The following is a 112,808-nucleotide window of genomic DNA, read 5'->3' as shown; positions in this document are numbered from 1 at the left end:
CCAAGGTGACTGCGTCGCCTTCGGTTACATCCTCTCGGACTGGACCGACGCCGCCTGTCGTGAGCTGGTGCGTTCGGCCTTCGAGGCGTGCGTACCGGGCGGCCGGATCCTGGTGATGGAGCGCCTGTTCGCCGACGACCGCAGCGGCCCCATCGGTGCTGCGGTAATGAACCTTTCGATGCATGTGGAGACGCAGGGACGCCACCGATCGGCTCGGGAGTACATCGAGCTGCTCGAATCGGCGGGATTCGCCGAATGCGAAGTGCGTCGCACCGATGGGGACAAACACCTCGTCATGGCACGTCGGCCCGCCTAGGAGCGGCCAATTCCCGAGCTTCTCAAACCGCCTGCTTCCTGCGGAGGTGACCCATTGTCGCTGCGCCTACCCGAAAGATGCGAGCATATTATCAGAATTCAGTGCGAAAGAGGCCGCGCGGCGCTCACACCCCAACGGCTCGATGAACTGTCCCGCTTCTACGACGAGGCCGCGGCGGCGGTCTGCGATGGAGCGGAAAGCGATACCGAAGCAGAGCTGCTCGAACTGCTGACCCGCCCGTTCAGCCGAGGATCGCCGATTCCAAGGTACTACCGGTATACCAATTTGCACGTCTACAACTGGTTCTTGGCCCGATACCCGGACGACCCGATCACCGGCGCCGCAGAGGCCTTGGCCGTCACGCTCTGCGATCTGCTCGAGGTGGAAAGGCGACCGCCGGACGGCGCGATCGACCCGGCTGTCTCGATGGAACGGCGGCGAAGACTACGGGCTCTTCTGGACCGGGTGTACGAGCTGACCCTCGATCCGGCGGGCGATCTCGCGCTACTGGCGGTCTTACGACGACGGCGGTTCGACCCACGGAGGCGCTGGAACCGATTCGTGCTGGCCCGGTGTACAGACTTCCCGGAGTCCGACAAACACGATGAACATCTCTTCCTCAGGTCCGTGCACGCCTGCGAGATGATCTTCTTTCTGGTCCGTTCGTTCGTGCTGAGGTCCGCCGAAGTCCGCGCAAGCGACGTACAGGAGGCACGGGTCAGGCTTCGGCAGGCCACGCTCGCGGCCACGCTGCTGAACGAGGTATTCGGCGTGCTGTGGACCATGTCGCCCGAGCGTTTCATGGGTTTCCGTGACGAGACAGGTGACGCCAGCGCCGTGCAGTCCATGAACTATCACGCCATGGAGATCGTGCTGTACGGCCTCGACCCGGAGAAGCAACTGATCTTCGAGCAGTTCGACCACCTTTCTGGGCTGCGCGGAATCCTCGCCGAGGAGTGGGAGAGGCTGGGCGGACGGGTCCGGTCCGGGGATGACCAAGAAATCGAGCATAATTTTAACGAGCTGCTGCAGGTGCTGCGTCAATGGCGCGGACGTCATTATGGTTTTGCAATCAGATATCTGACGGCCGAACGCACCGGATCAGGAGGCACAGAGGGTGCGAACTACCTCAAGAAGTTCATAGAAAAGGCGAGCCCGTCGGAGCGCAGTGAGTTGCAGGGCGTCAGAGCATTCCTCAACTGCTGAGCATTGTGAAAGCGAAGTATGTGAAAAGGGCGAATCGATGCCATTTGTGGACGCTCCGAGCCTGCGTTCGCTCAGGACTGGACGCGGGGCCCGCACACGCGTTGTCTGCTTTCCCCACGCCGGTGGCGCGGCGCGCTTCTTCGCGCCCTGGCAGCGAAGGGTGCCCCACGGCGTGGAACTGCTGGCGGTGCAGTACCCCGGCAGGGAGGACCGCCTTGCCGATCCGCTGGTCGGCGATGCGGTGCTGCTCGCCGACGGGCTTGTCGATGAGATCGGGTCTCTGCCGATCGTCCCTACCGTGTTCTTTGGCCACAGTATGGGAGCGGTGGTTGCCTACGAGACCGCCCGACGACTCCGTCCCGGCAATGGTCGACCGGCTTTGCTCGCGGTCTCGGCGCTACCCGCCCCGCACATTCAGCGCGCAGGCGGAATCCACCTGTGCGACGACGAGGGGCTCGTGGCGGAACTGGCCAAGGTCGGAGGGAGCGCCGCAGCCTTGGCGGATCAGGATTTGCGCGACCACATCCTGCCGATCGTGCGCAACGACTATCGCCTCCTCGAGACCTATCGACACGCGCACGACCATCCTTGTGATCTCCCCATCGTCGTGTACAGCGCCGATCAGGACACCGAAGCAACCACCGAGGAGCTCGCGGGGTGGCGGGAGGTGACCTCGGCGGAGTGCGTTTTCCGGCGCTTTTCCGGCGATCACTTCTATCTGCTGCCACATGCATCCGAAATACTCGCCGATCTTCTGGAGCGGGCTGAGGCCCTGCGCTGAGACAGAGAATGAGGAGACCATGTCGTCCAAGCCCTATCCATTGGTGTGTCTGCCCTTCGCGGGGAGTGGGGCCGGTTTCTATCGCTCTTGGGCAGAAATACCGACGAACGGAATCACCGTGCTCCCGATGCAGTTGCCGGGACGTGAGGAACTGTTCCTGGACGATCCCTTCACAGACGTGATCGAAGCCGCTGCGTATCTGGCCACCCGCATCGCCGACCTCACCGCAGAAATGCCGAGCTTCGGGCTCTTCGGCCACAGCCTCGGTGCCGTGCTCTGCTACGAGATCGCTCGTGAACTCGAGCGGGCCGGCCACCGGGGTTTGGCGCACCTCTATGTCAGCGGTTCACCCGGCCCGTGTAACGGGCGTGACATCAGAGCGACCGGGCTCGACGACGCCGGTTTCCTAGAGCGCGTGCAGGAGTTCGCGGGTTACAGGCATGAGGCCTTCGATGATCCGGGCCTGAGGGAGCTGCTCCTGCCCGTGCTCCGGGCGGACGTGGCAATGCACGAGAACTACAAGCCGGCCCCCGAAGCGCACCTCCGTGTGCCCGTAACCTCGCTGCGCGGTGAAGAGGACGCCCTGGTCACCAGGGAGCACGCACTGCAGTGGCGCGACGTCACCGAGGCGGACTTCACATATCTGGAATTGTCGGGCGGCCACATGTATCTGGTCGACTCACCCGAAGTGCTGTTGCGGACCATCGCGGGAAGCTGATCGGAACAGGGACGGTGAGCCATGGGCATGTCCCTGGAGGGCAAGACCGTTGTGATCACGGGAGCGGCACGTGGGCTGGGCCGGGAATGCGCCGTCCGGTTCGCGCGCGAGGGCGCCGACCTGGTGCTCACCGATATCGCCGCCGATCTGGCCGGAGTGCGCTATCCACTCGGCAGTCGCAGCCAATTGGACCACTCGGCACGGTTGTGCGAGCAACTCGGCAGCGCCGTGATCGCAGCCACCGTGGACGTGCGGGATGCGGGATGCGTGGCCGCCGCGGTCGAAGAGGCGCTTGGACGCTTTCACACCATCGACGTGCTTATCAACAATGCTGGAATCGCCGCGCCGTCCGGCGTCGCCATCCATGAGATGAGCGAGTCTGAATGGTCGCTGATACTGGACGTGAATCTCTCCGGCGCCTGGCGAATGGTCAAGGCCGTCGCCCCTGTCATGGTCGAGCAGGCGTGCGGCAGCATCATCAACGTTTCGTCGACCGCCGGAGTGGTCGGCTACCGGTATTTCGGTGGCTACGTTGCTGCCAAACATGGCCTTATCGGTCTGACCAAGGCGGCGGCGCTCGACTACGCGCCGTACCGGGTACGGGTGAACGCGCTGTGTCCCGGCTCCGTGCGCGACGACCCGCTCGTCGAAGGCCGGATGCTTTCGGAGATCGCCCGTTCGCTCGAGCTGTCGGCAGATCAACACGAGGAGGTCTTCATACGCGATCAGCCGATGAACACGCTCATCGAGGCCTCCGACATCGCGGGCGCCGCGGTCTGGCTTGCCGGAGACGACTCCCGTCAGGTGACCGGGACGGTGCTCACCGTCGACGGAGGATTCACCAGCAGATGAAGTCACGGGACAGCTCCGGCACCGGCAGGAAAGCGACCATGACCCCAGGTACCGAAGAACCACCGTGCACGGTCGGCCGAGTCCGGCTCTCCGCAGCGCGGGAGAGACCCCTGTTGCCTTTCCGCCGCAGATTGGAAGCGCAGGGACGCGCCTGCCACAGCTTGCTCACACGGCTGTCCGGCCCGGTCAATGCCCCCGTTATCAGCCGGCGGCTGGACGAGGTGGCTCAGCGGTGGCCGGCGTTGAGACGACCGCGGCTCTGGGAGACCGCCGTGCCGACTCCGCGTGAAGCCCAGGTGGCACATGAGCGGACGCTACGAGAGGTGCTGCGACCAGTCCGAAACGATCAGCCGCTGCGTACTGTCTTGCTGCGGTACGCCGACGGCAACGCCGACCTTGTACTCGTCGCCGTTCGACGACGTGTCCCGCGCGCCTCGCTGGACGGGGTGGCGACAATGCTGCTTTCCGATTCGGAGGCGGCGGAGGAGACACCTCTGTTGCCCGAGACCTCAGTCGAATCGGCTGCCCGGTGGGCCTCCATCGACTGGGGCCTTGGTGACTCGAACTGCGGTGGCGTCGTCAGCGCCCTTGATCTGTCCTGCCGTGGGGCGAACACAAAAATGCTTTTGGGCGCCGTCGCCCTCACTATGGCCAGATACTCCGGGAAGGGAACGATCGAGGTCGGGCAACTCGATCTGCTTCGCGAACAGCAGGAGACCACCCTGACCGTCCGGGAGATCGACGAGGACCAGAGTGTCGAGGATTACCTCGCACTGCTCGACACCGTTACCGGTTCTGAGGCGGAATACGAACTGCCCGGAGTCGGCGTACTTATCTCAGAGGCAAGCGATGACCGCACATACGTGCCCTGCCTGACTCCTCCGTTCCCGCTCACGGTCCACGGCGCGGAGCGATCGGACGGCGGATTCGGTGGGTCGTGCTGGTTCGACGAAGGCATGGTCTCAGCGCGGGTCGCGGAGACGTTCTGTGACTCGGTCGAGCGGCTGGTGTCACGATTCGTGGAGGGCTCAGGCGAGGCGGCCTTGTCGACGATTCCAGTCATGGGGCCGAAAGAGACGCGGGAGGTCCTGCATCTGGGAGGCCGCGGCCACGACCTAGGTGCCCAAGAGCGGATCGACGTACGTTTCGAGGACATCGCGCATCGCTTCTCAGACGCCGTAGCGCTCCTGGACGGACGCGGCGAGATCACCTATCGGCAGCTCAACGAGCGCGCCGATCGGGTCGCCACGGGTCTGCGCGCCCTTGGCGTCGCCCCCGGAAGCAGGATCGGGATTTGCCTGGACCGCGACGCCTCCCTGATCGTCGCTTTTCTGGGCGTCCTCAAGGCAGGATGCGCCTACGTGCCGATGGACAACCGGTATCCGGAGGACCGTCTGAGGTACATCACGGGAGACGCGCGCATCCCCCTCGTCATCGGTGACGACGAACACTTCCCGGCTGTCGCGAACGTTCGGATCGTGGGCGTCGACGAACTGAGCGCGCGCGGTGCACCCGGCAACGACCCGGTACACCCGCGATCCGGAACCGGTGACGATCCCGCCTATGTGATCTACACGTCCGGCTCGACAGGCCGTCCCAAAGGAGTGGTCATCCCCCACCGGAATCTGATCGCCCTAATGGAAGCCACCACCGTGGACTTCGCGCTGGGACCCCACGACGTATGGTCCTTCTTCCATTCGAGCGCATTCGACTTCTCGGTGTGGGAGATCTGGGGATGTCTCCTCACCGGCGGCAGACTGGTCGTCGTCCCTTACTGGACGGCGCGGGACACCGACGAGTTCCACAAGCTTCTCGTCGAGCAACGAGTCACCGTGCTCAACCAGACCCCGTCGGCCTTCTCTCAGCTCATCCGCGCAGACCGGTCGGAGCGGGCCGAACTGTCGGTGCGACTCTTGGTACTGGGAGGCGAACCCCTCGATGTGCGGACACTCAGCCCCTGGTTCGCCCGGCACTCTCACACCTCGTGTCGCGTGGTGAACATGTTCGGCATCACTGAGACGACCATCCATGTGACCGCACAGACGATCACTCCGTCGGACCTCGTGGCAGGCTCTCGCTCGGTCGGTCGTGCTCTGCCCGGCTGGTCGCTGTCAGTACGGGATGAGAGGGGGCGCGTGCTTCCGCCAGGAGCGGCAGGAGAAATCTACGTAGGCGGCGCGGGCGTCGCCCACGGCTACTTGAATCACCCCGAACTGACCACGCAGAGATTCGTCACCGACCCCGAGACCGGTGCACGTCTCTACCGCAGCGGGGACAAGGGCAGACTCCGACCTGACGGACGCCTCGATCACCTCGGGCGCCTCGACGACCAGGTCAAGATCCGCGGACATCGCATCGAACTGGACGAAATCCGATCGGTGCTGGCTTCCGACCCCACCGTAAGCACCGCGGTCGTCGTCGCCTCCGAGCCCTCTCCCGGTGACCCTGCGAGCGGTCGGCTCGACGCGTACGTCGTGCTCACGCAGCAGACCGATACCTGGCGAATACTCGACAATGCCCGCCGCATCCTCCCCGATTACATGATCCCTTCCACGCTCACAGAGATCTCTGCGGTACCACTCACAGCCAACGGGAAGCCGGACCTCTCCCAACTCCCCGCCCCGGCTACCGCGGGAACGGTAGGAAGTCTGGAACAGTGCGCGTCCGGCCCCGCCTCGGCGGACGCTGCGCATCCTGAGGATCTCGCCGAGAAGGTCTTGGGCATCTGGAGCCACCACCTGAAGACCGAAGTGTCCATGGAGGACAACTTCTTCGAAATGGGTGGCAATTCTCTGCTCGTAGTCCGGGCCCTCACCTCGATGCAGGAGGCCGGGCTGCCCAAGATCACGCCTCGCGACTTCTACTCCAACTCGACAGCCGACCAGTTCATCAAGCTTGTCGACGAGCTACGGGATCGGCGGAGGTAAGGTTGCGTTTCTCAATTTCTGTGCGTGGTTCTGAGATCAACTCGCCAATTCCGGAGCCGAGGGCTTTCCTTCTTGTATTAGTTCGATCGCAGAACCGTGCCTCTCTACCTGGAGTGCCCGGGCGGCATGGGGAAGCAATTCTTGATACGTGATCACTTCGATGTGCATGAGGTGGCTATCGTAACTGCGAAATGCTGAAGAGACCACCTCGGGTGAATAGTCTTCGCCTATGAATTTCGGAGGACCGGCGACGATGGTGGCGAAGGTCCGGCGACAATCGATCTCCGCAATCGGCAAGAACGGTGGCTCTTTTCTCGTCCTATAGCCTCAAACCCTTCGTGGCCCGGGTGGACTTCTGCCCCCGCTGAAGGGTGAACTCGGTGCCGTTCGAGGAGAAGACGCGAGCACCGGCATGCGGTAAGTCCACCAACGGCCTTCCTTGCCGATGACTCTGGCCGCCACGAGTGGGTCCATCCATGAAATCTATAGCTGCATCGATGTTCTGCTGAATCGCGTCTATGTTAGTCATTCCATGTGTCTCTATTAGTAATTGCCCAAGGGGGGAATCCTGCCCGAGAGCCCATGCTTTCTATCTGAGACCATCGAATCCCGGCGCCTGAGAAAGCAGCCAGACGTCTCTGGCCACGGTCGGCCACGTCGCCCCGTGTCACGGATGGGGCATAGGAGACCCTGTGTACAGGGTTATGTGCGCATTCCTTGCCGAAAATGATCTGATCTACACCGCGGCGCCATACAGTCTCCTGTGTCCCGTTGTGCGGAAGTGAGAACGTTAGTTTTGACATCAGGTGGGCAGTGTTGTCCGGCCCGCACCATGCCTCGTGTCCAGGCGAGGAAGAGGGCGAAGCGTTCGCTCGTCTTGCATGGGCGGAGGAGCGGGGCGCGCGGGAGGCGGCGTTTGGTGCCCCTCGACGAGGTGGAGCGGGAGAGGCAGCCTCCGTCGGTGGCTGCTGGGGCGGAGAAGTGGAGGGCGAGGTAAGGCGTGTTCGCTGCTCACCTCGCCCTGCATCCTGGATGACCACGACGTCAGCGCGTCCGGCCCTCCGCGTCTCAACCGGTCGGACCCGCCGCAGAGCCGTCGTGACTCCGACGAGCCGGAGGGGACCGTGGTGGCTGGCCAAGACGTCGGTTTCCTGTGTGGGCGCTGGAGGAGTCCACCAATTGACGAGCTGGTACCGGTGTTCAGGCTCGGTTGACGTCGGAGAGGAGGGCGTCGGCTCGGACGTCGAGGCTGGCGGCCCGGCGTACGCCGCAGTTGCGGGAGTTCGCCCCCTCTTGGCGCGTCTCGGTCACGGCTTTGCGGGTATGAATCGAGTGCACCTTGGCCATGAGAACCAGAGCGCGTCTCATGGCTTGCGCGTCGGATGGATGTCTCTTGCTTCAGGTCCATCCGGGCCCTCTAGGGGATGCTAGGGCGTCCATCTGGGGGTTCGTTGCCGTCCGGGCGTGAAGTCGCCGTGTGCCCAGAATGCCTGGCTGCGTTCGCTGGGTCGTTCAGCGGGATCCTCTGGGGGCTGGCGCCGTCATCGAGCTCGTGTGAGTGCTCCTTCTGTGCTGGCGCGGGACCGTCGGTGTGGAGCATGGCTAATCGTTGACGGGGTGGGTGACCAGCGGATCGGGGGTGTGGTGCAGGAAGGCCGAGCCGTCGGTGCCTAGGCGGGCGGCGGCCTTGTTCAGGCTTCGTGGCGTGGCCAGCGTGCCCCATCGTCCGGTGATCGTGCGGGCATGGATCGCCTCGACGGCGGCCAGCGTCTCGGCGACGGTGAACCGGCAGTGACCGGCGCGGTCGACGTACGCCTGGCGCAGGAGCCGCGCGCGGCCCGCCCGGGTGACACGGTCGGCGTAGACGGTCTCGTGCCCGGTCGCGGCCAGGTTGTCGGAGATCGTGTGCAGGGTCAGGCTGGGCACGTTCAGGCGTCCGGCCGGCACCGAGGTGCGCAGCATGTTGACCAGCGCCGCGGGTTCGGCGCGGATCGACGCGGTCCGGGTCAGGCGCGTGAGGTCGTCCTTGAGGTTCAGGCCCGCCTGCCGGTACAGGGCCCGTATCGCCGGACGGTCCGCGGAGCGGTGCAGCAGATCGGCGTAGTCGACTCCGGCGTTCCACGCGCTGTTGCCGCCGACGGCCGACTCGATCCAGTACCGGCCTCCCATCACGAAGCGCAGAGTGTCCCCCGCGGTCAGCCACTTGTACTGCTGCACTTCGCGCCCCGCGTCGTCCGCGGGTTTGGCCTCGCCGGGGAACCAGGACGGGAGGTTCAACAAGGCGGACGCCAGTGCTATCCGCGCCCGGCCGCCCGCCGTGCGCTGGGCATCGGTGACCAGATCGGTGAGCCGTGCTCCGGACGCGTTCGCCTCGTCGGGGGTGGTGAACCCGGTGAGCTTGATCTGCTTTTCGGGTGCCAGCAGCTGCGCGAGCGCATGCTCGCCGTTGAGCTGGTAGTTGTTCAGGTCGGCGGCGCCGCCGACCATGGAGCAGGTGGTCAGCGCGCCGTCGACGGCCCGTGTCTCGGCGATCCGGGCGCTGACCAGGCCGCCCATGGACTGTCCGAACGCGATGGTGTACTTCGGACGGGCGACGCGCCGTCCGAAGTCCGCGGCGGCGCCCAGGGTCGAGGCGACGGCGGTGTTCATCGCCCACATCGATCCCGGGGCGTAGGACGATCCGACCAGCGCGAAACCGCGTGTGAGCAGCGCCTTGGCGCTCACGGGGTCGGGGGCGTCGACGGGGACGAGAGGCCCGAAGCCGTGGCTGTAGAGCAGCAGCGTCCCGTTCCAGTGCTCGGGTACGTCGGCGACCCAGCTGGACCCGTCGGGCAGGGTCCCGGTGAAGTGGCCCGACGGGACGGCGGCCCCGGCCACCGGCGCCGGGGCCGTCAGGCCGCTCGCCGTGGCCAGCACCGTGAGGATCGCGAGGGGTGGTGCCCACTGCCGGGGACGTCTCATGAGTGCTCCTCGTGGGGAGGCGGGGAGGGAGGCATCCGCAATATTCGGCAGATTCTTAGCGAAAGTCAAGAATCTGCCTAACTTCACTCTGTGCGGGATCGGCCTCCGCCCGGATTGGGTCGGTGACCGGGAAGAGGCTTCAAGGCTGCGGGCTGCGGCCGGGCACGTTCGGTTCGCGAGCAGTGCACGACCCGTCGTGGATCAGGACGCAGAAGGCCCTTGACCAGCGGCGGGGCGGCCGCGGACGACGGTCGTCCGTGCCCCCCCCGATCACACTGCGGCGCGATGCGCGGTTCAGCGGAGCTCGATCAGCTCGATCGTGCGTTCGGCGATCTCGCGCGCCCCGTCCTGATAGCGGTCACGCAGCGTGTACAGCAGTTCCTGGGCGCGGATCGCGGGCCAGTCGGGCGGCAGGTGACGCAGCGGGATGCGCGGATCCACGCGGATCAGGTTGAGCCACTCGGTGGTCAGCAGCAGGTAGCGGACGAGATCGTCCGGGGCGTCGGGGGCGGGCTCGGGCCGGTCCCAGCGGTCCAGCCAGGTCTGGTAACCGGTGGAGATCGCGCGCAGGTCGAACGCGTCCCGGATCATGCGCGCCTCGTCGGTGGGCGGCAGGGACGGCCCGGCGAACACCTTGACGTGCGCGTCGAGGCCGAGGTCGGCGGTCACCTCCGTGACGTCCACCCGGGCGGGCGAGATCCACAGCCCGTTGCCGGCCGGGCCGAATCCGGCCCAGCTCAGCCGGGACCTCAGCTCGTGCCGGTGGCTCTGCCACGATTCCGGGAGCGAGAACGCCAGGACGGTCCAGTGGCCGTCCCAGTCGTCGTTGATCACGCTGCGCCGCCAGACGCGCTCCTCGCCGTCGGCCAGGATCCGGCGGCACCGCTCGGTCAGCCCGGAGTACACGCGGCGGCCGTGGCGGTGCCGGGTGAGGAGATCGCGCGCCACCATCCGGGTCAGCATCGAGCGGACCGCGTGCTCGCCGATCCCGAACCGGCCCAGCACCTCGATGAAGCTTCCGGAGAACACCGCGACATCACGTCCGAGCACGTAGTTGCCCAGGAACGTGAACATCAGCGACTGCGGGCGGACCTTGGGGACGCCTGCGTCGGCGGTCTCGGCCACCGTTTCGGACACGGATTGCGGCACGACCAGATCCTCTCACGAAGAATAGTTCGTCAGATTCTTGACGGCAGTGAGCAATAAGCCTAAGTTCACGGTACTTTCCGTCATCCCGACCGGGAGTCGTCCGATGCGCAAGATCCTTCCTGTCCTGACCGCCGCGGTGCTGGCCCCGGCGATGGCAATGACGGCCTGTGGTGGCTCCACCGGCGGCGCCACCATCAAGATCGGTTTCATCGAGTCGCTGAGCGGCAACTACGCCCCGCTGGGCGGCGAGGCCAAGAAGACCGTCGACCTGGCGGTCGAGCAGATCAACGCCGGGGGCAGGATCGGCGGCAAGCGGATCGAGCTGATCACGCTCGACGACAAGACCCTGCCCGACCAGGGCGTCCTGCACTACAACAAGCTGCGGTCGCGCAAGGTCACCGCGATCCTCGGATCCACGTTCTCCAACGTCGGCCTCGCCGTCGAGCCGCTCGCCGAGCGCGACAAGATCCCCTACGTCTCGCTCGCCCCCGCCGACAAGCAGGTCCACCCCGTCCGCAAGTACACCTTCGTCGTCCCCGCGCTGTCCTCCCAGTACGCGGAGGCGATGCTGCAGTACTTCCAGGCCCACAAGATCACCAAGGTGGCGGTGGCCTACGACACCAAGAGCGCCTACGCGCTGGCCGGACGCGACGGAATGACCGGGCACGCCGCCGCCTACGGCGTGACCCTCGTCAAGCAGGAGCCGTTCGAGACGACGGCCAACGACTTCAGCCCGGTCTTCGCGCACGTGCGCGGCACCGACGCCCAGGCGCTCGCGGTGTGGGCCAGCGGCGCGCCCGGAGTCACCATGGCCAAGCAGTACCCCACATCGGGCCTGAAGCTGCCGCTGTTCATGACCGGCTCCCAGTCCAGCCGTCTTTGGCTTCAGCCGGTCGGCGCGGCCGCCGAGGGCGTCTACGTGCAGAGCGCGATCGGCGTCGTCGGCGACACCCTGCCGAGCAGCAAGCTCAAGAGCGCCGTGACCGAGATGTCCCAGCCGTTCCGGCAGAGATACGGGTACGAGCCGCCACAGTTCGCGATGGACGGCTACTCCGGCGTCAAACTGCTCGCCGCCGCCATCCAGAAGGCCGGCGGCACCGACCGGGGCAAGATCCGCGACGCGCTGGAATCCCTGACGCTGGTCACCCCGGCCGGCCGGTACGCCTACAGCGCCACCGACCACTCCGGCCTCAAGCCCACCGACATCTCAATGAACCAGGTCAAGGGCGGCAGACTCGTGCCGACGCCGTGGTCGGCGACCCGGCTCGCCGCGACCGCCGAGGCCGCCGGATGACGCCGCTCCTGGAGGTCGAGGGCCTCGGGCGGGCCTTCGGCGGCGTGTACGCGGTCCGCGACGTCAGCCTGACCGTCGTCCAAGGCCAGACCCGCGCGGTGATCGGTCCCAACGGGGCGGGCAAGTCAACCCTCTTCAGCTTGATCAACGGTCACCTTCGTCCCGACCACGGGGTCGTGCGCTACGGCCGGCGGCGCATCGACAGGCTGAGCCCTCACGGACGCGCCCGGCTCGGCATGGCGACCGTCTTCCAGGGCGCACGGCTCTTCGCCGGGATGACGGCGCTGGAGAACATCATGGTCGGGGCCCACGCCCGGACCCGGCACGGGTTCGCCTCCGGGGCGCTGCGCCTGCCCGCGCACCGCCGCGAAGAGGCGCGGATCAGGGCGGACGCGTTCGAGGCCCTGGACCGTGTCGGCCTGCAGGACTGGGCGCACCGTCCCGCCGAGGCGCTCCCGCTGGGACAGCAACGCTCGCTGCAGGTGGCACGGGCGCTCTGCGCCAAGCCCCGATTGCTGCTGCTGGACGAACCCGCCTCGGGTCTCCGCGCGGCCGAACGCGAGGCGCTGGCACGGCTGGTGGAGGGCCTGCGCGCCGACGGCCTGACGATCATGCTGGTCGAGCACGACGTCGCGTTCGTCTCCCGGCTGGCCGACCGGGTCAGCGTGCTCGATCTGGGCGCGCAGGTCGCGGAGGGCACACCGGCCCAGATCCGGCGGGACGAAAGGGTCATCGCCGCCTACCTGGGATCGGGGCACACGTGAACCCGGTGATCGAGGCGCGCGATCTGACCGTGCGATACGGAACCGCCACCGCTGTGGACGAGGTCTCGTTCACCGTGGGGCGAGGCGAGATGGTCGCGCTGATCGGACCGAACGGCGCGGGCAAGACCTCGCTGGTCAACGCGGTCATGGGCCTGCTGTGGCCGGTCGGCGGCCACGTCGCCGTCCACGGCCGGGCCGCCCTCGTCCCCGAGGGCAGGCAGGTGTACCCCGACCTGCCGGTCGAGGACAACCTGATCCTGGGGGCCTGGCGCAGCCGCCGCGACAGGCGTTCTCGCGACACCGACTGGGTCTACCGGCTCCTGCCCGACCTGGTCAAGGTCCGCGACCAGAGGGCAGGCAGCCTGTCGGGAGGCCAGCAGCAGATGGTCGCCGTCGGCCGGGCCCTCATGGCACGTCCCGACGTGCTGGTCGTCGACGAGCTGTCGCTCGGGCTGGCCCCGAAGGTCACCGCCGACCTCGTCGCACACCTGACCGGCCTGAACGCCGAACAGGGCCTGGCCGTCCTGCTCATCGAGCAGAACGCCCGCCTGGCCCTGGACGTGTGCGCCCGAGGCTACGTCCTGGAAGCGGGCCGTATCCGCGTCGACGGCACCGCCGCCGAGCTCCGCGACAACTCCGAGGTCGCCGACGCCTACCTGGGGGACGGGACGTGAGCGCGTTCTTCCAGTACCTGATCTCCGGACTCGCGGTCGGATGCGGGTTCGCGCTGCTGGCGAGCGGCCTCGTGACGATCAACCGCGTCACCCACGTCGTCAACTTCGCCCAGGGCATGTTCGCGGTCGTCGCCGGCATGACCGCCGGCTCGCTGCTGTCGGCCGGACTCCCGCACGGGCTCGCCGAGGCGGCCGCCGTTCTGGTGGCCGGCCTGGTGGGACTGCTCGTCGGAGTGGTCACCCTCACCAAACCCGGTGCCGGCACCCAGTCGGCGCTGATCGTGACCCTGGGCGCCGGATTCGTGGCGTACGCGGCCGAGATCCTCCTCTGGGGCGATGACCCGCGGTCGTTCCCCGGACTGAACGGCGCGGTCAGGGTCGGCGACGCCTTCATACAGAAGCAGTCGCTCCTGGTGATCGGCGTGACCGCGGCGATCTTCGGCCTGCTCATCCCCTTCTTCACCCGGACCTACCTGGGCAAGGCACTGACCGCCTGCGCGTCCAACGCCTATGCGGCGCGGGCCGTGGGGATCGACGTGACCCGGATGGGCCTGGTGGCCTTCACGCTCGGCGGCCTGCTCGGCGGAACGGCCGGGGTTCTGCTGACCCCGCTGACGCCCATCTCCTACGACACCGACGTCCTGCTGATCACCAACGGGTTCGCGGCCGCCGTCTTCGGCGTGCTGACCCGCCCGGGTCCGGCCCTGGCCGGCGCACTGACCCTGGGCGTCGTCGAAGCCATGGTCGCCGGGTACGGGCAGGCCTCCTACCAGACCGTCGTCGCGCTGGCGCTCATGCTGGCGATCATGGTCTGGCGAGCCGCCCGCCGCACCCCGCTTCAGCACGAGGGGGCACGATGACCCTGTCCACACTGGTCCTGGCGCTGCTGGCCGCATCGGTGGCCGTCGGGCTCTCCCTGCTCATGGGCTACGCGGGACAGGTGTCACTCGGCCAGGCGTCCTTCTACATGATCGGCGGCTACACCGCCGCGCTGATGGCCACGAACTCCCTGCCGACCTGGCTCGGCCTGCTGGCCGCCCCCGCCGCGGCGGCCGTCGCCGCGGCGCTGCTGGGCGTCCCGCTCCTGCGGCTGCGCGGCCACCAGCTGGCGTTCGCGACACTGGCCGTCCAGCTGATCCTGCTGAACCTGGCCGGGCAGCAGTCCTGGACGGGCGGCGACATCGGCCTGCAGGCCATTCCCCAGCTCACGGTCGCGGGGTACGAGTTCTCCGGCGACGTCCCGTACGCGTGCCTGGCCCTCGTCACACTGATCGTCGTCGCGCTCGTCAGCCGCAACATCATCGCGTCCCGTCCCGGCCGCGGCCTGCGCGCCCTGGCCACCAGCGAGGTCGCCGCGTCCTCCTCCGGCGTCCCGGTGGCCGCCTACAAGCTGGCCGTTTTCAGCCTCTCGGCCGCCTTCGCCGGACTCGCGGGCGGAATCTACGCCTTCTACATCGGCTACGTCTCACCCACCTCGTTCCCGGTGCTGCTGTCCATCGAGTACGTCGTCATGGTCGTCGTCGGCGGCACCGGCAGCATCTGGGGCGCGACGGCGGGCGCCGTCGCCATCACCGTGCTGCTCCAGGTCCTCAACGATCTTGGCGCCCGCGAAGGCATGCCCGCCACGGCACCCACCGTGTTGTCCTACGGCCTCTTCGGAACACTCCTCATGGCAATGATGCTCTTCGCCCCCCGAGGACTGGTGCCGACCACCGTTGCCCTATGGCGGCGCCGCACGAACCAAGCCGCACCACCGACCCCGAAACCCGCACAGATCCCGACAGAAACGTAGCAACCGAGACAGAGAATGAGCCTCGTGAAGCAACGGCGACCTTGCACTTGCCCAAGAGTACGTCCGAGAGGTGAGGAACGTAGAGTTGCAAACCGTGGCACCCGGACCCGGATAGCCACAGGAAACCATCACCGCTGTCGGCGTGCGGATACTCTCCACCCCTTGGATTGGGCAAACTTGGCGTCTACTGCGCGCCCCTGGTGCAGTTGTCGTCCACCATGGCCACCATGGTGATCGATCGCTGCTGTCCCGGGACTGTCTGGTTTCCGAGTACCCAGGTAATACAGGACACGGCGGGGCGTTGAGCATCAGGCGATCGGGACATCGGGAGACGCATCGTTGAGCCAAGCCCGCAAAGCGGGCGGGGATCAACAAGGCGACACCCGAAAGGAATCCAAAATGACCGAGGCGGTTTCTTACGAATTCACGGCCGAGGAACTGGAGGAGCTCGTCAACCTGACTCGCGAGGCCGGGTTGGACACCGACGCGATCGAGACGGCCGTGGCCGTTCTCACCGGGAACCGGGCGGCGTCGGAGGCGGAGCTCAAGGGAGCCCGGATCAAGATCCTGATCGCCGCGCTCCGGTACGGCGGCCGGATACTGGCCGATATCGTCGGCCACCTCAGCGCCGAAGCGGGCGCCTTTCTGCGGTCGGTGGCGACGCGCCTGGCCGACGCCATCTCCACGGGGTACGTCCTGTCGGTGGCGGCGCTGGTCAACTGGCTGGTCAGGATGGGAGCCAACCAGAATGTGGCGCAGATGATCGGGACCGTCCTCAGCTGGTTCTTCTAGTAAGGCGCGGGAACGGCGCACCACTCTCGGGTGCGCCGTTCCTGTCACACCTTTGGCGGACCGCCGGTCCCGCACTACTGGACCGCAACTGACCATTTCTGGGCTTACGGCAGCGGGCGACGCTCGCCGGGCTGAACGCGAAGGCGAAGCAGGTATCGGTAACGCGTGCCGAGGCGGCGAATCCGAGCAGCAAAGATCGGAGGTCGACGCCTTCTCCTGAAGTGCTGGAGACCGCCTATCGCCGCTGGGCTCCGGCTGCCTGAACGGCGCGGTCATCCGGGTCGCCGAGGCCGGCGTCCCGGGCCCGGGCGACCGCCGCTGAACGATTGTTGACCTGCAGTTTCTCGAAGATGCGGGACACGTGATTGCGTACGGTCTTGTCGGCGATGAACAGGGTACGGGCGATGTCCCGGTTGTCCTTGCCGCGGGCGAGTAGTGCGAGAATCTCGCGTTCGCGCGTCGTCAGCATGGGAAAAGCACTCTCGGCCCCGTGCCGGTGGCCTCCGGTGAGCAGCGCGGTGATGCGCGTGGCGATGCCGGAACCGAAGACCGCGCCGCCGCCCGCGACAGTGCGCACCGCGTGCAGCACCTCCTGCCGGCAGGCGCCTTTGACGAGATAGCCGTTGGCCCCGGCACGTAGCGTCGCCAGCAGATCGCCGTCATCACTGGACGTGGTGAGCACCAGAATCGCGACCGGCGGCAGTTCCGCGACCAAACGCTGGATGGCGTGGATTCCGGACGACTGAGGACAGCCCAGGTCCAGGTCCATCAGCACCACATCCGGCGATGTGGCCGCCGTCACGGAGACCGCTTCCTGCGCGGAGGCCGCCTCGGCGACGACGGCCACATCGTCGGCGCTCTCCAGCGCTGCGCGCAGACCCTCGCGAAAGATCGGGTGGTCGTCCACGATGACCACCCGAAGCCGCTGATCGTCTCTCCAGTTCGGATGCATTCAATGCCTCTTGGTCAGAGATGGCTGTATCGACCGGGATACGCCGCGACTACGGTCTGCGCACCGCCGTCATCGCTGCAGGCTGCCGGTGGCCCCCCTCGGTCAGGGGGAAGCCACCGGCAGCGGCGCTAGACGCTCAGCGGTTGGTCCACAGGTTCCACCGCCACGGCCAGGTGCCATCGGCGCACTGGAAACTGTCCCAGTGTCCGCGCTCGATGCCCTGCCGGCCGGCCGTCTGGCAGGCGCCCAGGGTCAGGTACTTGCCGCGGTGGACATCCAGGCCGTCAGTCGTCTGCACGGCGGCGATATGGGGCCGGGCCGCCGAAGCCTCCGCATGGGCGGGCCCGGCCGTGACGGGGGCGGTGGTCGCCAGGCCGACGGAGAGCGCCATTATCCCGATCACGTGATGCCACTTTTTCATGAGATTCCTCTTTTCGGCTTGTTGTCCGTCCCTGGTGTGGGACGTGATGCACCGTTTGTAGCCGCTAACCTGTTGTTCAGGGCCGGTCGGCCGATGGTGAACAAACGGATGCCGAACAACCCGTGTGACTCCGGGGAAGGGCGGACGCATGCCGCGGGGGGAAAGTCCTCTGGACCCGGACGGCGGTCCTCTGATCGAATTCGCAGCGCGTTTGCGGAAGCTGCGAGAACAGGCGGGCAGCCCCACCTACCGGGATCTTGCACGGGATGCGCATTACGGGATCGCGACGCTGTCCTCGGCTGCGGCAGGACGGCAGCTGCCCAGCCTGGCCGTCACCCTGGCGTATGTCCGTGCCTGTGGCGGTGACGAGCGAGAGTGGAAGCTGATCTGGCAGCGGACGGCTGACGCGTGCGCCGGCAAGGGCATATCGGACGGAACCGGCGCAGATGGTCGGCGAGGGAACCGCGCCAGGCCGCCCTACGCCGGTCTGGCCTCGTTCACGGAGGACGACGCCGGGTTGTTCTTCGGCCGCGAGAAGCTCACGGCCACACTCGTCGAACATTTGAGGGAAAAACGTCTTCTCGTCCTGTTCGGCGGATCGGGATCCGGTAAGTCATCGGTGCTGAGGGCAGGCGTGCTTCCCGCCTTTCCTGATGTTTCCTCACTGGTGTTCACGCCCGGCCCGCATCCGCTGGAGGAATGCGCCGTCCGGCTCGCTGCCCGCGCCGGCACCGCGCCCGGCCCGGTGCACGACGCACTCGCGGCCGAGCCGCACACCTTCCACCGGATGGTGCGGCAGATCATCGCCGGGCGGCAGAAGGCAGACTCCCCGGCGGACCACCTGCTCGTCGTCGTGGACCAGTTCGAGGAGGTGTTCACCGTCTGCCGCGACACCAAGGAGCGGGAAGGGTTCGTCGCCGCACTCGTGCACGCGGCCCAGGCCCCCGACAGCCGCACGCGGGTCGCCATAGCCGTGCGGTCCGACTTCTATACGCACTGCACACGGCTGCCCGCCCTGGTCGACGCCCTGCCCCACGCCCACCATCCCGTCGGCCCGATGACCGCCGAGGAACTGAGAGCCGCGATCGTCCAGCCCGCCGCCCGCTGTCGGCTGACCGTCGAGAGCGCCCTGCTGACGACCCTCACGGCCGACGCCCACGGCCGGCCAGGCGCACTGCCCCTGCTCTCGCACGCTCTGTTGGAGACCTGGAAGCGCCGGCGGGGCAACGCTCTGACATTGGCGGGCTACCGCGCGGCGGGCGGCTTTGAGGGCGCGCTCACCCAGACCGCCGAGGAGTTCCACCACGCCCTGAGCGAGAACCGGCAGAAGGCCGCACGGCGGCTGTTCCTGCGGCTCGTCGCGCTGGGCGAAGGAACCGAGGACACCAAACGCCGTGTGCCGCGCCACGAACTGGATGACGGTCCGGACACCCAGATCGTCCTCGAACGGGCGACCCGGGCCAGGTTGCTGACCGTCGACGGCGACCACGTGGAGATCGCCCACGAGGCGTTGATCCGCTGCTGGCCTCGGCTCGGGGACTGGCTGGAGAAGGACCGCAGCCAGGAACGTGTGCATCGCGCGCTCACCGAGGCCACCACGCTCTGGCAATCCCTGGACCATGACCCCGACGCCCTGTACCGCGGGGTTCGCCTCGCCGCCGCCCAGGACCTCCCGCCACAGGCGCTGACCGCCCGGGAACGCGCCTTCCTCGACGCCAGCGCCTCGGCGGCACAGCGGGCACAACAGCGCGAGAGCCGCCGTCTGCGCCGCCTGCGCCGGTTGGTCGCAGCCCTGGTCGCCCTGCTCGTGTGCGTCGTGGCCGTCACCGGTTTCGCCGTACGAGCACAGAACACCGTCATCCAGCAGCGCAACGAGGACGTGGCCGTGCAGGCCGCCGACAAGGCCGTGCTCCTCGGCCCGTACGACCCCTCGCTGGCCATCCAGATCGCGCTGGCCGCCTACCGCCAGACCCCACAGGAACACACAAAGGACGCCCTGCTCAGCACCCTGTCCGTCGCGTCGATCGACCTCACGACGACCGGCCCCAAGCCGGCCGGGCTGGCCCCGGCCGTGACCGGTGACGGACGCACCCTGGCCATGGCCAACAGTTCGGAGATCGTCCTGTGGGACATCAGGAATCCACAGCAGCCGCGCCGACTCGGCACCACCGACATCGGCGGAGCGAGCCTGGGCCCGATCGAGTTCACCGCGGACGGCAACACGCTGCTCGGAGCGGACAACCACCGCACACTCTGGTCGTGGGACGTGACCAACCCGCGTAACCCCACGCTGTTGTCGAAGAAGCCCGCAGTGCACACCGACGCCGTCTACTCCATCGCCGTACGCTACGACGGGCGCGTCGCCGCCACCAGCAGCTACGACGACACCATCCGCCTCTGGGACATCACCGACCCCAAAACCCCCCGCATGCTCGACCAGCTCACCGGGCACGCCGCCAACGTCAAGCCGGTGGTCTTCAGCCCCGACGGAAAAGCCCTGGCCTCGGGCTCCGACGACCACGACATCCGCCTCTGGGACGTGAGCGACCCGCACCACGGCGCTCCCGTCGCCGTCCTCAAAGGGCACACGAATTTCGTGGACGCCCTCGCCTACAGTCCGGACGGCCACACATTACTGAGCGGGAGCGACGACCATACGGCCGAGCTGTGGGACATCAGCGACCTCCCCCGGTACCGCAGGCTGGGTGAGGTGGCGAGACATGCCGATATCGTCACCGGCGTGGCCTTTGCCTCCCATGGACGCACGGCGGTGACCGTCGGTGTGGACGGCGTGGTAAACGTTTCGGACATGACCGATCGTGCGCGGCCGACTCCCGTGGCCCACCTCACCAATCCCCGCGGGACGATAAAGGAAGTGCGCTACCTCAAAGCAGACGGCACATTCCTCACCGTGACCGCCCACTACAGCGTCCAAATCTGGTACACCGACCTAGACCGGGCGCTCGCCGACGCCTGCGGCCGCATTCACGGCACCATCAGCCGCGCCCAGTGGAACCACCACTTCCCCCATCTCGACTACGCCCCACCCTGCAATCACTAACGAGTCGAGGAACCTCCAAGACCCCCATTCCATTCGACAAGCGGACGGCAACCACGCCTTGCGCGGAGACGGTCGATTGGTGGTTGGCGCCCGAGAAGCTGTGGGAGCTGCTTCAGCGGCTGGTGCTGCTTGCCCGACGCGCCCGCAAGCGGGCGCGCGGCGTCGGCACGGCGATCGCGAGGTGCTGGCGGCGATCATCCTTGTGGCCACCAGCGGTTGCACCCGGCAGCAGTTGCCGCCGGTGTTCGGGCCGTCGAGCCCCATCGCACACCGTCGCTTCACCGAGTGGACCACCGCTCGGGTCTGGCCAAGGTGCACCGCGTGGTCCCGGACAACCCGCGAGGGGGAACTGGTGCGGGGCATTATGCCAATCCACTCGCGTCGCGGCTCGCGCCGACACCGTCCCGGCAAGCTGCACGGTCACAAGAGCTATGACCAAACCGGCTGCGTCGCCGACTGCGCAGCCGCGGCTTTGTCGCGCGCATCGCGCGTCGTGGCATCGACTCCTCTGATCGCCTGGGCTGACGCCGATGGATGGTCGAACGCAAGGTGTCATGGCTCAGAGGCTGCCAACGCCTGCACTGCGCTACGAACGCAAGGCCCGAGCGCCTTCTTGCCTTCGTCGGCATCGCCGCCGTTTTGATCTGCCACCGCCGACTCACCAAATGAGGTGGTATCTGAGAGCCCCTTCTCGTCGTAAGGTCGGTTGCCGTCTGCTGACGGCTTGGTCAACTTCTATGACCATCGGGATTCGTGAGGTCATGGATGGTGCGTGGTGTTGGTTCAAATGGGAATCGAGTGACAATAAATGATGGTCGCCCTCGTGAACGCCAGATCAGCGAGTCAAGATCATCCCTGGGTTCGGGTTGAAGGGCGTAGTCGTAGATGCCGATTCGAATCTCCCAGCCGCTGGCCGGTTGCTTCCGTTCGTTCGTTGAGTAGCCCGGCCCGTCGCCTTCTTCGGCCGCCCACACATACAAGGATGTGGAAGGGCCGTGCGACCAAAGACGTTCGAGATCGTCATCTGCCCATAGCTCTCGCCATACTTCGGTCCATGCACCGATCGAACTTTCAAAAATGACGACGCCACCAGGTGGTATGCGTACTCCCCGATGATCTTTCATGGGTTCAGGGAGAGATTCAGGCCAAAGTGGAGTAGATCCGCCTTTGCAGGCCCAGCTGTCGCCTAGTACGACGGTGCGGTTGTCCTCGTTGACGACGATCCCGCGGACGGAGGTTTCTAGCATATTTCTCTCGAAATCAATTTTACTGCGGAACCTGGCAGGGCTCAGATCGGAAACTTCCTTTCCGCAGTAGTTGAGTACCCAACGCCGCGGTGCTTCCAGGCTGACATAAACACGTACCCGTCCTGTATCGCTTTCGTTCTTGGCTTGCTGGATCGCCGCAATCTCATCGGCCTGTGCACTGCGAGCCGCTGCACGGGCGGAGTCCGCAGATGACGTGGCGGAGCGTCTCGCGTACACCAATGAGGCCAGCGCGATAACGGCAGCTATTGCGGCGATTAGATCGGAGAAGTTCACAGTCTGATCCTAATAGCGTCGTCGGCGGGGCAGTTGTCGACATGAACCTTGAGCTGGCTAGCTCGTATGCGGCCGAGTGTCAGGCTCGGGAGCGTGCGGGTCAGCAGAGTTGCTGTGCGTGGCTACCGGTGTCCACGCCACGCCGGGTCGACAAGGCGCTTCGGGGAGCGGAGCGGGAGACGAAGTCCGGAGGTGAAGGTGCCGGTGGGCGATTGAGCGTGCGCTGCGACCGCCCAGGCGGCGGCGGCACGAGGGTGTCGTCCATAGCCCATGTTCAGACGGGCAAGGGTGGTCGGGGGAGTAGATGAGGGAGCGCGAGGTCTGGACGTGGTCCCGGGTGTCTTGGCGTGGGTGGTCGGCGCGGTTGGCGGGCTGCCGGTTGCGTCGGGCTGCACGTATGGAAAAACCCGCGTGGCCTGCTCTTCCAGGTCGTTGCGGGTTTCGGGTGATTGTTTCGGGGTGCCCCCTGCAGGATTCGAACCTGCGCACACGGCTCCGGAGGCCGTTGCTCTATCCCCTGAGCTAAGGGGGCTTGCGCGCTGGTGGGCGGCGCAGGAGAAGGCTACCAGGGTTGGCGGGGTGACGCGCACGTGGGCGTTCGCCGTGCGTTGGGGGGACGAGTCGACTAACTTCGTGGCCGTGACCGAGCCACTGGGACGCGTGCTGGTCGTCGATGATGACGAGGTGATCCGCCAGCTCATCGCCGTGAACCTCCAGCTGGAGGGGTTCGAGGTGTTCACCGCGGTGGACGGGCAGGACTGCCTGGACAAGGTGGTGGAGGTCGCGCCGGACGTGATCACGCTGGACGTGATGATGCCGCGGCTGGACGGGTGGGTCACGGCGATCCGGTTGCGGGAGGATCCGGGGACCGCGCACATCAGGGTCGTGATGATCACGGCGCGGGCCCAGGAGCACGATGTGCGGCGGGGGAACGAGATCGGTGTCGACGCTTATGTGACGAAGCCGTTCGACCCGAACCAGCTGATCCAGACGGTGCGGAAGCTCGCGGCTGTGTCCGGATAGTGGTCGGATAGTCTCGCCAGGGTGACTCCAGCCGGTGTGAGTGATGCCCTTGTGGACGCGGTGCGGGACGCCGTGGCGCAGGGGGAGCTTGCGGTGCCCGTGCCGGGGGAGGTTCCTGTTTTCTCTGGTGGGGCCGGGGTGTTTGAGAGTCCTGTGGCGTTGCGGCTGGGGGTCGATCCCGGGGTGATCGCCCGGCGGGTGGGGGGCGCTGTCACCGGGCGTGGGTTCGTGCGGGTCGAGGTCGGGGTCGGGGCCCTTGTGGACGGGGTGCTGCGGGATCCCGGGTATGGGCTCGCCCAAGTACCGGCCGGGGGGTGGGACGAGTGGCCGCGGACGTTCGAGAACCCTGGGTTCTCCGTGCGGTACGCCTATGCGCGGGCTTGCTGGGTGGGGCGCTGGGCCAAGGAGATGGGTATTCCGCGTGGGGTCTTCGGGGGGCCTAAGCCTGAGGAGCTTTCTTTGGTGGAGGCTCTGGGGGACGTTCCCGGGCGGGCTGCGCAGGCCGAGCGGGAACGGGATGCGGGGCCGTTGGTGTTCTGTTTGGAGAGGGTGGCAGGGGCGTACCACGACGTGTATGAGCGGTGTCCCGCCGTGCCCCAGGGTGATGGGAAACCCGGGGCGGTGCATGCGGGCCGGGCCAGTTTGGCGGGGGCCGTGCGCATCGCCCTTGGCAACGGACTGCAGATGATCGGTGAGACCCCTAGAGAGCGGATATGAGTCGAGTTCACCCGGCCGGGCCCCGGCACGCGGACGTCCTGCCCGAAGACCACCCCGCTGGGCCGGCGGACGATCTGAATGCTCTGGATCCGCATATCTGGCCGCGCAATGCCCGTCGGGAGGAGGGCTCGGTCACCGTTGGGGGGATCGACGTCCGGGATCTGGCGGAGCAGTACGGGACGCCTCTGTACGTCTATGACGAGGAGGACGTGCGGAGCCGGGCCCGGGAGTATGCGGCGGCGTTCCATGACGGGGACGTGCACTACGCGAGCAAGGCGTTCCTCTGTACGGCCATCGCGAAGTGGCTGAACGAGGAAGGGCTCGGGCTGGACGTGTGCAGTGGGGGTGAATTGACCATCGCCCTTGCCGCAGGGTTCCCCACTGAGCGGATTACCTTGCACGGGAGTAATAAGTCGTCCTGGGAGCTGGAGAAGGCCCTTGAGGTCGGGGTCGGACGGATCGTGCTGGATTCGTTCGAGGAGATCGCCCGGTTGGGGTATCTGGCCCGGGAACATGGGGCGAGACCCAAGGTGATGGTGCGCGTCACCACCGGAGTCGAGGCGCATACCCATGAGTTCATCGCGACGGCTCATGACGACCAGAAATTCGGGTTCTCCAGGAGTTCCGGGGCTGCTCTGGAGGCGGTCCGCCGGGTTCTGGACCTCCAGCAGCTTGAGCTTGTGGGGTTGCACAGCCATATCGGGTCGCAGATCTTCGATGTGGACGGTTTCGAGGTGGCGGCGCACAGGCTGGCCGAGCTGCTCGTCGCGATCAGGGACGAGCACGGGATCGAGCTTCCGGAGCTGGACCTGGGCGGCGGGTACGGGATCGCCTACGTGCCGGGTGAGGAACCCCACGACCCCAAGGCGATCGCGGACGGGCTGAGGGCGATCGTGGCGCGCGAGTGCCGGGCGTACGGGCTGTCGCTGCCGCGGCTGACGGTCGAGCCGGGACGGGCGATCGTGGGGCCCGGGGGCGTGACCGTGTACGAGGTCGGGACGGTCAAGGACGTCGAGGGGCTGCGGACGTACGTGTCGGTGGACGGGGGAATGAGCGACAATCTGCGCACCGCCCTGTACGGCGCCGAGTACACCGCCGTCCTGGCGAGCCGCGCGTCGGACGCGGGGCCCATGCTCAGCAGGCTTGTCGGCAAGCACTGCGAAAGCGGGGACATCGTCGTGCGGGATCTGTGGTTGCCCGAAGATCTTGCGGCGGGGGACCTGGTGGCGGTGGCGGCGACCGGTGCGTACTGTCGGTCGATGGCAAGCAACTACAACCACGTCCCGAAGCCCGCCGTGGTGGCGGTGCGGGACGGCAGGTCGCGCGTGATCGTCCGCCGGGAGAGCGTGGAGGACCTGCTGCGGCTCGATGCGGAGGTCGAAGCGTGAAACCCGAACGTGGTCCGCTGCGGGTGGCGCTGCTCGGATGCGGTGTCGTCGGCACGGAGGTCGTCCGGCTGCTGCGCGAGCAGGCGGACGATCTGGCCGCGCGCGTGGGGGCGCCGCTGGAGCTGGCGGGGATCGCAGTGCGGCGGCCGGACAAGGTCCGCGCGGGCGTCGACCGGGACCTGCTGACGACGGACGCCCAGGCGCTGGTGACCAGGGACGACGTCGACATCGTGGTCGAGGTGATCGGCGGTATCGAGCCGGCGCGCGGGCTGATGCTGGAGGCGATGAAGACCGGCAAGTCCGTCATCACCGCCAACAAGGCGCTTCTGGCCGAGGACGGCGCGACGCTGTTCGCGGCGGCCAGGGAGTACGGAGCGGACCTTTACTACGAGGCGTCTGTGGCGGGGGCCATCCCCCTTCTGCGGCCGCTGAGGGAGTCCTTGGTCGGCGACCACGTCCACAGGGTGCTCGGCATCGTGAACGGGACGACCAACTACATCCTCGACCAGATGGATACGCACGGGGCCGGTTTCAACGACGCGCTGGAGGAGGCCCAGGCGCTCGGCTACGCGGAGGCCGATCCGACCGCTGATGTGGAGGGTTTCGACGCGGCTGCCAAGGCGGCGATCCTGGCGCAGCTGGCGTTCCACACTCCCGTGACGGCGGCGGACGTGCATCGCGAGGGCATCACCGAGGTGAGCGCGGCGGACGTGGCCGGCGCCAAGGGGATGGACTGCGTCGTCAAGTTGCTGGCCATCTGCGAGCGGGTCCCCTCGGAGGACGGACGGAACGGGCGTGGCGTGTCCGTCCGCGTCTATCCGGCGATGATTCCCCGGTCGCATCCCCTGGCGAGCGTGCGTGAGGCGTACAACGCGGTGTTCGTGGAGGCGGAGTCCGCCGGATCGCTGATGTTCTATGGCGCGGGTGCGGGCGGCGCCCCGACGGCGTCCGCGATCCTGGGGGATCTCGTCGCGGTCGCCCGGAACGTGGTCGGCGGCACGGCGGGGCCGGTGGAGGTGACGTACGCCAAGCTTCCCGTCCTGCCCATGGGCGAGACGGTGACCCGCTACTACATCCAGCTGGACGTGGCGGACGAAGCGGGGGTGCTCGCCACGGTGGCGGAGGAGTTCGCCCAGCACGACGTGTCGATACAGGCCGTACGGCAGGTCGGGCTCGGCGAGGAGGCGCAGCTCGTCGTCGTGACCCACCGGGCGCCGGACGCGGCACTGTCGGCGACGGTGGAGGGCCTGCGTGGTCTGGGGATCGTCCGCGAGGTGGCGAGCGTCATGCGGGTCGAAGGCGAGGAGTGATCCCGCCCGGACGCGACGCCGGACGCGACGCCGGACGCGACGCCGGACGCAACGAAGGTACGGCCGCCGTCCCGAGGGGGTCGGAAAGCGACCGCCCGCCGGGCCGGGTCGGAGCCGGTCGGCGCGCGGTCGCCCCGGTAGAATCCGCACGACATCGCAGGTCATCAAGGAGAACGACGTGAACGCGAACGCTCGGGCGTGGCGTGGGCTGATCGAGGAGTACCGTGACCGGCTGCCGGTGACGGCCGCGACGCCCGTCGTCACGCTGCTGGAGGGCGGCACCCCCCTGGTCCCGGCGAACCGGGTGTCGCAGCTGACCGGCTGCGAGGTGCACCTCAAGGTCGAGGGCGCGAACCCGACCGGCTCGTTCAAGGACCGCGGGATGACGACGGCGATCAGCAAGGCCGCCGAGGACGGCGCCAAGGCGGTCATCTGCGCGTCGACCGGCAACACCTCGGCGTCGGCCGCCGCGTACGCGGTGCGGGCCGGGATGACCTGCGCGGTGCTCGTCCCCAACGGCAAGATCGCGATGGGCAAGCTGGCGCAGGCGCTGGTGCACGGGGCGCGGCTGCTCCAGGTCGACGGCAACTTCGACGACTGCCTGGAACTCGCCCAGAAGCTGTCGGTCGACTATCCCGTCGCCCTGGTCAACTCGGTCAACAAGTACCGGCTCCAGGGCCAGAAGACCGCCGCGTTCGAGATCGTGGACGCGCTGGGCGACGCGCCCGACGTCCACTGCCTGCCGGTGGGGAACGCGGGCAACATCTCCGCCTACTGGATGGGCTACAAGGAGTACGCCGCCGACAGGCTGGCGTCCAGGACGCCGCGCATGCTGGGCTTCCAGGCCAGCGGGGCCGCGCCGTTCGTGAAGGGCGAGCCCGTCCTGAAGCCGCAGACCATCGCCACCGCCATCCGGATCGGCAACCCCGCGTCGTGGGACCTGGCGATCGCCGCGCGGGACGAGTCGGGCGGGGCGATCGACTCGGTCACCGACCGGCAGATCCTGTCCGCGTACCGGCTGCTCGCCCGGGAGGAGGGCGTGTTCGTGGAGCCCGCCTCGGCGGCGAGCGTGGCGGGGCTCCTCCAGGCGGCCGAGCAGGGCGTCGTGGAGCCCGGTACCAAGGTCGTCTGCACGGTGACCGGCAACGGGCTCAAGGACCCCGACTGGGCGATCTCCGGGGCGCCCGCCCCCACGGTCGTGAAGGTGGACGCGCACACCGCGGCGTCCGCCCTCGGCCTCACCTGAGGTCCGCCGGAGGGTAAGCGGGCACGTCCACGCGGACGCGCCGATGGCGCATATCCCGCGAGGTATCCACGGGCGTTCGAATTCCCCACTGTACGGAGTCGCAATGGGCGGCCCGCCGGTGCGCGCATCGGCATCACACGACCGGACGCGGTCACTTCCGAGGGAGGCGGCGATGAGCTGGCCGGACGAGCCGGTACTGGTGCGGGCACCCGCGACGAGCGCCAACCTGGGCCCGGGTTTCGACTCGCTGGGCCTCGCGCTATCGCTCCACGACGAGGTCGAGGTCGCGGTGACGGACGGCGGGCTGTCCATCGAGGTGGACGGCGAGGGCGCCGAGACCGCCGACCGCGGCGACCGGCACCTCATCGTGCGCGTGCTGCGCCGGACGTTCGACGTGCTCGACGGGCTCGCGGCGGCCGGACCCGGCCACGCGCCCGCCCGGCCGGAGGGGATCCGGCTGCGGTGCCGGAACCGGATCCCGCACGGCCGCGGCCTCGGGTCGTCCTCGGCCGCGATCGTCGCGGGCATCCTCGCCGCACGCGCCTTGCACCCGTCCGGTGACCTTCTCGACGACGAGGCCGCGCTGGGCCTCGCCACCGAGATCGAAGGGCATCCCGACAACGTCGCGCCCTGCCTGGCGGGCGGCCTGACCATCGCCTGGACGACCCCGGCCGGGCCCAGGCTCGTCCGGCTGGAGCCGCAGGTCACAAGGGTCGTGGCATACGTCCCGGAGCAGCGCCTGGCCACCGAGCGCGCGCGGGGGCTGCTCCCTGAGACCGTCCCGCACGGCGACGCCGCCGCCAACGCCGGGCGCGCCGCGCTTTTGATAGCCGCGCTCACCGGGGACCTCGGCGAGGCGGTGCTCATGGACGCGACAGAGGACCGGCTCCATCAGGGATACCGGGCGGCCGCGATGCCCCGCTCCGCGGAACTCGTCGCCGGGTTGCGTGCGGCGGGTGTGCCGGCAGTGATTTCCGGGGCAGGTCCTACTGTCCTGGCCTTCACAACCGCATCACAAGTTGATTCGATGGTCCCGGAAGTGGGTAATGGGTGGCACGAACACCCGTTGGACGTCGCGTCCCGTGGCGCCCGCGTCGTGGCCGGTGGAGCACAGGTCCGGCGGTGACGCCGGAGCCGAGGGCGGGGGCGGGGCGACGCTCCGGTCAGTGCGGGTTCCAGCAAGATCCAGCTAGGTAAAATGCGAAGACATCGACCTCTGGGGAATAGCAGTGTGCCCTGGTGATGTTAGGCTGAATGCCGCACCAGATGCCCCGTTCGGGGCAGCGTGCTCGTCAGCCGCGCGTCGCCTGTCCGGCCCTTCGGTCGTGTCGGTCCCGCGTACCAGGCTCCCCGACACCGTGACATTCCGTTGTCAGGCTTTCCAGCGAAACTTCGGACGTGGCGGTGACGGGGGTCGCGCACGAGCGAACCGTCCCGACCACCATCTGGCTGTACCCAGAACCCGCCGATCGCGGTGCCATCGTGATCGGCGGAGCCCGACTCGGCGCCCCCGCCGGGCCGCACCACCGGGTTGACTGGCCGAACGCCGGCCAACGCCCGCTCCCTGGGAAGGACCCTTAGTGAGCGAATCCAGCGAACTCCTTACGGACGCATCCAGCACGGCACCCGCAGCCGACGCCGCTCCGGCCGGCTCGGAGCCCGCCACCCCCCGGCGCCGCCGGCAGGGCACCGGTCTCTCGGCCATGGTGCTGCCCGAGCTGAAGGCGCTCGCGTCCAGCCTCGGCATCACCGGCACCACCGGGATGCGCAAGAGCCAGCTCATCGCCGCCATCCAGGAGAAGCAGGGCGGCCAGGCGCAGGGCTCGGCTGGGGAGCAGGGAGCCGCTGCCACGGCGAAGACCGAGCGCCCCCGCAGGGGACGCGCCGCGACCGCCAAGCACGAGGTCTCCGACGATCAGGTCACCATCGCCGAGGCCGCGCCCGCCGCCGAGCAGGCCCCGGCCGCGGACAAGGCGTCCGACCGGGCCACCGAGAAGGCGTCCGACAGGAACGACCGTTCCGACCGCGCCGAGCGCGGCGAGCGGCAGGGCCGCCAGGGTGCCAGGGCGGGCGGCGAGAAGCAGGACCGGGGGGCGTCCGAGGGCCGTTCCGAGCGCGGCGAGCGGCAGACCCGCGAGCCCGCGGCGGCGCAGGGCGGCTCCGACGACGGCGAGTCCCCGGCCGGTGGCCGCGACGGCGGACGTGACGGCGGCCGCGAGGGCCGCGAGGGCGGCGGACGCCAGCGTGGACGCGGCGGCCGTGAGCGCGGCGAGGGCCGTGAGCGCGGCGAGGGCCGCGAAGGACGTGACCGCGGCGACCGCGGGGACCGCGGCGACCGCGGGGACCGCGGCGACCGAGGGGACCGCGGCGACCAGGGCGGGGGCGGCCGGCAGCGCGGCCAGAGCCAGGGCGGCGGGGGCCAGAACGACGACGACGAGAGCGGTGGCAGGGGACGCCGCGGCCGCCGGTTCCGGGAGCGCAACCGGGGCCGTGGCGGGCGCGAGCGCTACGAGGAGCCGGTGATCAGCGAGGACGACGTCCTCATCCCGGTCGCGGGCATCCTCGACATCCTGGACAACTACGCGTTCGTCCGCACGACCGGCTACCTGCCCGGCCCGAACGACGTGTACGTCTCGCTCGCGCAGGTCCGCAAGAACGGCCTGCGCAAGGGCGACGTCATCACCGGCGCGGTCCGGCAGGCCCGCGAGGGCGAGCGGCGCGAGAAGTTCAACGCGCTCGTCCGCCTCGACACCGTCAACGGCATGGAGCCCGACCAGGCCAAGGGCCGCGTCGACTTCACCAAGCTGACGCCGCTGTACCCGCAGGAGCGGCTGCGGCTGGAGTCCGACCCGGGCATCCTGACCACGCGGATCATCGACCTCGTGTCGCCGATCGGCAAGGGGCAGCGCGGCCTGATCGTGTCGCCGCCCAAGGCCGGCAAGACCATGGTGCTCCAAGCCATCGCCAACGCGATCACCAAGAACAACCCGGAGTGCCACCTGATGGTCGTCCTGGTGGACGAGCGTCCGGAAGAGGTCACCGACATGCAGCGGACGGTGAAGGGCGAGGTCATCCACTCGACCTTCGACCGTCCCGCCGAGGACCACACCACGGTCGCCGAGCTGGCGATCGAACGTGCCAAGCGGCTGGTGGAGCTGGGCCACGACGTCGTCGTGCTGCTCGACTCGATCACCCGGCTGGGCCGCGCCTACAACCTGGCGGCCCCCGCGTCCGGCCGGATCCTCTCCGGCGGTGTCGACTCGACGGCGCTGTACCCGCCGAAGCGCTTCTTCGGCGCGGCCCGCAACATCGAGAACGGCGGCTCGCTGACGATCCTCGCCACCGCGCTGGTGGAGACCGGCTCCCGCATGGACGAGGTGATCTTCGAGGAGTTCAAGGGCACCGGCAACATGGAGCTCAAGCTCAACCGGTCGCTCGCCGACAAGCGCATCTTCCCTGCGGTGGACGTCGACCAGTCCAGCACCCGCAAGGAGGAGATCCTCATGGCGCCGGAAGAGCTGCGCGTGGTCTGGCAGCTCCGCCGCGTCCTGCACGCGCTCGACACCCAGCAGGCGCTGGAACTCCTCATCGAGAAGATGAAGGAGACCAAGTCCAACGCCGAGTTCCTGCTCCAGGTCCAGAAGACCACGGTCTCCGACGACCGCTGAGCGGTTCAGCCACAACGAACGCCCCCGTCCACCCCACCGGACGGGGGCGTTCCGCATCAAAGCCCACCCGCCGTGCCTGTGATCCCCGAGATGTCTCGCGCGCTACCAGTCGGCTGGGCAAAGCCGGAGGCGACCCGACGCGGGCCGGGGGCGTTCTGCATGAAGCCAGCTCCTTGTCGCCCTCCGGGGCCAGGGCCCAGGAACGGATGTAGGGGGACCTCAGCTGGCACGCGAGCGCGCTACCAGCCCGCGGGAGGCAATGCCGAAGGCGAGCCTCACGCGGGATGATCGCGGAGCGATGTCGCGCTCGCCCAAGCACGGTCGAGCGGGCGAGCCGCCAGGCGAGCCCGCTCGGGCCGGGATTGCAGTGAACACCGCCGCCAGGCGAGCCCGCTCGGGCCGGGATTGCAGTGAACACCGCCGCCAGGCGAGCCCGCTCGGGCCGGGATTGCAGTGAACACCGCCGCCAGGCGAGCCCGCTCGGGCCGGGATTGCAGTGAACACCGCCGCCAGGCGAGCCCGCTCGGGCCGGGATTGCAGTGAACACCGCCGCCAGGCGAGCCCGCTCGGGCCGGGATTGCAGTGAACACCGCCGCCAGGCGAGCCCGCTCGGGCCGGGATTGCAATAAGTAGGGCTAGCCCCACCATCGAAGGGGCGGAGGACATCATGGTGGGGGGAGGCCGTGCCCGGCAAGCTGGGGTCATACGGTTGAGCGGGCACGGAGGGACGACGTGGGCGAGCTGAGCAGGGACTCCGGTTTCCCGGGGACCGCGGCGGGCGGGGCGCGCAGGGCCGCGCCGGGGGGCGGCGGGGCCGCGGCGACCGTCTTCGACGGCGCGTGGCGTCCGCTCGCGATGGCCAGGTCGTCACTGACCTGGCGTTCGGCCCTCTATCTGGCGACGAGTTTCGCGTTCGGGCTCGGCTGGTTCGTGACGCTGGCGGTGGGGCTCACGCTCTCGGTCTCGCTGCTGATCATCTGGGTGGGGCTGCCGCTGCTGGCGATGCTGATGGTCGCGTGGCGGTTCGGCGCGATGCTGGAGCGGTTCCTCGTCCAGGCCGCGTTCGGCGTGGCGATCCCGGCGCCGTACCGGCGGATGCCGCCGGGGCGCAACCCGCTGGTCAAGCTGAGGGCGATGGCGGCCGACCAGGCGACCTGGAAGGACCTGGCGTATCTGCTGCTGCTGTTCCCTGTCGCGCTGGTGGAGTTCGTCGTGTCCCTGACGGTCTGGGGGGCGACGTTCACCCTGCTGTTCATGCCGGCGATCGTCGGCTTCGGCTCGGGGGGCGTGGAGGTGAACCTCGGCGTCTTCTCGTACTGGGCCGGGAATCCGGTGGAGGCGCTGCCCGTCTCGGTGGGCGGGCTGGTGTTCCTCGTCCTGGCCATGTACGTGACCCGTTCGCTGGCCGTCGCCCACGCCGTGATCGCCAAGCTGCTGCTCGGCCAGAGCGTGTCCCAGGCCGAGAACAGGCGGCTCCGTGAGCGCACCGCGCATCTGCAGGCCAGCCGCGCCCGCGGTGTGGACGCGGCGGAGTTCGAGCGCCGCCGCATCGAGCGCGATCTGCACGACGGCGCGCAGCAGCGGCTGCTGGCCGTGGCGATGGACATCGGACGCGCCCGCGCCAAGCTCGACGACGATCCCGAGGGCGCGCGGACGCTGATCGAGCAGGCGCACTCGGGCACCAAGGAGGCGATCTCCGAGCTGCGGGACCTGGCCCGCGGGATCTACCCGGCGATCCTCACCGACCGCGGCCTGGACCCGGCGCTGTCCGGCCTGGCGGGCCGCGCGCCCGTGCCCGTCGAGGTGGAGGTGGACCTGCCGGAGCGCCCGCCCGCGGCGGTCGAGAGCATCGCCTACTTCATCGTCGCCGAGTCGCTGGCCAACATCGCCAAGTACGCCCGTGCGACCCGCGCGTCCGTCCGGGTGGCCCGTGAGGACTCCTGGGTGGTCGTCGAGGTGATCGACAACGGTGTCGGCGGCGCCGTCGCCCGGCCCGACGGGGGCCTGTCCGGGCTGGCCGACCGGGCCGCCACCATCGACGGGATGCTCATCGTGGACAGCCCTCCCGGCGGTCCCACGATCATCCGCGCCGACCTGCCCTGCACCTGGTAGCGCCGCGGGGAGCCCGCAGCGGTGCCCGGAGCCCCGATAATGGGCGCATGCGGGTAGTGATCGCCGAGGATTCGGTGCTGTTGCGGGAAGGGCTCGTCCGGCTGCTCGCCGACGCGGGGATCGAGACCGCGGCGACGGTCGGGGACGGGCCGGGGCTGCTCGGCATCGTCGACGAGCACGCCCCCGACCTGGCCATCGTGGACGTGCGGATGCCGCCGTCGTTCACCGACGAGGGGCTGCGCGCGGCGCTGGCGGTCCGCGAGCGCAGGCCGGGGACCCCGATCCTCGTCCTGTCGCAGTACGTGGAGGAGCGGTACGCGACCGACCTCATCGGCGGCGGCGCCGAGGGCGTCGGCTACCTGCTGAAGGAGCGGGTGTCCGACGTCGCGGACTTCATCGACGCGGTCCGCCGCATCGCCGCCGGGGGGACGGTCATCGACCCCGAGGTCATCGGGCAGCTGCTCGGCCGACGCCGCACCGGCGACCCGCTGGAGGCGCTGACGCCGCGGGAGCACGAGGTCCTCGGGCTGATGGCGCAGGGACGGTCGAACGGGGCCATCGCGAACGACCTGGTGGTCACCGAGGGCGCCGTGGAGAAGCACATCTCCAACATCTTCATGAAGCTCGACCTGCAGCCCGCGCAGGGCGGCCACCGGCGCGTCATGGCCGTCCTCGCCTACCTGGGCCGCGCGGACGCCTGAACGGGGGCAAGATCGGGAATGCCCGGTGACCTCGGCACGTTCGGGTATCTGGCACACTTGGAGTGCAACCGCTGCGGTACCGGTTCACGCCTCCCCCATCTCCCATGGCACCGCCATGTGGGCCGGAGGTGCCCGGCGACCGCCTGAGGCGAGGAGAGACCCCATGAAGCCCGACATCCACCCGAACTACGTCGTCACGACCGTGACGTGTACGTGCGGCAACACCTTCGAGACCCGCAGCACCGCCGAGAACGGCGTGATCCACGCCGACGTGTGCTCGAACTGCCACCCGTTCTACACGGGCAAGCAGAAGATCCTCGACACCGGCGGCCGGGTCGCGCGCTTCGAGCAGCGCTTCGGCAAGAAGAAGGCCGGCAAGTAGGGCGAGCGCCGCACGACGACCACAGGGACGGCCCGGGGACCTCTCCAGGTCCCCGGGCCGTTCGGAGTCGGCACCCGGTCTCGGGCGCCGGGACGGGCCAGGACACAGCGTGAATCTCGACGATCTCATCAGCGAATACGCGGGCATCGAGGTACGGCTCGCCGATCCGTCCGTCCATGCCGACCAGAACCTGGCACGCAGGCTCGGCAAGCGCTACGCCGAGCTGCGGCCGATCGTCGAGACCCACCGTGACCTGGCGGTGACCGAGGACGACCTCGCCGCCGCGCGCGAGCTGGCCCGGGAGGACGAGGCGTTCGCCGCCGAGGCCACCGAGCTGGAGAAGCGCCGGGAGGACCTGGAGGAGCGGCTGCGGCGGCTGCTCGTCCCGCGCGACCCGAGCGACGGCAAGGACGTCATCCTGGAGGTCAAGGCGGGGGAGGGCGGCGAGGAGTCGGCGCTGTTCGCCGGGGACCTGCTCCGGATGTACCTGCGGTACGCCGAGCGCTCGGGCTGGAAGACGGAGGTCCTCGACTCCCACCCGTCCGACCTGGGCGGTTACAAGGACGTCACCGTCGCGGTGAAGGCGAAGGGCGGCCAGGAGGAGGGGGTCTGGACGCGGCTGAAGTTCGAGGGCGGCGTCCACCGGGTGCAGCGGGTGCCCGCCACCGAGTCGCAGGGCCGCATCCACACCAGCGCCGTCGGCGTCCTGGTGACGCCCGAGGCCGAGGACGTCGATGTCCAGATCGACCCGAACGACCTGCGCATCGACGTGTACCGCTCGTCCGGTCCGGGCGGGCAGAGCGTGAACACCACCGACTCGGCCGTGCGGATCACCCACGTGCCTACGGGGACCGTGGTCTCCTGCCAGAACGAGAAGAGCCAGCTGCAGAACAAAGAGCAGGCGCTGCGGATCCTGCGGTCGCGGCTGCTGGCGATGGCGCAGGAGGAGGCGGACGCGGCGGCCGCGGCCGAGCGCAAGAGCCAGGTCCGCACCGTCGACCGGTCCGAGCGCGTCCGCACCTACAACTACCCGGAGAACCGGATCTCCGACCACCGCGTCGGCTACAAGGCGTACAACCTCGACCAGGTCCTGGACGGCGACCTGCACAACGTGACGCAGGCGCTGGTCGACGCCGACATGGAACGCCGGCTGGCCGAAGCCCAAGGATCATGAAGCTGCTGCTCGACGAGATCGCCAGGGCCACCGCGCGGCTCGCCGACGCCGGGGCGGCCTCGCCCCGCGCGGACGCCGAGGAGCTCGCCGCGGCCGTCCACGGGGTGAAGCGGTCGGAGCTGCACGGCGTCCCCGACAGCTCGTTCGACGCCCGGTTCTGGGAGTTCGTCGCGCGGCGCGAGGCCGGTGAGCCGCTCCAGCACATCACGGGCCGCGCGTTCTTCCGCTACCTGGAGCTGAAGGTCGGGCCCGGGGTGTTCGTCCCCCGCCCGGAGACCGAGGTGATGGTCGGCTGGGCGCTGGAGACGCTCCGGGACATGGACGTCCGCGACCCCTTGGTCGTCGACCTCGGGACGGGCTCCGGGGCCATCGCCCTGTCGATCGCACTGGAGGCGCCCCGCGCGCGCGTGCACGCCGTGGAGAAGGACCCCACCGCCTTCGTGCACGCCACCCGCAACGTCGAGGAATTGGACGAGCGCGGACGCGTCCGCCTGCATCTGGACGACTTCGGTTCCGCGCTGGCCGAGCTGAACGGCACCGTCGACCTCGTCGTCAGCAACCCCCCGTACATTCCGATGAGCGAGTGGGAGTACGTTCCCCGCGACGTCCGCGACCACGACCCGGCCGACGCGCTGTGGGGAGGCGGCGACGACGGCCTGGACGCGATCCGCGTCGTCGAGCGCACGGCCCGCCGCCTCCTGCGGCCCGGCGGGTACGCGGCGGTCGAGCACAGCGATCTCCAGGGCAACGGCGTCTACTGGGTCTTCGCTGAGGAGAACGGCTGGCGGGACGTCCGTAACCGCCGGGATCTGACCAACCGCGACCGGTTCGTCACCTCCCGGCTGGCCTCGGACTGACCGGTCCCCGCACGGGCGGTGCCGTTGATCGACAACGGGGGGCGCGGCGGGCCCCGCGGCGCGGATATCCTGGGCGTGCTGATCCGACCAGCGCCACGCAGATGGGAAGACGGGCGACCGTGAGCCGACGATATGACTGCTCCGATCCGATGGAGCGCACCCGGGGAATCGCCGAGGCGTTCGCGGCCTCCCGGCGTGGCGAACTGGTCGTCCTGCCGACCGACACCGTGTACGGGGTGGGCGTCGACGCGTTCATGCCGATCGCCGTGGAGGCGCTGCTGGAGGCCAAGGGGCGGGGACGCGAGATGCCGCCGCCCGTCCTGGTCGGCTCCGTCCGCGCGGCGACCGCGCTGGTGGACGATCTCGGCTCCTACGGCCAGGACCTCATCGACGAGTTCTGGCCGGGCGCGCTCACCCTGGTCTGCCGCGCGAATCCGACGCTGATGTGGGACCTCGGCGAGACCAAGGGCACCGTCGCCCTCCGCATGCCGATGCACGAGCTCGCCGTGGAACTCCTCAAGGAGACGGGCCCGCTCGCGGTCAGCAGCGCCAACCTGACCGGGCAGCCCGCCGCCCGCACCGCCGCCGAGGCGGAGAAGATGCTCGGCGACGCCGTCTCGGTCTACCTGGACGGCGGCCCGTCCGGCCACGCCGAGCCGTCCACCATCGTGGACCTGACCGGCTCGGTCCCGCGCCTCCTGCGCGCCGGGGCCATCCCCGAGGACAGGATCCGCTCCGTCGTCGGCGTCCTGCTGACCGACGAGGACGAACCCGATGAGGACGACCGCGACGCAGACGGCCATAGCGAGCCGTCCGGCGAGAAGCCCTCCCTGATCAAGGACGCGCCGCAGGACGACAAGCCGTCCCTCACCAAGGACGAGCCCGCCGCCTCGGCGGCGAAGCCGTCGCTGACCAAGGACGAGCCGGGCACGCCCGCGGAGAAGACCGACTGAGAGGCGGGGGCCCGCCCCGCGGGTCTACGGGTCCGTGCGCCGCACGGCGAACAGCGCGAGGGCCAGCGCCACGGCCGCGACGACGAGCGCGTACGCGACGCCCCCGGCCGCTCCGTACGGCACACGCGTTCCCGTCCCCGGGTCGGCGATGCCGCCGACGACGGTGAACGGCGACCAGCCCTCCAGGGCGCCGCCGACGCACGGCAGGAACCCGATCGTGCTCTCGCCAAGCATCGTCCAGACGAGCAGGACGGTGATCGCGCCCGCCCCGCTGCGGACGAGGGCGCCCACCGCGACGCCGACCACGGCGGCGAAGACCCAGATGACGGCCGTCCCGAGGACCGCGCGCCATTCCTGGGCGGTGTCCAGGCTCGGGCGGGGCCGCGACGCCGACAGCGCGGTGACGGCGAAGCTCGCGAAGGACAGGCACAGCGCCACGATCCCGCCGGCCGCCGCCATCGTGAGGGGCCTTCGCCGCCACCAGCGGCCAGCGCGCCGGAATCGCCTGGTAGGCGAGCCGGACGGTGTCGTGCTTGTACTCGCCGGTGACCGACAGCGCCGCGAGCACCAGCAGGATCATCTCCCCGAAGATCAGCCCCGCGACGGAGTCGACGACGGTGACCGGCTCTCCCTCGGACTCCGGGACGCGCGCGGCCAGCACGGCGGAGCCGAGCGCGAGGGCTGTCGCCGCACCCAGGCACCACCATGTGGACCGGCTCGCCACCAGCCGGATCCTCTCGGCGGCGACCGCCGCCCGGAACGCGCCACCCCGTTTCCGCGCCGCCGCCCGGTCCCGTCTCGTCTCCCGGTGCTGTTCCGACATCTGGTCCGCTACCTGCGTCCTTCCCGTTCGCGGATCCGTCGCCGTCACATCGCACCTCCTGGCCGATCTGCGAGTGGACTCGACTGGTACTCGACCGCCTCGCGTGTCGTCTCCATGAACGCGTCCTCCAGGGAACCGTGATCGGTGCGCAGTTCGCTGAGGACGAAGCCGTTCTCCAAGGCGATCTCACCGATCCGCGTGGAGGCCGCGCCCCTCACGGCCAGGGTCCCGTCGGGCTCCCCGCGCACGTCGAGCCCGAGCCTCGCGAGCAGCGCCTGCAACCGCAGGACGTCCGGGGCGCGGACGATCACCCGGGGACGGGTCGTCCGCTCGATGAACTCCCGCGTGGGCGCCTGCGCGATGAGCCGTCCTCCGCCGATCACCACGACCTCGTCGGCGACCAGGGCCATCTCCGACAGCAGGTGGCTGGAGACGAGCACCGTGCGCCCCTCGGCCGCCGTCTCCCGCAGGAACCGCCGTATCCAGTGGATCCCCTCGGGGTCGAGCCCGTTCATGGGCTCGTCCAGCAGGAGGATCCGGGGCCGTCCGAGCAGCGCGGCCGCGATCCCGAGGCGCTGCCGCATGCCGAGCGAGAGGTCCCCGACCCGCTTGCGGGCCGCCCGGGCGAGGCCGACCGCTTCGAGGAGCTCGTCGGCGCGCTCGGGCGGTGTCCGGGTGACGCTCGCCAACCAGCGCAGGTGCGTCCGCGCCGTGAAGGCGGGCCGCGCCCATCCCGCGTCGAGCAGCGTGCCGACGGTGGACGGGGGGTGGGGCAGCTCGTGGTAGCGCCGTCCCGCGACGAGCACCCGTCCCGAGTCCGGCCGGTCCAGCCCGACGATCAGCCGCATGGTGGTGGATTTTCCCGCGCCGTTCGGCCCCAGGAATCCGGTCACCCTCCCCGGGCGCACGGTGAACGAGAGGCGGTCGACGACCGTCCGCCTCCGGTACCGCTTGGTCAGATCCTCAACGACGATCACGTTCCGCCTCTCCGGCCATGACGGCGCTTCCGAATGACGACCAGCCGGGCGGCACGTGAGTGTGCTGACCAGCCCCACGCTCATCGACACGAGGGCCGCCCGCGCCGCGTCGGTCTGACGGGCTCCGTCGCCGCAGGCCGCTGTGGCCCGCGGGTCCAGGTCACCGGGCGGGCGTCTCCGTGCCGCCTCCCGGTCGCTTCGCGGCCGTCGTCCCGGCGGCTCGGCCGCGTCGTTCCCGCGCATTCCGCGGGCCCTGCCCGCAGGTCAGCGGCAGGCGGGAAGGTCGTGAGGATTTCCGGTGGGAAGGTTCTGCCAAGGGCTCGGGAGGCGGAGGGCCGGCTAGAGGAGGTCGTGTCCGACGTAGGCCGTGGCGCCCACGAACAGGGCGCCCGCCGCGATGGTGATCAGGGTCTCGTACGCCCGCCGCCGCACGGCCGTCACGATCACCGCGACGGTGGCGATGGCCGCGAGGACCCCGAACCCCACGGCCACCCAGCCCCAGACGCCCTCGTCGTTGAACGCCCGGACGCCCTTCGCCGCCAGGAACAGGACGGCTGGCAGGATCCACTCCGCGTCGGGGAGCCTCTCGTCCGGCTCCGCGTCGTCCGGGTCCGGCGTTCCCGCGGCTGCGCCGCCCGTCGGTCTCACCTCTTGTTGGGCCATGGGTCAAGGGAACCGTGCCGGGACGGGCCCGCGCTTCCTGCGGCGGAAGGGAGCGCCCTCGACCGTCCGGTAGACCGGGGGTCAACCCTGGGGCGGAGGCGCGGTCGCGGCAGCGGCGGTCAGGGCGGGTGCCCGCCGGGCCGGACGAGGCCGGCGTCGTAGGCGAAGATCGTGGCCTGGACCCGGTCGCGCAGGCCGAGCTTGCCGAGGATCGCGTTGACGTGGGTCTTGACGGTGGCGGTGCCGATGCCGAGCGCCGCGCCGACCTCGGTGTTGCTGAGGCCGCTGGCCACCTGGACGAGGACGTCGCGCTCGCGGTGGGTGAGCAGGTCCAGGCGCTCGTCGGCGGGCGGCGGGACGACGGCGCCGGTGACGAACGCGTCGATGAGGCGGCGGGTCACCGCGGGGGCGAGCAGCGCCTCGCCCTCGGCCACCGTGCGGATGGCGTCCACGAGCTCCTGTGGGTCGCAGTCCTTGAGCAGGAACCCGGCCGCTCCGGCGCGCAGGGCGCCGAAGACGTATTCGTCGCGGTGGAACGTGGTGAGCACCAGCACCCGCGCGGGCGATCCGGCGGCGGCCAGTTCCGCCGTGGCCGCCAGGCCGTCCATGCCGCTCATCCGGATGTCCATCAGCACCACGTCGGGCCGCCGCTCGGCCGCCGCGCGCAGCGCCTCGGCGCCGTCGCCGGCCTGCCCGACGACCTCCATGTCGGGCTCACCGTCGATGATCGCCGTGAAGCCCGCCCGGACGACGGCCTGGTCGTCGACCACCAGGACCCGGATGCTCACGTCTTCCCCTCCAACGACTCCAGGAGCACGCGCATGTCGGCCAGGGCCGCCCGCGCCTGCTCGGCGATCACTTCGAGGGCCGCCCGGGCCTGGCCGTCGGTCCCGGCCAGGCCCGTCTCGGCGGCCCGCGCCAGCCGCGCGACGCGGTCGAGGACGGTCCCGCTCAGCCCGGCGGCGACGCGGGCCCGCTCGGCGTGGACGACCGCACCCGTCCGGGCGGTCATCGCGTCGAGGACGGTGATCTCCCACCGCCGGCTCCTGATCGCGACCGCCCGGCCCCAGGTCCACACCGCGGCCAGGACGGGCGCGGTGACCAGCACCGTGACAGCGAACCCGAACAGGAACGCGAGGTGCGCCGCGCCGTCCGCCGCCACCTCCGGGTCGGCGGCCAGCGCCGTGCCCAGGCCGACGCCCCACGGGAGCGGGGCGATGAGCACTCCGGGCCACGTGCGCCGGGCGCCGTGCCCGTAGCAGGCCAGCGAGTAGACGGCGACGAGCTGTGCCGGGCACGCGAAGACGAACAGCGCGAGGGGCTCCAGCGGCCACAGCACGCCCGCGACGGCCAGGGACACGTCCACGGTGGTGAGCACGGCCAGGGCGGCGTAGGGGGCGCGCCGCCGCCACCACAGCGGCACCGCCCGGGCGACCAGGACCGTCATCACCAGCGCCACCCCCGCGGGCGGCCATCCCGAGCCGAGGGGCTCCGGGGGGAGGAAGCCCAGCAGGGGCAGGGCCGCGCAGAACGCGATCGTCACGGCGTCCAGGGTCTCCGGCCAGCCCGCGCCGTACTCGGACGCGGTCTTCGTCGGCAGGCGCGCGGTCACCGACCAGCCGCCCCCCGGGGCCGGTCCCGCGTCGAGGTCACCGTGGAGCTGCGCCGCCCGGTCGCGCATGCCCTGGACGCCCCGGCCGCCGCCGAGTGCCGGGACGGTCCCTCCCCCTGCGGGGGCCTCGTTCTCGACGGCCAGCTCCACCGTCCCGGAGAGATAGCGGACGGTCACCCGCACCGGCGCGCCGGACGCGTAGCGCATGACGTTGGTGAGCGACTCCTGGACGATCCGATACGCGGTCGTGGTCACCTCGGCGGGCAGTTTCCGCGCACGTCCCTCGACGACCAGGGACACCGAGATGCCCAGCCGGTTCAGCCCGTGGCACAGCGGGGGGAGTAACTCCTTCAGGCCGCCGCCGGCGGCCGCGTGCGGGCTCACCACGTCCACCAGGCGGCTGAGCGACCGCAGCACCTCGCGGCCGGTCTCGGCGGCGACGGCGAGGGCCTCGCGCGTCAGCCCGGGATCGCCGCGGCGGGCGGCGGCGCCGCTGTGGACGACCACGGCGCTGAGGTGATGGCCCGCCACGTCGTGCAGGTCCCGGGCCAGGCGCTCGCGTTCGGCCCCGGCCGCCGCGCGGTGCTCCTGCTCGATCCGCGCCAGCCTGCCGCGCAGGTCGCGCCGGGCGGCCTCGCGCCGGCGGCGGAGCTGTCCCAGCGCGACGATGCCGAGGTAGTAGACGCCGTCCAGGACCTCGTTGGACAGCAGGTCGCCCGGCCCCTCCACATGCCACAGGTACGCCGGCGACGACGCGGCGTACGCCGCGAGGCAGCCGATGACCGCCTGCCGCCGCCCCCGCCGGGCCGCCAGTGAGTACAGCGCGACCCCGTCGGCGATCCCGCCGACGGGCGCGTCCGTGCCGCCGGCCACGACGACGGCGAACGCGCTGGACAGCGCCGTGATCACCAGGACCGGCACCGGCGCGGCGCGGCGCCACACCAGCGCCACCGCCGCCACCGCGGCCGCGGCGGCGAGCCCCGTCCAGCGGGCCTGGCCGAGGGGCGCGCCGGCCCCGTCGGTCAGGAGCCAGGCGGCGAGCAGCTGCGCGCCGAGGAGCAGCGGTGGCACGCCCCAGTCGGCGGCGCGCGGCCATCGCCCGACGTCTCCGTCCACCCGCACACGACGACCCTATGGGCATCCGGCGGCCGGGGCGGCCGGTCGGACGCTCTTTGGAATTCGCCTTTTCCGGCGAGCAGCAGAACGGCCGTCCGGCGCATCTACTGTGCATGGATGATGAAGAGACCGACGAACCGGGGGCGTCCGGCGGCGCCCGGGTGGAGGTGCTGCCGTCCTTCCGCTGCCACTTAGGCGGCAGGGAGGTGCGGCTGTCCCGGGCGCTGTCCTCGCTGGTCGTGACGGTGGCGCTCGAACCGCGGGGGCTGACGAGGGAGGGCCTGCCCGCCAGGCTGTGGCCGGACGTGGACCCGCCCGACGCGTCCAAGCGGCTGCGGCAGGCGCTGTGGCGGATCCGCCGGGAGACCGGCGACCGGCTGCTGGAGGTGACGCCCGACCTCGTCGCGCTCCGGGGGGAGGTGACCGTCGACCTGCGCCGGGGGGAGCGGCTGGCGCGGCGGGTGATCAAGGGGGACGTCCCGGCGGGGTGGTCGGGCACGGGGATGCTGGGCAGGCAGATGCTGCCGGGCTGGCAGGAGGAGGAGGTCTGCGCGGCGCGGGACCGCTGGGACCGGCTCCGGCTGCTCGCGCTGGAGGGGCTGGCCGAGCACACGCTCGCGTCCGGTGACGTGCCGGCGGCGATCGAGCTGGCCGAGGCCGCCACGCGCGTGGACGAGCTCAGCGAGGCCCCTCACCGGCTCGCGGCGGCCGCCCACCTGACGCGCGGCGACCACGTGAGCGCGTGGCGCGTGTTCCTGCGCTACCGGAGACTTCTCGCCGAGGCGATCGGCCTGGAGCCCAGCTCCGGCTTCCGGGACCTCGTCGAACGCGTCCGCCCGGACTCCCTGAGGTTCGGATGAGCCGCGGCGGCGGGGGCGCGGGCGCCCCCCGGGGCGGGGGACGCCCGCGCCTTCCGCTGGGATCAGCTCCAGGTGCGGGCGCAGGTCGTGGCGCGCTTGTCTTTCACGCACGCCTTGATCCAGTAGCCGGAACCCTTGTCGGTGTCGCTCCAGGACTTCTTCCGGCCCTTGCCGTCGACCCAGCCGATGTAGCGCTGGGGGACCATCTGCCTTGGCCGCTGGACGCGGATCCTGACACCGGCCGCCTTCCGGTCGTCCTTGGTGTCGTAGGTCACCCCCGTCGCCCTCACCCTGGTCCGGCTCCAGCAGATCTTCGCGGTGACCCGGGCGCCGGTGACGGTGCTCGTCACCGTGTGGCAGCGCCATCCACGGGCCGCGTCCGCGGCGGCGGGCGCCTCCGCGGCGATCCGGGCCGCGGACCCGCCCGGGACCGCGGCGGGCTCGGCGTGGGCGGGTCCGGCCAGGAGGCCGCAGGAAAGCGCCGCGGCCATGCCCCCGGTCGTTGTGAGAATGGTCGTCTTCCGCATTGCATCACCCCTGTGTTCGGTGGGTCCATCCCTTCGATCCAGAGGAAAGCGGCCGTCCGTCTCCGGAGTGTTCGCGGTGTGTCTCCGCCTCGTCTTGGCGCCGTCGTCCCCCGTCCTGCCGGTGCGCGTCTAACGCCCTCCGGAATGCGCGAGGAGTTGATCAACTGTGTTCTTGACTCCCTTTCCGGATCTTGGGGAATCGGGCTGAGACCGTGTGGCGCGCACACCTAGAATCGGCCCGTGGTGATCCCCCAGAGCCGCGACATCGTCGCGCTGTACGAGGAACACCAGTCCGGGCTGATCCGGATGGCGGTGCTGCTGGTCGGCGACCGGGCCACCGCCGAGGACGTCGTGCAGGACGTCTTCCTGCGCATGCAGGACAGGGCCCCGGATCTGGACGACCCGGGCAAGCTCCTGGCCTATGTCCGCGCCGCGGTCCTGAACGGCTGCCGGATGGCGCTGCGGCGGCGCAGGATGCTGTGGCGGCACACCCAGCCGCACGAGCCGCCCGTCTGGTCGGCCGAGTCGGCGGCCATGCTCGGCGAGCAGCGCCGGGAGGTGATGGCGGCCCTCCGGCGGCTGCCCCGCCGGCAGCGTGAGGCGCTGGTGCTGCGCTACTACCTCGACCTCAGTGACGACGAGGTGGCCGGCGCCATGGGCGTGCGCCCGGGGACGGTCCGGTCCACGATGGTCAGGGCGCTCGCCGCCCTGACCCGCGAACTGGGGGAGGAGGAGGCCCGATGAGCGGCATCGAGGACCGGCTGCGCGACGCGCTGCGCGCCACCGCGGACATGGTGGACGAGCGGCCCCGGCCCCTCCCGGCGCGGCGGCGCCCCCGCAGGGAGCGCATCGCCCGTGTCGCCCCGCTGCGCGGCTGGGTGCTGCCGCTCTGCGCCGTGCTCGCCGTCCTCGCGCTGATCGCCGGGCTGGTGGGTTTCCGTGAGCTGGTCCGCGAGCCCGAACGCCGCCTCCAGAAGGTCCCGACGATGCCGCGGTTCCTCTTCGCCAGCTACCTGGGCGAGGGGGGTGGACCGTCCCGGGTGGAGGTCCGCGATCCGCGTACCGGGCGGCTGCTGGGGTCGAGCGCCGCGCCGCAGGGGCGCACCTACCTGGACCTGGCCGCCTCCGGTGACGGCAGGACGCTGTTCGCGCTCATGCGGGAGCAGACGGCGGAACGCTGCGGCAGCACCATCGTCAGATTCACGGTGAGCGAGACGGGCAGACTCGGCGGCCACCGGCCCGTGCCCGGTTCCGCGGTGACGGGAATTCCCTACGACAATGGCTCGCTCGCGGTCTCGGCCAATGGTGACAGGCTGGCTTACACCGTCGCGTCCTGCACCGCCGACGTGCCGCTTGGAAAGGCGGCCATGGGCAACCGTCTCGTGGTTCTCGACACGGATTCGGGTACGCGCAGGGAGTGGCTGGAGACCCAGAACGCCGCCGATGGGGAATTGTCGCTCTCGGGCTCGGGGGAGTGGTTGTTCTTCGTCCGGTCGAGACCCGTCGGCGGTTCTCAGACCCGGCCCAGGACGGCTCTGGAACTGCGGAGGCTCCCGGTGGCCACGGCGGCGCCCGGCCAGGTGACCGCCGCCAGCCGTACCGTCCGCACGATCGCGGAGGGACGGCGGGTGACCGGTGTGGCGGCCGGCCCGGACGGGCACAGCGTGATGATCACGGAAGGGGCGGAGGCGGGGTCCACCGGCGGCGAGGCCGTGTCCCCTCGCGTCCTCTCCCACGGGGTCGAGGCACTGGAGGTCTCCGCCGGCGACGGGCGGGTGCTGCGGTCGATCCGCCGCGACGGCATCGGGCCCGCGGACGACGAGATACTCCGGAGCGACGCCTCCGGGCGCTTCGTGATCACGGGTTCCGGGCTGTTCGACGTGGACGACGGCCGGGTGGCGATCAGGCTTCCCGGCGCGGTGGCGGACTCCTACGACCTGGAGTGGTGACCCCGGGCGGCCCGGATCAGTAGATCTTCTGCCAGTCGGCGCACTTGGTGGTGCGCTTCTTGTCGGGGGTGACGCCGCATTCGCGGGCGTAGAGGTGGGTCGTGTAGTCGGAGGTGAAGAACTTCCCGTAGTCCTGGCGGTACTTCAGGTCGGCGGGAGTGCCGTCGGCGAGGAAGAAGTACACCTCGCTGGTGTGCCGGCCGTCGCCCTCGGTCGTCCGGAACTGCACGGCGGCGGCCCAGCCGTTGGCCTTGTCGTCCTGGAGCCAGCCGCTGATGGTGACCTTGCCGGATCCGCGCTCGTAGGTGCCACCCGCCGCGACGGCCTTGTAGGCGCCGGTGGTCGCCCAGGTCGTGGCCGAGGCGCGGGCGGGCGGGGCGCCGAGGCCGGTCAGCGCGAGTCCTGTGGAGATCGTCACGGTGGCGATGCGCCGCATGGTGGCCTCCTGCCGCTGGTGGGAGCGCTCCGAAAATAGCAGTCGGGCGGGCACGGGGAGGGCCCCGCCGCGGAAACGGCGGGGCCCTTGTGACTCAATGCGGGGGAGTCGTGGACGGCTCGGGGCGACTCAGAAGAGGCGCTTGCCCTTGCCGTAGACGTACTTGCCGGTCTTCTTGCTACGGCCGCACTCCTGCACGTACAGGTGGCCGCTGTAGGTGGAACTGGTGGAGATGGAGACGGTGGCCTTGCCGTCGAAGTTGGACTGGACGCCGTTCTTCACGGCGATGATCTTGTGGCGCGACCAGTAGCGCTTGCCGCCCTCGGTGAACAGGAAGCGCACGCAGGCCGTCCAGCCGTTCGCGCCACCGTCGCTCAGCGTCCCCTTGACGTACACGCTGCCACCCGAGCGGGTGTACGTGCCCTTGGCGCTGATCTTCGGGTAGGAGTCGTACGGCGCCCAGCTCTTGGCGGCGGCCTTGGTGGTGATGGTCGCCTGGGCGGGGGTGCCGACGACGGCCATGCCGGTCATCAGGGTGCCGGCGGCCAGTGCCACGGCAGCAAATCTCCGCATTGGTCCCTCCGTATGGTGATCTTCCGGGGTTTAGCGCGGAAACCTAGCAGTCAAGGCAAGATCATTTTTACGGTGAGCTTAGATCGAGATCATGGTGGCCGAAACCGGCGGACCGGCGAACCGCAACGCCGCCCCCATCGTCCAAAGGTCTCGGAGGCCCTCCGCCCTGCCGGGACGGGCGGGCCGCCATGACCAAGATCACACCGGAATCATGCCTCTTCAAGCGCGTCCAGGAGGGCTCTCATGTCGAGCAGCGCGGTCCGCGCCAGCTCCGTGACGGACGCCAGCGCCGCCCTCGCGTCCTCCTCGGTTCCGGCCATGCCCGCCTCCGCGGCGCGCACGAGGCGCGCGGTGTGGTCGAGGACGGTGGCGCGCAGCCCGAGCGCCACCCGGTGCCGCTCGGCCTGGACGGCCTCGCCCGTCCGCGCCGCCATGGTCTCCCGCGCCGTCGCCTCCCAGCGCTGGCCCCGCCCGGTGACCGTCCGTCCCCAGGCCCAGAAGGGCAGCAGGACGAGCACGCCGAACAGCCCGCCCGCCCCCAGCGCGAACGGGATGACGCTTGAGGTCTGCTCGGTCTCGGGGTCGGTCACGAGCAGCACCGCGAACGCCGCCGCCCACGGCACCGCGCCGATGAGCGGGGCGGGCCAGGTCCGGCTGCCGCGCCGGGCGTGACCGCCCACCGCGTAGACCGCGATCATCTCCGCCGGGGCGCCGACCAGCAGCAGCGCCAGGAACGGCGGCGTGTGCGCCCCGGCGGTGAGCGCCCAGGCGACGTCCATGGCGGCCAGCGTCCCGAGGGCCGTGTAGGGGGCGCGCCGCCGCCACCACAGGGGGACGCCGCGCAGGACCAGCATGACGAGCATGACCGCCGCCATCCCGGCCGAGGTCCGTCCGAGGATCGGCTCGGGCGGGATGAAGCCCACCAGCGCCGGCAGGAACGCGCAGGACGCGGCCACGGTCGTGTCCAGCACCTCCGGCCATCCCAGGCGCCGCCGGCCGCCGGAGGTCGGGAGCACCGCCCGGACCGTCCAGCCCCGCGGCCCGGAGGGCGCGGTGTCCCGCACATCGGTGAGCATCGTCTCCCGCGAACGTGACACTTCACTGGAGTCGCCGTCCTCCGAGGCGCCTTGGGAGCGCCCGAGCGGGACGTCGAGGAGGTCCGCCGGAGCGGCGGTCAGCGTGCCGCCCAGGGACTCCGCGCGCTCGCGCATCCCGGCGATGCCGCGCCCCGTGCCGAGCGCGGGAACGGCGGCGTCCTCGGCGGGCGCCTCGTTGGCGACCAGAAGCTCGATCGCGCCCGGCACATGGCGGACCTCGACCGTCACGGGGGCGCCGGGGGCGTAGCGCATCGCGTTGGTGAGGGATTCCTGGACGATCCGATAGGCAGCCATCCCCACCTCGGGACGCAGTCGCCGCGTCCGCCCCTCGATCGCCAGCGAGACCGGCACGCCGAGCCGAGACAGGCCCTGGCAGAGCTGGGGCAGCCCGGTGTCCAGGCCGCCGCCCAGATCGTCGGGGCCCATCACGTCGACCAGCCGGGTGAGCGCCCGCAGGACGTCGCGGCCGGTGTCGGCGGCGGCCGACAGCGCCTCCCGGATCAGCTCCGGATCGCCCGTCCTGGACACCGCGCCGCTGTGCACGACGACGGCGCTGAGGTGGTGGCCCGCGACGTCGTGCAGGTCCCGGGCGAGCCGCTCGCGCTCGGAGGCCGCCGCCGCGCCCCGCGCCCGCTCGGCCTCGGCGAGCTGCGCCGCCAGCACCCGCCGCCGCTGCTGGTACTGCCGCCTGAGCTGCCCGAGCGCGGTGATCACCACGTAGGCCAGGACGCTCAGCGTGCAGTTGAGCACCAGCTCGGACGGGCTGCGCACCGAGGGCAGGACGGTGGCGATGGCCACCGTGCCCGCGGCCACCGCGCCGATCATCGCCTGCCGCCGGTCCCGGTGCACCGCGAGCGAGTAGAGGGCGACCGAGTCCGACAGCCCGCCGAACAGCGTGTCCGGGGTGTCCATCACGAGCACACCGGCACCTGAGCAGGCGACGGCCGCCACGAGCACCGGCACCGGCGCCTTCCGCCGCCAAATCAGCGCGACGCCCGCGACGATCACGCAGGCGATCGCGGTCATCCACCGGCCCTGGCCGCGGTGGATGTCCGACAACGCCGCGAGCCCCCAGGAACCCGCGATCTGCACGGTCGCCAGAAGCGCGGGCACGGCGAAATCCGGCACGCTCGGCCACGGCGCAGACCCCCTGGGCGCCCCCGGCGGCCGGGTGACCTCGGCTCCCTCGCGTCCCCCAGTCCCCACGGGATGACCCTATGGCCGGTTCGACGGGCGAACCCCAGCGAGTGGAGTGGAGGTGATCCGTGCTGCGCGGCCGGGCGCCTGGGGGTAGACAACCCGGCAGGTTGAGCTTCAGCCGACGGTTGAAGCCCGGCCACCGGTTGCAGGGAGGCACGTGGAGCGAGCGCCAGCGAGCGCCCCGGGCATGCCCGGTGCGCCGCGTCCCCGCAATGGAGCGAGCGCAGCGAGTGGAATGGAGGAGACCCGTGCCGCGCAGCCGGGGGGTTTGGGGGGTCGCCCCCCGGATGGGGTGCTCGGCTTGCGACTCGGAGCGTTCCTGGGGCGTCTCCCCGTTGAAGAAGGGAACGGGTGCCCGGGTAATCGCTTCGTTACGCGGGCGTCCTGACGGTAACGGTGGAACTATGCCTGACGTGCGTGCTCGCCTCCGGGGGACCGCGGCCGCGGCGGCGATGCCGCTGGTGGCCGTGCTGTTCGCCCTGCCCGGCACCAACGCCGCCGCCTCGTCCGCCCCCTACCCCCCGGCCCGGCCGGGCGTGCAGCCGCCGGGGCCCGTCCGGCACGAGAGCATCCCGACCTACGACGTCGTGCTGACCCTCCGCACCGACGGGATCCTGCAGGTCAGGGAGACGATCACCTACGACTTCGCGCGTGGGGGGGAGCACGGGATCGTCCGGCGCGTCCCGTTCCGCCATGCCGACCGGCTGTACGACGTCCGCAACGTCAGCACCAGCTCCTCGACCGGCGCGCCCGCCCGTGCCAGGACGCTCAAGCTCCTGCACGACGTGCAGATCACCGTCGGCGACCGGCACCGTGAGGTGCGCGGGCGTCAGGCGTACGTGATCGAGTACGAGATGGCGTGGGTGTTCACCCCCTTCGCCGACCACGACGAGCTCGTCTGGGACGCGCTGGGGACGGCCTGGGACGTGCCCATCGGCAACGCGGCGGTGCGGGTGGAGGCACCGGTGCCGCTGCGGAACGCGAGCTGCCGGGCGGGCTCGGCGGACGAGACCACCCGGTGCGTGCGCGACCGCGACGGCCCCTACGCGGTGGACTTCACGCAGAGCGCGCTGCGCCCGCACGAGGGGATGACCGTCCGGGTCCGGCTGCCCAAGGGGGCCATCTCCGTGCCGCCGCCCCGGTACGCGCCGCCGCACTGGACGGGGACGTGGCCCGGGACCGCGGTGCTCGCGCTGGCCGTCGGCGCGGTCGTGGTGGCGGCGCGGCGTCCGGTGCCGCACCGGCGGGCGGGGCGGGCCGTCGCGGCGGCCGGCGCGCTGCTCGTCGCGGCGGACGTGGGCGACGACGTCGCGATCCGGGGGCCGTGGGCGTTCTCGCTGGGCGACCGGAGCCTCGCCGGGCTCGCCCTCATGATCGTCGGGATGGCGGCCGTCCGGGCGCATCGGCCCGGTCTCCTGCGGGGGGAGGGCCCCGCGCGCCCCACCGCCCGGTCCGGGACGGCCGAACATGCCGCGAGCACCCTCCGGGAGGACTACAGTTGATCGGTCGCCGGGGCGAACTGAACGTCCCGGGCGGACGTCTACCAAGGTGACGGACGTGGGACCCGGCCGAGGCGGCCGGGCCGGGACGGCGGAGGGAGGCGCGCGCGAGTGCGGGAGTACCTGCTCACGATCCTGGCCGCCGCGCTCGTCGCCTACGTCCTGACCCCCGCCGTGCGGCGGTTCGCGGTCTGGTTCGGCGCGCAGGCCGTGCCCCGCGACCGGGACGTCCACGTGATCCCGACGCCGCGCCTTGGCGGGCTCGCGATGTTCGGCGGGATGGTGGCCGCGCTGGTCCTCGCGTCCGGGCTGCCGGAGATGCGCAAGTACCTCGGGGACGGCGAGGTCGACGTCGGCAAGGCGCTGCTGATGTCGGGCGGGCTGATCGTGCTGATCGGCATGGCGGACGACCGGTGGGAGGTGGACGCGCTCACCAAGTTCGCCGGCCAGGTCGCCGCCGCCGGGATCTTCATCATGCAGGGCATCCAGGTCTACGTGATCCCGCTGCCCAACGGCGAGTCGCTGTCACTGCCGCCCGCCTACGGGGTGCCGCTCACGGTGCTCGTCGTCGTCGCGACGATCAACGCGGTGAACTTCATCGACGGCCTGGACGGGCTGGCCGCGGGCGTGGTGGGGATCGCCGCGCTGGCCCTGTTCTCCTATGCCTACCTGCTCTCCAAGAGCAACGGGATGACGACCCTGAGCGGTGCGACGCTCACCGCGGCGATCCTGTTCGGGATGTGCGCGGGCTTCCTGCCGCACAACTTCAGCCCCGCCAAGATCTTCATGGGCGACACCGGCTCGATGCTGATCGGGCTGCTGCTCAGCGCGTCCACGATCATGCTGACCGGGCGGTTCGACCCGGCCGTCCTCGCCAACGGGCTCTTCCCGTTCTACGTGCCGCTGCTGCTGGTCCCGGCGGTGGCCGCGGTCCCGTTCATGGACATGCTGCTGGCCGTGTGGCGGCGTACCAACCAGGGCAGGTCGCCCTTCTCGCCCGACAAGCAGCATCTGCACCACCGGCTGCTGGAGCTCGGCCACTCCACCCGCCGCGCCGTTCTGATCATGTACTTCTGGGTGGGGCTGCTGGCCTCCGGCCTGGTCGGGCTGGCGCTGTTCGACGCCGCCTGGATCACGCTCGGCGTCACCGTGACGATCGCGCTCGCCGGGATGCTGCTGATGCTGCTCACCCCCTGGCGCCGCCGCCGCGGCACCGTCGCCGACCGCGCGGGGAGCGGTGACCGGGAGCGTCCGGCGGAACGTCCCACGATGCCGGTCTAGTCGGAACTGATCTAGTTACCGTAGGTCTAGTCATTTCGTCCCGGTCCGCCACGTTCGGCACCCGATATGTCACGACATGACTGAAGAGTGACACTTTGTCAAACTCCTCCGAAATGGCCATCCCGGACGGGTGTAGGACGGGTGTCCCGGGGTAGACACTGTGAACCTTGAGCAAGCGTCACGCGGCGTGTTCGCCCCCGGTCGCCGCGTCGGCGGCGCGTCCCGCACGTTCCGCGGAAACCGTGGTCCGGCCTGGGTTAAGGTCCGTGGTGCGACGCAGTGTGAGCGCGGTGCGAGCGCGTCCCGGATGTGCGCCCGGCATCCGCCGTCACGTTACCTCTAGGGTAATTGTGGACATTCCGGACGCTTGTGATACCTTTCACGAACAAGAGACGAACACTGACCGTGACCAGCCGGAGCCCTCATGCAACCTTCCGACGCCCGGATCGTCCGCGGCGCCGCGCTCCCGACAGCGGGCGTCGGGGTGGGTGCCGTACTGATCGGCCTGCTGACGGCCGGCGCCAAGGGCGCCCTCGCCGCCGCGCTGGCCGCCGTCGTGGTGATCGCCTTCTTCTCGATCAGCGCACTGGCGGTCTCCTGGGCCGCCAAGGTCTCCTCGCAGACGATGATGCTCGCCGCGCTGGCGAGCTACCTCGTGAAGATCCTCGCCGTGATGGTGCTGGTCACGACCATGGACGGCGTCTCGATCTGGAACACCACGGTCTTCGGCTGGACGGTCGTCGGGCTCGCCCTGACCTGGATCGCCGCCGAGTTCCGCGTCGCCCTGCAGAAGGGGAGGCCCTACATTGACGAGCCCGGGAACGTGCTCGACCGGAGCCCGTGATGCCTCGCGCGCGGATGGTGCTGGCATCTTCGGACTACTCCAATATGACCACCGCCGGGATGGCCTGCTATCGTCCGGAGCGCGATGAGCGAGCAGAAACGTCGGCCGGAAGACGGCCAACGGGAATTCGCCGACGCCGCTTGGTCCGCGCCCAGCTACCTCCTGTCCGGGATGTTCATTTGGGGTGGGCTCGGCTGGTTGCTGTCCAAGTGGACGGGCCTGATCTGGTTCACCCCGATCGGCCTGGTCATCGGTGTCGTGCTCGCCATCTACCTGATCTACGTGAAGTACGGTCGCCATCCCCTCTGAGCGGCCCCGCCGCCGAGGAAGCCTTCGTGATCCATCACCACATTGATGAAGGGAACGCCGCGTGAACGCGCTGACGGTCCTCGCCTCCGGAGGGGAGGAGTTCCAGGCCCCGGGGCCCGAGCTCTTCGACTTCCCGCCGCTGTTCGCCGGCGGCCCGGAGTGGCTCACCAAGCCCCTTGTCTTCTCGGTGGTCGGCGCGCTCGTGGTCTGCGTCTTCCTCTGGAGCGCCTTCTCCAACCCGAAGCTGGTGCCGCGGGGCGTCCAGAACATCGGCGAGGTCGGCTACATGTTCGTCCGCGACCAGATCGGGCGGCCGTTCCTCGGCAAGGACACCGAGCGGTGGATGCCGCTGCTGATGTCGCTGTTCTTCCTGATCTGGACCTGGAACATCTTCTCGGTCGTCCCGATCATCCAGTTCCCGATCGCCTCGCACATCGCGTTCCCCGCCGTCCTCGCGCTGAGCGTCTACTTCCTCAAGATCTACCTGGGCATCAAGCACCAGGGCCCCGCGAAGTACTTCACCAACCTGATCCCCAAGGGCCTGCCCAAGCCGATCTACGTGCTGCTGGTGCCGATCGAGTACCTGTCCACGTTCCTCCTGGCCCCCTTCACCCACGCGGTGCGGCTCTTCGCCAACATGTTCGCCGGTCACATGATCCTGGCGTTCTTCAGCCTCGTCGGCTTCTGGTTCATCTTCGAGAAGCCCACGCCCCTCGGGTTCGGCGTCGGCGTCATCGGCGTGATCATGACCATCGTGATGACCGCGTTCGAGATGTTCATCCAGTTCCTGCAGGCGTTCCTGTTCACGATGCTCGCCGCCATGTACATCCAGAGCGGCCTGCACGCGGACCACTAGGCCCATGGGACGCAGTGCCCCCCAGGCGCGCGGCCCAAACCCGACCACCTCGACAAGCCAGACCGGCGGACACTCCGCCGGCCGACAGAAAAGGAAGAACCCATGACGGGAGTCCTCGCCGCCGTCGAAGGCAACGTCACCGCTATCGGGTACGGCCTCGCGGCCATCGGCCCGGGCATCGGCGTCGGCATCATCTTCGGCCAGGGCGTGAACGCCATCGCCCGCCAGCCCGAGCTCACCGGCGTGATCCGCACCAACATGATGCTGGGCTTCGTCCTCACCGAGGCGCTCGCCCTGATCGGTCTGGTCGCGCCGTTCCTCTTCAAGAGCGTCTGATCACGGGTCACATACCTGAGGAAGGGCTGCGCACATGATCACAGCAGCTTCCGTTATCGCGGCGGAGGAGAACAACCCCCTCATCCCGCACACGTACGAGCTCGTCGTCGGGATCTTCTCGTTCCTCGTCGTCGTGATCGTCGTCGGCAAGATCCTCACCCCGCGCATCCAGAAGACCCTTCAGGAGCGCACCGACGCGATCGAGGGCGGACTCATCCGGGCCGAGAAGGCCCAGGAAGAGGCGCGGCAGACGCTGGAGCAGTACAAGGCCCAGCAGAAGGACGGCCAGCTCGAGGCGTCCCGCCTGCGCAAGAAGGCCGAGGAGCAGGGCGCTCAGATCATCGCGGAGATGAAGGAGCAGGCCCAGGCCGAGGCGCGCCGGATCATCGAGGCCGCCAAGGTCCAGATCGAGGCGGAGCGCCAGCAGGCGCTCCAGTCGCTGCGGGCCGAGATCGGCGCGGTGTCGGTGGAGCTCGCGAGCCGGGTGGTGGGCGAGTCGCTGCAGGACGGCGCCCGCCAGAGCAGGGTGGTCGACCGCTTCCTCGAAGAGCTTGAGGAGCGCGCTCGCACGCAGGAGCAGATCACATCATGACCATCACGGGAGCGGTGAGCAGGGCGTCGCTGGCCGAGGCGCGGGAGAGGTTCGAGGCGGTTGTGGCCTCGGGTTCCGATCTGGCCGGGCTCGGCGGCGACCTGTTCGCGGTGCTGCACCTGATCGACCGCGAGCACGGGCTGCGGCGGGCGGTCTCCGACCCGGCGCGGGACGGGGCCGACAAGGCGCAGCTCGTCCAGATCCTGCTGGAGGGCAAGGTGTCGCCGGCCGCTCTCGGGCTGGTCGCCGACATCGTGCGGCTGCGCTGGTCGAAGCCGTCGGAGCTGTCGGACGCGGTGGAGACCCTCGCGGTCACCGCCGAGGCCGCCCGCGCCGAGGCCGACGGGCGCATCGACGACCTGGAGGACGAGCTGTTCCGGTTCTCCCGGGTCATCGAGGGCGAGGTGGCGCTGCGCGGTGCGCTCGCCGCGCCCGGGCTGCCCGACGAGCGCAAGCTCGGCCTGGTCGGGGCGCTGCTGGAGGGCAAGGTCACCCCGTCGGCGCTGACGCTGATCACCGAGCTGGTGCTGCGGCCGCGAGGACGTAGCCTGGAGGGCGGGCTGGCCGAGTACGGCCGGATCGTCGCCCAGCGCAGGCAGCGGCTCGTCGCGCTCGTCCGCAGCCCGGTGGAGCTGTCGGAGGAGCAGCGCGGCAGGCTGGCCGCGGTGCTCGCCGCCGCCTACGGCCACGAGGTACACCTGAACATCGAGCTCGACCCCACGGCGATCGGCGGCCTGTCGATCGAGATCGGGGACGAGATCATCGACGGCACGATCGCCGGACGGCTGGACGATGTCCGCCGGCGGCTCGGCACCGGCTGACGCCGCCGAGCTGACCCCAAGGGAGCAAGAGAGGAATCATGGCGGAGCTGACGATCCGTCCGGACGAGATCCGGAACGCGCTGGAGCGCTTCGTCCAGTCGTACGAGCCTGAGGCCGCCGCGCGCGAAGAGGTCGGCACCGTCGTCGATTCCGGCGACGGTATCGCCCACGTCGAGGGGCTGCCCTCCGCGATGGCGAACGAGATCCTCGAGTTCGAGGACGGTACTCGCGGCCTGGCTCTGAACCTGGACGTGCGTGAGATCGGCGCCGTTGTCCTGGGTGACTTCAGCAAGATCGAGGAGGGTCAGAAGGTCCGCCGGACCGGCGAGGTCCTCTCGGTCCCGGTCGGCGACGGCTTCCTCGGCCGTGTCGTGGACTCGCTGGGCAACCCGCTGGACGGCAAGGGCCCGATCGAGAGCTCCGAGCGCCGCGCGCTCGAGCTCCAGGCACCCACCGTCGTGCAGCGGCAGTCGGTCAAGGAGCCGTTGCAGACCGGCATCAAGGCCATCGACGCGATGACGCCGATCGGCCGCGGCCAGCGCCAGCTGATCATCGGTGACCGGCAGACGGGCAAGACCACCGTCGCCGTGGACACGATCATCAACCAGCGCGAGGCGTGGGAGACCGGCGACGAGAGCAAGCAGGTCCGCTGCATCTACGTCGCGGTCGGCCAGAAGGGCTCCACGATCGCGAACGTCCGCCGCTCCCTGGAGGAGGCCGGCGCGCTGGAGTACACCACGATCGTGGCGGCCCCCGCGTCCGAGCCGGCGGGCTACAAGTACATCGCCCCCTACACCGGGTCGGCGATCGGCCAGCACTGGATGTACCAGGGCAAGCACGTCCTGATCGTCTTCGACGACCTGTCGAAGCAGGCCGAGGCGTACCGTGCGGTGTCGCTGCTGCTGCGCCGCCCGCCGGGCCGCGAGGCCTACCCCGGTGACGTGTTCTACCTGCACTCGCGGCTGCTGGAGCGCTGCGCGAAGCTGTCGGACGACCTCGGCGCCGGCTCGATGACGGGTCTGCCGATCATCGAGACCAAGGGCAACGACGTGTCGGCCTACATCCCGACGAACGTCATCTCGATCACCGACGGGCAGTGCTTCCTGGAGACGGACCTGTTCAACCAGGGCGTCCGCCCGGCGATCAACGTCGGCATCTCGGTGTCCCGGGTCGGCGGCTCGGCGCAGATCAAGGCGATGCGCAAGGTCGCCGGCACGCTGCGCCTGGCGCTGTCGCAGTTCCGCGACCTGGAGGCGTTCGCGGCGTTCGCGTCCGACCTGGACGCCGCGTCCCGCGCCCAGCTCGACCGCGGCGGCCGCCTGGTGGAGCTGCTGAAGCAGCCGCAGGGCAGCCCGTTCCCGGTCGAGCAGGAGGTCGTGTCCGTGTGGGCGGGCACCTCCGGCGAGCTCGACGAGGTGCCGGTCGCGGACGTGCGCCGCTTCGAGCGCGAGTTCCTCGACTACGTCGAGCGCGAGGAGGGCGGCCTGCTCACCTCGATCCGCGAGACGGGCCAGCTCTCCGACGACGGCCTCACCAGCCTCAAGAACGCCATCACGGAGTTCAAGAAGGGCTTCCAGACCAGCGAGGGCGACCTGCTGGGCGCGGACGAGCCGGTCGAGGCGATCGAGGACGAGGCCGTCGAGCAGGAGACGATCACCCGCGTCAAGAAGGGCTGATCGGCCATGGCCGCACAGCTTCGTCAACTCCGGCAGCAGATCAAGACGGTCAAGTCGACCGCCAAGATCACGCGTGCCCAGGAGATGATCGCCACGTCGCGGATCGTCAAGGCCCAGCAGGCGGTGGCGGCGTCCAAGCCGTACGCCGACCAGATCACGCAGGCCCTGACCGCGCTGGTGAGCCATCACGTCGGTATCGACCATCCGCTGCTGCACGAGCAGCCGGCCGACAACCGCAGCGCCGTGCTGATCGTCACGAGCGACCGGGGATTCTGCGGCGCCTACAACGCCAACGTCATCCGCGAGGCCGAGTCGCTGATCAGGTCGCTGCGCGAGGCCGGGCGCGAGCCCGTCCCTTACGTCGTCGGCAACAAGGGCATCACCTGGTACCGGTTCCGGGACCGGGAGGTCGCCGAGACCTGGCACGGGTTCAGCGACCGGCCGGCCTTCGCGGACGCGGAGGGGATCGGGCGGCGGCTCGCGGCGGACTTCCTCAAGACCGACGCCGAGGGCGGGGTCGGTGAGATCCACGTCGTCTACACCGAGTTCGTCTCGATGCTGACGCAGAACGTCCAGGTCAAGCGGCTGATGCCGCTGGAGATCACCGACAGCGAGAGCGGCTCCGGCGTCCCGCCGGCCTACGAGTTCGAGCCGTCCGCCCAGGACGCGCTCGACCTGCTGCTGCCCAACTACGTCGAGAGCCGCATCTTCCACATGCTGCTCCAGTCGGCGGCGTCGTTCCAGGCGTCCGTCCGGCGGGCCATGAAGTCGGCGACCGACAATGCCAACGAACTGCTCGGGGTCTACACGCGCCAGATGAACCAGGCGCGGCAGGCCGCGATCACCCAGGAAATCAGCGAGATCGTCGGTGGCGCTGACGCGCTCGCCGAATCTGGCGGGGAGTGATAATGACTGCTCAGGTAGAGACGGCGACCGCCACCGGCCGCGTCGCGCGCGTCATCGGGCCGGTCGTCGACGTGGAGTTCCCCGCCGACGCCATCCCGGACATCTACAACGCACTGCACGTCCAGGTCACGCTGGGCGGCGAGGAGAAGACCCTGACCTTCGAGGTCGCCCAGCACCTGGGCGACAACATGGTCCGGGCGATCTCGATGCAGCCGACGGACGGGCTCGTCCGCGGCGCCCCGGTGAGCGACACCGGCGAGTCCATCGCGGTGCCGGTCGGTGACATCACCAAGGGCCACGTGTGGAACGCCCTCGGCGAGTCGCTGGACGTCCCGACGGCGTCGCTGGAGGTCAGCGAGCGGTGGGGGATCCACCGCGGCGCCCCGGCGTTCGACCAGCTGGAGTCCAAGACCGAGATGCTGGAGACCGGCATCAAGGTCATCGACCTGCTGGCCCCGTACGTCAAGGGCGGCAAGATCGGGCTGTTCGGCGGCGCGGGCGTGGGCAAGACCGTCCTCATCCAGGAGATGATCCGGCGTGTCGCCCGCAACTTCGGCGGCACCTCGGTGTTCGCCGGCGTCGGCGAGCGCACCCGTGAGGGCAACGACCTCTGGGTGGAGATGGACGAGGCGGACGTCCTCAAGGACACCGCCCTGGTCTTCGGCCAGATGGACGAGCCGCCGGGCACCCGGCTGCGCGTCGCGCTGGCCGGGCTGACGATGGCGGAGTACTTCCGCGACGTCCAGGGCCAGGACGTGCTGCTGTTCATCGACAACATCTTCCGGTTCACCCAGGCGGGCTCGGAGGTGTCCACGCTGCTCGGCCGCATGCCGTCCGCGGTGGGATACCAGCCGACCCTGGCGGACGAGATGGGCGTGCTCCAGGAGCGGATCACCTCGACGCGCGGTCACTCGATCACCTCGATGCAGGCGATCTACGTGCCCGCCGACGACATCACCGACCCGGCGCCGCACACCACGTTCGCGCACCTGGACGCCACCACGACGCTCGCGCGGAGCATCTCCGAGAAGGGCATCTTCCCGGCGGTGGACCCGCTCGACTCCACGTCGCGGATCATGGACCCGCAGATCCTGGGGACCGAGCACTACGAGGTCGCCCAGGAGGTCAAGCGGATCCTGCAGAAGTACAAGGAGCTGCAGGACATCATCGCGATCCTCGGTATCGACGAGCTGTCCGAGGAGGACAAGGTCACCGTCCAGCGGGCGCGGCGCATCGAGCGTTTCCTGTCGCACCCGATGTACGTGGCCGAGCAGTTCACCGGTCAGCCCGGTGTGACGGTCTCCAAGGACGAGACGGTCGCCTCGTTCAAGGCGCTCGCCGAGGGCAAGTACGACCACCTGCCCGAGCAGGCGTTCTTCATGTGCGGTGGCATCGAGGACGTCGAGAAGAAGGCCAGGGAACTGGAGAAGTGACCAGCTTCGGTGGGGCCGGGTTCGGCGCGGACCCGGCCCCACCGGATCCACTCCAGTATGCGGAGGAGAGACAGTGGCAACCCTGAAGGTCGGGCTGGTGTCGCCGGAGCGTGAGCTCTGGTCCGGCGAGGCCACGACGGTGGTCGCGCAGACCATCGAGGGCTCGCTCGGCATCCTGCCGGGCCACGCCCCGGTGCTGGGCGTCCTCCTCGACGGCAGCGTGGTGAAGATCGAGCCCGCGAACGGCGGTGAGACGATCATCGCGATGGTCGGCAGCGGCTTCTTCTCCGTCGCCGGGGACGAGGTCGCGGTGCTGGCCGAGCAGGCCGAGCTGAGCGGCGAGGTCGACGTCCCCGACGCCCAGCGGGCCCTGGAGGAGGCGCTCGGCGGCGAGGACGCGACGGCGGAGCGCCGGGCCCGTGCGCGCCTGCGCGCGGCGGGCGTCGAGGCGTAGTTCTTCAACGAACGGCGGGGGGATTTGGGCGGGCACCTGGCACTCGATGCGGGCGGGGTGCTCGCCGCCGTCATCCTGGCGGCGGCGCTGGTCTTCGTGGCGATGACCGTCCGCCGGTGGCTGTTCGTCCGCGGCGGCGGCGCCGTCGAGTGCAGCCTGCGGGTGCTGCCCGCGGAGGGCGCGCCCGGGGCGTGGCGGCTCGGCATCGGCCGCTACAAGGGCGATGTCCTGCACTGGCATCGTGTGTTCGGCTTCCGCCGCAGGCCCCGGCAGGTGATCCACCGCCGGGGCCTCGTGGTGTCCAACCGCCGGAGCCCGGACCCGGGCGAGGCGGAGGGGCTGCTGCCCGAGGTGAGCGTCATCGAGGTTCGCGACGGGGACCTGACCGTCGAGCTGGCGATGGGCGCGGCGGCCCTCACCGGCTTCCTGGCCTGGCTGGAGGCGGCCCCGCCGGGCTTCCCGGTGGACATCCACCCCCCGGACGGGCCGTGACCGGGTGCGGCGGGGCTCCGCCAGGAGGGTCCGTGCCACGGCGGGCCCCGGACCGTCACAAGCGAGCGTAAGGGCCGGGTATCGGGTCGGTGCGGGACGGGCGCGTCCGTTGAGACGGGCGGGACGCGGGACCAAGATCGCAGCTGGTCAGCTCCCTTCCTCTCGCAGGAGTGCACGTGCGCAAGCGACTCATCGGCGCCACCGGGGCCCTCCTGGCCGCGGCGGCGCTGCCGGCCGCCCTGATGTCCGTCCCGTCCGCGGGCGCGGACCCGGCCAGGCCCGGCCTCGCGACGCTGGTCACGCTCAAGGACCTGCGGCGGCATCTGGCCGCGTTCCAGGAGATCGCCGACTACAACGGCGGCAACCGCGCCGCGGGACGGCCCGGCTCCGACATCTCGGTCAGGTACGTCGAGGGGCGGCTGCGGAAGGCCGGGCTGAAGCCGGTCGTGCAGAGGTTCACGTTCCCGTACTGGCGGGAGAAGTCCGTGGCGGTGCTGTCGCGGACGGCGCCGCACAAGGCGTCCTACAAGGCGGGGCGCGACTTCCTGACGATGGCGTTCTCCGGTTCGGGTGACGTGACGGGGCCCGTCGCCGCCGTGGACGTCCCGTCGTCGGGGGAGGGCACCAGCGGGTGCGAGGCCGCCGACTTCACCGGCCTGCCCGCCGGGGCCGTCGCGCTCGTCCAGCGCGGCGCGTGCTCGTTCGAGACGAAGGCGTCCCGGGCCAGGGCCGCGGGTGCGGGCGCCGTGCTGATCTTCAACCGGGCGGGGGAGAAGGGCCCGATCGCGGGCACGGTCGGCACGCCGCAGGCGCTCCCGGTGCTGGGCGTCTCGCACCGCCTGGGGGCGGAGCTGGCCAAGGCGTCCAAGACCGGCGCGGGATCCCAGGCGGTGAAGACGTCCGAGCAGGCCGGGGCATCCAAGCGGGCCAAGGTGGCAGGGCGGGCGTGGGCGGCCGGGCCCACGGTGCGGGTGAAGACGCACACGGTGCACGGGAACAGGTCGGCGTCCAACGTCGTCGCCGACACCGAGCACGGGCGCGCCGGGAACGTGGTGCTGGCCGGAGCGCATCTCGACAGCGTCCGCGCGGGGCCGGGGATCAACGACAACGCCACCGGCGCGGCGGCGCTGCTCGCCGTCGCCGAGAAGATCGGCGCGCTCGGCGCGAAGGGCCTGCGGAACCGGGTGCGCTTCGCCTGGTGGGGGGCCGAGGAGGAGGGGCTGCGCGGCTCGTCCCACTACGTCCGGACGCTGACCGACGCCGAGCGGCGCAGGATCGCGCTGAACCTCAACTTCGACATGCTCGGGTCGGTGAACGGCGTCCGCGGCGTGTACGACGGCGACCACTCGACGCGCGCCGGGTCGAAGGCGCCGTCCGGGTCGGGGGCGATCGAGAAGATGTTCCGGGACTACTTCGCGCGGCGGGGGCTCGCGACCGTCCAGGCCGAGTTCAATGGCCGCTCCGACTACGGGCCGTTCGTCGAGCGCGGCATCCCGGCGGGCGGGCTGGAGTCCGGCGCGGACGGCGTCAAGACCGCCGCGGAGGCGAAGGCGTTCGGCGGCAGCGCGGGCAAGGTGTACGACCCCTGCTACCACGCCAGGTGCGACCGGCTGAAGAACGTCGACCTCAAGCTGTTCGACACCAACGCCGACGCCGTCGCATGGGTCGTCGAGCATCTCGCCGCCACCACCGTCGCGGTCAACGGCCAGTCCCGCCTGGACGCCGCGCGCGGCCCGCGGTACGCCCCGGCCTGGCAGGGGCCCCTGCTGGTCCGCTGAGCGCGTGGGCGCCCGGCCGGAGCCGTCCTCGGGTGGCCGACGGTCAGGCCGGGGACACGAGGATGTCGCCGTCGCCGGTCGACAGCTTGACGTGGCGGGGCGACGCGGAGTCGCTGTGGACGGCCGGGTCGACCCTCTTGCCGCCGGTGTCGGTGCTGAGGTCGAGCCTGTAGGGCTGGCCGTCGGGGAGCCTGACCCGGATCGCGCCGGTACCGGTGGTGGCGCGGACGTTGCTAGGCGGAACGGCGAGCGCGAGGCTGATCCGGCCGTCCCCGGTCCGGGCGACGAGCCGTTCGGCGGTCAGGCCGTCGGCGTCGATGGAGCCGGTGTCGGTGCGCAGCTCGGCGGTGGTGGCGCGCCCGCTGAGGCGGATGGCGCCGTCGCCCGAGCGGGCGCTGACCCGGTCGGCGGTGAGGCCGGTCGCGTCGATCACGCCGGTGCCGGTGCGCAGGTCGGCGGTGCCGGCGCGGCCCGAGACCCGCAGGGCGCCGTCGCCGGCGCTCATCGACACCGACGTCGCCCGCAGGTCCTTCGCGGTGATGGTGCCGGTCCCGGTCCTGAGGCGCACGGCCCCGGCGAGCCCGGCGACGTCGATGGCGCCGTCGCCGTTGACGATCTCGACGGAGGTCGCCCGCGGGACCTGGACGCGGTAGGACACGCCGCAGGAGGTCCCGAAGCCGATCACGGTCCTGCCGCACTCGGCCGTCAGGGAGTACGTCCCGTCCTCGGTGGCCTTCTGCGTCTTGGGCTTGTTCCGGTCGTTGGACCAGCGCCGCTTCTCCTGCACCCTGATCCCGGGGGAGTCGGACGCGACGATCTCGACCCGCCCGCCGCCGCCCTTCACCCTCAGCCTGGTGACGTTCGCGGGCCCGTCATAGGAGGTGGTCTCCTCGTGCCGGCCGACGCTCAGGCCGCATCCCGTCAGCGTCGCCGCCAGGACGGCAAGCACCGTCAAGCCGATCAGGGTCCTCACGTCGCCACTCCCGTCGCCTCGTATCCGGTCGGTGACCAGCTTCCACCTGCGGGAAGGGCCGTCACCAGGAGGCGGGCCGGTATCTCCGGGGTGGGGCTAACCCCACCCCCGGCCACGGTCAGCGTTCCCCGCCGGGCTTCCACAGGACGTCCCCGTGCCCGGCGTTCGCGACCCGGCAGAGGATGAACAGCAGGTCCGACAGCCGGTTGAGGTAGCGGGCCGTCAAAGGGTTCACGCCACCCTCGGCGGTCTCCGGGGCGGCCTCCGGCCCGTCCTCCGGGGCGTCTCCGGCGCCGTCCGGGGGCGTGGCCCCGTGCGCCTCGATGGCCGCCCACGCCGACCGCTCGGCCCGGCGGGTCACGGTCCGCGCGACGTGCAGCAGCGCGGCGCCGGGCGTCCCGCCGGGGAGGATGAAGCTGCGCAGCGGCGCGAGCCCCTCGTTGTGCTCGTCGCAGGCCGCCTCCAGCCGCTCGATGTAGGACGGGTCGACGCGCAGCGGCGGGTACGGGGGGTCGGGCACCACGGGCGCGCACAGGTCCGCGCCCACGTCGAAGAGGTCGTTCTGCACGCGGATCAGCAGCGCGGCCAGTGCCTCGGGGAGCGAGCCGAGCGCCAGCGCGGCCCCGATCGCGGCGTTGGCCTCCTCGACGTCGGCGTAGGCCGACAGGCGTGGGTCGGTCTTGCCGGTGCGGGACCCGTCGCCCAGCGCGGTGGTGCCGCCGTCGCCGGTCCGGGTGTAGATGCGCGAGAGGACGACGGGGTTCTCCCTGTTCTTCGCCATGCCGATCACCCTAACGCGCAGTCTCTAGAAGACCGTTCGGTAGTGTTCACCGGAGGAGACCCCCGGAGGCCGCCGTGTACGACTACATCATCGTGGGAGCCGGCAGCGCGGGCTGCGTGCTGGCCGCCAGGCTCACCGAGGACCCTTCGGTGAAGGTCCTGCTGCTGGAGGCGGGCCCGCCCGACGACGCGCCGGAGATCCGCATCCCGGCCGCGGTCGGCTCGCTGCTCAAGGGCCCGTACGACTGGGACTACGCGACGGTCCCGCAGGAGCACGCGGCGGGCCGCAGCGTCTACTGGCCCCGGGGGCGGACGCTCGGCGGCAGCTCGTCCACCAACGCGATGGTCTACATCCGCGGGCACCGCCACGACTACGACACCTGGCGCGACTCCCACGGCTGCGAGGGCTGGGGATATGAGGACCTGCTGCCCTACTTCGCCCGTGCCGAGGACCAGCAGCGCGGCGACCTGCCGTACCACGGCGTGGGCGGCCCGCTGCGCGTGGAGGACCTGCGCTACAGGCACCCGCTCACGCGGGCGTGGGTGGCGTCGGCGAAGGCGTTCGGCCTGGCCGCCAACCCCGACTTCAACGGCCCCGACCAGGACGGCGTGGGCTTCTACCAGGTCACCCACAAGCGCGGCCGGCGCTGGTCGGCCGCCGACGGGTACCTGCACCCGGCCGCGGACCGCCCGAACCTCACCGTGGTCACCGACGCGCCGGCCACCCGCGTCCTGATCGAGGGCGGGCGCGCCACCGGCGTCCGCTACGAGGTCCGGGGCGAGACCACCGAGGCCCGCGCGGAGGCCGAGGTCGTCCTGTCGGGCGGCGCCGTGAACAGCCCGCAGCTGCTCATGCTGTCGGGGATCGGGCCCGCAGACCACCTCCGCTCGCACGGCATCGACGTCGTGGTGGACTCCCCGGTCGGCGAAGGGCTCCAGGACCATCCGTACGTGAACGTCATGTTCGCCACGCCTCGCACCAAGGGCCTCTGGGAGGTCGCCAACGCCCGCGCGCTCGGGCTGTACCAGGCGCTCGGACGCGGCCCGTACGCGTCGAACGTCGCGGAGGCGGGCGGGTTCGCCCGGACGGTCGAGGGACTTCCGGCACCGGACCTCCAGTACCACGTCCTCCCCACCCCGTTCATCGGCCAGGGCTTGGTCGAGCCGTCCCAGCGGCTCCTGTCGGTCCTGGTCACCGCCGTCGCCGTCGCCAGCCGCGGCTCCCTTGCGCTCCGCTCCGCGAGCCCGCACGCCAAGCCGCTGATCGACCCCGCCTACCTCGCCGACAAGGGCGACCTGGACATCTTGGTCGCCGGTGTCCGGCAGGCCCGCGAGATCGCCGCCTGCGGCCCGCTGGCGTCGCTGGTCGGCGGCGAATGGGCGCCGGGCGAGCAGGTCGAGGACGACGCGGCGCTCGCCGAGTTCGCCCGCCGGAACTGCGCGACGCTCTTCCACCCGACGAGCACGTGCGCCATGGGCGGTTCGGACGGCACGGTCTGCGACACCGACCTGCGCGTCCGGGGCGTGGAGGGGCTGCGCGTCGTGGACGCCTCGGTCATGCCGTCCGTCCCGCGCGGCAACACCAACGCCCCGACGATCGCCCTCGCCGAGCGCGCCGCCGACCTCATCCGCGGCCGGGCCCCGCTGAAGCCCGCCGGTGCCGCGCGGTCCCGGAGATGAGAAACGCCCCCGCCGGGCGGCGGGGGCGTGTGAGGAGGTCCTTCGGCACGGACCGGACAGTGCGGCGGCGTCACCGCTTGAGCGCCTTGGCCAGCCGCGCGCGGCGGGCGTTCCTGGCCTCGGCCCGCAGCTGCTGGACGCGGTCCTTGACGAGGTCCCTGGAAATCTCCGGACGGATCATCTTCGTCTCCTTGTCCCTGCCGGACCCTCCTGGCCCGACATGTACAAGGTTCGCGCTAAGGCGCCCCGCCCCACATCGGGACTTAGCCCTATCCCTCCGCCTCAGGACCGCCCCGGGAACGCCTTAGGGTGCGCGTCCGGCCGCCCGGCCTAAGCATCGGCGGCCGGGACGGCGTCACCGCTTGTAGCGCCGTCCGTGGATCAGGTTGACGAGGCCGAGGACACGCGCCATCTCCTGCTCCGTCCGGGAGAAGGAGGCCAGGTTCATCGCCGTGAACCGCTGCCGGGTGATCGCCTTCGGCCGGGCGAACTCGCGCAGCCCGTCCGCGCCGTGGACGCGGCCGAAGCCCGACTCGCCCACCCCGCCGAAAGGCAGCGCCGCGACCTGCGCGAACCCGGCGAACGCGTTGATGGACGTCATGCCGGAGCGCATCCGCCGGGCGGCGTCCATCGCGCGGGACCGGCTGCCGGAGAAGATCGTTCCGGCGAGGCCGTAGCCGGTCCGGTTGGCCTTCTCGACCGCCTCGTCCAGGTCCTTGACGCGGTGCACGGTGACCGTCGGGCCGAACGTCTCCTCGCGCACGGCGGCCGCGTCGTCCGGCACGCCGGTGAGCACCACCGGCTCCACGTACGGCCCGCGGACGGACCCGGCGCCGCCCACGACCGCCCTGGCGCCCCGGTCCAGCGCGTCCTGGATGTGCCCTTCGATGACGTCGAGCCGGCCCGGCATCGTGATCGGCCCGTAGGCGGCCTCACGGTCGAAGCCGGGGCGCAGGTCGCGGGCCCGGTCGGCGAGCGCGCCGAGGAACCGGTCGTACACCTCGTCCACGACGTAGATCCGCTCGACGCCGATGCAGGTCTGCCCGGCGTTGGCCATCGCGCCCCACAGCGCGGCGTCCGCGGCGGCGTCGAGGTCGGCGTCGGCGTCGACGATGCAGGCGTCCTTGCCGCCGCACTCGGCGACGATCGGGGTGAGGTTCCGCGCGCACGCGGCCATGACGAGCCTGGCGGTGCGCGCGGAGCCGGTGAACGCGATCTTGTCGACGTCCGGTGACGCCGCGAGCGCCGCGCCGGCGGGGCCGAGGCCGGTGACCGTCTGGAGGACGGGATGCTCCGGCACCACCGCCGCGACCAGGTCGGCGAGCAGAACGCCGACGCCCGGGGTGAACTCCGACGGCTTGAACACCACGGCGTTCCCCGCGGCCAGCGCGTAGGCGATCGAGCCCATCGGGGTGAAGACCGGGTAGTTCCATGGGCCGATCACCCCGACGACCCCGAGCGGCTGGTACTCCACGACGCACCGCTGGTTGATGGCCATCAGGCCCGGGTAGACGCTGCGGGGGCCCAGCACCTTCCCCGCGTGGCGCGCCGCCCAGTCCAGGTGGGAGATCGCCATGACCGTCTCCAGCTGGGCGTCCTGGAGCGGCTTGCCGGTCTCCTGGTGGATCAGCTCGGCCATCCGGTTGAGGTTGCGCGTCAGGGAGCCCTTGACGTTCAGCAGCCGGAGCCGCCGCTCCTTCCAGCCGAGCGCGCTCCACCAGCCGGCCGCCTCCCGGGCCCGCGCGACCGCCCCGGCCACGGCCGCGTCGTCGTGGACGGCGTGCTCGCCGACGACCTCGCCGGTGGCGGGGTTCAGGGACGCGAACGTCCCGGCGCTCTCCGTGGCCACGGACATGGGAACCTCCCGGGAGGAGCCTGGTAAGTGAGTGCTTGCGGGACTACTCGCTGGTACGCACTCTAGGGCCCGTCAGCGGAAGTCGTCGGCGTGGTCGGCGGCCCACTCCGCGAACGTCCGCGGGGGACGGCCGGTGATGCGCTCGACCTCGGGGGAGACCTCGACCGGCGCGTCCACGGCCCTGGCGCGCAGCCGGAGCAGTGTGTCCACCAGGCCATCGCGCATGTAGGGCTGGGCCAGCATCTCCTTGCGCGCCTCCTCGGGCGTGATCTCCTCGAAGCGCGCCGGGCGCCGGACGGCCTCGCCGATGATCCGGACCATCTCCGGGTGGGTCAGCACCTCCGGCCCGGTGAGCACCGGCCTGGCGCCGACGAGGTCGTCCGCCGTCAGCGCCCGCGCCGCCACGGCCGCGATGTCGCGCTCATGGATCGGCGTCGTGCGTGCCGCCGGGAACGGCCCCCGGACCGGCTCGCCAGCGCGGATCGCCTCGGCCCAGGCCCGCGCGTTCGAGGAGAACTCGCCGGGACGCACGAACGTCCACTCCAGCCCGGAGTCCTCGATGGCGTGCTCGACGCCGAGGTGATGGGCGGCGATCTGGTTGGACGGGTCGGTGTCCAGCGCCGCGCTGGACGACAGCATCACCACGCGCCGCACTCCGGCGGACTTCGCGCGGTCGAGCACGTCCCCCAGGCCATGCCAGAACACGGCGGGATTCAGGAACAGGGACGTGACGCCGTCCAGCGGCATCTCGTCCGTGGGGGCCACCTCGACGTCGGCGGGCAGCCTCGCCGACGCGGGATCACGGCTCAGCGCGCGGATCCGCACATCCGAGCCGAGCAGTTCCCCCACGACGTGGCGGCCGACGTTCCCGGTGGCTCCGGTGACAAGGATCATCGATTCACGACTTTCTGGTCGTCTAGGACGGACACGCCCAGCTTCAACCAGATGGATGAACATGTCAAACAGCCGGATGGATGAAAAGGGCGGACGGACGGCTACGATGAGGGCGTGTCCGAAACCACGAAACGGCCTCGGCGCACGCCCGGCCCGCACGAACGCAAGATCGACGCCGAGCGTTCGCGGCGGCTGCTGCTGGACGCGGCCCTGGACGAGTTCTCCGCCAAGGGCTTCGCCGGGGCCCGCGTCCAGGACATCGCCGACCGCGCCGGCGTCAACAAGCAGCTGATCAACTACTACTTCGGCGGCAAGGAGGGCCTGTACTGCGAGATCGGCCGCCGCTGGCTGGCGCGCGAGGCCGAGTTCAACGACCCGTCCGTCCCGCTGGAGGAGCTGATGGCCCGCTACCTCGCCCACGCCCTCGCCGACCCGCGCGGGACCCGCCTGAACGCCTGGCGCGGCCTCACCGAGGACCTCGACGACATCCCCGGGGACCGCGAGGACCTGTCCGACATGGAGCGGCGCAAGGCCGCGGGCGAACTCGCCGACGACCTCGACCCCGCCGCCGTCATGCTGGTGATGATGGCCGCCGTCGCGGCCCCCGTCGTGATGCCCCTGGCGGTCCGCCGCGTGTTCGGCGTCGGCCCCGACTCACCCGAGTTCCAGGACCGCTACGCCGACCAGCTCCGCCGCATCGTCCGCCGGCTGGCCGGCGACCCCCCGGCCCAAGGGGGCTGATCGGCTCAGTCCCACCAGGTGAAGAGTGAGTGGCCGAACTGGATCGCCAGCTCGCCGATGCCCAGGGCGCCGGTGATGTTGTAGACGCCGTCGAAGAAGGCGCGGTTGAACGGGCCGATCCACAGCAGGGCGATCAGCGCGAGGAAGACGTAGCCGCCGTAGGCGGACGCCTGGTCCACCCACCGCCGGGGCAGGTAGGGCTCGATGATCCCGAAGCCGTCCAGGCCGGGGATCGGCAGCAGGTTCAGCAGGGCGGCCGTGACCTGGAGGAAGGCCAGAAAGGCAAGGCCCAGCCAGAAGACGCCGTGGTCCTGGTGCGCGAAGTTCTTGTACAGGACCGCCAGCATCACCGCGAAGATCGCGTTGGACAGCGGGCCCGCCGCGGAGATCAGGCTGTGCCGCAGCTTCCCGCGGATCGCGTGCCGGTCGATCCAGACGGCGCCTCCCGGCAGGCCGATCCCGCCGATGAGGATGAACACCACCGGGATCAGGAAGCTGAGGACCATGTCCGAGTACTTCAGCGGGTTCAGCGTGAGGTAGCCCTTGGCGACCACGCTCCGGTCGCCCGACCGGTAGGCCATGTACGCGTGCCCGAACTCGTGCAGGGACAGCGACAGGATCCACGCGGCGATCACGAAGCCGAACAGCGCCAGCCGCGCGGGACGTCCCGGATCCTCCCCGTACCGCCAGGCGGCCAGGCCGAACAGGGCGGTCGCCCCCACGATCGCGAGGAACACCGGGCTGGGCCGGACCGCCGACCGCCCCCGCCGCTCGGGAACCGCCCCCATCATCATCCTCCAGGCCCCTCTCACCCCGTCCGCCGCCCGTGAATCCGGGCCCCTCGAAGCTACCGCCTCGCGCGTGTGGCCGGTGTCAGCCGCCCGCGGTCACCGGGAACAGCGGGGCCCTCCCGGCGCCTACTCCAGCGTGTACTCCAGCGACCAGGAATGACCGCCGTCCTCGGCGACGGTGATCTGCCCGACGCCCCGGATCCCGGCCAGCTCGCCGGTCCCGGTCGTGGGGACGATCAGCCAGCGCAGCCACTGCGTGTCGGCCGTCCCGTCCTCGCTGCCCGCGCTGTGCTGGAGCACGAACGTCCCCTCGCGCCCGTGCAGGATCCCCTGGACGTGCTCGACCGCGACATAGGCGACCGGTCCCGCCTGCGACTCCACGGTGATCAGTTCGGTGGTGCTGGTCCCCACGAGGTCACCGTGAAAGGTCTTCCGGACGTGCGCCAGGGTCAGCTTGTTGCCGCCCTGCTCGTCGTAGGGCTTCTCGGCTTCCCAGTCGTCGATGTCGAACGTACCGCCGGCGTGTAGGGTCATGCCGCCATAATGCCGGACGCCCCCCACCTCACGTGCCGCTTCCGCGCGCGCCTAAGCCACCACGCGAGCGCGCTACCAGCCCGCGTGAGGCAAAGCCGAAGGCGAGCCTCACGCGGGATGATCGCGAAGCGATGTCGCGCTCGCACAAGCACGGTCAAGGGGCGAGCCGCCAGGCGAGCCCCTTGGGCCGGGATTGCTAAAAAAGCGTGCCCTCGTGCTCGATGCCGCGGAGGGCGTCGTAGTCGAGGGTGACGCAGTGGATGCCGCGGTCGACGGCGAGGACCCGCGCCTGCGGCCTGATCTCCTGTGCCGCGAAGATCCCGCGGACGGGCGCGAGGTGCGGGTCGCGGTTCAGCAGTTCCAGGTACCGGGTGAGCTGCTCGACGCCGTCGATCTCGCCGCGTCGTTTGATCTCGACCGCGACCGTGCCGCTGTCGGCGTCGCGGCACAGGATGTCGACGGGGCCGATGGCGGTCGGGTATTCGCGGCGGACCAGTGACCAGCCGTCCCCGAGGGTGGTGATGTGCTCGGCGAGCAGCTCCTGGAGGTGGGCCTCCACGCCGTCCTTCCGGAGGCCGGGGTCCAGGCCCAGCTCGTGGCTGGTGTCGTGAAGGATCTCCTCGATGGTGAGGATGAGGCGTTCGCCCGACTTGCCGTGGGTGACCGTCCAGCGGGCGACGGCGCCGTTCTCCTCGAAGGGCTCCTCGCGCAGGGAGCACGGTGGGTTCATCCAGTTGAGGGGCTTGTAGGCGCGGTCGTCGGCGTGGACGCTCACGCTTCCGTCGGCCTTGATCAGGATCAGCCTGGGGGCCATCGGCAGGTGGGCGGTCAGCTTGCCGGCGTAGTCGACGCTGCAGCGGGCGATAACGAGACGCACGCTGCCCCACCTTAGTGACGCCGCCGGCCCGCCGTGTCCCAAGCGCGGACACCCGCCCGTTCGTCCCTCCTGAGCTGGGCGGGGACGGCTAAGGCGGTCAATCTAGGGCGTCGTCCCCATGTGGGAGGGGGTGCCTTAGGGCGAGGCTCTCCTGTACGGGCCGGGTCCGGCGGCCCTCAGACGGAGGAGAGCAGTGTTCCACAGCGACATCATGCGGGGGATCATGCGGGAGCGGGCCCGTGATCTGCGCGCGGAGGCCCAGGCGGCGCGGAACGCAAGTTTCGCGCGGCGGGCCCGGGAGTTCTGGGAGGAGCAGGCCCAGCTCGCGGCGTCGCGGGTGCGGCGGCGGCCCCGCGGCCCCGTCCGTCCCCGCAGCGCCGCGCACACCCGGTGCACCTCGCGCTCGGGGACGGTGCAGGCCCGTTAGCCCGCGCGGCCATGTCTCAGACGGGGTCCTCCTGGGGGGTGGACGTGGTCAGGGCCGCCCTGACCTTGGGGAGGACCTCGGCGCCCAGGCGGGTGATGTTCTCCAGGGTCGCGTCATGGGATCCGGCGGCCTCGACCAGGAGGATGAGGTGGCGGATCCCGGTGCGTTCGACGGTGGTGACCAGGGATTCGACGCAGTCGTCCGGTGAGCCGACCGGATGCAGGTCGCACATCTGGCGGGTGTAGGCGAGGGCGTCGCGGGGTGGGCGCGGACGGTCGTCCACGGGTACGTAGCCCTCCAGGCCCGGTCCGAGCCAGCGGGGCATCTCGTCCAGCAGGGTCGTGACCGCCTCCTCTCGCGTGTCGGCCACCTGGGCGAGGTGGGTGGAGATGTGCGGCGTCCCGGGACGGCCGTGGCGGGCGACCGCGGCCGCCTTCTCCTCGGCGCCGATGTGCATGCCGAGCAGCATCGGCAGGCCGCGCTCGGCCGCGAGCGCCTCGGTGGCGGGTGACGTGCAGGCGACGGCGACCGGCGGGGGGACGGGCGCCCGCGGGACGACCGGGACCTCGCGGAACTGGAACTGCTCGCCCTCCCACGCCACGCGGTCCGAGCGCAGCCACTCCAGGAGGAGGTCGAGGGACTCGGCGAAGCCGCCGTCGTAGCGGGACAGGCCGGTGCCGAAGACTTCCAGGTCGCGCCAGGGACCGCCGCGGCCGACGCCGAGGCGGAAGCGTCCGCCGGACAGCAGCGACAGCAGCGCCGCCTGCTCGGCGAGCGCCACCGGGTGCTGATTGGACAGGACGCTGACGGCCGTCCCGACGTGGACGCGGCGGGTCAGCGCCAGGACGTGCCCGGCGAGGACGGTCGCGGACGGGACGACGCCGTAGGTCATGAAGTGGTGCTCGGCCAGCCAGACGTCGTCGAACCCGGACCGCTCCGCCGCGACGGCGGCCTCGACCGTGCGGGCGAGCGCGGCGGCGTCGTCCTGGTGGGGGAAGCGGGCGGTGAGAAGGAAGATTCCAAAGCGCACTTTCCGGTCGTACCCGACATCCGGGATGGCCGAGCATTCTGCGAGACTGCCGTTCATGACTGGTGCTTCGTTCGGCAGGGTCGGGGTCGTCGGGCTGGGGACGATGGGCGCGGGCATCGCGGAGGTGCTGGCACGCGGCGGCCTCCCGGTCGTCGGGGTCGAGGTGGACGGGGACGCGCTGGAACGGGGGCGCGGGCACCTGGAGCGCTCGACCGGGCGCGCGGTCAAGCGCGGGCGGCTGACCGAGGAGGGACGGCGGGAGATCCTCGACCGGGTCGCGCTGTCGGTGGGTTTCGCGGAACTCGGCGACTGCGACCTGGTCATCGAGGCCGTCCCGGAGCGGCTCGACCTGAAGCGGCGCGTGTTCGCAGAGCTGGACAAGGTGTGCCGGCCCGACGCCGTCCTCGCGACCAACACCTCCTCCCTGTCGGTCACGGACATCGCGGTCACCACCGGGCGCCCCACCAAGATCGTCGGGGTCCACTTCTTCAACCCCGCGCCGGTGATGAGGCTCGTCGAGGTCATCCGGACGGTGCTGACCGAGCCCGAGGCCGTCGAGCGCGTCGCGGCGCTCGCCGAAGCGCTCGGCAAGACGCCCGTGACGATCGGCGACCGCGCCGGGTTCGTGGCGAACCGCCTGCTCTTCGGCTACCTGAACCAGGCCGCGGCCATGCTGGACTCCGGGCACGCCACCCGCGACGACATCGACACCGCCATGACGGCCGGGGCGGGACTGCCCATGGGCCCCTTCGCCCTCATGGACCTGATCGGGCTCGACACCTGCCTGGGGATCCTGGAGGCCGTCCACGCCGAGACGCGCGATCCGCGCCACGCCCCCTCGCCCGCGCTGCGTGAGCGGGTCACCGCCGGGCTGCTGGGGCGCAAGAGCGGTCACGGCTTCCACGTCCATGACGGACGGGCCGTCCAGGACGAGGCGGCCGGGCCGGGCACCGGGGCGTCCGCGCCGACCGTGGGCGTGCTCGGCACCGGGCCGCTCGCCGACGCGGTGGCCGCCCTCTGCGACCGCGCGGGCGGCCGGGTCAGGACCGCCGCCGCCGACCTCGGCGACTGCGACCTCGTGATCGAGTGCGCGCAGGACGCGGAGGCCGGGCGGGCGCTGCTGGCCGCGGCGGCGGAGTCGGTGAAGGACGGCGCGGTGCTGGCCGCCACGTCCACCGGCGTCCCCGTGGTCGAGCAGGCCGTGGCCACCGGGCGGCCCGGCGACGTCGTCGGCCTGCACCTGCCCGAGGCGGACGGGACGCTCGCCGAGATCGCCGCGACCGTCGTGACCGCGCCCGGCGTGGCGGACAGGGCCGCGGACCTCGCCGGGCGGCTCGGGCTGACCGTCGTGCGCTGCCGCGACCGCGCCGGGTTCATCGTGGACGCCCTGCGCTTCCCGTACCTGAACGACGCCGCCGCCATGCTCGGCGCCGGGTACGCCGGCGCCGACGCGATCGACGCGGCGATGACGCTCGGCTGCGGCTACCCGTCCGGCCCGATCGCCGACCTCGACCGGCTCGGCCCCGGCCGGGCGGTCGCCGTCCTGCGGGCCCTCTACGCCGAGACCAGGGACGCGTCCTTCGCGCCCGCCCCGCTCCTGGTCGAGCACGCGACGGCGGGCCGCCCGCTCCGCTGACCGCCGCACGCCGCACGCCGCCCGCTCGACCGCCCGCCGTCCAGGAGGCGGCCTTTCGGGACGGCCCAATATCCTGGACGCATGAGCCCCCGCAAGAACCGCCGCGCACTGCCGGACCCCCGTCCGCGAGGCGGCGGTGGCGGCCTGGCCGAGGAGACCGAGGAGGGGCCGGACGGCGAGTGGGTCGTCCGGATGGTGGCCGGGGCGAACGCGGTCAAGGCGTACCGGTGCCCCGGCTGCGATCAGGAGATACCGCCCGGTGTCGCCCATGTCGTGGCGTGGCCGGCCGGCGCGCGCGATGCCGGCGACCGGCGGCACTGGCACCGGCCGTGCTGGCGGGCCCGCGGCCGCCGCGCCCCGCGCGTGCGCCGCTCCCGGGACGCCCCGCGGTACTGATCCGCCCTCGCGGCACGAGGGCCCGGCACCGGACGATCACGAGAGGGAGAGCGATGGGGGACATCAGGGCGGCGACCGTGCTGCCGGCGCGGCGCGAGGAGATCACGCTGCACACCTCCGACGGGCTGGAGCTGGTGGGCGAGCTGGCGCTGCCCCCGGAGCGGCCGCCGGTGGCGACACTGGTCTGCCTGCACCCGCTGCCCACGGCCGAGGGCATGATGGACAGCCACGTCCTGCGCAAGGCGTCCTACCGGCTGCCCGCGCTCGCCGGCGTGGCCGTCCTCCGCTTCAACACCCGGGGGACCACCTCCGCCCGCGGCACCAGCGAGGGCGAGTTCGGCGAGGGCGAGACCGAGCGGTACGACGTGGCCGCCGCGCTGGAGTACACCGAGTACCACGACCTGCCGCGCCCGTGGCTGCTCGGCTGGTCGTTCGGGACCGAGCTGGCCCTCAAGTGGGGACGCGACCCGCTGGTCGAGGGCGCGATCCTGCTGTCCCCGCCGCTGCACCGCGCCACCGACGCCGACCTCGACGCGTGGGGCGCCGACGGGCGGCCGGTGGTGGCGCTCGTGCCCGGGCTCGACGACTACCTGCGTCCCGCGGAGGCCCGCGAGCGGTTCAAGCGCGTCCCGCAGGCGGAGGTCATCGCCGTGGACAACGCCAAGCACCTGTGGGTCGGCGAGCCCTACGTCCGCATCGTGCTCAACGAGATCGTCCGGCGGGTGGCGCCGGACGCCTTCCCGCTGCCCACCTCATGGGACGGCCGGGACGGCTGAGCGGACGCGAGGCTGAGCGGACGCGACCGATCACGGCCACACGCGTTCACCGGGCCCCGTTCGGGGCGACGATTGCGTCATCGCCGGATGGGCGGCGGCCAGCGGTGACGTCGACGTGAGGACGCAATGACCGTGCAGCTCTACGCAAGGGACGTCGGCTCCGGCACACCGCTCGTGCTGCTGCACGCCTTCCCGCTGTCGTCGGCGATGTGGCTCGCGCAGCGGGAGGGGCTCGCGGGACGGTTCCGGGTGATCACCCCCGACCTGCGCGGCTTCGGCGGCTCGGTGCTCGGCGCCGGGGAGCCCTCGATCGACGCGATGGCCGACGACGTGGCCCTGCTGTTCAAGCACCGGGGCGTCCCGCGGGCCGTCGTCGGCGGCCTGTCCCTGGGCGGCCACGTCGCCATGGCGCTGTGCCGGCGCCACCCCGACCTCGTCTTAGGCACCGTGCTCGCCGGCACCCGCGCCGGCGCCGACGGCGCCGCCGAGCGGGAGCGGCGGCTGCGGCAGGCCGAGCGCCTGGAACGCGACGGGACCGTCCAGGTCCTGATGGAGGAGATCCTGCCGGACCTCGTCGGGCCGACCACGCTCCGGCAGCGGGCCCTCATCTACGGGCGGGTCCGGGGGCTCGTGCAGGCCACCCCGCCGCAGGCCGCCGCGTGGGCGCTGCGCGCCATGGCGGGCCGCGCGGAGGTGGCCGGGACGCTGCGCGACCTCCGGGTGCCCGCGCTGGTGGTGGTCGGCGGCGAGGACTCCTCCACCACCGAGGACGAGGCCCGCGCCCTGGCCGGTGCCCTGCCCGACGCCGAGGTGCTGGTCGTCCCGCGCGCCGGGCACCTGTGCGCCGTCGAGCAGCCCGACCTGTTCAACCAGGCCGTGGCCGAGTTCGCCGCCGCGCTCGCCCGCACGTCCCCCTGACGCCGGGCTAGAGCGTCTCCTGACGCGGCATGACGACCTCGCGGATCAGCAGCGAGATCGCCGCCGCGGTCGGGATCGCCAGCAGCGCGCCGACCACGCCGAGCAGCGCCGCGCCGATGAGGGCGGCCACGATCGTCACGGCGGGCTGGACGTCGACGGTGCGCTTCATGACGCGCGGGTAGACGACGTAGTTCTCGACCTGCTGGTAGATCACGTAGAAGGCCACGCAGATGATGCCGTCGGTGACCGTCCCGGTCAGGAAGGCGACCAGGCAGACCACCACCGCGCCGATCGTCGCGCCGACCAGCGGTATCAGGTCGGTCACCGCGACGATCAGCGCCAGCGCGAGCGCGTACTTCACCCCCATGATCGTCAGGAAGACGTAGGAGGTGATGCCCGCGATGAACGCGATCGTGAACTGCCCCGCGACGTACCCGCCGATCCGGTCCAGGATCTCGTCGCCGAGCAGCGCCACCCGCGCCCTCCGGGAACGCGGGGCGAGCTGGTAGAAGAACGCCTTGATCTGGGGTAGCGACCCCAGGAAGTACAGCGTGAGGATCAGGATCGTCACCGTCTGGAAGACGCCGTTGATGGCGACCTTCCCGATGCCGGTGGCGGTGTCGGTGAGGCTGTCCTGGAAGCCCTTGCTGTTGACCGCCTTCTGGGCCCGGTCCAGCAGCCCGTAGCGTTTGTCCCATTCGGCGAGGCGCTCGTTGTTCTGCAACTGCGTGACGTAGTCGGGGATGTTCTTCCGCAGTTCCGTGACCTGCTCGGACACCGGCTGCACCAGCGAGGCCACGAAGCCCGCGAAGAACAGCAGCACGCCCATGAACACCGAGCCGACGGCCAGCCCGCGCGGGAGCCCGAACCTGCGCAGCCGCTCCACCGCCGGGTTCAGGCCGACCGCGAGGAACATCGCCACCACGATCATCACGAGCACGGACTTGGCGTTCGTGGCGGCCTTCACCAGCATCCAGGCGGTGATCACGCCGAGCGCGCCGGTGAAACCGAAGATGAACGGGTGCGCGCGGCCGATCGGCTCGCCGGGCCGCCCGAACGGGAACCGGTGGTCGACGCCCGCCTCGCGCTTGCGCTGCTCGATGTCGTGCGCCGGGTCCGGCGCGCCCGGCTCCGGCGCCACCGGCTCGGTGACGGTCGCGGGCACCGGGCGCTCGACCGGTCCGCCGGTCGCCGGGTCGCGCTCCCCGAACGGCTGGTCCGCCTTCTCCGGGTCGAGCGCCCCGCTGGACCTGGTCTCCTCCTCGTCGCCCCGCGCGGCCTGCTCGTCGTCCCGCGCGGCGTCGTCGTCCTCGGCGTGGCCCTTGTCGTCCCGCGTCGCGTCGTCGTCTCGCGCCGTGCCGCCCTTGCGTGCGGCGTCGGCCTGCGGGTCGTCGGCGGGCGGGGAAGGGGAGGGGACCGCGCCGCCGGCGGCGGCCGGGCCGTCGCCGGACGGAGCCGCGAGGCGGTCCTCAGGTGGGGTGTCGTCGGGCACGCGGCTTCTCCTCTTCCGTGCTGCCATCCTCCGGACGCCGGCCTGGACCGAGGCCGCGTCATGGGGATGAGATGACGGAAAGCCTAGAGGCAGTCGGTGCCTCTAGGCTTTCCGGTGATGCGTCGGGCGGGGTCAGGCGCCGGTGGGCGCCCGACGGGCCGTCACTCCTGCCACCAGTCCTCGTCGTCCTCGTCGGACTTCTTGCCCTGGGCCCCCTTGCCGGGCGCCCCGGCCTTGGCCGCGGCGGGCTGCTTCTGCTGGGCCTGCTGGGGCGGTGCCGGCTTCGGCTCGGCGGCCGGGATGGCCGCCTTCTCCGGCGCCGCGCCCAGCTCGGGGTCGCCGCCCATCGCCGGGGCGACGCCGCCGATGAGCTGGCGCAGCTGGTTGAGGTGGCTCGTGATGCTGTCGCGCTGCCGGGTCAGCTCGTCGACCTGACGCTGCGCGGCGGTGCGGACGCGGTCGGCCTCGGCCTTGGTCTCGGCGAGCAGCTGCTCGGCCTGCGACTTGGCCTCGGCGATGACGTTGTCGGAGTTCTTGCGCGCGTTGGCCATGAGCTGCTTGGCGTGCGAGTCGGCCTCGCGCCGCGTCTGCTCGGCCTGCTGGGTGGCCTTGGCGGCCCGCTGCTCGGCGGACGCCGCCCGCTGCTCGGCCTCGGCGACGAGCTTCTGGGTGGCGGCCTGGGCGGCGGAGTGGCGCTCGGCGTCCTGCCGGTCGGCCTCCTCGCGGCGGGCGGCCAGCTGGATCTCGAACTCGGCCTCGGCCTGGGCCCGCTGCGCCTCGCTCTCCTCCAGGATGCGCTGGGCCTGGGCCCGCATCTCGTCCGCCTGCCGCTTGGCGGTGGTGAGGATCTCGTCCCGCTCCCGCTTGGTGGACGCGCGCAGCTGCGCGACCTCCCGCTCGGTGGTGGTCCGCAGCTTGGCGATCTCGCGCTCGGCCGCGGCGCGCTTCTCGGCGACCTCGTGGTCGGCGGTCGCGCGCAGCTTGGCGACCTCGCGCTCGGTCGTGGAGGTCAGCTCATCGGCCTCGCGGCGGGCGGAGGTGCGCACCTCCTCGGCCTCGCGTTCGGCCGCGCCCCGCATGTCGTCGCCCTCGCGCTGCGCGGTCGCGCGCAGCTCGGCGGCCTCGTTCTCGGCGGTGGCGCGCTGCTCGGCGGCGTCGACCTTGGCCGCGGCCTTGATCTCGTTCGCCTCGGAGCGCGCCGCCTGGACGAGCTCGGTGGCCTGTTCCTCGGCGAGTCTCAGCAGCTGCTCGATGCGGGCGCCGAGGCCGGAGTAGGTGGGACGTTCCTGCTCCTGCAGCTGACGATGGGCGTCCGACAGCTCCCGCTGCAGGGCCTGGGTCTGCTCGCGGGTCTGCCGCACCTCGTTGTCGAGCTGTTTGATGTGCTCGTCGACCTGGTGCCGGTCGTAGCCGCGAAGCACCACGTCGAACTCGCGCGGGGGCGTGTCTTCAAAGAAGTTGCTGAGCTGGGCGTCGATGTCGGACTGCATGTGGCTCAATCCTGATGTGACGGGGCTACGGGTGGTTCCGGGGACCGGTTGATCGCCTGGCATGACGGGCGCAGGGCCCCAGACCTCTTCCGGCGAATGAAGCGTACTCCCGACACTGCCGTGTTGGGGGCTCATCTTGACGCGCTGCGTGTTTTGTCTGTTTTGTAACCTGACTCGCGTCGTTCTCAGGTGCCCAGGTACGGGCACCACAAATGCACCAAATGTGTCTGAACGGTCACAGAGCTGCGGTCCGTGTCCGGTCAGTGGCTCCGGTGATATCGAACACGTCACGATCCGGTCGCGTCCGTGTGCCGCCGTCCCCGGAAGATCATGTGGTACCGGAAGCCGCGTCCGGACGGCGTCAGGGCTTCTGGACGATCTCCGTCAGCACGCCGTGGCAGTCCTTCGGGTGCAGGAAGTTGATCAAGGAGCCCATGGAGCCGTTCCGGGGCGCCTCGTACAGCACGCGCACGCCCTTCCCGGCGATGCCCGCGGCCTCGTCCGCGACGTCCCCGTCGGTGCCGAACGCGATGTGGTGGACGCCTTCGCCGTTCTTGGCGAGCCACTTGGCGACCGCGGAGTCCTCCCGGATCGGCTCGATCAGCTGCAGGTAGCTCGCGGCGCCGTCGCCCGTGTCGTTGATCTTGAGCATGGCCTCGCGGACGCCCTGCTCCTCGTTCACCTCGTAGTGCGGCTCGTCGAAGCCGTAGGTCCGCTTGTAGAACGCGACGGTCGCCTCCAGGTCGTGGCAGGCGATGCCGATGTGGTCGATGCGCGTCAGCATGGGCGTTTCTCCCTCAGAAGTACTCAGACAGGGGCGAACGGAAGCGCGTGCGGTCGTGCTGGGTATGGTGGCAAACGTCGCCGCAGCGCCACCCCGGGAGGCCCTCGAATGACCACCACGTCCGTGATCGTCGCCGGAGCCCGCACCCCCGTCGGCCGTCTGCTCGGCTCGCTGAAGGACTTCTCCGCCGCCGACCTCGGCGCGCACGCGATCAAAGCGGCGCTGGAGCGGGCGGGCGTGTCGGGCGACCAGGTGCAGTACGTGATCCTCGGGCAGGTGCTCCAGGCGGGCGCCGGGCAGATCCCGTCCCGGCAGGCGGCGGTCAAGGCCGGCATCCCCATGAGCGTCCCGTCGGTCACGGTCAACAAGGTGTGCCTGTCCGGGCTGAACGCGATCGCCCTGGCCGACCAGCTGATCAGGGCGGGCGAGTTCGAGATCGTCGTGGCGGGCGGCATGGAGTCGATGACACAGGCGCCGCACCTGCTGCCCAAGTCGCGCGGCGGCTACAAGTACGGCTCGGTGGAGGTCCTCGACCACATGGCGCTGGACGCGCTCACCGACGCGTTCGACGGCGTCTCCATGGGCGAGTCGACCGAGCACCACAACGCCAGGCTCGGCATCTCCCGCGAGGAGCAGGACGAGTTCGCCGCGCGGTCCCAGCAGCGCGCGGCCGCGGCCATCAAGAACGGCGTGTTCGACGAGGAGATCGCGCCGGTCGAGATCCCGCAGCGCCGCGGCGAGCCGGTCGTGTTCGCGACGGACGAGGGCGTGCGCGGCGACACCACCGCCGAGTCGCTCGCCCGGCTCCGCCCCGCCTTCGGCAAGGAGGGGACGATCACCGCGGGCTCGTCGTCGCAGATCTCCGACGGCGCCGCCGCGGTCGTGGTGATGTCCAAGGTGAAGGCGCAGGAGCTCGGGCTGCCCTGGCTCGCCGAGATCGGGGCGCACGGCAACGTCGCAGGACCGGACAACTCGCTCCAGTCCCAGCCGTCCAACGCGATCGCGCACGCCCTCGGCAAGGAGGGCCTCGGCGTGGACGACCTGGACCTCATCGAGATCAACGAGGCGTTCGCGGCGGTCGGCGTCCAGTCGGTGCGCGACCTCGGCGCCGATCCCGAGAAGGTCAACGTCAACGGCGGCGCCATCGCCCTCGGCCACCCGGTCGGCATGTCGGGTGCCCGGATCGTCCTGCACCTGGCCTACGAGCTGCGGCGCCGGGGCGGCGGCGTCGGCGCGGCCGGCCTGTGCGGCGGCGGCGGCCAGGGCGACGCGCTGGTGATCCGCGTGCCCGCACCGTCCGGCGCCTGAGCGGCGGACGGACGGGCCCGCACGCCCCCTCACCCCGGCGTCCCCTACCCCGTGCCCCCGCTCACTGGGCCGCGGACTGGCGGACGGTCACCGTCGTGAACCCCAGCGCCTTGAGCATGTTCTCCAGCATGAGCCTGGTGTTGGCGTCGGCCCGGCGGCGCAGGTCGCTCTCGGTCGCGGCGGCTTGGATCTTCTGGCCCGCCAGGACGTAGAGCTGCTGCTGGTCGTTGGGGTTGCCGCTGAAGAAGTCGCCGAAGCGGTTGAACAGGCCCCGTTCGGTGGAGAAGACGTAGCTGCCCTTCTGGTCGAGGTTCGTCGGCTCCAGCTGCGCGCCGGGGAGGGTGATCGTCGCGGATGTCCGCTTCGGGTCGACCTTGATGGCGCCGGAGTCCAGCCGGGAGAAGTCCACGTAGGCGTCCACGGAGCCCTTGCCCACGAAGAGCGTCCGCTTGCCGCGCACGGCGTCCGGCAGGAACTTGGCGTCCTTCTCCAGGTCCACGATGACCTGGAAGTTGCCGGTGGCCGCCTCGTAGCGGTGCAGGTCGCGGATCGACTGGAGCAGCGCGGGGCCGCTGCGGTCCTTGGTCTCCTCACCGAACGGGTTCATCCAGTGGGGGAGCTTGCCGAGGGCGAGCTGGGCCACGAGCACCAGCGCGACGGTCGCCGCGATCAGCAGCAACGGCGCGCGGAGCCCGCGCCAGGGCAGGGGGCGGCGCCGCGGGGGCGCCGTCCTCTCGGGCACGGGTTTGTGAGGGGCGTCCTTACTCGAATCCGAGCGAGCCATGTACGGGACATTCCCGGACGGGCGCCGTCCTACCTCATCCCGTCGTCCTCATCCCGCCGTCCTGCTGTGAGCAGGGCCATAGGACGCAACTGAAACCTCATGCGTCCCACGCGCGTTGAGGGGGCGTGGACATCGTTCGTGCGTTCCGGGTCGTCTCCATCGGCGAGGCGGTCTCGTTCCTGGTGCTGCTGCTGATCGCCATGCCGCTGAAGTACATGGCGGACGCACCGGTGGCGGTGCAGATCATGGGTCCCCTCCACGGAGTGCTGTTCATCGCCTACACCGGGATGGTCTTCCTCGTCCGGGAGCAGCTCCGCTGGGACATCAAGCGCACCGTGCTCGCCCTGGCCGCCGGAGTCCTGCCCGTCGCGCCGTTCTTCGTAGAGCACTTCTGGGCCAAGCCCGCCCCCGCGGGCGAGGCCACCGCGCGCGCCTGATTCCTCCGGCGTTCGTGGACCCCTCTGGCTGCAGGCCGCGCGCGCTTGGGGAGAAGGACCGGAAGCGTCCTCCACGTGTTGCGGAAGTCCTGCGGCCCGAGCGCGCAGGCCCGGTAGTACGCGAAATGCTTCCGCAGCCAGTCGCGGCGCCGCTTCTCGCCCCAGGACGCGAACTGGCGCGCCACACGCGCGTCGGTGATGGCGGGGACCTCCTCGCCGACGAGCCACGCGTCCACGAGAGCCCTGTAGCCGTCCGAGCCGGGACGGCGGGGTGCGGCGCACGCTCCGGCGTCCATCAGGCCGTCACGGATCTCCCTGACGGCGCGTAGCTCGTACCCACGCGCGAGGGTCTCGTCCAGGTGGACGGTGGCGACGCCGTCCGCGACCGTCGCGGGCGCCCACGACGGTCGCTGCACCACGCGGCTGAACGCGCCGGGCGTCCCGGCCAGCCTTGCGGCGAGCGGCGTCGCGGCGGCCATCAGTGCCGGCAGCGCGCTCCGCAGCGCCGGATGGACGCACACGGTGAGCGGCCACTCGCGGCACACCGGCCGCGCGGACGCGGGCGCCACCGCCCCGTCCGCGGACTCGTGCAGGCGCAGCGTCGCGGCGGCGACCGCGCCCAATGACAGGGCGAGCGGCAGGACGAGGACGAGCCGCCGCGTGACCCACAGGACGTAACCCAGGATCAGCGCGCCCGTCGCCCCGGCCGTCCAGACGGCCTGTTCGACCAGGACCGCCGGCCGCAGTGTCGTGAACAGGTGGAGCTGGTGGAACGCGGCCGGGGGGAGCAGGCTCAGCCATGACACCCCTGGGACGCGCAGGGCCGCCCACAGGAAGGTGACCACGAGGACCACGGCCGTCGTGGTCCGGTGCGGGACGGCCCGTCCGGACAGGTAGCCCGCCACGATGTGCAGGACGAGCGTTCCGGCTCCCACGAGCATTCCCAGCGGGTGCGGGTGGCCCGCGTCCTGCTGGAGCAGCGTCACGACGACCACCACCGTCGTCACCGCGACGTAAGAGGCCAGTGCCGCCGCCGACAGCAGGAACAGGTCGAACAGCACCCCGGTCGCGGGGGAGCGGGTGGTGAGGTCGCGCAGGTAGTCCAGGGGACGCTCCCGGACGGCCGTCCACGCCGCCAGCCCGGCGGCCGCGGGCCCGAGGAGCCGGACCGCGTTCAGCAGCGTGACGACGGAGTTGTCCCAGTACGCGACGGAGGCGACCAGCGAGGGCACCGCCGCCGCGACCCCCACGCCGGTGAGCGCCGGCACCGCGGCGAGCAGGGCCGCGCGGCGGGCGTCCAGCCGGAGGATCCGCCCCAGCTCAGACACCGGCGCCGCTCCGCGCGGGCTCCCGCACCCCCCGCAGCCGCGCCATCTGCGGGAACACCAGCCGCGCCGGGCGGCGCCGCCCTCGCGAGGGGCCTTCCCCGGGTCCGCCCTCCGGTTCGGGTCCGCTGTCAGGTCGGGACGTGCCCACGAGCCCGGGCGCGACCGCGGGCCCCTGCACGGCGGCGGGGGACCAGGGCGCGGAGGCGTCGGCACGGTGGGCGGGCAAGCGGCGTCCGGCCGGAAGGCGGCCCCGGCCGACGGCGGCCGGGCGGGCGGGGAGCTCGGCCAGCTTGCCGCGGGTGAGGGTGAGGAGGCGGTCGCACCAGCCGGTCAGCGTCGCGGCGGCGTCCGCGGTGACGACGACCGTGGGCGCGAGGGAGCGGAGCAGCGGAGCCAGCTCCGCCATGGCCGTGATGGACGCGCCCGGGTCGCCCCCGCCCCCGGGCCAGGGCCCGGCGGCGGCCTGGAGCCACCCGGACGGGTCGTCCAGCAGGGCGATGGCAGGACGGTGGACGCAGGCGGCCGCGATCCCGGCGCGGAGCCGGACGTCGGGCGGCAGCAGGCAGAGCTCCGTGCCGGCGGCATCGGCGAGGTCCAGCCGCCGCACCATGTCGCGCGCCGCGGACGCGCCGGCGCGCTTGTAGTAGGCCGCGTAGGCGACGAACTCGCCCGCGGTCATGTTCTCCGCGCGGGACAGCCCGCCCGGCAGGTAGCCGATGAGGGCACGGGCGGCCCGCAGATCGGCGTTGTTCGTGATGTCGTGCCCGAGAATGTGCAGCGCGCCGGCATTCGGCCGGCGCAAGGTCGCGAACGTGGCCAGCAGAGTGGATTTACCGACACCAGGTGGACCGGCCAGGCCGACCACGCCTTCGGCCACGCCGAAGGTCACCGGGCGCAGGAGCCACCGCCCCCTGCGGCGGACACCCATTCCTCGGGCCACGATCGCGGAATGCTCCGCGATCACTTCTTTCCCCCCGTTGCTCGTCGTGCGGTCGCGGCCACCGGCGGGCTTCCCCCTGCCACACGGTGCCGGATGGCCCGGCCCCGGGCTCGTTTTGCCGTGCCGCGATGCATCGACGACGTGACTATAACCGGGCTTGGTGATCGCTGTCATCAATCTTTTCGCCTTTACGGTGGCCCACCTGGATTCTTTGCCATCGGCGCCCGGCGTGGGAATTCGAAAAAGCCGGACAATTAATGCAGATATGAAGGGAGTGGGACGACTCGGGCGCCATGCGGGGCGGCGCGCTCCGCTCGCAGCGGACGGACGTACAGGCGGGGGCGGTCATGGGGCAGGATGGACCCATGCCTTCTCGGGACTTTTCGTTGCACGGGGCCATTGACCTGGGGGCCCGCCAAGCCGCCACCAGGAAGCAGCAGGAGCGCCAGGCCCAGGGCGGTGCGCCGTCCGGCGCCGCCGGCGCGCAGTACGTCATGGACGTCACCGACGAGACGTTCAACACCGAGGTCGTCGAAAGGTCGCAGACCGTTCCCGTCCTCGTGGATTTCTGGGCCGAGTGGTGCGGGCCGTGCAAGCAGCTCGGCCCCATCCTGGAGAAGCTCGCCGCCGAGGCGGCCGGCAAGTGGGTCCTGGCCAAGGTCGACATCGACGCCAACCCGCAGCTCGGCGCGTACATGCAGCAGATGGGCGTGCGGGGCATCCCGTTCGTCGCCGTCGTCGTGGGCGGGCAGCTGCTGCCGTTCCTGAACGGCGCCGCGCCCGAGCCGCAGGTGCGCGAGGCCATCGACCAGCTCTTCGACGCGCTGCGCAAGGAGGGGATCCTCCCCGAGGGCGCCGAGGCGGAGCAGCAGCCCGCCCCCGTCGGCGAGGAACCCCGCCAGCAGGGTGCCGACCCCGTGTACGGGGCGGCCGAAGAGGCCCTGCAAAGCGGCGACCTGGAGGGCGCGAAGGAGGCGTTCCAGCGGATCCTCTCCTCGAACCCGCGCGACGGGCACGCCAAGCAGGGGCTCGGGCTGGCCGAACTGAGCCTGCGAGTGCGGTCACTGGACGCCGAGCGCGCGCTCCGCGAGGCCGCCGAGAAGCCGGGCGACGTCCAGGCGCAGATCAACGCGTCGGACGTCGAGATGGTGTCGGGACGGATCGACGAGGCGTTCGCGCGCCTGCTGGCCTCCGTCCGGGGCAGCGCGGGCGACGACCGCGACGCCGCGCGCAAGCACCTGCTGGCGCTGTTCGACCTCCTGCCCCCGGAGGACCCGCGGATCGCCAAGGCCCGGCGTTCCCTCCAGGCCGCCCTGTTCTGAGCGGCCGAGGGGCGTCCACCGCCGGATCCGTGCGGTCCGGCGTTGTCCCGGGACAGGAACGGGCATGAAATGAACGTGAACGTTCGAGTTGTCACCATCTCGGCCACTTTCGGGGCGGGCGGCGGCACCGTGGGGCCCGCCGTCGCCGAGCGGCTGGGGCTGCCGTTCGTCGACCGCGCCATCCCCGAGACCGTCGCCGGGGAGATCGGCTGCACGCTGGAGGAGGCGCTGGCCCACGACGGCCGGGCCGAGCGCGGCATCGGCCGCATCCTGGCCGGGGCCGCGCGGCTGCCGAACGTCGCGCTGGGCGGGATGGAGGTCTACTTGCCCGACCGGGCGGTCGTGCCGCCGGAGGAGTTCGTCGCGCGTACCGAGCAGCTCATCACCCGGACCGCCGACGGCGAGGGGGGCGTGCTGCTCGGACGGGCGGCCGCGGTGGTGCTGGCCGACCGCGCGGACGTGCTCCACGTCCGGCTGGACGGTCCCCGGGAGCGGCGGCTGGCCCTCGCCGCGGCCGAGACGCCGGGGCCGGGTGACAGGAGCGGGACACCGGGACGCGATGTGGAGCGTATGCTCGATGACAACGACCGCGCCCGCACGGCCTACGTGAAGCACTTCTACGGGGCCGACCCCGCCGATCCGCGGCTCTATCACCTCGTGATCGACACGACGAGGCTGCCCGCACCCGCCGCCGCCGACCTCGTCGTCACCGCGGCGAGGGCGTGCTGAGCCGCCGGGGAGGCCGGGCCGCGGCCCCCGGACGCGCGTCCCGCCATGGGACGATACGGCCGGGACAGGGACGTACCCGGTAGCAGAGGGAGCAAGTGTCGTGGCGAGCGTGCCCAGCGTGTCGTATTCCATCACCGTCCGGCTGGAGGTCCCGGCCGGCGGCAAGGCCGTCAGCCAGATCACCCATGTGGTCGAGAGCGCGGGCGGGATCGTCACGGCCCTCGACGTCAACACCGCGGGCCACGAGACGCTGCGCATCGACGTGACGATCGCCACACGTGACACCCAGCACGCCGAGGACATCGCGGGCGCGCTGGAGAAGATGTCCGCCATCAAGATCCACAAGGTCAGCGACCGCACCTTCCTCATGCACCTCGGCGGCAAGATCGAGATGCAGTCCAAGGTGCCGCTGCGGACCCGCGACGAGCTGTCGATGGCCTACACGCCCGGCGTCGCCCGCGTCTCGCTCGCCATCGCCCGCAACCCCGAGGACGTCCGGCGCCTGACGATCAAGCGCAATAGCGTCGCGGTGGTGACCGACGGGTCGGCGGTGCTCGGCCTCGGCAACATCGGCCCGGAGGCCGCCCTGCCGGTCATGGAGGGCAAGGCCGCGCTGTTCAAGCGGTTCGCCGGGATCGACGCGTGGCCGATCTGCCTGGACACCCAGGACACCGACGAGATCGTCCGGACCGTCCAGATCCTCGCGCCCGCCTTCGGCGGCATCAACCTGGAGGACATCTCCGCCCCGCGCTGCTTCGAGGTGGAGGCGCGGCTGCGCGAGCTGCTCGACATCCCCGTCTTCCACGACGACCAGCACGGCACCGCCATCTGCGTGCTCGCCGCGCTGACGAACGCGCTGCGCGTCGTCGGCAAGGACATCGGCGCGGTGCGGATCGCGATGGCGGGCGCGGGCGCGGCGGGCACCGCGATCCTGAAGCTGCTGATGCACGCGGGCGCCCGGAACGTCGTCGTCTGCGACTACCGCGGCGCCGTCCACAAGGGCCGCGACGACCTGGACGACTCGCTCCGCTGGATCGCCGGCCACACCAACGAGGGCGGCTACGCGGGCGACCTGCGCGGCGCGGTGAAGGACGCCGACGTGTTCATCGGCGTCTCCGCTCCCGGCATCCTGACCGGCGACGACATCGCGACGATGACCGACGACGCGATCGTGTTCGCGCTCGCCAACCCCGAGCCCGAGGTCTCCCCGGACGAGGCGCGCGAGCACGCCGCCGTGGTCGCCACCGGCCGCAGCGACTACCCCAACCAGATCAACAACGTGCTGGCGTTCCCGGGCGTCTTCCGCGGGCTGCTGGACGCGCAGGCCGACGGCGTCACCCAGGACATGCTCGCGGCGGCGGCCAAAGCCCTCGCCGAGGTCGTCACCGCGGACGAGCTGGGCCCGAACTACATCGTCCCGAGCGTCTTCCACCCCGACGTGAGCAACCGCGTCGCGGGCGCCGTCCGCGAGGCCGCGGGCGGCCGCCCGCGCACCGAGGCGTAGCGACCCCGGGGCGGGCGGGCCTCCCGCTCAGCCGGTCCTTCTTCTTCGGCCGGGCGCTCTCGCGGTCTTCTAGTCGGTCTTCTTGGCGAAGACGCGCTCGCGGCGGCGGGGCCAGATGCCGCCGTACCAGAAGATGATCATTCCGGTGAGCAGGATGGCGCCGCCGGTCGCGGCACGGGCCCACAGGACGTCGTTGTCGGGTCCGGTGTGGGGGAGCTTGCGCGGCGGCGAGGCGGGCGGCGCGGCGCCGCCGCCCGACTTCTTGCAGTCGGCCCGGAGCGTCCGCGTCTCGACCTGCTTGTTCGCCCAGTTGACCGTGACGCGGGTGCGGCGGTCCTCCCGGAGGGTGACGGTGACCGTCCTGGACGAATGCGCGGCGATCTGACCCGGGACGGAGGCGGTGTCGTCGTTCTTCTCGATCCCGTAGTCCTCGCGCTGGCCCCCGGTGTTGCGGATGGTGACCTTCACCTCACGTCCGGGACAGCTCACCGATCCGATGTCGGCCGAGAGGGGACGCGTCGACGCGGGCGGCTTGGGCGAGCGGGACGGCTTGCCCTTCGTCGGCGTCGGCGAGGCGCCGGAGGGCGCCGGGCTCGGGGACGTGGGGGTCGGGGTCGCGGACGTGGACGCCCTGGACTCCGACGACGTGGCCTTCATCAGCGCGGGAACGGCGATCAGTGCCGCGATGACGAAGAACACGGCGGCGATGACGACCCTGGGCAACTGCATCGCGTTCCTCCCCGGCCCGCTTCGCGGCTGACCAAGCGGGTGGCCGATTATCCTAGATCATTCTTAACCTAGGTCCTTCTCGTGCCGATATCCCCATCGATAGGAATGCGTAACAGGCTAACGAGTGGGGGGACGTGCCGCCGGGGGTCCGCGCAACGCATCATGGAGCCCATGGAAGACGGCATCCGGGTGGGGGTTCTGCTGGTCGCGACCCCCCAGCTCGAAGATCCCAACTTCAGGCGCAGCGTCGTCCTGGTGGTCGAGCACGACAGGGAGGGCGGCACGCTGGGCGTTGTCCTCAACCGGCCGACCGAGGTCCCGGTCGACCAGGTGCTGCCTCCCTGGGCCGAGCTGGTGACGGGTCCGTCGGTGGTGTTCCAGGGCGGGCCGGTGGCGCTGGACAACGCGCTCGCGCTCGCCCGCCTGCCCGGCGAGGACGAGCCGCTCGGCTGGCGCGCGCTCGACGGCGGCGTGGAGGTGTCCAGGGTCGGGCTCGTGGACCTGGACGCGCCGCCCGCGCTGCTGGCGCCCGGGCTGCTGCAGCTGCGGGTGTTCGCGGGGTACGCCGGATGGTCGTCCGGTCAGCTCCGCTCCGAGATCGAGGAGGGCGCCTGGTACCTGGTGCCCGCCGAGGCCGGCGACGTCTTCGCCGGCGACCCGGACCGGCTGTGGCAGACGGTGCTGCGCCGGCAGGGCGGCGACCTCGCGTTCGTCTCCACTTTTCCCGAGGACCCGACGCTGAACTAAGGTGTATCCCGTGAGTACGAAGATCCTGCCCGACAGTGACACCCAGAGTGATGTCAGGCCCGACCTCTCGCACGGTGACGGTGACCACGAGCGGTTCGCGCACTACGTGAAGAAGGCCAAGATCACCGAGAGCGCGGTGTCCGGCACGCCGGTGATCGCGCTGTGCGGCAAGGTCTGGGTGCCCAACCGGGATCCGAAGAAGTACCCCGTCTGCCCGGAGTGCAAGGAGATCTACGAATCCATGCAGCCGGGCAAGCAGGGCGACGACTGACGGACGGCCGGCGGCCGGCGCCGCGTCCCGAGCGGGCGCAGCGCCTCTGACATGCGCTGACGTGCGCTGACGTGCTCGACGTGCTCTGACATGCCTGGATGATCCCGTGGCCGCCGGTGGCGGCGGGCCGCGGGATCTTCGCGTTTCCGCGAAGGACCTACGGGGGGAAGATGCGGCGTTCTGCCGTGGTTTCGCTATGCGCACTGCCGGTTACGCTGTGTGCGTCGTCGAGTTCGATGAGTGAGGGGCCCGCGCGGAGCGCCGCCGCGGCGCAGCGCGGGTCCTGCGCGCCGCCCGCCGCCCGCCTGGCCCCGGGGGCGGCCGTCCGGGACGGGGAGGACCTCGACCCGCGCGAGGTGGACGCGCTGCTCGCCGATCTGCGCCGCACGCTCCAGGGCCGGTTCGGCACCGCCGACGAGACGCGGATCGAGTCGGGCCTGCGTTCCAGGGGCCGCCTGATCGTCCCCGTGCGCTTCCATGTGGTCGCCAGCGGACGGACGGGCAGGCTCTCCGCCGCGGCCGTCCGGCGGCAGATGGCGACGCTGAACGCCGCGTACGCGGGCCGCAGGGGCGGTGCCGACACGGGGGTCGGGTTCCGTCTCGCCGGATACGACGTCACCGACCACCGCGAGTGGTTCCGGCACCCGCGCCGGTACGAGGGGCCGATGAAGCGGCACCTGCGCAAGGGCGGCCGCAGGACGCTCAACGTCTACACCGCGGCGGTGGGCACGGACGTCCTGGGCTTCTCCACGTTCCCCCAGTGGTACGAGGGCAAGCCGTCCATGGACGGTGTGGTCATCGACTACCGGAGCCTGCCGGGCGGATCCAACAAGCGTTTCGACCGCGGTTACACGGCCGTCCATGAGATCGGTCACTGGCTGGGGCTGCTGCATACGTTCGAGAACGGGTGCGTGCCGCCGGGGGACGGCGTGTCCGACACTCCGTACGAAGCCTGGCCCGTTTCGGGTTGCCCGCAGGAGAGGGACACCTGTCCGCAGTGGGGCGCCGACCCGGTGCACAACTTCATGAATTACGCCTATGACGCCTGCATGTGGGGATTCACCGCAGGCCAGGGGCGTCGGATGCGGGCCTCCTGGGCCGCCTACCGGGACGTCGGCCGCCGGTCCTCGCGCGGCCCGGACGCGGCGCGGACGCGGGCCGGCGCCGCGCCGACGCGGGCCGGCGCGGCGCGGATCGTGACACCGGAACTGCCACCGAGGCGCGATCTGTCGGCGGGGCTCGGTAGCCTTCAATGACCGTGAGCACCTTCGCCGCATCGAGCATGCCCCCCGCATTCCCCGAGCGGGCCGCCTGGGGGACCGCGTCGTCCCTGCGTGCCTGGCAGCAGCAGGCGCTTGAGGCGTACTTCGGGGGCGCGGGGGACCAGGCCCCCGGGTCCCCGCGCTCCGGGCCGCGCGACTTCCTGACCGTCGCGACGCCCGGCGCCGGCAAGACGACCTTCGCGCTGCGCCTCGCGCGCGAGCTGATGGAGCGCCGCGTCATCGGCGCGATCACCATCGTCTGCCCCACCGAGCACCTCAAGCGCCAGTGGGCCGAGTCGGCGGCCCGCGTCGGCATCAAGATCAACCCCGAGTACCAGAACGGCGACGGCCCGGTCGGCAAGGACTTCGACGGCGTCGCCGTCACCTACGCGACCGTGGCGGCGCGCCCGGCGCTGCACCGCAACCGCACCGAGTCCCGCAAGTCGCTGGTCATCTTCGACGAGGTCCACCACGCCGGTGACGGCCTGTCCTGGGGCGACGCCGTGCGGGAGGCGTTCGAGCCCGCGACGCGCCGCCTCGCGCTGTCCGGCACGCCGTTCCGCACCGACATCAACCCGATCCCGTTCGTCCAGTACGAGGAGGGCCCTGACGGCGTCAGGCGCAGCCAGGCCGACTACACCTACGGCTACGGGCCCGCCTTGGCCGACGGCGTCGTCCGCCCGGTCATCTTCCTGGCGTACGCGGGCGAGATGCGGTGGCGCACCCGCGCCGGCGACGAGATCACCGCGACGCTCGGCGAGCCCCTCAGCCAGGACCAGACCTCCCAGGCGTGGCGGGCCGCGCTCGACCCCAAGGGCGACTGGATGAAGCAGGTGCTGGCGGCCGCCGACCGCCGGCTGACCGAGCTGCGGCGCGCCATCCCGGACGCGGGCGGCCTGGTCATCGCCACCGACCACGAGGCGGCCCGCGCCTACGCCAAGATGCTGCGCGCCGTCACCGGGCAGGGCGCGACCATCGTGCTGTCGGACGACCCGTCCGCGTCCAAGAAGATCAAGGCGTTCGCCGAGACCGAGGACCGCTGGATGGTCGCGGTCCGGATGGTGTCGGAGGGCGTCGACATCCCGCGCCTCTCGGTCGGCGTGTACGCCACGTCCACCAGCACGCCGCTGTTCTTCGCGCAGGCCGTCGGGCGCTTCGTCCGGGCCCGCAGGCGCGGGGAGACCGCGTCGGTGTTCCTGCCGTCGGTGCCGACGCTGATGGGGCACGCCGCCGAGATGGAGACCGAGCGCGACCACGTCCTCGACCGGCCCGTCCGTGAGGACGGCCTGGACGACGAGCTGATCGCCGAGGCCAACCGGCGGCAGGACACGCCCGACGTCGGCGAGGAGCTGCCGTTCGAGACGGTCGAGGCGTCCGCCACGTTCGACCGCGTCCTGTACGACGGCGGCGAGTTCGGCATGCAGGCCGAGCCCGGCTCCGCCGAGGAGGAGGAGTTCCTCGGGATCCCCGGGCTGCTGGAGCCCGAGCAGGTGACGGCGCTGCTGCGCAAGCGGCAGGCCGAGCAGATCGCCGGGGAGCGCAGGCGCAAGACCGGTGACCCGCGCGCCGACCGGACCGCCGCCGAGGATCTCGCGGCCCTCCGCCGCGAGCTGAACGGCCTGGTCAACGCGTGGAACCACCGGACCGGGCAGCCACAGGGCGTCATCCACAAGCAGCTGCGCGACGTCTGCGGCGGCCCCGCCGTCCCGCAGGCCGGTGGCGAGGACATCCGCAAGCGCATCGCCAAGATCCGCGAGTGGGCCGCCAAGCGGCGTTCCTGACCCGGGCCGAGATCCGGGATCCTCCGCCCGGCCCGCGTCAGCGGCAGGCGGGCGTGAGGTCCAGGGCCTCGCGGATGTGGGCGACCGTCTCGCCGGGGGAGCCCGTGATGTGGGCGGTGAGGACGTTCTCGTCCGGGGACGGGAGCTCCAGGTCGGCGAACTGGGAGTCCAGCAGCCCGGCGCTGAAAAAGTGCCCGTTGCGCTTCCTCATGCGCGCGGCGATGGTGTCGCGGTCGCCGTCCAGGAGCACGACGGCCACCTCGGGACGCCCCCGGGTGAGCAGCTCACGGTAGGAGCGCTTGAGCGCCGAGCAGCTGACGACGCCGGGCTCGCCCTTGGCGAGGCGCTCGTCGATCCAGGCGGCGATCAGGCGCAGCCACGGGAGGCGGTCGGCGTCGTCGAGGGGGCGCCCGGCGCTCATCTTGGCGATGTTGGCGGGCGGGTGGAACGCGTCGCCCTCGGCGTAGTCCCAGCCGAGGCTCTCGGCGAGCAGGATCCCGACGGTGGACTTGCCGCTGCCCGACACGCCCGCGACCAGGATCACGCGGGGCCCGTCCGGCGCACGGCCCGGAGGGGTGGGCGGCTCGGTCGGCGGCATGGTCAGGAGCCCACCACGGGCTCGCCGGACAGGGCGACGCCCTCGTCCTTCAACTCCGCGAGCGCGCGGTCGGCGCTGGCCTTCCCGACGGCGGCGGTGAGGTCGAGCAGGACGGTCGTGCGCAGGCCCGCGCGGGCGGCGTCCACGGCCGTGGCCCGGACGCAGTGGTCGGTGGCGATCCCGACGATGTCGACGGTGTCCACCCCGCGCGCGCCCAGCCAGTCGGCGAGCGGCACGTCGTCGTCGGTGGCGCCTTCGAAGCCGCTGTAGGCGGCGGCCTCGCGGCCCTTGCTGAAGACCGTCTCGATGGGGGCGAGGGCCAGGTTCGGGTGGAAGTCGGCGCCCGGCGTGCCGATCACGCAGTGCGGCGGCCACGAGTCGGCGAAGTCGGGGGTGTCGGAGAAGTGGGCACCGGGGTCCAGGTGGAAGTCGCGGGTCGCCACGATGTGCGCGTACTCGTCCCGGCGCGCGGCCACGTACCCGGAGATCGCCGTGGCCACGCCCGCGCCGCCCGCGACGGCCAGCGAGCCGCCCTCGCAGAAGTCGTTCTGCACATCCACGATGATCAGAGCCTTCTTGCCCATGGCCGCTCCCTGAACCGGTGTCTCCTCCATCGGGTTAGCGTCCCCCGACATGCAGGACGCTACCCCTCGTCGGCCCGTCGCTTCAGCCTGCCGCCCCGGGGCTCCGCGCCCGGGTCAGCGGCGCGGGCCGCCGTCGACGAACTCGGTGGGGACGGCCGGGTCGCCCTTGGAGAGCTGGAGCGCGGTCGGCGGCAGCTCCGCCAGCGCCCGCGCGTGGTGCTCCCGGGCCGTGCCGAGCGGCTCCCGGCCGACGATGTCGCCGTTCAGCACCAGCGGAACCTGGAGGACGCGGTCGCGGGGCCCGGGGGCGGGTTCCCCGGTCGTGACCGTCTCGGCGTAGGCGGTGCCGTGCCCGTCGACGCGCCGGACGGCCGCCTTGCGCCCGCCGCGGCTCGGCTTGCCCACGGAGCGCTTGGCCACGGGGCGCATCGGGGCCTCCGGGTCGGGGGCGTCCGACCGGGCGACCAGCTTGTACACGAGCGACGCCGTGGGCGCGCCGGAGCCGGTCACCAGGGACGTGCCGACGCCGTATCCGTCCACGGGGGCCGCGGCGAGCGCCGCGATGCCGAACTCGTCGAGGTCGCCGGTCACCACGATGCGCGTGTCGCGGGCGCCGAGGGAGTCGAGCTGCTCGCGCACGCGGCGGGCCATCACGCCGAGGTCGCCGCTGTCGATCCGGACGGCCCCGAGGGACGGCCCGGCCAGTTCCACCGCCGTCCGGACGGCCCGTTCGACGTCATAGGTGTCGACCAGAAGGGTCGTGTCCTCGCCCAGCGACGCGAGCTGTGCCTGGAACCCATGCCGCTCGCTGTCGTGCAGGAGGGTGAAGGAGTGCGCGGCCGTCCCCGCGGTGGGCACGCCGTAGAGCCGCCCGGCCTCCAGGTTGGACGTGGTGGCGAACCCGGCGATGTAGGCGGCGCGGGCGGACGCCACGGCGGCCCGCTCGTGCGTCCGCCGCGATCCCATCTCGATGATCGGCCGGCCGTGGGCGGCCTGGGTCATCCGGGACGCCGCCGAGGCGATGGCGCAATCGTGGTTGAGGATCGACAGCGCGACCGTCTCCAGCAGGACCGCCTCCGCGAACGTCCCCTCGACCACCAAGATCGGCGAGTCCGGGAAAAAGCACTCGCCTTCCGAATATCCCCAAACATTCCCCGAGAAGCGGTATTTTTCCAGCCATTGCGCGGTGGGCTCGTCCACGATGCGGTTCGCCGTCAGGAAGTCCAGCTCCGCCCGGTCGAACCGGAACGCCTCGATCGCGTCCAGCAGCCTCCCGGTGCCCGCGACGACGCCGTACCTGCGCCCGGCGGGCAGGCTCCGGGCGAACACCTCGAAGACGGCGCGCCGCCCGGCCGTCCCGCCGCGGAGCGCGGCCTGGAGCATGGTCAGCTCGTAACGGTCGGTGAGCAGGGCGGTGCCGTCGCCAAGGTCCACAACTGGCACCTTACGGCCCGCTGTGTGCACCATGGACGTGCAGGCCGTCACACCCCGCCGGGCCGGGGACGCATAGCATCGGGGGTCGGGCGGACCGACCCACCGGGGAAAGGAAGGGGAGACGCGGCCAATGAGCGCCATGAGCACGGCGCCGGCGCCGGTCGAGCTGGAGCGGCCGGACGCCGAGGAGGACGTGAGCGCCGATCGGCCCTGGCTGGCGATCGTGTGGAACGACCCGATCAACCTGATGTCCTACGTCACCTACGTGTTCCAGACCGTGTTCGGCTACGGCAAGCCCAAGGCCGAGAAGCTGATGCTGGACGTCCACCACAAGGGCCGCGCCGTCGTGGCCAACGGCACCCGCGAGGAGATGGAGCGCGACGTGGAGATCCTCCACTCCTACGGGCTGTGGGCCACCGTGAAACGGGACGACTGAGCGATCCATGAGCGATGTGAGGAAGACCCGCCACGGCGTGAGGGTCCGGCTGGAGGCCGAGGAGACGGCCCTGGTCCGGGCGCTGATGGAGCAGCTCCTCGCGCTGCTCGGAGACCGTCCCGGCGCCGACGACGGGCTCGCGGACGAGCTGGCCTCGCTCGGCATCGCCGAGGACGCCACCAAACCCGACGACCCCGTCCTCGCGCGGCTGTTCCCCGACGCCTACCGCGATGACGGCGAGGCCGCCGGGGAGTTCCGCCGCTACACCGAGATGGGCCTGCGCGACGGCAAGCGCGAGGCGGCCACCACGGTCCTCGGCTCGCTCAGGGAGCCCCGCGCCGACATCGTCCTCGACCAGGAGCAGGCGCAGGCGTGGCTGCGCGCGCTGAACGACGTGCGGCTGGCGCTGGGCACGCGGCTCGACATCCGCGAGGAGTGGTACGACGAGGCGTCGCGGCTCGATCCGCGCGACCCCCGCACGCCCATGTTCGCCGCGTACGACTGGCTCACGATGCTCCAGGAGAGCCTCGTCCGCGTCCTCTGGTAGCCGCGCGCCCGTCCCGCGGCGCCCGGCCGCGCCTGCCGTCTCCGGACGACGCCCGACCTGCCCGGCCGCACTCGGCCACTGCCGACATTACCGATTGTCGGGACGGATGTGCGGTCCGTGGTTAGCGTTGTCCCGAAGGGATGCCAGCGCCCGCCCAGCTCCCGCCCGGACGGGCCGTGACGTATTCGGAGGCCCGTGATGACCGACCGGCGGAAGGCCGTCCGCGAGATGGAGCTCGGCGACCATCTGTGCCTGCTCTTCGACAACGACGAGGAACGGCGGTCGATCATGGCCGCCTACGTCCGTGACGGCGTCCGCGCGGGGCACAAGATCATCTATATCTCGGACGCCGTGCGCGCGGGCGACGTCCTCGGCTGGCTGGCCGGGGACGGGCGGGACGCCGTCATGCCCGAGGAGGGCGCGCCGGTCGACCTGGCCGAGGCGATGGAGGCGGGGCACTTCGTCGTCCGGACGGCGGAGGAGACCTTCCTGGCCAGCGGGCGGTTCGAGCCGCAGGAGAGCATCGAGCTGATGGCGACCGAGATCGACCTCGCGCTCGTCCAGGGGTACTCCGGCGTGCGCGTCGCGGGCGAGGCGCGGTTCTCCCTGCGCCGCTGGCCCGGCACCGACCAGCACGGCGACTTCGAGCGGATGCTCGACCAGGTCTTCATGACCACCGACATCAAGGCGATGGCCATCTGCCAGTTCGACCGGCGCTGGTTCAACGCCGGGTACCTGGCGGAGCTGGAGTCCTGCCACATGGGCCGGGTCCGGGTCAACGACTACTACGACGACGGGACGCTGCGCATCACGCCGATCTTCAGCCCGCCCGGGGTGGAGCTGTCCGGGGTGATCGACGGGGCGACCGGCCCGGCGGCGGAGAAGGTCCTCGCGTCGATCTCCACCCGCACCGGCCTGCTCTGCCTGGACCTCGGCGGCGTCACCGGCTGCGACGACGACGGGCTGCGGCTGCTGACCCGCGCCGACCGTCCCGACCTCGGCCCGAACCGGGGGCTGCTGCTGCGCGGCGTCCCCCCGGGGCTCGGCGAGCGGCTCCGCTCGTCCGGGCTGGCCGCGGCGCAGGGCGTGGCGATCGAGGACGGGCCGGGCTGAACGGCGCCGGGCCGAACGGCACCAAGCCGGACCGCGCCGCGCCGGACCGCGCCGTGCCCGACATGACCAGGACACGCCCCTTTCGTCCTTCCGGATCCCCGTCCGTCCCTTCTTGGTAGGTTGACGGCTGACCGGCTCCCCCCAGGAGGTCGCATGGCGCACTCCAAGGCGGTCGGCGGGATGCTGCCCGGCGACCACGCGTACGTCGCCTACGACACCGACGCCGAGCGTGACGCGATCATGGCCGCGTACGTCCGGGACGGGCTGCGCGCCGGCCACGCCGTCATCCGCCTCGTGGACAGTGCCCCGGGAGGGCCCGCTGCGGCGCGTCCGCCCGCCGGGACCGGCGGTGACGACGACGGCGACGTGATCGTCCTGCCCGCGGACATCGGCCTTACGGGCACCGGCCTCGCGGACGCGATCGGCGCCGCGACGCGCGGCGGCCGCACGGGCGTGCGCCTCACCGCCGAGGCGTCGCCGTCCCCGCGAGGCTGGCCCGGCACCGAGGCGTTCGCCGCGTTCGAGGCCGCGCTCCACCGCGCCGCCACCGCGCCCGGGTCCCGGGTGATGGCGCTGTGCCTGTTCGACCGGCGCTGGTTCGGCGCCGCGCACCTGCGGATGCTGGACGGCCGCCACGGCGTCCGCGTCCGCGCCGACGACCTGTTCGACGACGGCGTCCTGACGATCACCCCGCTATTCGCGCCGCCCGGGCTGCGGCTGTCCGGGGCGATCGACGAGTCCACCCTGCCCGCCCTGGTCGCGGCGCTGCGCGACTACGACCTGCGCGCCGGGCCGGGCGACGCGCACCTGTGCCTCGATCTGGCCCGGCTCGACTTCTGCGACCTGGACGGGCTGCGGACGCTGATCGAGGCCAACCGGACCAGCGCCGTCCTCGACCGGCAGGTGATCCTGCGCGCGATCCCCGGCTGCGTGGAGCTGATGCTGCGCGCGTCCGGCTGGGAGACCGCGCCGGGCGTCGTGCGGGAGGCGGCCCTGTGAGCGCGTACCCCGCGGAGCCCCCGGCCAGGCCGGCCGGGGGCGCAGGGCCGGTCCTCGGCGAGGTCCTCGGCGACCGGGCCCGCGACGTGCTCGTCCACCGGGCGCTGCCGTACGCGACGCGCGGCGAGTTCGCGCTGACCGCCGTCCCCTACCTGCGGGCGGGATGCCGCGCGGGCGACGCCGTCGTGGTCGTCTCCGCGCCGGACACGGCGGCGCTCCTGCGCGAGCGGCTCGGCGCCGGGACGGCCGCGCGGGTCGAGTTCATCGACTCCGCCGACTGGTTCCAGGGCCCGATGCACGCGCTGGCCGCCTACCACGACCGGACGCGCGCCGACTGGTGGCCGCGCGGGCGGGTCCGGCTGCTCGCCGAGCCGGTCTGGGACGGGCTCACGCCGCTGGAGACCCGCGAGTGGAAGCGGCACGAGGCGATCCTGAACGTGGCGTTCGGCGGCACCCCGACCTCGATCATGTGCGCCTACGACGCGTCCGCGCTGCCCGGCCACGTCCTCGCGGACGCGGCCCGCACCCACCCCGAGATCGCCGGGCCGGACGGGGTGCGGCCGAGCGAGCGCTTCACCGACCCGTCCGCCTTCTACGCCGAGTGCAACGCCGTCCCGCTGCCGCCACCGCCGCCGGACGCCGCGCGGAAGGCGTTCGCCGCCGGGGAACTGCCCGGCCTGCGCGGCTTCCTGGGCGCCGAGGCGCTCAGGCTCGGGCTGCCGGACGACCGCTCGCTCCCGTTCGTCCTCGCCGTCAACGAGGTCGCCACGAACATCATCCGCCAGGGCGGCGGCCGGGGCTCGCTGTGGGTGTGGGCCGAGGAGGGCGGGCTCGTCTGCGACGTCAGCGACCCGGGGCGGGCCCTCACCGACCGGTTCCTCGGGTACGCGCCGCCGCGCGGGCAGCGCAGCGGCGAGGCGGTGATGTGGGCCGTCCGGAGGCTGTGCCACATCGTGGAGATCCGCTCCGGTGCGGACGGCACCCGCATCCGCATGCACGTCAGGTTCGGGTGAGCGCGGCCGTGCGCCGGTACCGGGCCGTTCCGGGTGGTCCGGGGCGGTGCAGGCCGTCGCCCCGCACGAGGCCGGTGCGGGGTGCGGCCGGTCCGGTGGCGCCCGGTAGCCTTCACGTCATGCTGACGATCGAGCGGGCCCTGGTTGACCGGATCGTCGCGCATGCGCGCGCGGACCATCCCGACGAGGCGTGCGGCGTGATCGCCGGCCCGATCGGGTCCGACCGTCCCGTCCGGTACATCCCGATGACCAATGCCGAGCGCTCCCCGACGTTCTACCGGTTCGACTCCCTGGAGCAGCTCAAGGTGTGGCGGGAGATGGACGACCGGGACGAGGAGCCCGTCGTGATCTACCACTCGCACACCTCCACCGAGGCGTACCCGTCCCGGACCGACATCTCCTACGCCTCCGAGCCGAACGCCCACTACGTCCTCGTCTCCACGCGCGAGGAGGGCGAGACCGAGTTCCGGTCCTACCGGATCGTGGACGGCGAGGTGACCGAGGAAGAGGTCGCGATCGTCGAGCCGTCCGCCTGACGATGGCGGGGGAGGGCCGGATGACGGCCGGTAAACTGGTCGTCATGGGGACGAGCGGGTACAGGGCGGGCGCACGGCGCCGCATCCGTTCCGCCGTCGTGTCACCCGTGCAGAGCTTCCTGTTCGGGCATTCGCGCGCGGCCGTCGTCTACGACTGTCGCTGACGCGCCGACCACACGCCCGGAATTCCCGCGCGCCCCGCCCGGTTGTGACGCTGGGGCGGGGAGCCCCGTACGACCTAAGGAGATCATCGCCATGGCGATCGAGGTCCGGATCCCGACGATCCTGCGCAACCTCACCGACGGCGCCAAAGCCGTCGAGGGCAAGGGCGCCACCCTGGACGAGCTGTTCAGCGACCTGGACGCGCGGCACACCGGCCTGCGCGCCCGGCTGGTGGACGACAAGGGACTGCGCAAGTTCGTCAACGTCTACCTCAACGACGAGGACGTCCGCTTCCTCGGCGGCCTGGAGACCGCGGTCGCCGACGGCGACAACGTCACGATCCTGCCGGCCGTGGCCGGCGGCTGACCGGCGCCGGGACGATCCGATCATGCGTTTCGACTCGCTGCTGGACTCGCTCGGCGGCACGCCCCTGGTCGGGCTGCCGCGGCTCTCGCCGTCCGCCGACGTCCGGCTCTGGGCCAAGCTGGAGGACCGCAACCCCACCGGCTCGGTGAAGGACCGGCCCGCCTTCCACATGATCGAGAAGGCGGAGAAGGACGGGCTGCTCACGCCGGGCTGCACGATCCTGGAGCCGACGTCCGGGAACACCGGCATCTCCCTGGCCATGGTCGCCAAGCTCCGCGGCTACCGCATGGTCTGCGTCATGCCCGAGAACACCTCCGCCGAGCGCCGCCAGCTCCTGGAGATGTGGGGGGCGCGGATCATCTCGTCCCCGGCCGCGGGCGGCTCCAACGAGGCCGTCCGCGTCGCGAAGGGCCTGGCGGCCGAGAACCCCGACTGGGTCATGCTCTACCAGTACGGCAACGAGGCCAACGCCCTCGCGCACTACGAGACGACCGGCCCGGAGCTCCTCGCGGACCTGCCGTCGGTGACCCACTTCGTCGCCGGGCTCGGCACGACCGGCACGCTGATGGGCGTCGGCCGCTACCTGCGCGAGCACGTCCCCGGCGTCAAGATCGTCGCCGCCGAGCCGCGGTACGGGGAGCTGGTGTACGGGCTGCGCAACATCGACGAGGGGTTCATCCCCGAGCTGTACGACGACTCCGTCCTGACCAGCCGCTTCTCCGTCGGCTCCCGGGACGCGCTGCGCCGCACCCGCGAGCTGCTGGAGCAGGAGGGCATCTTCGCGGGCATCTCCACCGGCGGCGCCCTGCACGCCGCGCTCGGCATGGCGGCCAAGGCCGTCAAGGCGGGCGAGCGCGCGGACATCGCGTTCGTCGTCGCGGACGGCGGCTGGAAGTACCTGTCCACCGGGGCGTACGGCGGCACCCTGGAGGAGGCCGAGGCGCGCCTCGAAGGCCAGCTCTGGGCGTGACACCGCCGCGGCGGCGTCCCTGAAGGCCCCCCGCACCGGCCCCCGCACCGGCCCCCTGCACCGGACGGCCCGGACGGCACGGTAGAGTCCGTTTCGAACGAGATTCTAGAACCGGGCCGGCGGGCCGCCGCCGGGAGGGGGGCGGAGCGCATGAGCGGGTTCGGCGACGCCACCGCCGTCGAGCGGACCGGCGAGGGCCGCTACAAGGTCGAGCTCGACGGGGACTACGCGTTCGCCGGGGCCGTCAACGGCGGCTATCTGATGGCGGTCCTCGACAGGGCGGCCGTCGACCTCTCCCCGCACGAGCACCCCGTCTCGACCGCGGCGACGTTCCTGCGCGTGGCCACGGCCGGGCCCGCCGAGGTGATCGTCGAGCCGCGCAAGACGGGCCGCACCACCGCCACGTCCCTGGTCACCCTCGTCCAGGACGGCCGCCGCGCCGTGGACGCGCTGGTCACCACCGGCACCCTCGACACCGGCACCGAGGCGTCCTGGACCGGCCCGCGGCCCGTCCCGTCCCTCCCGCCGCTGGAGGAGTGCGCCGACTTCGCCGCCACCACCGGTGAGCAGGGCTTCGCCGCCCAGGTCGACATGCGTTTCGACCGTTCCACGATGGGCTGGCTGGAGGGCCGTCCGAGCGGCAGCGCCGAGCTCCGCGCCTGGTTCCGGCTCCGCGACCCCCACGAGCCCGACGCGTTCGCGCTCGCCCTCGCCGTGGACGCGCTGCCCCCCGTCGCCCTCAACCTCGGCGCCAAGGGCTGGGCGCCGACCGTCGAGCTGACCTGGCACATGCGGGCCGTCCCCGCGCCCGGCTGGCTCACCCTCCACGGCGGCGGGCGGCTGCTGTCCGGCGGCTGGTTCGACGAGGAGGTCGAGGTCTGGGACTCGGCGGGGCGCCTCGTCGCGCAGAGCCGCCAGATCGCCCGCGAGGGCCGCTGAACCGTCCCACCGATCAGTGATCGGGCACCCGGCGGACGGATCACTCGTGAAGCGTTTCACCGGCGTTTCGTGCCGTCCGGCGACCGCATCGGCCGCGGCCCCTGTGAACTGCGCCTATTACCGGCCCGTTGCCGTGTGATGTACGACGCATGGCGCGCTGAGGGGCGGCGAACTCGCCTAGCCTTATGCACCATGTCAGACTCACCAGGCGGCGATTCGCCGATCGGCATCTTCGACAGCGGATTCGGCGGGCTCACCGTCGCCCGGGCGATCCTCGACCAGCTGCCGAACGAGCCGATCGTCTACCTCGGTGACTCCGCCCGGCAGCCGTACGGGCCCCGTCCCATCGCCGAGGTGCGCGCGTTCGCGCTGGAGATGCTCGACCAGCTGGTCGACGAGGGCGTGAAGATGCTGGTGATCGCCTGCAACAGCGCCAGCTCGGCGATGCTGCGCGACGCCCGGGAACGCTACGACGTCCCGGTGATCGAGGTCATCAACCCCGCCACCCGGCGCGCCGCACGCGCCACCGGGAACGGGCGGGTCGGGCTGATCGCCACCGAGGCCACGGTCAACAGCCGGGCCTACGAGGACGCGTTCGCCGCCGCGCCGCACATCGAGCTGGTCAGCGCCGCCTGCCCGCGCTTCGTCGAGTTCGTCGAGTCGGGCGTGACGATGAGCGCGGAGCTCCTGGACGTCGCCCGCGGCTACCTCCGGCCGATCGCGGACGCCGGATGCGACACCCTCATCCTCGGCTGCACGCACTACCCGCATCTCACGGGGGTCATCTCCTACGTCGTCGGAGACGGGGTGACACTGGTATCGAGTGCCGACGAGACCGCCAAGGACGTGTACCGGGTGCTGCACGACCGCGGGCTCGCGCGCGCGGAGTCGATGCCGGAGCCCCGTCACCGCTTCCGCGCGACCGGGGACCCCGAGGTGTTCGCCACGCTCGGCCGCCGGTTCCTCGGGCCGGAGATCGGCTCGGTGGAGACCACCCTGAGCAAGGCTCTGACCACCTGATTCCTCGGGACACAAGAGAGGAGTGAGCGTGCGGGTCACTGTGATCGGCTGCTCCGGCAGCTTTCCCGGGCCGGAGAGCCCCGCGTCCAGCTACCTGATCGAGGCGGACGGCTACGCCATGCTGCTCGACCTCGGCAACGGCGCGCTCGGGTCGCTCCAGCGCTTCCACCCGCTGTACGAGATCGACGCCGTCTGCATCTCGCACCTGCACGCCGACCACTGCCTCGACCTGTGCGGCTACTGGGTGGCGCGGACCTATCGGCCGAGCGGCCCGCCGCCGCGGATCCCGGTGCACGGCCCCGAGGGCACCGCCGCCCGCCTCGCGCGGGCCTACGACCTCGACCCCGACCCCGGCATGACCGGGACGTTCGACTTCGAGACGCTGCGCCGCGGCCCCTATGACATCGGCCCGTTCCGCGTCACGACCGCGCTCATGCCGCATCCGGTCGAGGCGTACGCGTTCCGCATCGAGCACGGCGGCAAGGCCCTCGCCTACTCCGGCGACACCGGCGCGTCCGAGACGCTGGTCGACCTGGCGCGCGGGGCCGACCTGTTCCTGTGCGAGGCGTCCTTCCTGGACGGCCCCGGGCTGCCGTCCCGGCTGCACCTGACCGCGCGGGAGGCCGCCGAGCACGCCGCCGCCGCCGACGTCGGACGGCTCGTCCTCACGCACCTCGTGCCGTGGAACGACCGTGACGTCTCCCTCAAGGAGGCCAAGGCGGGCGACTACCGCGGCGACATCGAACTCGCGTACGTGGGCGCCGAGTACGACCTCTGAGTGCCGTTAGGGTGGAGCGCATGGCTCGCCCCGATGATCGCGCATCCGACCAGCTTCGCCCCGTCCGCGTCCAGCGCGGCTGGCTCGACCACGCGGAGGGGTCGGCGCTGATCGAGTTCGGCGGCACCCGGGTGCTGTGCGCCGCCTCCGTCCAGGACTCGGTGCCCCGCTGGCGGCGCGAGAGCGGCCTCGGCTGGGTCACCGCCGAATACGCGATGCTCCCGCGCGCCACCAACACCCGCAACGACCGCGAGTCCATCCGCGGGCGGGTCGGCGGCCGCACCCACGAGATCTCCCGGCTCATCGGCCGCTCCATCCGCGCCTGCCTGGACTTCAAGGCGCTCGGCGAGAACACCGTCCAGCTCGACTGCGACGTGCTCCAGGCCGACGGCGGCACCCGCACCGCCGCGATCACCGGCGCCTACATCGCGCTCGCGGACGCGATCGCCTGGATGCGGGGCCGCAGGCTGCTGCGCGGCGACCCGCTGATCACTTCGGTGGCGGCGGTCAGCGTCGGCGTGGTCGGCGGCGAGGCCCGCCTCGACCTGTGCTACGAGGAGGACTCGGCCGCCGAGACCGACATGAACGTCGTGTGCACCGGCGACGGCCGCTTCGTCGAGGTGCAGGGCACCGCCGAGGGCACCCCGTTCGACCGCGCGGAACTGGACGCGCTGCTCGACCTCGCCGCGGGCGGCTGCGCCGAGCTCACCCGCCTTCAGGCCGCGGCGCTCGCCACGTGACCCGGATCGTCCTGGCGACCCGCAACGCGGGGAAGGTCGCCGAGCTGCACCGCATCCTCAACGGCATCGACGTCGCCGGACTCGACTCCTTCCCGGACGCCCCCGACGTCCCCGAGACCGAGCTCACCTTCGAGGGCAACGCGCTGCTCAAGGCCCGCGCGATCACCGCGCACACCGGCCTGCCCGCCGTCGCCGACGACTCGGGCCTGTGCGTGGACGCGCTGAACGGCATGCCGGGCGTGCTGTCGGCCCGCTGGTCGGGACGGTTCGGCGCGGAGACCGGTGACAAGGACGCCGCGAACCTGCGGCTCCTCCTCGACCAGATCGCCGACGTCCCCGACGGCTCGCGCGGCGGCCACTTCGTCTGCGCCGCCGCGCTCGTCCTGCCGAACGGCGTGGAGCACTGCGTCGAGGGGCGGATGCGCGGCACCATCCTGCGCGCCCCGCGCGGCACCGGGGGATTCGGCTACGACCCGGTCTTCCTCCCCACGGGCGAGTCCCGCACGACCGCCGAAATGCCCCCGGCCGACAAGGACGCGATCAGCCACCGCGGACGCGCCTTCCGCGCCCTCGCGGAACTGCTCCCCGACGCCTTGGCCGCCGCCGGGCTGACGTGAGCGTACGTCCGCGAGAAACTCCGCGGGCATGACAACCGGCGCGCGGGCGGCGGGGGTTATCGGGGTGTAGGGAAACTTCGCCCCGAGGAGCAACATGATCGACAAAGGTCGCGTCCGCCGAGGGCCCGCGCTCGCGCTGGCCGCGCTCGGCGGGACGGGCGTCCTGGCCGCCGGGATCTGGCTGGCCGCGGGCCAGGGCGGGTCGTCGGAGGTGAGTCCGGTCTCCGCACAGGGCGCCGCCGCGCGCTCGCCCGAACCCAGCCCCTCGCCCACCGGCCCGGCGTGCCCGTCGCCGTCCGCGCCGCCCCGCCCGACGAAGGCACCCGGCTCCACCGAGCCCACGTCCCGCCCCGCGCCCCCGCGGGCGCCGCGGCCCGCGCCGCCGGACGCCCCTCCGACCTGCGGCCCGACGCCGCGTCCCACGCCGACCCCGCCGCGTCCGACGCCCACCCCGCCGCGTCCGACCGCGACCCCGCCGCACCCGACGGCGACTCCGCCGCGTCCGACCGCGACCCCGCCTCGGCCGACGCCGACCCCGCCGCGCCCGACGCCCACGCCGCCGCCTCCGGCGCAGACGGCGGCCCCCGCCCGGGGGTAGGTGCGGTCTGTCCACGTCGAGCACCCAGGAGACCCGCGGGGCGGAGACCACGTTCGAGGAGTTCGTGGCCGCCACCGCGGGCCGCCTGCTGCGCACCGCCGTGTTCATGGTCTACGACCGGCATCTCGCCGAGGACCTGCTGCAGATCGCCTACGAGCGGGTCGCGCGGCGGTGGCGCCGCGTCGCGTCGGGCAACCCCGAGGCGTACACGCGGCGGGTGCTGGTCAACCTCGCGATCGACGAGAAGAAGCGGCGGTCCCGCCGGGACACACCGGTCGGGTCCGTGGCGGATCTGGACCGGATCGCCGGGCCGCCCCCCGCCGGGGGCCTCGCCGGGGGCGATCTGGACGAGGTGCTCCGCGCGCTGCCCGCGAAGCAGCGCGCCGTGGTCGTGCTGCGGTACTGGTGCGATCTGAGCGAACACGAGATAGCCGAGACCCTCGGCGTCTCCCGGGGGACGGTGAAGAGCCACACCGCGCGCGCCATGGCGGCGCTGCGGGAGCATGTGAGGGAGGGCCGGGCCCATGAGCGATGAGCTCGACGCCCTGCTGCGCGACCACTACCGCGCGGCGGCCGACCGCGTCCACGCCGACGCCGAGACCGTCCGCCGCTTCCAGGAGGCGGGACGGGCCGTCCCGCCGTCCCGCGGCGTCCGGCGCTGGACGATCCCGACCCTCGCGGCGGCCGTCACCGCCGCGGTCCTGGTGGCGGTCGCCTTCCTTCTGTGGCCGGGCCGCGGAACGGAACGGCAGGAGCCCCCGAACCCGGTGGCGCCACCCGCCTCGACCGCCCCGGAAGTGCCCCTCCCCCCGCAGCCGAGCAGCCCGCCGAAACCGTCGCGCACACCGGAGCAGACCCCGACCCCGGACCCGCCGCCACAGACCCTGGGCCCGACCCCGGGCCCAGGTCCGTCCACCCAGGAACCACCGCCCGTGACACCGCCCAGCCGAGCGTCGCCAAGCACCCGGACAACACCGTCACAGACCCCGTCCATCCCCTGACAGCGGGTGCTGTTGCTACAGCGGTCATCCCCTTCGCCACGCACGCGAGCGCGCTACCAGTCCGCGTGAGGCAATGCCGAAGGCGAGCCTCACGCGGGCTGATCGCGAAGCGATGACGCGCTCGCCCAAGCACGGTCAAGCGGGCGAGCCGCCAGGCGAGTCCGGTTGAGCCGGGTTTGAATTAAGCACCGCGGGGATTGAAACGGCGCAACCGGGCAGCATCGTCCAGCCGACGGTCTCCAGCACGGCGTGCAGTTGCGGTGACATGCGGTCCAGGACGAGGCGGCCGGGGCCGGCGCGGCGGACGGCGATGTCGGCGAGGATGTTGATGGCGCCGAGGTCGATGAACCCCAGTCCGGCGAGGTCGAGGTGGATCTCGCGGGTGCCGTCGCGGGACAGTGCGGCGGCCAGCGCCTCGTCGAGCACCGCGTGGCGGGAGGCGTCCAGCTCGCCCGACAGGGACAGGCCCGCCGGGTGGAACGTCCGGACGATCTTCAGGACGGCGTCCTCGAACTCGGGGTCGGGGGTGGCCAGCACGGTGTGGCTGCCGCACAGCGCCTCCAGTTCGGCGCGGCGGCAGCGGCGCCGGTCGACCTGGCAGACCGCGGTGACGTGGGTGCTGGGCGGTACCGTCCGCTCCAGGTGGCGTTCGAAGACGAGGGTGCGCTCCAGGCCGTCGGGGGAGCGCAGCGCGGAGGTCAGGTCGGCCGCGATCCGGATGGCGCGCAGGCCGCGCCGGTCCGCCTGCTCGATCTCGCCCGCGACCGCCCCGGCGGCGGCGCGCGGGTCGAAGGGGCCGCCGATCGGCAGGAACGTCAGCAGCCCCGCGGGCACGTCGGACGGCACGCCGGGGACGGCGTCCTTCACCGAGCCCGCCAGGTAGACGACCTTCTCGCGGGCGAGGAGCCCGTCACGGACGAACGCCCCGGCGACGTGGCGCTGCTCCTCCTCGTTGGCGTAGGCGAGCCATGCGTGGTCTCCGGGCCGCAGGTCGCGGACCGGTCTGCGAACGGACCAGAGGGTCTCCATGACCTGTCCAGGTTACGACGGGTGAGCCGACCGGCGCGGTGTGCTTTTCCGCCAGGGTTTTCCAGTATCTGAGACTTAGTACGAAACAGGCCGCCGCCGGACGCGCAGGCGGACGAAGGTGCCGTCCCACCCCGCGCGCAGTTCCATCAGGTCGACCAGGAGCCGGACGGTCCACAGGCCGAAGCCGCGTTGCAGGGCCGAGTCGGGGGGGATGAAGCCGGTGAGCGGGCTCGGCTGCCAGAACCCGTTGTCGCCGATCTCGCAGACGAGGTCGTCGCCGTCGCGCCACGTCCACAGGCCCATCGGCGGGATGCCGTGCTGGAGGGCGTTCGCGGCGACCTCGTTGACGGCGGTGACGAGGTTCTGCGCGGGCTGCCTGGCCAGCCCGTGCGTCAGCGCCCGCTCGGCGACGAACGCGCGCAGCCCGTGCAGGTCGGCGCCCTCGATCGTGACGTACTCCGCGGCGTCGGGGCGGTCCGTGCGGCGGGCGCGGTCGCAGCCCGCCCCGAACGTCGCCGGGTCGATGTACTCGTCGTTGACGTCGTTCCGGCCGTCGCTCAGCAGCAGCGGATGGGTCCGCAGCGCCACGTCGAGCACGTGCGGGGACAGCTCGCCGCTGTCGTAGGGGCACAGCGCCCGCGCGCCCGATCCCGCGAACACGACGTTGATCAGCGACTCGTAGCGGATCCACTCCAGCCTCTGCCGCTCGTCCCACCCGTCCCAGACGGGCTCGGCGAGCGCGCAGACGGTGCGCGGCAGGCTCGTCGCGACGATCGTCTGGTAGTCGCGGAGGGTGTGGACGGGGTGGCGGTAGAACTCCGCCGAGTCGAAGTACCGGATCGCCGCGCCGTGTCCGGCGAGGATGTCGCGCAGCGCCGAGAGGTGCGGTTCGCGGACCACCGCGACGACGGCCTGGTCCTCCTCCAGCCCCGCCTCCAGGTAGGGGACGGTGAAGGACAGGAACTCGTCGGTGCCCTTGTACAGGAGCGCCCTGTGCTCCAGCGTCATCGGCCGATGCCCTCCCTCGCCGGGAGCGCGCCCTCGTTCCCCCGGGCCAGCCCGGGAAGCCGGTGCCAGCCGACCATCTCGATGACGTTCTCCACGTCCGGCGGGAGATGGTCGAGGACCAGGGCGTCGTCGGCGGGCAGCCCGGTGGCGTGCTGCGCCAGCAGGTTGAGCCCGCCGAGGTCGATGAAGCCGAGCCGGGAGAAGTCCAGGTGGACGCGGCGCCGGCCCTTGCCCACCTGGGCCAGCTTCTCGGCGAACACGGCGTGCCGGGCGGCGTCCAGCTCGCCCTCGACACGCAGACCGTCGGGTTCGAAAGTGCGCACGATCTTCAGGATCCCGTCGTCGAATTCGGGGTTCACTTCCACCAGGACCTCGTGGGTATCCCTTAGGGCGACCAGTTCGTCATGGGGGCGGGCGCGCCGGTCGACCTGGCAGATCGCCATCGCCATGGTGCTGGGCGAGACGGCGTCGCCGACACGGTGCTCGCAGCCCAGCATCTGGCGCAGGCCGGAGCCGCCGCGGCCGTCGAGCACCCAGCTGTGGTCGGTCGTCAGCCGGACGGCGCGGAAGCCCTCCCCGAAGGCCGCCTCGACCTCCCGGCCCAGGGTGTCGAGCATCTTCGCGGGGGCGAACCCGCCCTGCCGGTCGAGGCAGGCGTCCCGCCGGGGGATGACCCGCAGCTGACCCGTCCTCGTATAGAGGGCGACGTCGATGGGGCCGCGGGGATCGAGCCCGGGCAGCCGCTCGGGCGGCGCGTCCGTCACGTACACGACCTTCTCGTTGGTCGTCAGGCCCTCCCGCACGAAGGTGCCGATGACACGGTCGCGTTCCTCCGGGCAGGAGTAGGCCAGCCAGCCGTGGTCACCCGGCCGCACTGCACTGACGGGTCTCTTGGCGAACCAAGGTGTCGACATGGCCTGCCCATCGAGGTTGTCGCGGATCCGTCCAGCGTACGCCGATCCCGGTGTTTTGGAAGCCCAACGCATGGGTTCACTCACGCTCCGTTGATGGACGCGGCGGGGACGGCGGGCAGCCGCAGCCTCAGCCGGACGGCCGTGCCGCCCTCACCCGCCCGGATCTGGACCACCGAGCACAGCAGCCGGACCGCCCACAGCCCGAACCGGCCGCCGGATCCGGTGCCGACGGGGCGCGGGGGGACGAGCCCGTATCCCGACGCGGGATCCCACCGCCCCTCGTCGGTGACCTCGCACACCAGGGCGGGCTCGCCGGACGTGTCGGCCCACATCCGCAGGACGATCGGCGGCTCGCCGTGCCGCAGCGCGTTCGTGACGACCTCGGTGACCGCGACGAGGAGGCGCTGGAGGTCCTCCTCGTGCAGCCGCGCCTGCCGCGCGTAGTCGCTGACATAGGCGCGCAGCCAGTACAGGTCGGGACGGTCGATCTTCAGCGAGTCGGCGCCGGAAGGCGGCGGCGGAAGCGGCTCCCGGTCGCAGTGCGCGTTGTAGGCCCAAGGGTCCATATAGCCGGGGTTCGCGAGCGCCGTGACGCCCCGGACCGTCTCGGGGTGGGTCTGCCGGGAGGACGCGACCACGCCCGCCGGGAGCGACGAGGAGTACGGGCACAGCAGGGCCGCCCCGGTGTCGCGGAACGCCACGTTCAGGATCGCCTCGGTCCGCTGCCATTCCAGGACTTCGAGCGGCGAGCGCGACGCCCACACCGGGTCACCGAGGACGCGCAGCCGCCGCCCCTGCCACGCGGTGTTGTCGGCGTCGGCCAGGCAGTCGGCGAGCGTCCGGGACGGGTGCGTGTACCAGGTGGCGGCGTCGGTGAACTCGACCCCGGCGGCCGCCGGCCCGAGCGCCTCCCGCAGCAGCAGCTCGCGTCCCACACCGGCCACCGCGAGGACGCGGTCGCCGGCGTCCACCCCGTCCCGCAGGAAGGGCAGCGCGCCGCCGAGGAACTCGTCCACCCCGTCGTACGGCAGCACGCGGTGGGTGAAGGACTCGCTCACGGTGGCCCACCCGGGTTCGATCATGGCGACACCACCCGCTCCGGCACGGGCGGACCAACCCAGGGTAGGACGCCGCGCCCCGGCGGCGCAGGCGGCGTTTTTTCACATACCGCGGTTCGGGGCGGGCCCGAAAATCGCCCCGCGTCCGGGCGGGCCGGGACGCTAAGCTGGACCGGCTCCCTTCGCGGAGCGCCGGCGGGCGTGGCGAAGTAGGTATACGCGGCAGGTTTAGGTCCTGTTGGTGGCGACACCGTGGGGGTTCGAGTCCCCCCGCCCGCACCCGTCCGAAC

The 112,808-nt window shown here is 71.5% G+C and carries 112 protein-coding genes, 2 tRNA genes and 1 pseudogene (1 of these 115 only partly in view); 79 read left to right on the top strand and 36 right to left on the bottom strand.

Annotated features, from left to right (window positions below):
* The 6 genes from AGRA3207_RS13600 to AGRA3207_RS13575 form a co-directional block, all read left to right on the top strand.
* Positions 1–316: the final stretch of a methyltransferase gene (locus AGRA3207_RS13600; protein WP_231334986.1), read on the top strand. 662 nt of this gene lie to the left of the window's left edge; only the last 316 of its 978 coding nucleotides appear in the window; the start codon falls outside the window, past its left edge; the stop codon is at positions 314–316.
* A 54-nt stretch (positions 317–370) separates the two neighbouring features.
* Positions 371–1,522 (top strand): tryptophan 2,3-dioxygenase family protein, encoded by a 1,152-nt coding sequence (locus tag AGRA3207_RS13595; RefSeq protein WP_231334985.1) that lies wholly within the window; start codon positions 371–373, stop codon positions 1,520–1,522.
* 37 nt (positions 1,523–1,559) lie between these two features.
* Positions 1,560–2,303: a thioesterase II family protein gene (locus AGRA3207_RS13590; RefSeq protein ID WP_231334984.1), complete on the top strand. Its 744-nt coding sequence runs from the start codon at positions 1,560–1,562 to the stop codon at positions 2,301–2,303.
* Positions 2,251–3,021: a thioesterase II family protein gene (locus tag AGRA3207_RS13585; RefSeq protein WP_338028274.1), complete on the top strand. Its 771-nt coding sequence runs from the start codon at positions 2,251–2,253 to the stop codon at positions 3,019–3,021. The genes AGRA3207_RS13590 and AGRA3207_RS13585 overlap by 53 nt, the downstream gene beginning before the upstream one ends.
* A 21-nt stretch (positions 3,022–3,042) precedes the next feature.
* The gene (locus AGRA3207_RS13580) at positions 3,043–3,873 is read left to right on the top strand and encodes an SDR family oxidoreductase (RefSeq protein ID WP_231334982.1); all 831 of its coding nucleotides are present in this window, start codon (positions 3,043–3,045) and stop codon (positions 3,871–3,873) included.
* Between the two features lie 365 nt (positions 3,874–4,238).
* Positions 4,239–6,800 carry a non-ribosomal peptide synthetase gene (locus AGRA3207_RS13575; RefSeq protein WP_231334981.1) on the top strand — a complete coding sequence of 854 codons (2,562 nt, stop codon included), beginning with the start codon at positions 4,239–4,241 and terminating at the stop codon, positions 6,798–6,800.
* A 1,602-nt stretch (positions 6,801–8,402) separates the two neighbouring features.
* Here the strand turns inward: AGRA3207_RS13575 and AGRA3207_RS13570 are convergent.
* The gene (locus AGRA3207_RS13570; RefSeq protein ID WP_231334980.1) at positions 8,403–9,761 is read right to left on the bottom strand and encodes a hypothetical protein; all 1,359 of its coding nucleotides are present in this window, start codon (positions 9,759–9,761) and stop codon (positions 8,403–8,405) included.
* Between the two features lie 294 nt (positions 9,762–10,055).
* Positions 10,056–10,910 (bottom strand): PaaX family transcriptional regulator, encoded by an 855-nt coding sequence (locus AGRA3207_RS13565; protein WP_231334979.1) that lies wholly within the window; start codon positions 10,908–10,910, stop codon positions 10,056–10,058.
* Positions 10,911–11,013: 103 nt separating this feature from the next.
* On the opposite strand from AGRA3207_RS13565, the gene AGRA3207_RS13560 reads away from it, so the two are divergent.
* From AGRA3207_RS13560 to AGRA3207_RS13535, 6 genes are all read left to right on the top strand, one after another.
* Positions 11,014–12,204 (top strand): ABC transporter substrate-binding protein, encoded by a 1,191-nt coding sequence (locus AGRA3207_RS13560; RefSeq protein ID WP_231334978.1) that lies wholly within the window; start codon positions 11,014–11,016, stop codon positions 12,202–12,204.
* Positions 12,201–12,968 (top strand): ABC transporter ATP-binding protein, encoded by a 768-nt coding sequence (locus AGRA3207_RS13555; protein ID WP_231334977.1) that lies wholly within the window; start codon positions 12,201–12,203, stop codon positions 12,966–12,968. Before AGRA3207_RS13560 ends, AGRA3207_RS13555 begins: the two co-directional genes overlap by 4 nt.
* Positions 12,965–13,642, top strand: a complete 678-nt coding sequence (locus tag AGRA3207_RS13550; RefSeq protein WP_231334976.1) for an ABC transporter ATP-binding protein — start codon at positions 12,965–12,967, stop codon at positions 13,640–13,642. The genes AGRA3207_RS13555 and AGRA3207_RS13550 overlap by 4 nt, the downstream gene beginning before the upstream one ends.
* On the top strand, positions 13,639–14,502 hold the full coding sequence (locus AGRA3207_RS13545; protein WP_231334975.1) for a branched-chain amino acid ABC transporter permease: 864 nt from the start codon (positions 13,639–13,641) through the stop codon (positions 14,500–14,502). Before AGRA3207_RS13550 ends, AGRA3207_RS13545 begins: the two co-directional genes overlap by 4 nt.
* On the top strand, positions 14,499–15,434 hold the full coding sequence (locus tag AGRA3207_RS13540; RefSeq protein ID WP_231334974.1) for a branched-chain amino acid ABC transporter permease: 936 nt from the start codon (positions 14,499–14,501) through the stop codon (positions 15,432–15,434). The genes AGRA3207_RS13545 and AGRA3207_RS13540 overlap by 4 nt, the downstream gene beginning before the upstream one ends.
* Positions 15,435–15,773: 339 nt before the next feature.
* Positions 15,774–16,226 (top strand): hypothetical protein, encoded by a 453-nt coding sequence (locus AGRA3207_RS13535; protein WP_231334973.1) that lies wholly within the window; start codon positions 15,774–15,776, stop codon positions 16,224–16,226.
* Positions 16,227–16,461: 235 nt separating this feature from the next.
* Here AGRA3207_RS13535 and AGRA3207_RS13530 read toward each other — a convergent pair whose 3' ends face one another.
* A complete protein-coding gene (locus tag AGRA3207_RS13530; protein WP_231334972.1) occupies positions 16,462–17,178 on the bottom strand; it encodes a response regulator transcription factor in 717 nt (238 codons plus the stop codon).
* Between the two features lie 136 nt (positions 17,179–17,314).
* Complete coding sequence (locus AGRA3207_RS13525) at positions 17,315–17,599, bottom strand: hypothetical protein (RefSeq protein WP_231334971.1); 285 nt, start codon at positions 17,597–17,599, stop codon at positions 17,315–17,317.
* A gap of 148 nt (positions 17,600–17,747) precedes the next feature.
* Between AGRA3207_RS13525 and AGRA3207_RS13520 the strand changes: the two genes are divergently transcribed.
* Entirely contained in the window at positions 17,748–20,660 is a 2,913-nt protein-coding gene (locus tag AGRA3207_RS13520; protein ID WP_231334970.1) for an nSTAND1 domain-containing NTPase, read from the top strand.
* A gap of 83 nt (positions 20,661–20,743) precedes the next feature.
* A pseudogene (locus AGRA3207_RS13515) lies at positions 20,744–21,329 on the top strand (transposase).
* A 59-nt stretch (positions 21,330–21,388) separates the two neighbouring features.
* On the opposite strand, the gene AGRA3207_RS13510 reads toward AGRA3207_RS13515, so the two are convergent.
* On the bottom strand, positions 21,389–22,201 hold the full coding sequence (locus AGRA3207_RS13510) for a hypothetical protein (RefSeq protein WP_231334969.1): 813 nt from the start codon (positions 22,199–22,201) through the stop codon (positions 21,389–21,391).
* Positions 22,202–22,661: 460 nt separating this feature from the next.
* Positions 22,662–22,733, bottom strand: a tRNA-Arg gene (locus AGRA3207_RS13505).
* Positions 22,734–22,861: 128 nt separating this feature from the next.
* On the opposite strand from AGRA3207_RS13505, the gene AGRA3207_RS13500 reads away from it, so the two are divergent.
* The 13 genes from AGRA3207_RS13500 to AGRA3207_RS13445 all read left to right on the top strand — a co-directional run bounded on the left by AGRA3207_RS13500 (position 22,862) and on the right by AGRA3207_RS13445 (position 37,732).
* Positions 22,862–23,224 (top strand): response regulator transcription factor, encoded by a 363-nt coding sequence (locus AGRA3207_RS13500; protein WP_231336283.1) that lies wholly within the window; start codon positions 22,862–22,864, stop codon positions 23,222–23,224.
* Positions 23,225–23,632: 408 nt separating this feature from the next.
* Complete coding sequence (locus AGRA3207_RS40230) at positions 23,633–23,941, top strand: DALR anticodon-binding domain-containing protein (protein WP_420830911.1); 309 nt, start codon at positions 23,633–23,635, stop codon at positions 23,939–23,941.
* Positions 23,938–25,329, top strand: coding sequence for a diaminopimelate decarboxylase (gene lysA / locus AGRA3207_RS13495; RefSeq protein ID WP_231334968.1), 1,392 nt, complete (start codon positions 23,938–23,940; stop codon positions 25,327–25,329). The genes AGRA3207_RS40230 and lysA overlap by 4 nt, the downstream gene beginning before the upstream one ends.
* A 23-nt stretch (positions 25,330–25,352) precedes the next feature.
* On the top strand, positions 25,353–26,639 hold the full coding sequence (locus tag AGRA3207_RS13490) for a homoserine dehydrogenase (RefSeq protein WP_231336282.1): 1,287 nt from the start codon (positions 25,353–25,355) through the stop codon (positions 26,637–26,639).
* Between the two features lie 178 nt (positions 26,640–26,817).
* A complete protein-coding gene (gene thrC, locus AGRA3207_RS13485) occupies positions 26,818–27,885 on the top strand; it encodes a threonine synthase (protein WP_231334967.1) in 1,068 nt (355 codons plus the stop codon).
* Positions 27,886–28,057: 172 nt separating this feature from the next.
* On the top strand, positions 28,058–29,011 hold the full coding sequence (gene thrB / locus AGRA3207_RS13480; protein ID WP_231334966.1) for a homoserine kinase: 954 nt from the start codon (positions 28,058–28,060) through the stop codon (positions 29,009–29,011).
* A 454-nt stretch (positions 29,012–29,465) separates the two neighbouring features.
* Entirely contained in the window at positions 29,466–31,553 is a 2,088-nt protein-coding gene (gene rho, locus AGRA3207_RS13475) for a transcription termination factor Rho (protein WP_231334965.1), read from the top strand.
* 732 nt (positions 31,554–32,285) lie between these two features.
* Positions 32,286–33,665 carry a sensor histidine kinase gene (locus AGRA3207_RS13470; RefSeq protein ID WP_231334964.1) on the top strand — a complete coding sequence of 460 codons (1,380 nt, stop codon included), beginning with the start codon at positions 32,286–32,288 and terminating at the stop codon, positions 33,663–33,665.
* A gap of 47 nt (positions 33,666–33,712) precedes the next feature.
* A complete protein-coding gene (locus AGRA3207_RS13465; protein ID WP_231334963.1) occupies positions 33,713–34,366 on the top strand; it encodes a response regulator transcription factor in 654 nt (217 codons plus the stop codon).
* 163 nt (positions 34,367–34,529) lie between these two features.
* Complete coding sequence (rpmE, locus tag AGRA3207_RS13460; RefSeq protein ID WP_021598595.1) at positions 34,530–34,748, top strand: 50S ribosomal protein L31; 219 nt, start codon at positions 34,530–34,532, stop codon at positions 34,746–34,748.
* Positions 34,749–34,857: 109 nt separating this feature from the next.
* The gene (prfA, locus tag AGRA3207_RS13455) at positions 34,858–35,922 is read left to right on the top strand and encodes a peptide chain release factor 1 (protein WP_231334962.1); all 1,065 of its coding nucleotides are present in this window, start codon (positions 34,858–34,860) and stop codon (positions 35,920–35,922) included.
* Complete coding sequence (gene prmC / locus AGRA3207_RS13450; protein ID WP_231334961.1) at positions 35,919–36,779, top strand: peptide chain release factor N(5)-glutamine methyltransferase; 861 nt, start codon at positions 35,919–35,921, stop codon at positions 36,777–36,779. Before prfA ends, prmC begins: the two co-directional genes overlap by 4 nt.
* A gap of 119 nt (positions 36,780–36,898) precedes the next feature.
* Positions 36,899–37,732, top strand: a complete 834-nt coding sequence (locus AGRA3207_RS13445; protein ID WP_231334960.1) for an L-threonylcarbamoyladenylate synthase — start codon at positions 36,899–36,901, stop codon at positions 37,730–37,732.
* Between the two features lie 24 nt (positions 37,733–37,756).
* Here AGRA3207_RS13445 and AGRA3207_RS13440 read toward each other — a convergent pair whose 3' ends face one another.
* From AGRA3207_RS13440 to AGRA3207_RS13420, 5 genes are all read right to left on the bottom strand, one after another.
* The gene (locus AGRA3207_RS13440; protein WP_231334959.1) at positions 37,757–38,191 is read right to left on the bottom strand and encodes a hypothetical protein; all 435 of its coding nucleotides are present in this window, start codon (positions 38,189–38,191) and stop codon (positions 37,757–37,759) included.
* Positions 38,192–38,599: 408 nt separating this feature from the next.
* Positions 38,600–39,532, bottom strand: a complete 933-nt coding sequence (locus AGRA3207_RS13435; RefSeq protein ID WP_231334958.1) for an ATP-binding cassette domain-containing protein — start codon at positions 39,530–39,532, stop codon at positions 38,600–38,602.
* A 339-nt stretch (positions 39,533–39,871) separates the two neighbouring features.
* On the bottom strand, positions 39,872–40,195 hold the full coding sequence (locus AGRA3207_RS13430; protein ID WP_231334957.1) for a hypothetical protein: 324 nt from the start codon (positions 40,193–40,195) through the stop codon (positions 39,872–39,874).
* A gap of 119 nt (positions 40,196–40,314) precedes the next feature.
* Positions 40,315–40,983: a response regulator gene (locus AGRA3207_RS13425; protein WP_231334956.1), complete on the bottom strand. Its 669-nt coding sequence runs from the start codon at positions 40,981–40,983 to the stop codon at positions 40,315–40,317.
* A complete protein-coding gene (locus tag AGRA3207_RS13420) occupies positions 40,980–42,929 on the bottom strand; it encodes a sensor histidine kinase (protein ID WP_231334955.1) in 1,950 nt (649 codons plus the stop codon). The genes AGRA3207_RS13425 and AGRA3207_RS13420 overlap by 4 nt, the downstream gene beginning before the upstream one ends.
* A 107-nt stretch (positions 42,930–43,036) precedes the next feature.
* Here AGRA3207_RS13420 and AGRA3207_RS13415 point away from each other — a divergent pair, with 107 nt between their 5' ends.
* Positions 43,037–43,783, top strand: coding sequence for an AfsR/SARP family transcriptional regulator (locus AGRA3207_RS13415; RefSeq protein WP_231334954.1), 747 nt, complete (start codon positions 43,037–43,039; stop codon positions 43,781–43,783).
* Between the two features lie 62 nt (positions 43,784–43,845).
* Here AGRA3207_RS13415 and AGRA3207_RS13410 read toward each other — a convergent pair whose 3' ends face one another.
* Positions 43,846–44,310: a hypothetical protein gene (locus AGRA3207_RS13410; protein WP_231334953.1), complete on the bottom strand. Its 465-nt coding sequence runs from the start codon at positions 44,308–44,310 to the stop codon at positions 43,846–43,848.
* A gap of 240 nt (positions 44,311–44,550) precedes the next feature.
* Here AGRA3207_RS13410 and AGRA3207_RS13405 point away from each other — a divergent pair, with 240 nt between their 5' ends.
* Both AGRA3207_RS13405 and AGRA3207_RS13400 read left to right on the top strand, forming a co-directional pair.
* Positions 44,551–45,054 (top strand): RNA polymerase sigma factor, encoded by a 504-nt coding sequence (locus AGRA3207_RS13405; protein WP_231334952.1) that lies wholly within the window; start codon positions 44,551–44,553, stop codon positions 45,052–45,054.
* Positions 45,051–46,259 carry a hypothetical protein gene (locus tag AGRA3207_RS13400; RefSeq protein WP_231334951.1) on the top strand — a complete coding sequence of 403 codons (1,209 nt, stop codon included), beginning with the start codon at positions 45,051–45,053 and terminating at the stop codon, positions 46,257–46,259. Before AGRA3207_RS13405 ends, AGRA3207_RS13400 begins: the two co-directional genes overlap by 4 nt.
* Before the next feature lie 16 nt (positions 46,260–46,275).
* Here AGRA3207_RS13400 and AGRA3207_RS13395 read toward each other — a convergent pair whose 3' ends face one another.
* The 3 genes from AGRA3207_RS13395 to AGRA3207_RS13385 all read right to left on the bottom strand — a co-directional run bounded on the left by AGRA3207_RS13395 (position 46,276) and on the right by AGRA3207_RS13385 (position 49,478).
* A complete protein-coding gene (locus tag AGRA3207_RS13395; protein ID WP_231334950.1) occupies positions 46,276–46,695 on the bottom strand; it encodes a hypothetical protein in 420 nt (139 codons plus the stop codon).
* 129 nt (positions 46,696–46,824) lie between these two features.
* Positions 46,825–47,250 carry a hypothetical protein gene (locus AGRA3207_RS13390; RefSeq protein WP_231334949.1) on the bottom strand — a complete coding sequence of 142 codons (426 nt, stop codon included), beginning with the start codon at positions 47,248–47,250 and terminating at the stop codon, positions 46,825–46,827.
* A 227-nt stretch (positions 47,251–47,477) separates the two neighbouring features.
* Positions 47,478–49,478, bottom strand: a complete 2,001-nt coding sequence (locus AGRA3207_RS13385; protein ID WP_231334948.1) for a sensor histidine kinase — start codon at positions 49,476–49,478, stop codon at positions 47,478–47,480.
* Between the two features lie 500 nt (positions 49,479–49,978).
* On the opposite strand from AGRA3207_RS13385, the gene AGRA3207_RS13380 reads away from it, so the two are divergent.
* The 14 genes from AGRA3207_RS13380 (at position 49,979) to AGRA3207_RS13315 (ending at position 62,842) form a co-directional block, all read left to right on the top strand.
* On the top strand, positions 49,979–51,067 hold the full coding sequence (locus AGRA3207_RS13380) for a DUF2207 domain-containing protein (protein ID WP_231334947.1): 1,089 nt from the start codon (positions 49,979–49,981) through the stop codon (positions 51,065–51,067).
* A gap of 108 nt (positions 51,068–51,175) precedes the next feature.
* On the top strand, positions 51,176–52,345 hold the full coding sequence (locus tag AGRA3207_RS13375) for a glycosyltransferase family 4 protein (protein WP_231334946.1): 1,170 nt from the start codon (positions 51,176–51,178) through the stop codon (positions 52,343–52,345).
* A 424-nt stretch (positions 52,346–52,769) separates the two neighbouring features.
* A complete protein-coding gene (locus tag AGRA3207_RS13370) occupies positions 52,770–53,189 on the top strand; it encodes a Cg1360 family ATP-synthase-associated protein (protein ID WP_231334945.1) in 420 nt (139 codons plus the stop codon).
* 84 nt (positions 53,190–53,273) lie between these two features.
* Complete coding sequence (locus AGRA3207_RS13365; protein ID WP_231334944.1) at positions 53,274–53,498, top strand: AtpZ/AtpI family protein; 225 nt, start codon at positions 53,274–53,276, stop codon at positions 53,496–53,498.
* 61 nt (positions 53,499–53,559) lie between these two features.
* Positions 53,560–54,354, top strand: coding sequence for a F0F1 ATP synthase subunit A (gene atpB, locus AGRA3207_RS13360; protein WP_231334943.1), 795 nt, complete (start codon positions 53,560–53,562; stop codon positions 54,352–54,354).
* A 102-nt stretch (positions 54,355–54,456) separates the two neighbouring features.
* Positions 54,457–54,690: an ATP synthase F0 subunit C gene (gene atpE, locus AGRA3207_RS13355; protein WP_131740022.1), complete on the top strand. Its 234-nt coding sequence runs from the start codon at positions 54,457–54,459 to the stop codon at positions 54,688–54,690.
* A gap of 34 nt (positions 54,691–54,724) precedes the next feature.
* Positions 54,725–55,282: a F0F1 ATP synthase subunit B gene (locus tag AGRA3207_RS13350; RefSeq protein WP_231334942.1), complete on the top strand. Its 558-nt coding sequence runs from the start codon at positions 54,725–54,727 to the stop codon at positions 55,280–55,282.
* Complete coding sequence (locus AGRA3207_RS13345) at positions 55,279–56,103, top strand: F0F1 ATP synthase subunit delta (protein ID WP_231334941.1); 825 nt, start codon at positions 55,279–55,281, stop codon at positions 56,101–56,103. Before AGRA3207_RS13350 ends, AGRA3207_RS13345 begins: the two co-directional genes overlap by 4 nt.
* 38 nt (positions 56,104–56,141) lie before the next feature.
* Positions 56,142–57,779, top strand: coding sequence for a F0F1 ATP synthase subunit alpha (gene atpA, locus AGRA3207_RS13340; RefSeq protein WP_231334940.1), 1,638 nt, complete (start codon positions 56,142–56,144; stop codon positions 57,777–57,779).
* Positions 57,780–57,785: 6 nt separating this feature from the next.
* Complete coding sequence (locus AGRA3207_RS13335; protein WP_231334939.1) at positions 57,786–58,685, top strand: F0F1 ATP synthase subunit gamma; 900 nt, start codon at positions 57,786–57,788, stop codon at positions 58,683–58,685.
* Between the two features lie 2 nt (positions 58,686–58,687).
* Positions 58,688–60,118: a F0F1 ATP synthase subunit beta gene (atpD, locus tag AGRA3207_RS13330; protein ID WP_231334938.1), complete on the top strand. Its 1,431-nt coding sequence runs from the start codon at positions 58,688–58,690 to the stop codon at positions 60,116–60,118.
* Positions 60,119–60,191: 73 nt separating this feature from the next.
* Entirely contained in the window at positions 60,192–60,572 is a 381-nt protein-coding gene (locus AGRA3207_RS13325) for a F0F1 ATP synthase subunit epsilon (protein WP_231334937.1), read from the top strand.
* A gap of 24 nt (positions 60,573–60,596) precedes the next feature.
* Positions 60,597–61,064, top strand: coding sequence for a DUF2550 domain-containing protein (locus AGRA3207_RS13320; RefSeq protein ID WP_231334936.1), 468 nt, complete (start codon positions 60,597–60,599; stop codon positions 61,062–61,064).
* A gap of 176 nt (positions 61,065–61,240) precedes the next feature.
* Entirely contained in the window at positions 61,241–62,842 is a 1,602-nt protein-coding gene (locus tag AGRA3207_RS13315; RefSeq protein WP_231334935.1) for a M28 family peptidase, read from the top strand.
* 43 nt (positions 62,843–62,885) lie between these two features.
* On the opposite strand, the gene AGRA3207_RS13310 is transcribed toward AGRA3207_RS13315, so the two are convergent.
* Entirely contained in the window at positions 62,886–63,791 is a 906-nt protein-coding gene (locus AGRA3207_RS13310; protein ID WP_231336281.1) for a DUF4097 family beta strand repeat-containing protein, read from the bottom strand.
* Between the two features lie 142 nt (positions 63,792–63,933).
* Positions 63,934–64,596, bottom strand: a complete 663-nt coding sequence (locus tag AGRA3207_RS13305; protein ID WP_231334934.1) for a cob(I)yrinic acid a,c-diamide adenosyltransferase — start codon at positions 64,594–64,596, stop codon at positions 63,934–63,936.
* A gap of 74 nt (positions 64,597–64,670) precedes the next feature.
* Here AGRA3207_RS13305 and AGRA3207_RS13300 point away from each other — a divergent pair, with 74 nt between their 5' ends.
* Positions 64,671–66,275: a GMC family oxidoreductase gene (locus tag AGRA3207_RS13300; RefSeq protein ID WP_231334933.1), complete on the top strand. Its 1,605-nt coding sequence runs from the start codon at positions 64,671–64,673 to the stop codon at positions 66,273–66,275.
* Positions 66,276–66,630: 355 nt separating this feature from the next.
* Here AGRA3207_RS13300 and AGRA3207_RS13295 read toward each other — a convergent pair whose 3' ends face one another.
* Both AGRA3207_RS13295 and AGRA3207_RS13290 read right to left on the bottom strand, forming a co-directional pair.
* The gene (locus AGRA3207_RS13295; RefSeq protein ID WP_231334932.1) at positions 66,631–68,130 is read right to left on the bottom strand and encodes an aldehyde dehydrogenase family protein; all 1,500 of its coding nucleotides are present in this window, start codon (positions 68,128–68,130) and stop codon (positions 66,631–66,633) included.
* A gap of 72 nt (positions 68,131–68,202) precedes the next feature.
* Complete coding sequence (locus tag AGRA3207_RS13290) at positions 68,203–69,024, bottom strand: NAD(P)H-binding protein (RefSeq protein ID WP_231334931.1); 822 nt, start codon at positions 69,022–69,024, stop codon at positions 68,203–68,205.
* Between the two features lie 114 nt (positions 69,025–69,138).
* Between AGRA3207_RS13290 and AGRA3207_RS13285 the strand changes: the two genes are divergently transcribed.
* Entirely contained in the window at positions 69,139–69,765 is a 627-nt protein-coding gene (locus AGRA3207_RS13285; RefSeq protein ID WP_231334930.1) for a TetR/AcrR family transcriptional regulator, read from the top strand.
* 5 nt (positions 69,766–69,770) lie between these two features.
* Here the strand turns inward: AGRA3207_RS13285 and AGRA3207_RS13280 are convergent, their stop codons facing one another.
* From AGRA3207_RS13280 to nucS, 3 genes are all read right to left on the bottom strand, one after another.
* Positions 69,771–70,553, bottom strand: coding sequence for a site-2 protease family protein (locus AGRA3207_RS13280; protein WP_231334929.1), 783 nt, complete (start codon positions 70,551–70,553; stop codon positions 69,771–69,773).
* A 129-nt stretch (positions 70,554–70,682) separates the two neighbouring features.
* Positions 70,683–71,090 carry a DUF3224 domain-containing protein gene (locus tag AGRA3207_RS13275; protein ID WP_231334928.1) on the bottom strand — a complete coding sequence of 136 codons (408 nt, stop codon included), beginning with the start codon at positions 71,088–71,090 and terminating at the stop codon, positions 70,683–70,685.
* Positions 71,091–71,286: 196 nt separating this feature from the next.
* Entirely contained in the window at positions 71,287–71,967 is a 681-nt protein-coding gene (nucS, locus tag AGRA3207_RS13270; protein WP_231334927.1) for an endonuclease NucS, read from the bottom strand.
* A 193-nt stretch (positions 71,968–72,160) separates the two neighbouring features.
* Here nucS and AGRA3207_RS13265 point away from each other — a divergent pair, with 193 nt between their 5' ends.
* Complete coding sequence (locus tag AGRA3207_RS13265; RefSeq protein ID WP_231334926.1) at positions 72,161–72,394, top strand: hypothetical protein; 234 nt, start codon at positions 72,161–72,163, stop codon at positions 72,392–72,394.
* A 16-nt stretch (positions 72,395–72,410) separates the two neighbouring features.
* Here AGRA3207_RS13265 and AGRA3207_RS13260 read toward each other — a convergent pair whose 3' ends face one another.
* Positions 72,411–73,424 carry an LLM class flavin-dependent oxidoreductase gene (locus AGRA3207_RS13260; protein ID WP_231334925.1) on the bottom strand — a complete coding sequence of 338 codons (1,014 nt, stop codon included), beginning with the start codon at positions 73,422–73,424 and terminating at the stop codon, positions 72,411–72,413.
* 55 nt (positions 73,425–73,479) lie between these two features.
* Here AGRA3207_RS13260 and AGRA3207_RS13255 point away from each other — a divergent pair, with 55 nt between their 5' ends.
* The 4 genes from AGRA3207_RS13255 to AGRA3207_RS13240 all read left to right on the top strand — a co-directional run bounded on the left by AGRA3207_RS13255 (position 73,480) and on the right by AGRA3207_RS13240 (position 77,150).
* Positions 73,480–75,060, top strand: a complete 1,581-nt coding sequence (locus AGRA3207_RS13255) for a 3-hydroxyacyl-CoA dehydrogenase family protein (RefSeq protein WP_231334924.1) — start codon at positions 73,480–73,482, stop codon at positions 75,058–75,060.
* Between the two features lie 81 nt (positions 75,061–75,141).
* The gene (locus AGRA3207_RS13250; RefSeq protein WP_231334923.1) at positions 75,142–75,456 is read left to right on the top strand and encodes an ATP/GTP-binding protein; all 315 of its coding nucleotides are present in this window, start codon (positions 75,142–75,144) and stop codon (positions 75,454–75,456) included.
* A gap of 53 nt (positions 75,457–75,509) precedes the next feature.
* Entirely contained in the window at positions 75,510–76,232 is a 723-nt protein-coding gene (locus AGRA3207_RS13245) for an alpha/beta hydrolase (RefSeq protein WP_231334922.1), read from the top strand.
* Between the two features lie 126 nt (positions 76,233–76,358).
* Positions 76,359–77,150, top strand: coding sequence for an alpha/beta fold hydrolase (locus AGRA3207_RS13240; protein WP_231334921.1), 792 nt, complete (start codon positions 76,359–76,361; stop codon positions 77,148–77,150).
* 7 nt (positions 77,151–77,157) lie between these two features.
* Here the strand turns inward: AGRA3207_RS13240 and AGRA3207_RS13235 are convergent, their stop codons facing one another.
* The 3 genes from AGRA3207_RS13235 to mce form a co-directional block, all read right to left on the bottom strand.
* Positions 77,158–78,642 (bottom strand): AI-2E family transporter, encoded by a 1,485-nt coding sequence (locus tag AGRA3207_RS13235; protein ID WP_231334920.1) that lies wholly within the window; start codon positions 78,640–78,642, stop codon positions 77,158–77,160.
* Positions 78,643–78,803: 161 nt separating this feature from the next.
* A complete protein-coding gene (locus AGRA3207_RS13230) occupies positions 78,804–80,132 on the bottom strand; it encodes a DivIVA domain-containing protein (RefSeq protein ID WP_231334919.1) in 1,329 nt (442 codons plus the stop codon).
* Positions 80,133–80,493: 361 nt separating this feature from the next.
* Positions 80,494–80,916, bottom strand: a complete 423-nt coding sequence (mce, locus tag AGRA3207_RS13225) for a methylmalonyl-CoA epimerase (protein WP_231334918.1) — start codon at positions 80,914–80,916, stop codon at positions 80,494–80,496.
* A 108-nt stretch (positions 80,917–81,024) separates the two neighbouring features.
* On the opposite strand from mce, the gene AGRA3207_RS13220 reads away from it, so the two are divergent.
* On the top strand, positions 81,025–82,224 hold the full coding sequence (locus AGRA3207_RS13220) for an acetyl-CoA C-acetyltransferase (RefSeq protein WP_231334917.1): 1,200 nt from the start codon (positions 81,025–81,027) through the stop codon (positions 82,222–82,224).
* Between the two features lie 61 nt (positions 82,225–82,285).
* Here the strand turns inward: AGRA3207_RS13220 and AGRA3207_RS13215 are convergent, their stop codons facing one another.
* The gene (locus AGRA3207_RS13215; RefSeq protein ID WP_231334916.1) at positions 82,286–82,966 is read right to left on the bottom strand and encodes a DUF4230 domain-containing protein; all 681 of its coding nucleotides are present in this window, start codon (positions 82,964–82,966) and stop codon (positions 82,286–82,288) included.
* A 167-nt stretch (positions 82,967–83,133) separates the two neighbouring features.
* On the opposite strand from AGRA3207_RS13215, the gene AGRA3207_RS13210 reads away from it, so the two are divergent.
* On the top strand, positions 83,134–83,445 hold the full coding sequence (locus tag AGRA3207_RS13210; RefSeq protein WP_231334915.1) for a DUF3817 domain-containing protein: 312 nt from the start codon (positions 83,134–83,136) through the stop codon (positions 83,443–83,445).
* Between the two features lie 1,320 nt (positions 83,446–84,765).
* Here the strand turns inward: AGRA3207_RS13210 and AGRA3207_RS13205 are convergent.
* A complete protein-coding gene (locus AGRA3207_RS13205) occupies positions 84,766–85,662 on the bottom strand; it encodes an ATP-binding cassette domain-containing protein (RefSeq protein ID WP_231334914.1) in 897 nt (298 codons plus the stop codon).
* A 437-nt stretch (positions 85,663–86,099) separates the two neighbouring features.
* Between AGRA3207_RS13205 and AGRA3207_RS13200 the strand changes: the two genes are divergently transcribed.
* The 3 genes from AGRA3207_RS13200 (at position 86,100) to AGRA3207_RS13190 (ending at position 89,268) form a co-directional block, all read left to right on the top strand.
* Positions 86,100–87,035, top strand: coding sequence for a tetratricopeptide repeat protein (locus AGRA3207_RS13200; protein ID WP_231334913.1), 936 nt, complete (start codon positions 86,100–86,102; stop codon positions 87,033–87,035).
* Between the two features lie 75 nt (positions 87,036–87,110).
* A complete protein-coding gene (locus AGRA3207_RS13195; protein ID WP_231334912.1) occupies positions 87,111–87,764 on the top strand; it encodes a cytidylate kinase-like family protein in 654 nt (217 codons plus the stop codon).
* A gap of 100 nt (positions 87,765–87,864) precedes the next feature.
* Positions 87,865–89,268, top strand: coding sequence for an NAD-dependent malic enzyme (locus AGRA3207_RS13190; RefSeq protein ID WP_231334911.1), 1,404 nt, complete (start codon positions 87,865–87,867; stop codon positions 89,266–89,268).
* 69 nt (positions 89,269–89,337) lie between these two features.
* Here AGRA3207_RS13190 and AGRA3207_RS13185 read toward each other — a convergent pair whose 3' ends face one another.
* Entirely contained in the window at positions 89,338–89,736 is a 399-nt protein-coding gene (locus tag AGRA3207_RS13185; RefSeq protein WP_231334910.1) for a hypothetical protein, read from the bottom strand.
* Here AGRA3207_RS13185 and AGRA3207_RS13180 point away from each other — a divergent pair.
* From AGRA3207_RS13180 to AGRA3207_RS13160, 5 genes are all read left to right on the top strand, one after another.
* On the top strand, positions 89,723–90,028 hold the full coding sequence (locus tag AGRA3207_RS13180) for a hypothetical protein (RefSeq protein WP_231334909.1): 306 nt from the start codon (positions 89,723–89,725) through the stop codon (positions 90,026–90,028). The genes AGRA3207_RS13185 and AGRA3207_RS13180 overlap by 14 nt on opposite strands.
* 140 nt (positions 90,029–90,168) lie before the next feature.
* Entirely contained in the window at positions 90,169–90,744 is a 576-nt protein-coding gene (locus AGRA3207_RS13175; RefSeq protein WP_231334908.1) for a YqgE/AlgH family protein, read from the top strand.
* 10 nt (positions 90,745–90,754) lie between these two features.
* Positions 90,755–91,015: a DUF3039 domain-containing protein gene (locus AGRA3207_RS13170; RefSeq protein WP_231334907.1), complete on the top strand. Its 261-nt coding sequence runs from the start codon at positions 90,755–90,757 to the stop codon at positions 91,013–91,015.
* 236 nt (positions 91,016–91,251) lie between these two features.
* Positions 91,252–92,271, top strand: coding sequence for a zinc metalloprotease (locus tag AGRA3207_RS13165; protein WP_231334906.1), 1,020 nt, complete (start codon positions 91,252–91,254; stop codon positions 92,269–92,271).
* Between the two features lie 26 nt (positions 92,272–92,297).
* Positions 92,298–94,058 (top strand): DEAD/DEAH box helicase, encoded by a 1,761-nt coding sequence (locus tag AGRA3207_RS13160; RefSeq protein ID WP_231336280.1) that lies wholly within the window; start codon positions 92,298–92,300, stop codon positions 94,056–94,058.
* Between the two features lie 37 nt (positions 94,059–94,095).
* Here AGRA3207_RS13160 and AGRA3207_RS13155 read toward each other — a convergent pair whose 3' ends face one another.
* The 3 genes from AGRA3207_RS13155 to AGRA3207_RS13145 all read right to left on the bottom strand — a co-directional run bounded on the left by AGRA3207_RS13155 (position 94,096) and on the right by AGRA3207_RS13145 (position 96,707).
* Complete coding sequence (locus AGRA3207_RS13155) at positions 94,096–94,656, bottom strand: gluconokinase (protein WP_231334905.1); 561 nt, start codon at positions 94,654–94,656, stop codon at positions 94,096–94,098.
* Positions 94,657–94,658: 2 nt separating this feature from the next.
* Positions 94,659–95,240, bottom strand: coding sequence for an isochorismatase family protein (locus AGRA3207_RS13150; RefSeq protein ID WP_231334904.1), 582 nt, complete (start codon positions 95,238–95,240; stop codon positions 94,659–94,661).
* Between the two features lie 114 nt (positions 95,241–95,354).
* Positions 95,355–96,707: a nicotinate phosphoribosyltransferase gene (locus AGRA3207_RS13145; RefSeq protein WP_231334903.1), complete on the bottom strand. Its 1,353-nt coding sequence runs from the start codon at positions 96,705–96,707 to the stop codon at positions 95,355–95,357.
* A gap of 106 nt (positions 96,708–96,813) precedes the next feature.
* Between AGRA3207_RS13145 and clpS the strand changes: the two genes are divergently transcribed.
* The 17 genes from clpS to AGRA3207_RS13060 all read left to right on the top strand — a co-directional run bounded on the left by clpS (position 96,814) and on the right by AGRA3207_RS13060 (position 108,509).
* Complete coding sequence (gene clpS / locus AGRA3207_RS13140; RefSeq protein WP_231334902.1) at positions 96,814–97,110, top strand: ATP-dependent Clp protease adapter ClpS; 297 nt, start codon at positions 96,814–96,816, stop codon at positions 97,108–97,110.
* Between the two features lie 7 nt (positions 97,111–97,117).
* Positions 97,118–97,657: a DUF2017 domain-containing protein gene (locus AGRA3207_RS13135; protein WP_231334901.1), complete on the top strand. Its 540-nt coding sequence runs from the start codon at positions 97,118–97,120 to the stop codon at positions 97,655–97,657.
* Positions 97,658–97,855: 198 nt separating this feature from the next.
* Positions 97,856–98,770: an MEDS domain-containing protein gene (locus AGRA3207_RS13130; protein ID WP_231334900.1), complete on the top strand. Its 915-nt coding sequence runs from the start codon at positions 97,856–97,858 to the stop codon at positions 98,768–98,770.
* A 153-nt stretch (positions 98,771–98,923) separates the two neighbouring features.
* The gene (locus AGRA3207_RS13125) at positions 98,924–99,769 is read left to right on the top strand and encodes an MEDS domain-containing protein (protein WP_231334899.1); all 846 of its coding nucleotides are present in this window, start codon (positions 98,924–98,926) and stop codon (positions 99,767–99,769) included.
* Positions 99,766–100,782, top strand: a complete 1,017-nt coding sequence (locus tag AGRA3207_RS13120) for an anti-sigma factor RsbA family regulatory protein (RefSeq protein WP_231334898.1) — start codon at positions 99,766–99,768, stop codon at positions 100,780–100,782. The genes AGRA3207_RS13125 and AGRA3207_RS13120 overlap by 4 nt, the downstream gene beginning before the upstream one ends.
* Before the next feature lie 119 nt (positions 100,783–100,901).
* A complete protein-coding gene (locus AGRA3207_RS13115; RefSeq protein ID WP_231334897.1) occupies positions 100,902–101,318 on the top strand; it encodes a M67 family metallopeptidase in 417 nt (138 codons plus the stop codon).
* A gap of 20 nt (positions 101,319–101,338) precedes the next feature.
* On the top strand, positions 101,339–101,482 hold the full coding sequence (locus tag AGRA3207_RS13110) for a hypothetical protein (RefSeq protein ID WP_231334896.1): 144 nt from the start codon (positions 101,339–101,341) through the stop codon (positions 101,480–101,482).
* Positions 101,483–101,573: 91 nt separating this feature from the next.
* On the top strand, positions 101,574–101,846 hold the full coding sequence (locus AGRA3207_RS13105) for a MoaD/ThiS family protein (RefSeq protein ID WP_231334895.1): 273 nt from the start codon (positions 101,574–101,576) through the stop codon (positions 101,844–101,846).
* 22 nt (positions 101,847–101,868) lie between these two features.
* Positions 101,869–102,816, top strand: a complete 948-nt coding sequence (locus AGRA3207_RS13100; RefSeq protein ID WP_231334894.1) for a PLP-dependent cysteine synthase family protein — start codon at positions 101,869–101,871, stop codon at positions 102,814–102,816.
* A gap of 150 nt (positions 102,817–102,966) precedes the next feature.
* Entirely contained in the window at positions 102,967–103,755 is a 789-nt protein-coding gene (locus tag AGRA3207_RS13095) for a thioesterase family protein (RefSeq protein WP_231334893.1), read from the top strand.
* Positions 103,756–103,947: 192 nt separating this feature from the next.
* The gene (gene murI, locus AGRA3207_RS13090; protein ID WP_231334892.1) at positions 103,948–104,775 is read left to right on the top strand and encodes a glutamate racemase; all 828 of its coding nucleotides are present in this window, start codon (positions 103,948–103,950) and stop codon (positions 104,773–104,775) included.
* A 28-nt stretch (positions 104,776–104,803) separates the two neighbouring features.
* On the top strand, positions 104,804–105,553 hold the full coding sequence (locus AGRA3207_RS13085) for an MBL fold metallo-hydrolase (protein ID WP_231334891.1): 750 nt from the start codon (positions 104,804–104,806) through the stop codon (positions 105,551–105,553).
* Positions 105,554–105,573: 20 nt separating this feature from the next.
* Positions 105,574–106,293, top strand: a complete 720-nt coding sequence (gene rph / locus AGRA3207_RS13080; RefSeq protein WP_231334890.1) for a ribonuclease PH — start codon at positions 105,574–105,576, stop codon at positions 106,291–106,293.
* The gene (gene rdgB, locus AGRA3207_RS13075; RefSeq protein WP_231334889.1) at positions 106,290–106,910 is read left to right on the top strand and encodes an RdgB/HAM1 family non-canonical purine NTP pyrophosphatase; all 621 of its coding nucleotides are present in this window, start codon (positions 106,290–106,292) and stop codon (positions 106,908–106,910) included. Before rph ends, rdgB begins: the two co-directional genes overlap by 4 nt.
* Before the next feature lie 94 nt (positions 106,911–107,004).
* Positions 107,005–107,508 (top strand): hypothetical protein, encoded by a 504-nt coding sequence (locus AGRA3207_RS13070; protein WP_231334888.1) that lies wholly within the window; start codon positions 107,005–107,007, stop codon positions 107,506–107,508.
* Positions 107,509–107,572: 64 nt separating this feature from the next.
* A complete protein-coding gene (locus AGRA3207_RS13065; protein WP_231334887.1) occupies positions 107,573–108,043 on the top strand; it encodes a SigE family RNA polymerase sigma factor in 471 nt (156 codons plus the stop codon).
* Entirely contained in the window at positions 108,033–108,509 is a 477-nt protein-coding gene (locus tag AGRA3207_RS13060) for a hypothetical protein (RefSeq protein WP_231334886.1), read from the top strand. The genes AGRA3207_RS13065 and AGRA3207_RS13060 overlap by 11 nt, the downstream gene beginning before the upstream one ends.
* Before the next feature lie 135 nt (positions 108,510–108,644).
* On the opposite strand, the gene AGRA3207_RS13055 is transcribed toward AGRA3207_RS13060, so the two are convergent.
* The 4 genes from AGRA3207_RS13055 to AGRA3207_RS13040 form a co-directional block, all read right to left on the bottom strand.
* A complete protein-coding gene (locus AGRA3207_RS13055; RefSeq protein ID WP_231334885.1) occupies positions 108,645–109,538 on the bottom strand; it encodes an MEDS domain-containing protein in 894 nt (297 codons plus the stop codon).
* 75 nt (positions 109,539–109,613) lie between these two features.
* Positions 109,614–110,546 (bottom strand): anti-sigma factor RsbA family regulatory protein, encoded by a 933-nt coding sequence (locus AGRA3207_RS13050; protein ID WP_231334884.1) that lies wholly within the window; start codon positions 110,544–110,546, stop codon positions 109,614–109,616.
* Complete coding sequence (locus AGRA3207_RS13045) at positions 110,543–111,460, bottom strand: MEDS domain-containing protein (RefSeq protein WP_231334883.1); 918 nt, start codon at positions 111,458–111,460, stop codon at positions 110,543–110,545. Before AGRA3207_RS13045 ends, AGRA3207_RS13050 begins: the two co-directional genes overlap by 4 nt.
* Positions 111,461–111,540: 80 nt before the next feature.
* Positions 111,541–112,542, bottom strand: coding sequence for a sensor histidine kinase (locus AGRA3207_RS13040; RefSeq protein ID WP_231334882.1), 1,002 nt, complete (start codon positions 112,540–112,542; stop codon positions 111,541–111,543).
* Positions 112,543–112,713: 171 nt separating this feature from the next.
* On the opposite strand from AGRA3207_RS13040, the gene AGRA3207_RS13035 reads away from it, so the two are divergent.
* Positions 112,714–112,797: transfer RNA gene (locus AGRA3207_RS13035), tRNA-Leu, on the top strand.
* Positions 112,798–112,808 lie beyond the last annotated feature (11 nt).

The organism is Actinomadura graeca (genome assembly GCF_019175365.1).
GTDB classification, from domain to species: domain Bacteria; phylum Actinomycetota; class Actinomycetes; order Streptosporangiales; family Streptosporangiaceae; genus Spirillospora; species Spirillospora graeca.
Note: the sequence above shows the minus strand (reverse complement) of the source record. Positions and strands in the feature narration are given on the sequence as shown.

Bases quoted from the DNA above. Each gene is read 5' to 3' on its own strand.
- AGRA3207_RS13590 (WP_231334984.1), top strand. From the start codon at position 1,560: ATGCCATTTGTGGACGCTCCGAGCCTGCGTTCGCTCAGGACTGGACGC.
- AGRA3207_RS13585 (WP_338028274.1), top strand. From the start codon at position 2,251: ATGCATCCGAAATACTCGCCGATCTTCTGGAGCGGGCTGAGGCCCTGC.
- AGRA3207_RS13580 (WP_231334982.1), top strand. From the start codon at position 3,043: ATGGGCATGTCCCTGGAGGGCAAGACCGTTGTGATCACGGGAGCGGCA.
- AGRA3207_RS13570 (WP_231334980.1), bottom strand. From the start codon at position 9,761: ATGAGACGTCCCCGGCAGTGGGCACCACCCCTCGCGATCCTCACGGTG.
- AGRA3207_RS13560 (WP_231334978.1), top strand. From the start codon at position 11,014: ATGCGCAAGATCCTTCCTGTCCTGACCGCCGCGGTGCTGGCCCCGGCG.
- AGRA3207_RS13555 (WP_231334977.1), top strand. From the start codon at position 12,201: ATGACGCCGCTCCTGGAGGTCGAGGGCCTCGGGCGGGCCTTCGGCGGC.
- AGRA3207_RS13540 (WP_231334974.1), top strand. From the start codon at position 14,499: ATGACCCTGTCCACACTGGTCCTGGCGCTGCTGGCCGCATCGGTGGCC.
- AGRA3207_RS13530 (WP_231334972.1), bottom strand. From the start codon at position 17,178: ATGCATCCGAACTGGAGAGACGATCAGCGGCTTCGGGTGGTCATCGTG.
- AGRA3207_RS13525 (WP_231334971.1), bottom strand. From the start codon at position 17,599: ATGAAAAAGTGGCATCACGTGATCGGGATAATGGCGCTCTCCGTCGGC.
- AGRA3207_RS13520 (WP_231334970.1), top strand. From the start codon at position 17,748: ATGCCGCGGGGGGAAAGTCCTCTGGACCCGGACGGCGGTCCTCTGATC.
- AGRA3207_RS40230 (WP_420830911.1), top strand. From the start codon at position 23,633: ATGGGTATTCCGCGTGGGGTCTTCGGGGGGCCTAAGCCTGAGGAGCTT.
- lysA (WP_231334968.1), top strand. From the start codon at position 23,938: ATGAGTCGAGTTCACCCGGCCGGGCCCCGGCACGCGGACGTCCTGCCC.
- thrB (WP_231334966.1), top strand. From the start codon at position 28,058: ATGAGCTGGCCGGACGAGCCGGTACTGGTGCGGGCACCCGCGACGAGC.
- AGRA3207_RS13465 (WP_231334963.1), top strand. From the start codon at position 33,713: ATGCGGGTAGTGATCGCCGAGGATTCGGTGCTGTTGCGGGAAGGGCTC.
- rpmE (WP_021598595.1), top strand. From the start codon at position 34,530: ATGAAGCCCGACATCCACCCGAACTACGTCGTCACGACCGTGACGTGT.
- prmC (WP_231334961.1), top strand. From the start codon at position 35,919: ATGAAGCTGCTGCTCGACGAGATCGCCAGGGCCACCGCGCGGCTCGCC.
- AGRA3207_RS13440 (WP_231334959.1), bottom strand. From the start codon at position 38,191: ATGGCGGCGGCCGGCGGGATCGTGGCGCTGTGCCTGTCCTTCGCGAGC.
- AGRA3207_RS13430 (WP_231334957.1), bottom strand. From the start codon at position 40,195: ATGGCCCAACAAGAGGTGAGACCGACGGGCGGCGCAGCCGCGGGAACG.
- AGRA3207_RS13415 (WP_231334954.1), top strand. From the start codon at position 43,037: ATGGATGATGAAGAGACCGACGAACCGGGGGCGTCCGGCGGCGCCCGG.
- AGRA3207_RS13410 (WP_231334953.1), bottom strand. From the start codon at position 44,310: ATGCGGAAGACGACCATTCTCACAACGACCGGGGGCATGGCCGCGGCG.
- AGRA3207_RS13400 (WP_231334951.1), top strand. From the start codon at position 45,051: ATGAGCGGCATCGAGGACCGGCTGCGCGACGCGCTGCGCGCCACCGCG.
- AGRA3207_RS13395 (WP_231334950.1), bottom strand. From the start codon at position 46,695: ATGCGGCGCATCGCCACCGTGACGATCTCCACAGGACTCGCGCTGACC.
- AGRA3207_RS13370 (WP_231334945.1), top strand. From the start codon at position 52,770: ATGCAACCTTCCGACGCCCGGATCGTCCGCGGCGCCGCGCTCCCGACA.
- AGRA3207_RS13365 (WP_231334944.1), top strand. From the start codon at position 53,274: ATGAGCGAGCAGAAACGTCGGCCGGAAGACGGCCAACGGGAATTCGCC.
- atpE (WP_131740022.1), top strand. From the start codon at position 54,457: ATGACGGGAGTCCTCGCCGCCGTCGAAGGCAACGTCACCGCTATCGGG.
- AGRA3207_RS13350 (WP_231334942.1), top strand. From the start codon at position 54,725: ATGATCACAGCAGCTTCCGTTATCGCGGCGGAGGAGAACAACCCCCTC.
- AGRA3207_RS13345 (WP_231334941.1), top strand. From the start codon at position 55,279: ATGACCATCACGGGAGCGGTGAGCAGGGCGTCGCTGGCCGAGGCGCGG.
- atpA (WP_231334940.1), top strand. From the start codon at position 56,142: ATGGCGGAGCTGACGATCCGTCCGGACGAGATCCGGAACGCGCTGGAG.
- AGRA3207_RS13335 (WP_231334939.1), top strand. From the start codon at position 57,786: ATGGCCGCACAGCTTCGTCAACTCCGGCAGCAGATCAAGACGGTCAAG.
- atpD (WP_231334938.1), top strand. From the start codon at position 58,688: ATGACTGCTCAGGTAGAGACGGCGACCGCCACCGGCCGCGTCGCGCGC.
- AGRA3207_RS13305 (WP_231334934.1), bottom strand. From the start codon at position 64,596: ATGGCGAAGAACAGGGAGAACCCCGTCGTCCTCTCGCGCATCTACACC.
- AGRA3207_RS13295 (WP_231334932.1), bottom strand. From the start codon at position 68,130: ATGTCCGTGGCCACGGAGAGCGCCGGGACGTTCGCGTCCCTGAACCCC.
- AGRA3207_RS13290 (WP_231334931.1), bottom strand. From the start codon at position 69,024: ATGATCCTTGTCACCGGAGCCACCGGGAACGTCGGCCGCCACGTCGTG.
- AGRA3207_RS13280 (WP_231334929.1), bottom strand. From the start codon at position 70,553: ATGGGGGCGGTTCCCGAGCGGCGGGGGCGGTCGGCGGTCCGGCCCAGC.
- AGRA3207_RS13275 (WP_231334928.1), bottom strand. From the start codon at position 71,090: ATGACCCTACACGCCGGCGGTACGTTCGACATCGACGACTGGGAAGCC.
- AGRA3207_RS13255 (WP_231334924.1), top strand. From the start codon at position 73,480: ATGACTGGTGCTTCGTTCGGCAGGGTCGGGGTCGTCGGGCTGGGGACG.
- AGRA3207_RS13250 (WP_231334923.1), top strand. From the start codon at position 75,142: ATGAGCCCCCGCAAGAACCGCCGCGCACTGCCGGACCCCCGTCCGCGA.
- AGRA3207_RS13245 (WP_231334922.1), top strand. From the start codon at position 75,510: ATGGGGGACATCAGGGCGGCGACCGTGCTGCCGGCGCGGCGCGAGGAG.
- AGRA3207_RS13240 (WP_231334921.1), top strand. From the start codon at position 76,359: ATGACCGTGCAGCTCTACGCAAGGGACGTCGGCTCCGGCACACCGCTC.
- AGRA3207_RS13230 (WP_231334919.1), bottom strand. From the start codon at position 80,132: ATGCAGTCCGACATCGACGCCCAGCTCAGCAACTTCTTTGAAGACACG.
- mce (WP_231334918.1), bottom strand. From the start codon at position 80,916: ATGCTGACGCGCATCGACCACATCGGCATCGCCTGCCACGACCTGGAG.
- AGRA3207_RS13220 (WP_231334917.1), top strand. From the start codon at position 81,025: ATGACCACCACGTCCGTGATCGTCGCCGGAGCCCGCACCCCCGTCGGC.
- AGRA3207_RS13180 (WP_231334909.1), top strand. From the start codon at position 89,723: ATGGTGACCTTCACCTCACGTCCGGGACAGCTCACCGATCCGATGTCG.
- AGRA3207_RS13175 (WP_231334908.1), top strand. From the start codon at position 90,169: ATGGAAGACGGCATCCGGGTGGGGGTTCTGCTGGTCGCGACCCCCCAG.
- AGRA3207_RS13165 (WP_231334906.1), top strand. From the start codon at position 91,252: ATGAGTGAGGGGCCCGCGCGGAGCGCCGCCGCGGCGCAGCGCGGGTCC.
- AGRA3207_RS13160 (WP_231336280.1), top strand. From the start codon at position 92,298: ATGCCCCCCGCATTCCCCGAGCGGGCCGCCTGGGGGACCGCGTCGTCC.
- AGRA3207_RS13155 (WP_231334905.1), bottom strand. From the start codon at position 94,656: ATGCCGCCGACCGAGCCGCCCACCCCTCCGGGCCGTGCGCCGGACGGG.
- AGRA3207_RS13150 (WP_231334904.1), bottom strand. From the start codon at position 95,240: ATGGGCAAGAAGGCTCTGATCATCGTGGATGTGCAGAACGACTTCTGC.
- AGRA3207_RS13145 (WP_231334903.1), bottom strand. From the start codon at position 96,707: ATGGTGCACACAGCGGGCCGTAAGGTGCCAGTTGTGGACCTTGGCGAC.
- clpS (WP_231334902.1), top strand. From the start codon at position 96,814: ATGAGCACGGCGCCGGCGCCGGTCGAGCTGGAGCGGCCGGACGCCGAG.
- AGRA3207_RS13135 (WP_231334901.1), top strand. From the start codon at position 97,118: ATGAGCGATGTGAGGAAGACCCGCCACGGCGTGAGGGTCCGGCTGGAG.
- AGRA3207_RS13130 (WP_231334900.1), top strand. From the start codon at position 97,856: ATGACCGACCGGCGGAAGGCCGTCCGCGAGATGGAGCTCGGCGACCAT.
- AGRA3207_RS13125 (WP_231334899.1), top strand. From the start codon at position 98,924: ATGGCGCACTCCAAGGCGGTCGGCGGGATGCTGCCCGGCGACCACGCG.
- AGRA3207_RS13115 (WP_231334897.1), top strand. From the start codon at position 100,902: ATGCTGACGATCGAGCGGGCCCTGGTTGACCGGATCGTCGCGCATGCG.
- AGRA3207_RS13110 (WP_231334896.1), top strand. From the start codon at position 101,339: ATGACGGCCGGTAAACTGGTCGTCATGGGGACGAGCGGGTACAGGGCG.
- AGRA3207_RS13105 (WP_231334895.1), top strand. From the start codon at position 101,574: ATGGCGATCGAGGTCCGGATCCCGACGATCCTGCGCAACCTCACCGAC.
- AGRA3207_RS13100 (WP_231334894.1), top strand. From the start codon at position 101,869: ATGCGTTTCGACTCGCTGCTGGACTCGCTCGGCGGCACGCCCCTGGTC.
- AGRA3207_RS13095 (WP_231334893.1), top strand. From the start codon at position 102,967: ATGAGCGGGTTCGGCGACGCCACCGCCGTCGAGCGGACCGGCGAGGGC.
- murI (WP_231334892.1), top strand. From the start codon at position 103,948: ATGTCAGACTCACCAGGCGGCGATTCGCCGATCGGCATCTTCGACAGC.
- rph (WP_231334890.1), top strand. From the start codon at position 105,574: ATGGCTCGCCCCGATGATCGCGCATCCGACCAGCTTCGCCCCGTCCGC.
- AGRA3207_RS13070 (WP_231334888.1), top strand. From the start codon at position 107,005: ATGATCGACAAAGGTCGCGTCCGCCGAGGGCCCGCGCTCGCGCTGGCC.
- AGRA3207_RS13060 (WP_231334886.1), top strand. From the start codon at position 108,033: ATGAGCGATGAGCTCGACGCCCTGCTGCGCGACCACTACCGCGCGGCG.
- AGRA3207_RS13055 (WP_231334885.1), bottom strand. From the start codon at position 109,538: ATGGAGACCCTCTGGTCCGTTCGCAGACCGGTCCGCGACCTGCGGCCC.
- AGRA3207_RS13050 (WP_231334884.1), bottom strand. From the start codon at position 110,546: ATGACGCTGGAGCACAGGGCGCTCCTGTACAAGGGCACCGACGAGTTC.
- AGRA3207_RS13045 (WP_231334883.1), bottom strand. From the start codon at position 111,460: ATGTCGACACCTTGGTTCGCCAAGAGACCCGTCAGTGCAGTGCGGCCG.
- AGRA3207_RS13040 (WP_231334882.1), bottom strand. From the start codon at position 112,542: ATGATCGAACCCGGGTGGGCCACCGTGAGCGAGTCCTTCACCCACCGC.